At 71.4% G+C, this 112,755-nt stretch carries 104 protein-coding genes, 1 pseudogene and 1 riboswitch (2 of these 106 running past the window's edge); of the genes and pseudogenes, 29 read left to right on the top strand and 76 right to left on the bottom strand.

Annotated elements, in window-relative coordinates:
• The 3 genes from ACFYZQ_RS18635 to ACFYZQ_RS18625 all read right to left on the bottom strand — a co-directional run.
• Positions 1-787 carry the 5' portion of a hypothetical protein gene (locus ACFYZQ_RS18635; RefSeq protein ID WP_389148407.1) on the bottom strand. The gene continues 92 nt to the left of window position 1, outside the view, so only the first 787 of its 879 coding nucleotides appear in the window; it begins with the start codon at positions 785-787; its stop codon lies beyond the left edge, outside the window.
• A 58-nt stretch (positions 788-845) separates the two neighbouring features.
• Positions 846-2,372: a hypothetical protein gene (locus tag ACFYZQ_RS18630; RefSeq protein WP_389148404.1), complete on the bottom strand. Its 1,527-nt coding sequence runs from the start codon at positions 2,370-2,372 to the stop codon at positions 846-848.
• A 124-nt stretch (positions 2,373-2,496) separates the two neighbouring features.
• Positions 2,497-3,192: a GntR family transcriptional regulator gene (locus ACFYZQ_RS18625; protein ID WP_389148401.1), complete on the bottom strand. Its 696-nt coding sequence runs from the start codon at positions 3,190-3,192 to the stop codon at positions 2,497-2,499.
• Positions 3,193-3,320: 128 nt separating this feature from the next.
• Here ACFYZQ_RS18625 and ACFYZQ_RS18620 point away from each other — a divergent pair, with 128 nt between their 5' ends.
• From ACFYZQ_RS18620 to ACFYZQ_RS18600, 5 genes are all read left to right on the top strand, one after another.
• Positions 3,321-4,640 carry an MFS transporter gene (locus ACFYZQ_RS18620; protein WP_389148399.1) on the top strand — a complete coding sequence of 440 codons (1,320 nt, stop codon included), beginning with the start codon at positions 3,321-3,323 and terminating at the stop codon, positions 4,638-4,640.
• Positions 4,637-5,467, top strand: coding sequence for a putative hydro-lyase (locus ACFYZQ_RS18615; protein ID WP_389148396.1), 831 nt, complete (start codon positions 4,637-4,639; stop codon positions 5,465-5,467). Before ACFYZQ_RS18620 ends, ACFYZQ_RS18615 begins: the two co-directional genes overlap by 4 nt.
• 105 nt (positions 5,468-5,572) lie before the next feature.
• Positions 5,573-6,331, top strand: a complete 759-nt coding sequence (locus ACFYZQ_RS18610; protein WP_389148393.1) for a LamB/YcsF family protein — start codon at positions 5,573-5,575, stop codon at positions 6,329-6,331.
• A complete protein-coding gene (locus tag ACFYZQ_RS18605; RefSeq protein WP_389148391.1) occupies positions 6,328-6,945 on the top strand; it encodes an allophanate hydrolase subunit 1 in 618 nt (205 codons plus the stop codon). Before ACFYZQ_RS18610 ends, ACFYZQ_RS18605 begins: the two co-directional genes overlap by 4 nt.
• Positions 6,942-7,811: a biotin-dependent carboxyltransferase family protein gene (locus ACFYZQ_RS18600; RefSeq protein WP_389148389.1), complete on the top strand. Its 870-nt coding sequence runs from the start codon at positions 6,942-6,944 to the stop codon at positions 7,809-7,811. The genes ACFYZQ_RS18605 and ACFYZQ_RS18600 overlap by 4 nt, the downstream gene beginning before the upstream one ends.
• 76 nt (positions 7,812-7,887) lie before the next feature.
• Here ACFYZQ_RS18600 and ACFYZQ_RS18595 read toward each other — a convergent pair whose 3' ends face one another.
• The 5 genes from ACFYZQ_RS18595 to ACFYZQ_RS18575 form a co-directional block, all read right to left on the bottom strand.
• Positions 7,888-8,736, bottom strand: coding sequence for an SGNH/GDSL hydrolase family protein (locus ACFYZQ_RS18595; RefSeq protein WP_389148386.1), 849 nt, complete (start codon positions 8,734-8,736; stop codon positions 7,888-7,890).
• Entirely contained in the window at positions 8,733-9,917 is a 1,185-nt protein-coding gene (locus tag ACFYZQ_RS18590) for a glycosyltransferase (RefSeq protein WP_389148384.1), read from the bottom strand. Before ACFYZQ_RS18590 ends, ACFYZQ_RS18595 begins: the two co-directional genes overlap by 4 nt.
• Positions 9,914-11,044: a glycosyltransferase family 4 protein gene (locus ACFYZQ_RS18585; RefSeq protein WP_389148381.1), complete on the bottom strand. Its 1,131-nt coding sequence runs from the start codon at positions 11,042-11,044 to the stop codon at positions 9,914-9,916. The genes ACFYZQ_RS18590 and ACFYZQ_RS18585 overlap by 4 nt, the downstream gene beginning before the upstream one ends.
• Positions 11,045-11,183: 139 nt before the next feature.
• Positions 11,184-12,602, bottom strand: a complete 1,419-nt coding sequence (locus ACFYZQ_RS18580; protein WP_389148378.1) for a HEAT repeat domain-containing protein — start codon at positions 12,600-12,602, stop codon at positions 11,184-11,186.
• Positions 12,603-12,902: 300 nt separating this feature from the next.
• The gene (locus ACFYZQ_RS18575; RefSeq protein WP_389148376.1) at positions 12,903-13,295 is read right to left on the bottom strand and encodes an ankyrin repeat domain-containing protein; all 393 of its coding nucleotides are present in this window, start codon (positions 13,293-13,295) and stop codon (positions 12,903-12,905) included.
• Between the two features lie 323 nt (positions 13,296-13,618).
• On the opposite strand from ACFYZQ_RS18575, the gene ACFYZQ_RS18570 reads away from it, so the two are divergent.
• Together ACFYZQ_RS18570 and ACFYZQ_RS18565 are read left to right on the top strand one after the other, a co-directional pair.
• Complete coding sequence (locus ACFYZQ_RS18570) at positions 13,619-13,813, top strand: hypothetical protein (protein ID WP_389148373.1); 195 nt, start codon at positions 13,619-13,621, stop codon at positions 13,811-13,813.
• Between the two features lie 48 nt (positions 13,814-13,861).
• Entirely contained in the window at positions 13,862-15,442 is a 1,581-nt protein-coding gene (locus tag ACFYZQ_RS18565) for a hypothetical protein (RefSeq protein ID WP_389148371.1), read from the top strand.
• 19 nt (positions 15,443-15,461) lie between these two features.
• Here ACFYZQ_RS18565 and ACFYZQ_RS18560 read toward each other — a convergent pair whose 3' ends face one another.
• The gene (locus tag ACFYZQ_RS18560) at positions 15,462-16,958 is read right to left on the bottom strand and encodes a PLP-dependent aminotransferase family protein (protein WP_389148369.1); all 1,497 of its coding nucleotides are present in this window, start codon (positions 16,956-16,958) and stop codon (positions 15,462-15,464) included.
• A gap of 34 nt (positions 16,959-16,992) precedes the next feature.
• Between ACFYZQ_RS18560 and ACFYZQ_RS18555 the strand changes: the two genes are divergently transcribed.
• The 4 genes from ACFYZQ_RS18555 to ACFYZQ_RS18540 all read left to right on the top strand — a co-directional run bounded on the left by ACFYZQ_RS18555 (position 16,993) and on the right by ACFYZQ_RS18540 (position 20,586).
• Entirely contained in the window at positions 16,993-17,760 is a 768-nt protein-coding gene (locus tag ACFYZQ_RS18555) for a YitT family protein (RefSeq protein WP_389148367.1), read from the top strand.
• Positions 17,757-18,524 (top strand): glycerophosphodiester phosphodiesterase, encoded by a 768-nt coding sequence (locus ACFYZQ_RS18550; protein ID WP_389148365.1) that lies wholly within the window; start codon positions 17,757-17,759, stop codon positions 18,522-18,524. Before ACFYZQ_RS18555 ends, ACFYZQ_RS18550 begins: the two co-directional genes overlap by 4 nt.
• 70 nt (positions 18,525-18,594) lie before the next feature.
• Positions 18,595-19,944, top strand: a complete 1,350-nt coding sequence (locus ACFYZQ_RS18545) for an MFS transporter (RefSeq protein WP_389148363.1) — start codon at positions 18,595-18,597, stop codon at positions 19,942-19,944.
• Between the two features lie 267 nt (positions 19,945-20,211).
• Positions 20,212-20,586: an RNA polymerase-binding protein RbpA gene (locus ACFYZQ_RS18540; RefSeq protein ID WP_189292218.1), complete on the top strand. Its 375-nt coding sequence runs from the start codon at positions 20,212-20,214 to the stop codon at positions 20,584-20,586.
• A 99-nt stretch (positions 20,587-20,685) separates the two neighbouring features.
• Here ACFYZQ_RS18540 and fxsA read toward each other — a convergent pair whose 3' ends face one another.
• The 4 genes from fxsA to ACFYZQ_RS18520 all read right to left on the bottom strand — a co-directional run bounded on the left by fxsA (position 20,686) and on the right by ACFYZQ_RS18520 (position 24,733).
• On the bottom strand, positions 20,686-21,243 hold the full coding sequence (fxsA, locus tag ACFYZQ_RS18535) for an FxsA family membrane protein (RefSeq protein ID WP_389148360.1): 558 nt from the start codon (positions 21,241-21,243) through the stop codon (positions 20,686-20,688).
• Between the two features lie 46 nt (positions 21,244-21,289).
• Complete coding sequence (locus tag ACFYZQ_RS18530; protein WP_389148357.1) at positions 21,290-22,087, bottom strand: polyprenol monophosphomannose synthase; 798 nt, start codon at positions 22,085-22,087, stop codon at positions 21,290-21,292.
• A gap of 536 nt (positions 22,088-22,623) precedes the next feature.
• Entirely contained in the window at positions 22,624-24,240 is a 1,617-nt protein-coding gene (locus tag ACFYZQ_RS18525; RefSeq protein ID WP_389148354.1) for an amidohydrolase, read from the bottom strand.
• A gap of 52 nt (positions 24,241-24,292) precedes the next feature.
• Positions 24,293-24,733 (bottom strand): Lrp/AsnC family transcriptional regulator, encoded by a 441-nt coding sequence (locus ACFYZQ_RS18520; RefSeq protein WP_383705814.1) that lies wholly within the window; start codon positions 24,731-24,733, stop codon positions 24,293-24,295.
• Between the two features lie 268 nt (positions 24,734-25,001).
• Between ACFYZQ_RS18520 and ACFYZQ_RS18515 the strand changes: the two genes are divergently transcribed.
• Positions 25,002-25,448, top strand: a complete 447-nt coding sequence (locus tag ACFYZQ_RS18515) for a hypothetical protein (protein WP_389148351.1) — start codon at positions 25,002-25,004, stop codon at positions 25,446-25,448.
• 396 nt (positions 25,449-25,844) lie between these two features.
• Here the strand turns inward: ACFYZQ_RS18515 and ACFYZQ_RS18510 are convergent, their stop codons facing one another.
• The 6 genes from ACFYZQ_RS18510 to ACFYZQ_RS18485 all read right to left on the bottom strand — a co-directional run bounded on the left by ACFYZQ_RS18510 (position 25,845) and on the right by ACFYZQ_RS18485 (position 32,369).
• Entirely contained in the window at positions 25,845-27,017 is a 1,173-nt protein-coding gene (locus ACFYZQ_RS18510; protein WP_389148500.1) for an acyl-CoA dehydrogenase family protein, read from the bottom strand.
• 226 nt (positions 27,018-27,243) lie between these two features.
• Positions 27,244-27,903 carry a TetR/AcrR family transcriptional regulator gene (locus ACFYZQ_RS18505; protein ID WP_389148348.1) on the bottom strand — a complete coding sequence of 220 codons (660 nt, stop codon included), beginning with the start codon at positions 27,901-27,903 and terminating at the stop codon, positions 27,244-27,246.
• Positions 27,904-28,001: 98 nt separating this feature from the next.
• Positions 28,002-28,142 carry an SCO1431 family membrane protein gene (locus ACFYZQ_RS18500; protein WP_389148345.1) on the bottom strand — a complete coding sequence of 47 codons (141 nt, stop codon included), beginning with the start codon at positions 28,140-28,142 and terminating at the stop codon, positions 28,002-28,004.
• Between the two features lie 107 nt (positions 28,143-28,249).
• The gene (locus ACFYZQ_RS18495; protein WP_389148343.1) at positions 28,250-29,620 is read right to left on the bottom strand and encodes a peptidase C39 family protein; all 1,371 of its coding nucleotides are present in this window, start codon (positions 29,618-29,620) and stop codon (positions 28,250-28,252) included.
• Between the two features lie 204 nt (positions 29,621-29,824).
• Positions 29,825-31,366, bottom strand: a complete 1,542-nt coding sequence (locus ACFYZQ_RS18490; RefSeq protein WP_389148340.1) for an amino acid permease — start codon at positions 31,364-31,366, stop codon at positions 29,825-29,827.
• A gap of 46 nt (positions 31,367-31,412) precedes the next feature.
• A complete protein-coding gene (locus ACFYZQ_RS18485; protein WP_389148337.1) occupies positions 31,413-32,369 on the bottom strand; it encodes a hypothetical protein in 957 nt (318 codons plus the stop codon).
• 250 nt (positions 32,370-32,619) lie between these two features.
• Here ACFYZQ_RS18485 and ACFYZQ_RS18480 point away from each other — a divergent pair, with 250 nt between their 5' ends.
• On the top strand, positions 32,620-33,219 hold the full coding sequence (locus ACFYZQ_RS18480; RefSeq protein ID WP_389148497.1) for a uridine kinase: 600 nt from the start codon (positions 32,620-32,622) through the stop codon (positions 33,217-33,219).
• Between the two features lie 452 nt (positions 33,220-33,671).
• Complete coding sequence (locus tag ACFYZQ_RS18475) at positions 33,672-35,537, top strand: AAA family ATPase (protein WP_389148334.1); 1,866 nt, start codon at positions 33,672-33,674, stop codon at positions 35,535-35,537.
• 115 nt (positions 35,538-35,652) lie between these two features.
• Here the strand turns inward: ACFYZQ_RS18475 and ACFYZQ_RS18470 are convergent, their stop codons facing one another.
• The 9 genes from ACFYZQ_RS18470 to ACFYZQ_RS18430 all read right to left on the bottom strand — a co-directional run bounded on the left by ACFYZQ_RS18470 (position 35,653) and on the right by ACFYZQ_RS18430 (position 43,075).
• A complete protein-coding gene (locus ACFYZQ_RS18470; protein WP_389148331.1) occupies positions 35,653-36,738 on the bottom strand; it encodes a hemolysin family protein in 1,086 nt (361 codons plus the stop codon).
• Positions 36,735-38,069: a hemolysin family protein gene (locus ACFYZQ_RS18465; RefSeq protein WP_389148328.1), complete on the bottom strand. Its 1,335-nt coding sequence runs from the start codon at positions 38,067-38,069 to the stop codon at positions 36,735-36,737. Before ACFYZQ_RS18465 ends, ACFYZQ_RS18470 begins: the two co-directional genes overlap by 4 nt.
• Before the next feature lie 203 nt (positions 38,070-38,272).
• Positions 38,273-38,728 carry a PH domain-containing protein gene (locus tag ACFYZQ_RS18460; RefSeq protein ID WP_389148325.1) on the bottom strand — a complete coding sequence of 152 codons (456 nt, stop codon included), beginning with the start codon at positions 38,726-38,728 and terminating at the stop codon, positions 38,273-38,275.
• A gap of 34 nt (positions 38,729-38,762) precedes the next feature.
• A complete protein-coding gene (gene hisG, locus ACFYZQ_RS18455; protein WP_389148322.1) occupies positions 38,763-39,611 on the bottom strand; it encodes an ATP phosphoribosyltransferase in 849 nt (282 codons plus the stop codon).
• A gap of 48 nt (positions 39,612-39,659) precedes the next feature.
• Positions 39,660-39,932: a phosphoribosyl-ATP diphosphatase gene (locus ACFYZQ_RS18450; RefSeq protein ID WP_389148319.1), complete on the bottom strand. Its 273-nt coding sequence runs from the start codon at positions 39,930-39,932 to the stop codon at positions 39,660-39,662.
• Positions 39,933-39,966: 34 nt separating this feature from the next.
• Positions 39,967-40,452 carry a 6,7-dimethyl-8-ribityllumazine synthase gene (ribH, locus tag ACFYZQ_RS18445; protein WP_389148316.1) on the bottom strand — a complete coding sequence of 162 codons (486 nt, stop codon included), beginning with the start codon at positions 40,450-40,452 and terminating at the stop codon, positions 39,967-39,969.
• A 21-nt stretch (positions 40,453-40,473) separates the two neighbouring features.
• Entirely contained in the window at positions 40,474-41,835 is a 1,362-nt protein-coding gene (locus ACFYZQ_RS18440; protein WP_389148314.1) for a bifunctional 3,4-dihydroxy-2-butanone-4-phosphate synthase/GTP cyclohydrolase II, read from the bottom strand.
• The gene (pnuC, locus tag ACFYZQ_RS18435) at positions 41,832-42,473 is read right to left on the bottom strand and encodes a nicotinamide riboside transporter PnuC (RefSeq protein WP_389148310.1); all 642 of its coding nucleotides are present in this window, start codon (positions 42,471-42,473) and stop codon (positions 41,832-41,834) included. Before pnuC ends, ACFYZQ_RS18440 begins: the two co-directional genes overlap by 4 nt.
• Positions 42,470-43,075, bottom strand: a complete 606-nt coding sequence (locus ACFYZQ_RS18430) for a riboflavin synthase (RefSeq protein ID WP_389148307.1) — start codon at positions 43,073-43,075, stop codon at positions 42,470-42,472. Before ACFYZQ_RS18430 ends, pnuC begins: the two co-directional genes overlap by 4 nt.
• Before the next feature lie 153 nt (positions 43,076-43,228).
• Positions 43,229-43,359: riboswitch (FMN riboswitch) on the bottom strand.
• A gap of 213 nt (positions 43,360-43,572) precedes the next feature.
• Between ACFYZQ_RS18430 and ACFYZQ_RS18425 the strand changes: the two genes are divergently transcribed.
• The gene (locus ACFYZQ_RS18425; protein ID WP_389148304.1) at positions 43,573-44,511 is read left to right on the top strand and encodes an RNA polymerase sigma-70 factor; all 939 of its coding nucleotides are present in this window, start codon (positions 43,573-43,575) and stop codon (positions 44,509-44,511) included.
• A 51-nt stretch (positions 44,512-44,562) separates the two neighbouring features.
• Positions 44,563-45,300, top strand: a pseudogene (locus ACFYZQ_RS18420) (SDR family oxidoreductase); the annotation flags it as partial.
• Positions 45,301-45,315: 15 nt separating this feature from the next.
• Here ACFYZQ_RS18420 and ACFYZQ_RS18415 read toward each other — a convergent pair.
• Complete coding sequence (locus ACFYZQ_RS18415) at positions 45,316-46,581, bottom strand: ROK family transcriptional regulator (protein ID WP_389148301.1); 1,266 nt, start codon at positions 46,579-46,581, stop codon at positions 45,316-45,318.
• Between the two features lie 131 nt (positions 46,582-46,712).
• On the opposite strand from ACFYZQ_RS18415, the gene ACFYZQ_RS18410 reads away from it, so the two are divergent.
• Positions 46,713-47,912 (top strand): MFS transporter, encoded by a 1,200-nt coding sequence (locus tag ACFYZQ_RS18410; RefSeq protein ID WP_389148494.1) that lies wholly within the window; start codon positions 46,713-46,715, stop codon positions 47,910-47,912.
• On the opposite strand, the gene ACFYZQ_RS18405 is transcribed toward ACFYZQ_RS18410, so the two are convergent.
• Together ACFYZQ_RS18405 and ACFYZQ_RS18400 are read right to left on the bottom strand one after the other, a co-directional pair.
• On the bottom strand, positions 47,872-48,330 hold the full coding sequence (locus ACFYZQ_RS18405; protein WP_389148298.1) for an acyl-CoA thioesterase: 459 nt from the start codon (positions 48,328-48,330) through the stop codon (positions 47,872-47,874). The two genes, ACFYZQ_RS18410 and ACFYZQ_RS18405, sit on opposite strands and share 41 nt — an antisense overlap.
• Positions 48,331-48,452: 122 nt before the next feature.
• Entirely contained in the window at positions 48,453-49,712 is a 1,260-nt protein-coding gene (locus tag ACFYZQ_RS18400; protein ID WP_389148295.1) for an alginate lyase family protein, read from the bottom strand.
• 123 nt (positions 49,713-49,835) lie between these two features.
• On the opposite strand from ACFYZQ_RS18400, the gene ACFYZQ_RS18395 reads away from it, so the two are divergent.
• The 3 genes from ACFYZQ_RS18395 to ACFYZQ_RS18385 all read left to right on the top strand — a co-directional run bounded on the left by ACFYZQ_RS18395 (position 49,836) and on the right by ACFYZQ_RS18385 (position 53,042).
• On the top strand, positions 49,836-51,233 hold the full coding sequence (locus tag ACFYZQ_RS18395) for a uracil-xanthine permease family protein (protein WP_389148292.1): 1,398 nt from the start codon (positions 49,836-49,838) through the stop codon (positions 51,231-51,233).
• Positions 51,234-51,336: 103 nt separating this feature from the next.
• Positions 51,337-52,023 carry a DUF5995 family protein gene (locus ACFYZQ_RS18390; protein WP_389148289.1) on the top strand — a complete coding sequence of 229 codons (687 nt, stop codon included), beginning with the start codon at positions 51,337-51,339 and terminating at the stop codon, positions 52,021-52,023.
• Positions 52,024-52,112: 89 nt separating this feature from the next.
• Positions 52,113-53,042 (top strand): LLM class F420-dependent oxidoreductase, encoded by a 930-nt coding sequence (locus ACFYZQ_RS18385; RefSeq protein WP_389148286.1) that lies wholly within the window; start codon positions 52,113-52,115, stop codon positions 53,040-53,042.
• 21 nt (positions 53,043-53,063) lie between these two features.
• Here ACFYZQ_RS18385 and ACFYZQ_RS18380 read toward each other — a convergent pair whose 3' ends face one another.
• The 8 genes from ACFYZQ_RS18380 to fmt all read right to left on the bottom strand — a co-directional run bounded on the left by ACFYZQ_RS18380 (position 53,064) and on the right by fmt (position 63,037).
• Complete coding sequence (locus ACFYZQ_RS18380; RefSeq protein WP_389148283.1) at positions 53,064-54,776, bottom strand: flavin monoamine oxidase family protein; 1,713 nt, start codon at positions 54,774-54,776, stop codon at positions 53,064-53,066.
• Between the two features lie 60 nt (positions 54,777-54,836).
• Complete coding sequence (locus ACFYZQ_RS18375) at positions 54,837-55,625, bottom strand: carbon-nitrogen hydrolase family protein (protein WP_389148280.1); 789 nt, start codon at positions 55,623-55,625, stop codon at positions 54,837-54,839.
• Positions 55,626-56,161: 536 nt separating this feature from the next.
• Positions 56,162-56,614 carry an Lrp/AsnC family transcriptional regulator gene (locus tag ACFYZQ_RS18370; RefSeq protein WP_389148278.1) on the bottom strand — a complete coding sequence of 151 codons (453 nt, stop codon included), beginning with the start codon at positions 56,612-56,614 and terminating at the stop codon, positions 56,162-56,164.
• Positions 56,615-56,673: 59 nt separating this feature from the next.
• Positions 56,674-58,116, bottom strand: coding sequence for a GuaB1 family IMP dehydrogenase-related protein (locus ACFYZQ_RS18365; RefSeq protein ID WP_389148275.1), 1,443 nt, complete (start codon positions 58,114-58,116; stop codon positions 56,674-56,676).
• A 207-nt stretch (positions 58,117-58,323) separates the two neighbouring features.
• The gene (locus ACFYZQ_RS18360) at positions 58,324-59,367 is read right to left on the bottom strand and encodes a sugar-binding transcriptional regulator (RefSeq protein ID WP_388794299.1); all 1,044 of its coding nucleotides are present in this window, start codon (positions 59,365-59,367) and stop codon (positions 58,324-58,326) included.
• Between the two features lie 89 nt (positions 59,368-59,456).
• Positions 59,457-60,143: a ribulose-phosphate 3-epimerase gene (gene rpe / locus ACFYZQ_RS18355; RefSeq protein WP_389148272.1), complete on the bottom strand. Its 687-nt coding sequence runs from the start codon at positions 60,141-60,143 to the stop codon at positions 59,457-59,459.
• Positions 60,144-60,605: 462 nt separating this feature from the next.
• Complete coding sequence (locus tag ACFYZQ_RS18350; RefSeq protein WP_389148269.1) at positions 60,606-62,024, bottom strand: RsmB/NOP family class I SAM-dependent RNA methyltransferase; 1,419 nt, start codon at positions 62,022-62,024, stop codon at positions 60,606-60,608.
• Positions 62,025-62,104: 80 nt separating this feature from the next.
• Positions 62,105-63,037, bottom strand: coding sequence for a methionyl-tRNA formyltransferase (fmt, locus tag ACFYZQ_RS18345; RefSeq protein WP_389148266.1), 933 nt, complete (start codon positions 63,035-63,037; stop codon positions 62,105-62,107).
• 291 nt (positions 63,038-63,328) lie between these two features.
• Between fmt and ACFYZQ_RS18340 the strand changes: the two genes are divergently transcribed.
• Positions 63,329-63,871, top strand: coding sequence for a hypothetical protein (locus tag ACFYZQ_RS18340; RefSeq protein ID WP_389148263.1), 543 nt, complete (start codon positions 63,329-63,331; stop codon positions 63,869-63,871).
• Positions 63,872-63,919: 48 nt separating this feature from the next.
• On the opposite strand, the gene ACFYZQ_RS18335 is transcribed toward ACFYZQ_RS18340, so the two are convergent.
• Complete coding sequence (locus ACFYZQ_RS18335) at positions 63,920-66,079, bottom strand: primosomal protein N' (protein WP_389148261.1); 2,160 nt, start codon at positions 66,077-66,079, stop codon at positions 63,920-63,922.
• Between the two features lie 67 nt (positions 66,080-66,146).
• On the opposite strand from ACFYZQ_RS18335, the gene ACFYZQ_RS18330 reads away from it, so the two are divergent.
• Positions 66,147-66,947: a S1 RNA-binding domain-containing protein gene (locus tag ACFYZQ_RS18330; RefSeq protein ID WP_389148258.1), complete on the top strand. Its 801-nt coding sequence runs from the start codon at positions 66,147-66,149 to the stop codon at positions 66,945-66,947.
• A gap of 88 nt (positions 66,948-67,035) precedes the next feature.
• Here the strand turns inward: ACFYZQ_RS18330 and metK are convergent, their stop codons facing one another.
• The 13 genes from metK to pyrR form a co-directional block, all read right to left on the bottom strand.
• Complete coding sequence (gene metK / locus ACFYZQ_RS18325) at positions 67,036-68,244, bottom strand: methionine adenosyltransferase (RefSeq protein WP_388794320.1); 1,209 nt, start codon at positions 68,242-68,244, stop codon at positions 67,036-67,038.
• A gap of 251 nt (positions 68,245-68,495) precedes the next feature.
• Complete coding sequence (coaBC, locus tag ACFYZQ_RS18320) at positions 68,496-69,701, bottom strand: bifunctional phosphopantothenoylcysteine decarboxylase/phosphopantothenate--cysteine ligase CoaBC (protein WP_389148491.1); 1,206 nt, start codon at positions 69,699-69,701, stop codon at positions 68,496-68,498.
• A 112-nt stretch (positions 69,702-69,813) separates the two neighbouring features.
• Positions 69,814-70,086 (bottom strand): DNA-directed RNA polymerase subunit omega, encoded by a 273-nt coding sequence (gene rpoZ, locus ACFYZQ_RS18315; protein ID WP_005319902.1) that lies wholly within the window; start codon positions 70,084-70,086, stop codon positions 69,814-69,816.
• Between the two features lie 51 nt (positions 70,087-70,137).
• Positions 70,138-70,731, bottom strand: a complete 594-nt coding sequence (gmk, locus tag ACFYZQ_RS18310; RefSeq protein ID WP_389148255.1) for a guanylate kinase — start codon at positions 70,729-70,731, stop codon at positions 70,138-70,140.
• Between the two features lie 61 nt (positions 70,732-70,792).
• The gene (locus tag ACFYZQ_RS18305) at positions 70,793-71,116 is read right to left on the bottom strand and encodes an integration host factor (RefSeq protein WP_003977346.1); all 324 of its coding nucleotides are present in this window, start codon (positions 71,114-71,116) and stop codon (positions 70,793-70,795) included.
• A 299-nt stretch (positions 71,117-71,415) separates the two neighbouring features.
• Entirely contained in the window at positions 71,416-72,261 is an 846-nt protein-coding gene (pyrF, locus tag ACFYZQ_RS18300) for an orotidine-5'-phosphate decarboxylase (protein WP_389148252.1), read from the bottom strand.
• The gene (locus ACFYZQ_RS18295) at positions 72,258-73,364 is read right to left on the bottom strand and encodes a quinone-dependent dihydroorotate dehydrogenase (RefSeq protein WP_389148249.1); all 1,107 of its coding nucleotides are present in this window, start codon (positions 73,362-73,364) and stop codon (positions 72,258-72,260) included. Before ACFYZQ_RS18295 ends, pyrF begins: the two co-directional genes overlap by 4 nt.
• A gap of 84 nt (positions 73,365-73,448) precedes the next feature.
• Complete coding sequence (gene carB, locus ACFYZQ_RS18290) at positions 73,449-76,757, bottom strand: carbamoyl-phosphate synthase large subunit (protein ID WP_389148246.1); 3,309 nt, start codon at positions 76,755-76,757, stop codon at positions 73,449-73,451.
• A complete protein-coding gene (gene carA, locus ACFYZQ_RS18285; RefSeq protein ID WP_389148243.1) occupies positions 76,750-77,907 on the bottom strand; it encodes a glutamine-hydrolyzing carbamoyl-phosphate synthase small subunit in 1,158 nt (385 codons plus the stop codon). The genes carB and carA overlap by 8 nt, the downstream gene beginning before the upstream one ends.
• Entirely contained in the window at positions 77,904-78,497 is a 594-nt protein-coding gene (locus ACFYZQ_RS18280) for a hypothetical protein (protein WP_389148240.1), read from the bottom strand. The genes carA and ACFYZQ_RS18280 overlap by 4 nt, the downstream gene beginning before the upstream one ends.
• Positions 78,494-79,780 carry a dihydroorotase gene (locus ACFYZQ_RS18275; RefSeq protein WP_389148237.1) on the bottom strand — a complete coding sequence of 429 codons (1,287 nt, stop codon included), beginning with the start codon at positions 79,778-79,780 and terminating at the stop codon, positions 78,494-78,496. The genes ACFYZQ_RS18280 and ACFYZQ_RS18275 overlap by 4 nt, the downstream gene beginning before the upstream one ends.
• 5 nt (positions 79,781-79,785) lie before the next feature.
• Positions 79,786-80,766, bottom strand: coding sequence for an aspartate carbamoyltransferase catalytic subunit (locus ACFYZQ_RS18270; RefSeq protein WP_389148234.1), 981 nt, complete (start codon positions 80,764-80,766; stop codon positions 79,786-79,788).
• 111 nt (positions 80,767-80,877) lie between these two features.
• Complete coding sequence (gene pyrR, locus ACFYZQ_RS18265) at positions 80,878-81,477, bottom strand: bifunctional pyr operon transcriptional regulator/uracil phosphoribosyltransferase PyrR (protein ID WP_389148231.1); 600 nt, start codon at positions 81,475-81,477, stop codon at positions 80,878-80,880.
• A gap of 254 nt (positions 81,478-81,731) precedes the next feature.
• On the opposite strand from pyrR, the gene bldD reads away from it, so the two are divergent.
• The gene (bldD, locus tag ACFYZQ_RS18260) at positions 81,732-82,235 is read left to right on the top strand and encodes a transcriptional regulator BldD (RefSeq protein ID WP_010046440.1); all 504 of its coding nucleotides are present in this window, start codon (positions 81,732-81,734) and stop codon (positions 82,233-82,235) included.
• A gap of 109 nt (positions 82,236-82,344) precedes the next feature.
• Here bldD and nusB read toward each other — a convergent pair whose 3' ends face one another.
• The 17 genes from nusB to ACFYZQ_RS18175 form a co-directional block, all read right to left on the bottom strand.
• Entirely contained in the window at positions 82,345-82,779 is a 435-nt protein-coding gene (gene nusB / locus ACFYZQ_RS18255; protein WP_389148228.1) for a transcription antitermination factor NusB, read from the bottom strand.
• A 2-nt stretch (positions 82,780-82,781) separates the two neighbouring features.
• The gene (gene efp, locus ACFYZQ_RS18250) at positions 82,782-83,348 is read right to left on the bottom strand and encodes an elongation factor P (protein ID WP_006131211.1); all 567 of its coding nucleotides are present in this window, start codon (positions 83,346-83,348) and stop codon (positions 82,782-82,784) included.
• 56 nt (positions 83,349-83,404) lie between these two features.
• Complete coding sequence (locus ACFYZQ_RS18245) at positions 83,405-84,511, bottom strand: aminopeptidase P family protein (protein ID WP_389148225.1); 1,107 nt, start codon at positions 84,509-84,511, stop codon at positions 83,405-83,407.
• Positions 84,512-84,581: 70 nt separating this feature from the next.
• A complete protein-coding gene (locus ACFYZQ_RS18240; protein ID WP_389148222.1) occupies positions 84,582-85,463 on the bottom strand; it encodes a Pro-rich N-terminal domain-containing protein in 882 nt (293 codons plus the stop codon).
• Positions 85,464-85,664: 201 nt separating this feature from the next.
• The gene (aroB, locus tag ACFYZQ_RS18235; protein ID WP_389148219.1) at positions 85,665-86,756 is read right to left on the bottom strand and encodes a 3-dehydroquinate synthase; all 1,092 of its coding nucleotides are present in this window, start codon (positions 86,754-86,756) and stop codon (positions 85,665-85,667) included.
• Positions 86,753-87,268, bottom strand: coding sequence for a shikimate kinase (locus ACFYZQ_RS18230; RefSeq protein ID WP_389148217.1), 516 nt, complete (start codon positions 87,266-87,268; stop codon positions 86,753-86,755). Before ACFYZQ_RS18230 ends, aroB begins: the two co-directional genes overlap by 4 nt.
• Positions 87,265-88,449, bottom strand: a complete 1,185-nt coding sequence (aroC, locus tag ACFYZQ_RS18225; RefSeq protein WP_389148214.1) for a chorismate synthase — start codon at positions 88,447-88,449, stop codon at positions 87,265-87,267. The genes ACFYZQ_RS18230 and aroC overlap by 4 nt, the downstream gene beginning before the upstream one ends.
• A gap of 163 nt (positions 88,450-88,612) precedes the next feature.
• A complete protein-coding gene (locus ACFYZQ_RS18220; protein ID WP_389148212.1) occupies positions 88,613-89,452 on the bottom strand; it encodes a shikimate dehydrogenase in 840 nt (279 codons plus the stop codon).
• Between the two features lie 110 nt (positions 89,453-89,562).
• A complete protein-coding gene (locus ACFYZQ_RS18215; protein ID WP_389148209.1) occupies positions 89,563-89,931 on the bottom strand; it encodes a hypothetical protein in 369 nt (122 codons plus the stop codon).
• A gap of 123 nt (positions 89,932-90,054) precedes the next feature.
• A complete protein-coding gene (gene mltG, locus ACFYZQ_RS18210) occupies positions 90,055-91,776 on the bottom strand; it encodes an endolytic transglycosylase MltG (protein ID WP_389148206.1) in 1,722 nt (573 codons plus the stop codon).
• Between the two features lie 123 nt (positions 91,777-91,899).
• The gene (ruvX, locus tag ACFYZQ_RS18205) at positions 91,900-92,364 is read right to left on the bottom strand and encodes a Holliday junction resolvase RuvX (RefSeq protein ID WP_389148203.1); all 465 of its coding nucleotides are present in this window, start codon (positions 92,362-92,364) and stop codon (positions 91,900-91,902) included.
• A complete protein-coding gene (gene alaS / locus ACFYZQ_RS18200) occupies positions 92,364-95,036 on the bottom strand; it encodes an alanine--tRNA ligase (RefSeq protein WP_389148200.1) in 2,673 nt (890 codons plus the stop codon). Before alaS ends, ruvX begins: the two co-directional genes overlap by 1 nt.
• Positions 95,036-95,383 (bottom strand): hypothetical protein, encoded by a 348-nt coding sequence (locus ACFYZQ_RS18195; protein WP_389148197.1) that lies wholly within the window; start codon positions 95,381-95,383, stop codon positions 95,036-95,038. The genes alaS and ACFYZQ_RS18195 overlap by 1 nt, the downstream gene beginning before the upstream one ends.
• A 16-nt stretch (positions 95,384-95,399) precedes the next feature.
• Positions 95,400-95,834: a DUF948 domain-containing protein gene (locus tag ACFYZQ_RS18190; RefSeq protein ID WP_361441146.1), complete on the bottom strand. Its 435-nt coding sequence runs from the start codon at positions 95,832-95,834 to the stop codon at positions 95,400-95,402.
• 182 nt (positions 95,835-96,016) lie between these two features.
• Positions 96,017-96,631: a 30S ribosomal protein S4 gene (gene rpsD / locus ACFYZQ_RS18185; protein ID WP_132853601.1), complete on the bottom strand. Its 615-nt coding sequence runs from the start codon at positions 96,629-96,631 to the stop codon at positions 96,017-96,019.
• Between the two features lie 304 nt (positions 96,632-96,935).
• Positions 96,936-98,291, bottom strand: a complete 1,356-nt coding sequence (locus ACFYZQ_RS18180) for a replication-associated recombination protein A (protein WP_389148195.1) — start codon at positions 98,289-98,291, stop codon at positions 96,936-96,938.
• A gap of 47 nt (positions 98,292-98,338) precedes the next feature.
• Complete coding sequence (locus ACFYZQ_RS18175) at positions 98,339-98,995, bottom strand: vitamin K epoxide reductase family protein (protein ID WP_389148192.1); 657 nt, start codon at positions 98,993-98,995, stop codon at positions 98,339-98,341.
• A gap of 145 nt (positions 98,996-99,140) precedes the next feature.
• Here ACFYZQ_RS18175 and ACFYZQ_RS18170 point away from each other — a divergent pair, with 145 nt between their 5' ends.
• From ACFYZQ_RS18170 to ACFYZQ_RS18155, 4 genes are read left to right on the top strand one after another with little or no spacing between them, the layout of a single operon-like run.
• Positions 99,141-100,007 (top strand): ABC transporter ATP-binding protein, encoded by an 867-nt coding sequence (locus ACFYZQ_RS18170; RefSeq protein WP_389148189.1) that lies wholly within the window; start codon positions 99,141-99,143, stop codon positions 100,005-100,007.
• Positions 100,004-100,798 carry an ABC transporter permease gene (locus ACFYZQ_RS18165; RefSeq protein ID WP_389148186.1) on the top strand — a complete coding sequence of 265 codons (795 nt, stop codon included), beginning with the start codon at positions 100,004-100,006 and terminating at the stop codon, positions 100,796-100,798. The genes ACFYZQ_RS18170 and ACFYZQ_RS18165 overlap by 4 nt, the downstream gene beginning before the upstream one ends.
• Positions 100,795-102,000, top strand: a complete 1,206-nt coding sequence (locus ACFYZQ_RS18160) for a sensor histidine kinase (protein WP_389148488.1) — start codon at positions 100,795-100,797, stop codon at positions 101,998-102,000. Before ACFYZQ_RS18165 ends, ACFYZQ_RS18160 begins: the two co-directional genes overlap by 4 nt.
• Entirely contained in the window at positions 101,997-102,620 is a 624-nt protein-coding gene (locus ACFYZQ_RS18155; protein ID WP_389148183.1) for a response regulator, read from the top strand. Before ACFYZQ_RS18160 ends, ACFYZQ_RS18155 begins: the two co-directional genes overlap by 4 nt.
• A 404-nt stretch (positions 102,621-103,024) precedes the next feature.
• Here the strand turns inward: ACFYZQ_RS18155 and hisS are convergent, their stop codons facing one another.
• The gene (hisS, locus tag ACFYZQ_RS18150; protein ID WP_389148180.1) at positions 103,025-104,287 is read right to left on the bottom strand and encodes a histidine--tRNA ligase; all 1,263 of its coding nucleotides are present in this window, start codon (positions 104,285-104,287) and stop codon (positions 103,025-103,027) included.
• Positions 104,288-104,298: 11 nt separating this feature from the next.
• Positions 104,299-105,012 (bottom strand): MBL fold metallo-hydrolase, encoded by a 714-nt coding sequence (locus tag ACFYZQ_RS18145; RefSeq protein WP_389148177.1) that lies wholly within the window; start codon positions 105,010-105,012, stop codon positions 104,299-104,301.
• A gap of 166 nt (positions 105,013-105,178) precedes the next feature.
• Between ACFYZQ_RS18145 and ACFYZQ_RS18140 the strand changes: the two genes are divergently transcribed.
• Both ACFYZQ_RS18140 and ACFYZQ_RS18135 read left to right on the top strand, forming a co-directional pair.
• Positions 105,179-106,003, top strand: coding sequence for a peptidylprolyl isomerase (locus ACFYZQ_RS18140; protein WP_389148174.1), 825 nt, complete (start codon positions 105,179-105,181; stop codon positions 106,001-106,003).
• 145 nt (positions 106,004-106,148) lie between these two features.
• Complete coding sequence (locus tag ACFYZQ_RS18135; protein WP_388794400.1) at positions 106,149-107,378, top strand: DUF349 domain-containing protein; 1,230 nt, start codon at positions 106,149-106,151, stop codon at positions 107,376-107,378.
• 96 nt (positions 107,379-107,474) lie between these two features.
• Here ACFYZQ_RS18135 and ACFYZQ_RS18130 read toward each other — a convergent pair whose 3' ends face one another.
• The 4 genes from ACFYZQ_RS18130 to secD form a co-directional block, all read right to left on the bottom strand.
• Positions 107,475-110,006: a RelA/SpoT family protein gene (locus ACFYZQ_RS18130; protein ID WP_389148171.1), complete on the bottom strand. Its 2,532-nt coding sequence runs from the start codon at positions 110,004-110,006 to the stop codon at positions 107,475-107,477.
• A gap of 437 nt (positions 110,007-110,443) precedes the next feature.
• The gene (locus ACFYZQ_RS18125) at positions 110,444-110,983 is read right to left on the bottom strand and encodes an adenine phosphoribosyltransferase (RefSeq protein ID WP_388794406.1); all 540 of its coding nucleotides are present in this window, start codon (positions 110,981-110,983) and stop codon (positions 110,444-110,446) included.
• The gene (gene secF / locus ACFYZQ_RS18120; RefSeq protein ID WP_389148168.1) at positions 110,980-112,089 is read right to left on the bottom strand and encodes a protein translocase subunit SecF; all 1,110 of its coding nucleotides are present in this window, start codon (positions 112,087-112,089) and stop codon (positions 110,980-110,982) included. Before secF ends, ACFYZQ_RS18125 begins: the two co-directional genes overlap by 4 nt.
• A 3-nt stretch (positions 112,090-112,092) precedes the next feature.
• Positions 112,093-112,755 carry the final stretch of a protein translocase subunit SecD gene (secD, locus tag ACFYZQ_RS18115; RefSeq protein WP_389148165.1) on the bottom strand. The gene runs 1,125 nt beyond the window's last position, so 663 of the gene's 1,788 nt are visible here — the last part of the coding sequence; its start codon lies beyond the right edge, outside the window; it ends in the stop codon at positions 112,093-112,095.

Raw genomic sequence — 112,755 nt, 5'->3', positions numbered from 1 at the left:
GGACCACGCCCAGTTCGAGGAGTTCGGCCATGGCGGCGCTGCCCGCGAGGTCGCGCACCTGGAGCTGGTAGCGGGCGGTCGTGCGGTAGGTGCCGCCGCCCTCGTCGCCCGTGCGCTGCAGGAACCCGGAGTCGGTGAGGAACCCCACGGCCTTCGCCACGATGCCCGTGGTCGAGGCGGCCGGCCGGCGCGCGTCCTTGGTGGCGCCGGTCGCGCTGCGCCTGGCCCAGATCCGCCAGGCGGCCTCCAGGCCGGGTGCGTCGGTGGCCGGGTCGGTGTTCTCGCCCTGTGCCTCGGCGCGTTCCTCCAGACGCCGGCACGCCTGCCGGACGAAGGCGTCGACGCCGTTGACGGTGACGCGTCCGATGTAGCCGTCGTCGGCCAGGTCCTCCGGGCGTGGGAACGCGAGCGCGGCGACGGCGAGATGAGCCAGCCCGTGCAGGAACCTGTCCCCCGAGTCCGCGGACGTGCGACGCGCGTAGTCACCCATGCGAACGGCGAACACCGAGTCCTCGGCGGCCGTCACGGCCATGCCCGCACGGGGGGAGACCTCCAGCACCACGAGTCCGAGTCCGGTGGCGACCGCGTCGGCCAGCCGCGCGAACGCCGGGTCCTCGCGGTAGCGGCGCAGCAGATCGGTGTACTCCTGGTCGCGGGCGGGCTGGAGCCTCGGCTGCAGCCCGAAGGAGACGAGCCGCGCCGCGTCGGCGGCGTCGGCGGGTGTGACGGCGGAGCCCGCCGGCGCGGCGGCAGGCTCGGGCTCACTCCAGTCGACGTGCTCGGTCACGGCTGTCGCTCCTTGTCGATGGCATGCTCACATTCGTACGTACTGCGGCCGGCGGTGTTCACACGGCCTCCGTCCGGTCCGCCGCCATGCCCGCCGCGTCCAGCAGGGCCGTGCCGACGATGAGATCGGCCCCGCCGAACTCCGGATCGTCGAGTTCCGTCCCGTCGTCCACGGCGAACAGCAGTTTCTCCTCGCCCTGCCGGTAGGCGGTCCCCACCGGCGGACTGGCCGCGTGCACCGCCAGCAGCGCCACCAGGTAGGGCAGATCCGGGTCCTGCCGCCGCGCCTCGGCCAGCAGTCCGGACAGCCGTCGGGGCGCGTCCGCCGGGAGGTCCAGCAACTGCGTCGCCGCCGCCAGTTGCTCCTCGCTGAACCGGCTGTCGTCCGGTGTGGCGATCAGGTCGGGTTCCGGCATCTCGGCGCCCAGGTGCTCCCGCTCCACCGGCGGCGTCAGCAGTATGTCGACGAGGTCGACGACCCGGACGGACACCGGTGTGCGCAGGCCCGTTCCGCGTGCGAAGAAGGCGTCCGTGACCCGGGTCGCCTGTTCCAGGGGCAGGGGGAGGACGGGCGCGACGAGGTGTCCGTACAGGTCCAGGCCCGAGGTGGTCAGGGGCGTGGCGAAGGCCTGCCGGTCCTGCTCGGCGCGGAACAGCGGCCCGGCCTCCAGCAGGCGGGACTGCAGTTGCGTGTGCCGCCGGATGCAGTCCTTGACGATGTCGACCAGCTCGGCGGCCCGTCGCTTGTGCCCGGGGTCCTCGGTCTCGTCGCGTGCCTTGCGGATGTTGGTGAGAATCGCGTTCTCGTGGCGGTACCGGTCGGCCACGTGGTCAAGGGCCTCGGCGATCATGTCGGGCACGGCGCTCAGCCAGTCCACCGCGCGGACGTTGCGCCGGGTCGCCTCCAGGGCGCGGCGCAGGGTCTCCGAGTACTGCACGGTGCGGTACCGGGCCTGCTCGGCGGCGAGCTGGGCGTCGGCGAGGCGGCCGCGGTTGATGAGCACCTCGAGCTTGACCTCGGCGGCGATCTGGGCGCTGGTGACATCGGTGTCGAGGGCGCCGACGAGGACGTTGACGGCCTCGTCGGTCGTACGGAGGTAGACGGTGCCGCCGGGGCCGGGGACCTCCTCGATCAGCTTGAAGTCGTAGTCACGACGCACGTAGGTGCCGTCCGGCGCGAACGTGCCGTACACCGCGCGGAAGCCGCGGTCGACGCTGCCGACGTTGATCAGGTTCTCCATGACCCAGCGGGCCACCCGCTCGTGCTCGGCGACGGGCCGCTGCGGGGCTTGGGCGGCGATGCGCGGGATGAGCCGGGCCACTATCTGCTCGTGGTCGGCGCCGGTGTCGAAGTCCATGTTCAGCGTGACGAGGTCGATGGCCGCGAGGGCCACTTCCGCCATGCCGTACACCGAGTACTCGCCCGCCAGATTGGCCTTGCGCGCGTCGAGGTCGTGCAGCGGCGCGGTGCAGGCGAGCGCGCGCAGCCGCCGGGCCAGCCCCTCGTCGGCGGCCGGGCCCGGCGCCGGGCGCGGCCCCGCGCTGAGCTGGGGCGGAACGCTGTCCGTCGATGCAGGCGAAGTCACGGTGCACAGACTAGGTCCTCGGTCTGACAACGACCCAAACGACGCAGATGCCCTCCCCCGGTCACCGGACCCTTGGCACCACCGACTCCCCCGGCCACCGGAGCCCTTGGCACCACCGATACGGCTAGCCGTCCTCCCCGACCCGCCGGCGATAGACCTCGACGACCCGTTCGAGCGCGTCGTCGAGGTAGACCGCGAGCAGTTGCTCCGCCTCCCGCTTGTCCCCCGCCCGCAGCGCCTCGAGCATCTGCTGGTTGCGCCCCAGGTACGGCTCGTGCAGGGCACGCGGGTCGTCCACGACGTGGAAGGCCAGGCGCAGTTCGGCGAAGACACTGCGCATCAGCTCGTCGGTGCGGTGGCTCCCGGCGAGGGCCACCAGTTCGCGGTGGAAGTGGATGTTGGCGGTGGCGACGCCCTGCCAGTCGTTTTCACGCGCGCTTCGCTGCCCCTCCGCGACGGCCTCGGCCAGACCACCGAGGCCGTACGGCGGTTCACCTAGGCTGCGTACGATGGCGCACTCGACGAGGGCGCGGGTGCGGTAGATGTCCTCGACGTCCTCGACGGCCAGGACCCGGACGAACACGCCCCGGTTCAGCTCGTGGACGAGGAGCCGTTCGTGGGTGAGCAGCCGGAACGCCTCGCGCAGCGTGTTGCGGGAGACGCCGAGCGCCCCGCCGATGCTGTCCTCCGACAGCCGGGTGCCGGGCGGGAAGTAGCCCTCGGCGATACGGCTCCTGAGGATGTCCGAGACCCGCTCGGCGGTACTGGTGCGCCCCAGGAGCGCGCGGTCGTCGGCCAGTCCTGTCAGCTGCTCTGCCATGCCTGGAATTCAACCCCAGACAGAAGAACGAGACAACATGGGTATTGAAGGATCGTTGAACGATCCTCTACGGTACTCGGCACCGGTTCGCTTCTCAGCACCCTCCGTCCTCCCTCAGCGAGGTGCCCATGAGCACGCCCCCTCCACCACAGTCCGTGACTCCCGGCGTGCAGCCGGCGCAAGGCGGACGCAGCGCCGAAGACGGCCCGTTGGGCTGGCTGCACGCCCTCGGTCCGCGCGGCCGCCGCGCCTTCGCCGGTGCTTTCGGTGGATATGCCCTGGATTCCTACGACTACTTCACGCTGCCCCTGAGCATGGTGGCGCTGGCGGCGTACTTCGGTCTCGACAGCGGTCAGACGGGCCTGTTCACCACCGTCACGCTGGTGGTCTCCGCGATCGGCGGTGCCGTGGCGGGCGTCGTGGCGGACCGGGTCGGCCGGGTCAGGGCCCTGATGATCACGGTGATCACGTACGCCGTGTTCACCGTGGCCTGCGGCTTCGCGCCCACCTACGAGACGCTGCTGGTCTTCCGGGCCCTGCAGGGCCTCGGATTCGGAGGCGAGTGGGCGGTCGGAGCGATCCTGGTCGCCGAGTACGCGAGCGCCAGAAACCGGGGACGTACCCTCGGCGCGATCCAGAGTTCATGGGCCGTCGGCTGGGCGCTGGCCGCGATCGTCTACACACTGGTCTTCTCCTACGCCGGTGACGACCTGGCCTGGCGCGTGATGTTCTGGACCGGCGCGCTGCCCGCCCTGCTGGTGGTGTGGCTGCGCCGCCGGGTGCACGACGCCCCCGAGGCGACCGCGGCCCGTGAACAGAGCCCGCAGCGCGGGTCGTTCGCGGCCATCTTCCGGCCGGGCAGGGACGGGGCGCCCGGGCTGCTGCGCACGACCGTCTTCGCGGGTCTGCTGTCCACGGGCGTGCAGGGCGGCTACTACACGCTGGCGACCTGGGTGCCTACGTACCTGAAGAGCGAGCGCGGCCTGTCGGTCGTCGGCACCGGCGGCTATCTGACGTTCCTGATCTCCGGCGCCTTCCTCGGCTACCTGACCGGCGGTTACCTCACCGACCGGCTGGGCCGGCGGCGCAACATCTGGCTCTTCGCGCTGCTGTCGGCCGTCTGCATCCTGGCCTACGCGAACATCCCCAGCGGCGCCAACACCCTGCTGCTGGTGCTCGGTTTCCCGCTCGGCTTCTGCATGTCGGCCATCTTCAGCGGCTTCGGCTCCTACCTGAGCGAGCTGTACCCGACGGCGGTGCGCGGCACCGGGCAGGGCTTCACGTACAACACCGGCCGCGCGGTGGGCGCGATCTTCCCGACCCTGGTGGGCTTCCTCGCCGACAGCTGGGGTGTGGGCGGCGCGCTGGTCTTCGGGGCGATCGGGTACGGCATCGCGGCGCTGGCCCTGCTCGGGCTGCCGGAGACGCGAGGAACGGAGCTGCAGTGACCGCACCGGACCGCACCGAGGACCGCCCCCTGGTCCTCGCCGAGGAGCACGCGCACGCGTGGAGCCCGAAGGCGGCGCGGGCCCGCTTCCGTGAGGGCCTCGCGGGCCCGACAGCCGGGGTCGCCGCGGGTCACACCCAGGCCAACCTGATCTCGGTGCCCGCCGACTGGGCCTACGACATGCTGCTGTTCTGCCAGCGCAACCCCAAGCCCTGTCCGGTGCTCGACGTGACGGACGCCGGTTCGTTCACCACCGTCCTCGGCGAGGACGCGGACCTGCGCACCGACCTGCCGCGCTACCGGGTGTGGCGGGACGGCCAGCTGGTGGACGAGCCGGCCGACGTGCTCGCCCACTGGCGCAGCGACCTGGTCTCCTTCCTGATCGGGTGCAGCTTCACCTTCGAACGGGCGCTGGCCGAGGCCGGTGTGCCCATCCGCCATCTCGAGCAGGGCCGCAACGTTCCGATGTACGTCACCGGCCGCCAGTGCCGCCCGGCCGGGCGGCTGCGCGGCCCGATGGTGGTGTCCATGCGCCCGGTTCCACCGGAGCATCTGACGGCCGCCATCCGGGAGAGCAGCCGGCTCCCGGCCGTGCACGGCAGCCCCGTGCACTGCGGCGATCCGTCGGCACTCGGCATCGACGACCTCGGCCGGCCGGACTTCGGCGATCCGGTGACCGCCGAGCCGGACGACATCCCGGTGTTCTGGGCCTGCGGAGTCACCCCGCAGGCCGCGGTGATGGCCTCCCGCCCGCCGTTCGCCATCACCCACGCGCCGGGCCAGATGTTCCTCACCGACGCCCGCGACGAGCAGTACCGCCTGTTCTGACCGCACCGCCTGTTCTGACCGCGCCGCCTGGTCCGAGCGCACAGCCTGGTCCGACCGCACCGCCTCCTCCGACCGCAACGACACGAAGGGCACGGTAGAAGAGCCATGACCGTGATCGATCTGAACGCCGACCTCGGCGAGGGCTTCGGCCGCTGGCGGCTGACCGATGACGAACGCCTGCTGTCCGTCGTCACCAGCGCCAACGTGGCCTGCGGCTTCCATGCCGGGGACGCGGCCACCATGCGCCGGGTGTGCGAGCTGGCGGCCGAGCGCGGCGTGACGATCGGCGCGCAGGTCTCCTACCGGGACCTGGCGGGCTTCGGGCGGCGCGCGATGGACGTGCCGCCCGCGGAGCTCGCGGCCGAGGTCGCGTACCAGATCGGCGCTCTGGAGGTCTTCGCGCGCGCGGCGGGTGCGCGCGTGGCGTACGTGAAGCCGCACGGCGCCCTCTACAACCGCGTGGTGCACGACGAGGAGCAGGCCGCTGCCGTCGTCGACGGGGTGCTCCTCGCGGACGCCACCCTCCCCGTGCTGGGCCTGCCCGGATCCCGGCTGCTGGACCTGGTGGCCAAGGCGGGTCTGCCCGCCGTCACGGAGGCGTTCGGGGACCGCGCGTACACCGACGAGGGCACGCTCGTGCCACGCGGCGGGGACGGTGCGGTGGTCAGCGACCCCGAAGCGGTCGTGGAGCGCTCGGTGGAACTGGCGCGCTCCGGCACGGTCACCGCGCATTCCGGCGCGCGCATCGAGGTCCGTGCCCGCTCCCTGTGCCTGCACGGGGACACGCCCGGCGCGGTCGAACTGGCCCGCCGGGTGCGCGAGCGGCTGGTGGCGTCCGGCGTGACCGTGGAGGCCTTCGCATGAGGACTCTGCCGGTCGGCGACCGGGGGCTGCTGGTCGAACTCGCCTCGGGCGAGGAGGCCCAGGCACTGCACGCGGAGCTGCTGCGGCGCCGGGCGGAGGGTCTGCTGTCCGTCCGTGAGATCGTGCCGGCCGCCCGCACAGTGCTCCTCGACGGCCTCGACGACCTGGAACGCCTGGCCGCCGAGCTGACTGCCGCGGAGGTGCCGTCCGCTCCCCCACGCGCGCGTGACGTCGTCGAGCTCCCGGTCCGCTACGACGGACCGGACCTCGCCGATGTCGCCGCCCACTGGAGGGTTCCCGAGCACGAGGTGGCGCGCATCCACGCGGCCACCGAGTTCACCGTCGCCTTCTGCGGATTCGCTCCCGGCTTCGGCTATCTCACCGGGCTGCCGCCGCACCACGAGGTGCCGCGCCGGGCGACCCCCCGCACGTCCGTCCCGGCCGGTGCCGTGGCGCTGGCGGGCCCCTACACGGGCGTGTACCCGCGGTCGTCGCCGGGCGGCTGGCAGCTGATCGGCACGACGGACGCGGTGCTGTGGGACCACGCGCGCGTGCCGGCCGCGCTGCTGTCACCGGGCGCGCGCGTCCGCTTCGTACCGGTGGGGGACGTATGACCGACCGGGCGCTCGTCGTCGTACGGGCCGGAGCCCTGACCACGGTGCAGGACCGGGGGCGGCCCGGGTACGCCCACCTCGGTGTGCCCCGCTCCGGGGCGCTCGACCCGCCCGCGGCGGCGCTCGCCAACCGGCTGGTGGGCAACGCTCCCGACGCCGCCGTGCTGGAGACGACGCTCACCGGCTGTGCCCTGCGCCCGCGTTCGACGGTCACGGTGGCGGTCGCGGGTGCGCCGTGCTCCGTGCGGGTGGGCGGACGTCCGGTCGCCTGGGGTGCTCCGGTCGTGGTGCCCGCCGGGGAGGTGCTGGAGGTGGGGGCGGCCGAACGGGGAGTGCGCGGCTACGTGGGCGTGTGCGGCGGCATCGCCGTCGAGCCGGTGCTCGGCAGCCGTTCCACGGACCTGCTGTCCGGTCTCGGCCCCGCGCCGCTCGCGGACGGGGCGGTGCTGCCGCTGGGAAACCCTTCTCCCGCGCACGCGCGCGTGGACGTCGCCCCGCAGCCGTCCCCGCCCGCCGAACTCGTCCTGCGGGTCACGCTCGGTCCGCGCGACGACTGGTTCACGCCGGGAGCCGTCCGCGACCTCACCGACCGCACGTTCCGGGTGTCGTCGGCGAGCAACCGCATCGGGCTGCGCACGGAGGGACCCGCGCTGGAGCGGGCCCGTCCCGGCGAACTGCCCAGCGAGGGCATGGTCCTGGGCGCGGTCCAGGTCCCGCCCGACGGCCGGCCGGTGGTGTTCCTGGCCGACCACCCGACCACCGGGGGCTACCCGGTGATCGCGGTGGTCCGGACGGCCGACCTGCCGGCGGCCGCGCAGGCCCTGCCGGGCACCCCGGTCCGCTTCGTGGCCGTACGCCGCCGCTGAGCCGTACGCGGCGCCCGCCGCCGAGCCGTCCGCGGCGCCCGCCGCCGAGCCGTCCGCGGCGCCCGCCGCCGAGCCGTCACGCGGCGTCCGGCCGCTCCACCACCGACAGGGCGGCGAGCGCCGCGGACACCGCGTGGGCGGCGCGCAGGTCGAGGCGGGCGCTGGTGCCGCGGGCCCGGTGCTGCAGCTCGTCGGCGGCCAGCCGTAGCAACTGGGGCAGCAGGTCGGTGCAGCGGCGGGCCACCCAGCCCGTTCCGGCGGTGGCCAGCCACCACAGGCTCGCCGACCGGGTGGGCGCGGCGAACTCCGGCTCGGCGGACGGTGCGGGTCCGCTCGCCAGGCCCGACTCCACGAGGAGCGCGTGGAAACGCACGGCGAGCTGCCGGTGCCCGCGCTCGCCCGGGTGCAGCCGGTCCGCGCTCCACAGCGCGCGGTCGGAGAGCCAGGCGCCCTCCGAGGCGTGCAGATGGACGGCCCCGTACCGGTCGGAGAGCGCGTGCACCACCGCGTTGACGGCCCGTTGCCGCCGGGCCAGTGGGCGGGCCAGCGCGCCGGGCAGCCCCAGCATCGCGCCGGGGTCCGGCAGGCAGGCCGTGAGTACGGTCGCGCCCTGGCCGGTGAAGGCCGCGTAGACCTCGTCCAGCCGGGCGGCCATCGCGTGGATGTCGAACGTGCAGCGCAGGGTGTCGTTGACGCCGATGACGACGGACACCAGATCGGGGCGCAGTGCCAGCCCGGCCGGAGTCTGCCGCTCCAGCACGCCCCTCGTCTGCGCTCCGCTGACCGCGAGGTTGGTGAACTTAACCGGTCCCTCGGCGAGTCCGCCGGCCAGCAGCGCGGCCCAGCCGCGCCACTCGTCGCCGGCGGGGTCGCCCACGCCTTCGGTGAGCGAGTCCCCGAGGGCCACGAAGCGGAGGGGTCTCATGCGACGCCCTCCACGACGCCAGGGCGGGAGGCGGCGGGGCGGGACAGCACCGTCGCGTCGTGAGCCGCCAGGAACGCCTCGACGGCCGCGCCCCATCCGAAGCACTCCGCACGCGCGCGTGCCGCCTCGCGCCGCTGCGGCGCCGAGTGCTCCAGGAGCAGTTCCACGGCGTCCGCGAAGGCCTCCCCGCGGTCGGCCGCCGCGGCCCCCGCGGAGCCTATGACCTCCGGCAGCGCGGACGACGCGCTGACCACCACGGGCGTGCCGCACGCCATGGCCTCCAGGGCGGCGAGCCCGAAGGTCTCGGCGGGCCCGGGTGCCAGGCACACGTCCGCGGAGGCCTGCAGCGCCCCCAGCAGAGCCCGGTCCGACACGTGCCCCAGGAAGGCCACCGGCAGCCCGCGCTCCCGCGCCCGCTGCTCCAGACGCCCCCGCAGCGGCCCGTCACCGGCCACCACGAGCACCGCCCGCCGTCCTCGTCGGCGCAGCGCGTCCAGCGCGTCGAGCGCCGTGCCGGGCCGTTTCTCGACCGACAGCCGGGAGCACATCACCAGCAGCGCCTCGCCGGCGCGCGCGTGCCGGGCACGCAGCCCCGGGTCGTGCAGGGAGGGGTGGCGTTCCATCAGGTCCACGCCCAGCGGAGCCCGCACGACGTTGCGGGCCCCGATCCGGACGAATTCCCGCTCGGCGAACTCGGTGGTGCACACGACCCGCGAGTACACGTGCGCCGTACGGATGTTGAGGGCGTCGGCGGCCCGCCGGGAGAGGTCCTCGGGCACGCCCCAGGTGCGCAGCACGCCGTCGGCGGTCTCGTGGGACACCATGACGGCGGGGACCCGGGCCCGCCGGGCCCACTTGCCGGTCCACCGCAGCGTCGTGCGGTCGGACACCTCCAGGCGGTCCGGGGCGAGATGCTCCAGGAGGGCGGCGACGCGCCGCTTGTCGGTGAGCACGCGGTAGCCGCCGGTGCCGGGCAGCAACGGCCCGGGCAGGGTGATCACGCGGCCCTGCTCGGTCTCCCGGTCGGTGTGGCGCTCGCCGGGGACGACGAGGACGGGTTCGTGGCCCGCCGCCCGGTATCCCCTGCCGAGTTCGCGCAGGACGGTGCGCAGTCCGCCCGAGGCGGGGGCGACGAAGTTGGCGAGCCGCACGATCCGCAGGGGCTCGGTGCCGGTGCTCATGCCGCCACCGCCGTCCGCCGCGCGGCGAGGACGTCCTCGTAGTGCGCGATCAGCTGGTCGCCGACCGCCGCCCAGGTACGTCCCTCGACCGTGGCCCGCCCCGCGGTGCCGTACGCGGTCCGCAGGGCGGGGTCGGCGGCCAGGGCGGCCACCGCCTCCCGTACGGCGTCGGCGTCGCGCGGCGGTACCAGCAGCCCGGTGCTGCCGTGGGCGACCAGGTCGAGCGGGCCGCCCGCGGCGGGCGCCACGACCGGCACACCGCTGGCCATGGCCTCCTGGACGGTCTGGCAGAACGTCTCGAAGGGGCCGGTGTGCGCGAAGACGTCCAGTGAGGCGAAGATCCGGGCGAGTTCGTCACCGGTGCGGCGGCCCAGGAAGACGGCGCCCGGCAGGGCCTCGGTCAGCTGCGCCTGGCTGGGCCCGTCGCCCACGACGACGACCCGTACGCCCTCCAGGCCCGAGACGCCGGCCAGGAGTTCGACCTGCTTCTCGGGGGCGAGCCGTCCGACGTAGCCGACGATCAGCTCGCCGTTCGGGGCGAGTTCCCGGCGCAGCGCCTCGTCGCGCAGATCTGGCCGGAAACGGACGGTGTCCACGCCCCGCGGCCAGAGCCGTACCCGGGGCACGCCGTGCGCCTCCAGGTCGCGCAGGGCGGCGCTGGAGGGGGCGAGGGTGCGGTCGGCGGCGGAGTGGACCGAGCGGATCCGCCGCCAGGCGGCCGCCTCGCCCGCGCCCATGTAGGTGCGGGCGTAGCCGGCCAGGTCGGTCTGGTAGACGGCGACGGCCGGGACGCCCAGCCGGGCGGCGGCGGCCATGCCGCGGACGCCGAGGACGAAGGGGCTGGCGAGGTGGACCAGGTCGGCGCGGTGCTCGGTGACGGCCGCGGCGAGGCGTCGGCTGGGGAGGGCGACGCGGACCTGGGGGTAGCCGGGGAGCGGGAGGGAGGGGACGTGGACGACGGGGCACGGCGCCGCGAGGGCGTCGGCCTTGACACCGGGCGCGGGGGCCGGTGCGACGACGAGCGGAAGGTGACCGCGATCTACGAGGTGCCGGGCGGTCTGGAGCGCGCAGTGGGCCACGCCGTTCACATCGGGGGGAAAGGATTCGGTCACGATGACGACACGCATACCGGTGTTGTCGCCGCGCCGGACGTGGCCGCGTCAACGTGGATCTTTCCGGCCGAGGAACGTCCTGTGAGCGTTGCGCTGCACACCCGAGCAGGTCGGACGGTGTCCACGCCCTCCTGACCCGCGGGTCATCCGGTGTTCACACGGCGGGCCCCTCGGGGGCGATCCGGCTGCGCACGGCGGTCTGGACCTCGGCCTCCTCGGCGGGGTCGGCGGCGAGCCGGCGCAGCTGCTCCACCACACGGGCGTCGCCGGTCTCGGCGTGCCGGGCGGCGAGTTCGCGGGTGGTCTCCTCGCAGTCCCACAGGCATTCGACGGCGAATCCGGCGGGGAAGGAGGGATCGGTGGCGGCCAGCGCGCGGGCGGCGCGGCCGCGGAGATGGGAGGAGGCCGTCTCTCGGTAGACATGGCGCAGGACGGGTGCGGCGCAGGCGATGCCGAGCCGTCCGGCGCCGTCGACGAGGGTCCACAGGGTCGGCGCGTCGGGGCCCTCGCCCCGTACCGCCTCACGGAGGGCACCCAGCACCAGGTCACTGTCCCGGGCGCCGCCCCGGCAGGCGAGCATGCGTGCGGCGGCGGCACCGAGGGCGTCGGGGCGGTGGGCCCACCCGCGTGCGCGGTCGACGGCGGCGACGCTGCGCATCCGCTCGAAGGCGTCCACGGCCGCCTCCACGACGGGCACCGTACCGTCGGCGACCGCGGCCTCGACGAGGCCGAGGGCGGCGGGGTCGTTGCTGTCGGCGAGGAAGCGCAGGGCGGTGCACCGGGCTCCCTCGGTTCCCTCCCTGGCCGCCTGGACGATCTCCGGCCGGTCCTCGGGGCCGGCGACGGCGACCAGACAGCGGGCGGCGGGGACGTGGAGGGCGGCACCGCGCTCCACCCCCTGCTGGGCCCACTCGAAGACGGCCCGGACGCTCCAGTCCGGGCGGGGCCCGCTGGGCCGCAACTGCCGCTGCCAGCGGTCGAAGCAGCCGGCCTCCTGGGCGGCACGCACGCGTGTGGCGATCGACTCGCGCGGGTCCTCCGCCCACAGCCGCCATGGCCGGGGCTCGAAGGCGTCGCGCACGGCGGCGGCCAGTTCGGCCTCGCCCTCGGGGTCGGTGGCGAACCGTGCCAGGACGGGTGCGGCGAGGGCGCGCAGGGCCGCGTCGTCGTCGCGGAGCGCGAGTTCGTCGAGGGCCCAGGCCCAGTTGGCGCCGCGTGCGGCGTACCTGCGCAGCATTTCGAGTGCGTCCAGCCTGCCGTACGAGGCGAGGTGACCGAGGACGGCGAGCGCCAGGCCGGTGCGGGACTCGTCGGTGTCGAGGGCGTCCTCGGGGTCGAAGAGGTGGGCCTCGATGGCGTCGAGTTCGCCGTTCAGGTCGAGGTACAGGCGGGCGTAGTAGAGGGAGCGGTTCTCCACCTGCCAGTCGTGGCGGGGATCGCGCAGCACACAGTGGTCCAGGGCCGCGAGCGCCTCGGCGCGCGGGGCGGTGAGCGCGTGCAGCGTGCCGTCGCCGCGGCCCCGCTGGAGCAGGCCGAGCAGCGTACCGCTGGGCGCTATGACCGGATCGAACATGGGAAACAGCCTCACATCAAGCGTCGACGCAACCGGGGAACACGCATTACCTGGCCGCGTGACACAACGTCGGGGCGCCCGCCGTCTCTTGCTTGCTGTAGACCATCTCTCTCTGCCTCTCGTCTGTGGCCCATGCGGACCGCATCACGGCCCGCGTGGTGCGGCAACACCTGCCCAGCCATCGCGTCCGTGAATCACGACGTCATGATGACCCGCGGTTTCCGCTGCCGCGACCGTATTTCCGGCGGCCCTTTACCGCCTCCCCCGTTTTCCGTGTCGTGCCTGGTCAGAATGTTCGGATCAGTGCGCGCCGAACAATTCCAGAAGTTCCCTCTTGCCGAACATACGGGCGGTGTCGACGGCCGACGGAGTCCCCGCTCCGGGGTCGGCGCCGCCTTCCAGAAGAACTTTGATCACTTCCCTCTCGCCCTTGAAGACGGCCCCGGCGAGCGGGGTCTGGCCCCGGTCGTTGACCTGGTCGGCCGCCGCGCCGCGGGCGAGCAGCGCGCGGACCGTGTCGGCGTGGCCGTGGTAGGCGGCGAGCATGGTGAGCGAGTCGCCCCGGTCGTTGGTGAGATTGGCCGGAACTCCCGCGTCGACGTACTCCGCGAGCGCCTCGGTCCGCCCCTGCCGGGCCAGGTCGAAGATCTTGGTCGCCAGCTCCACGACCTCGGGGTCGGGGGCTTCACTCATCGGCCGGACCGCCTCTCCTTGCGACTTCCGCATCGTTCGGGGACTGAGGGAGCGTACGGCAGCGTGCGAACCACCGCCGTACGAGTGAATCGCCAGCGTACTGGCTCCGGGGGTACATGACCCGATCTGCCCGAGGTAAAGATCACCTCGAGGGCACCGGTGGCCCCAGGAGGCACAGAGCCCCGTCCAACCCGGCGCACACCGCTCGACCAGCCGGGCGAAAACAACCGTAATTCACCCAGTTGCACCTTTTATCGTATGGATACATGCTGTGATCCTGGAAGGACTCAGGGTGACTGTCCCCCTCGACACCAGGAGACCAAATGATCCTCTCCATCTCAGGCGTCGTCCTGCTCGGCATCGTCGTCTTCCTCTTCTTCCGCAAGGACGGACTCAAGGGCTCGCACGCCTGCGTCTCGGCACTGTTCGGCTTCTATCTGTCGAGCACGGCCATCGCCCCGAGCATCAAGGCCGGGGGCGAGAGCCTGGCGAGCCTCCTGGGCGGCATCAAATTCTGACCGCCTGACGCCGACCGTCCCGTCCGCACGCATCCCCAGGAGACCGCAGTGGCCCGGCGCCCCCTCCCCCGCATTCTGAGCACCGGCAGCGCGCAGATCGCCAGGAGCCGGGAGCTGGCCCGGACGGCGGCCGACGGCGCCACCGACGTCCTCCACCCGCTGATCACCATCACCCGCGGGCTGCGCCGGCTGGCCTCGGCCGGCCGGCGCAGGTGGGCGGAGACACCCAAGGACCGGCGCGGGCCGCTGCTGTTCCTGGCGGCCTCGGCGGTCATGGTCGTGACCCTGGTGCCCTACGGACCGCTGCTCGCCACCGGCACACTGATGGCGGCGGCGGCCTGGCACGGCCGGGACCGGGCTCAGCAGGAGTCCGAAGGGCCCGACGAGTCCCGGACGCAGCGGCTGCGGTCGCTGTACGAGGCCTTGGTGCCGTACTTCTCGGCCGCCGAGGACCCGGCTCCGCTGTACGCGCACGGCGGGGACTGGGAACAGGCCTTCATCTTTCACGAGTTCGACGATGCGGGGCGCGTCGGGCACCTGGTGATCCGGTACCCGGCGTACTTCCCGGACGGTGAACCCGAGGCCCGTGCACGGATCGAGGCGCTGCTCGCCGCGAAGGCGGGGCGGGGCCGCGAGTACCACTTCACATGGGACGAGGAGGGCAACGAGCTGACCGTCACCGCCCTGGCCCCCCTGCCCGCCGACATCCGCGCCCAGCGGTTCGTCACCGCGCCCGGCGAGACGGTCCTCGGCTTCACCGACCCGGCGGAGGTACAGCGCACGCTGCCCCTCTCCTACGGCGAGGAACAACTCGACGTCCCTCCCGTCGTGTGGCGCACCGGCCTGCGCTCGACCGAGCCGCACCTGCTGGCCATGGGCCGGCCCGGCAGCGGCACCTCGACCCTGCTCCGGTCCATCGCCCTCCAGGCCCTCCAGTACGGTGACGTGCTCATCGTCGACGGGGGCGGCACCGGCGAGTACGCCTGTCTGACCGGACGCGACGGGGTGCTCGCGGTGGAGTGCGGGCCGACCGGGGCGCTGGCCAGCCTGGAGTGGGCCGCGCACGAGACGGAGCGGCGGCTCGTCGCCGTCAACCGCGCGCGGGCGGCGGGACATCCGCCGCCGGACGACACCAGGCGGCCGCTGTGGATCTTGCTGGACCGGCCGAGCGCCTTCGCCCATCCGGCGGCGGACGGGCACAAGGATCCGCAGACACTGCTCCAGGTGCCGCTGCGGCACGGCCGGGCAGCCCATGTGACCGTGGTCGTGGCCGAGCAGTTCGACGGTGCGGACTCCTTGAGCGAGGGCGTACGGCAGCACACACGCGCGCGTGTCGTGCTCGGGCCCGCGACGGCGGAGCAGCTGGTCGACGTCCTGGGTGTGCCGCCGCACACGACTCCGCCCGCGCAGGTGCCCCCAGGGCGGGGGTACGCGCGCCTGGGCCACGGCCCGGTGCACCGACTGCAGGTGCCGGCGACGCCCGATCCCTACGACGACGCCACCAGCGACGCCGACCGGCAGGCAGTGACGGCGTTGCTGCCGCCGCGGACGACACCGGCGGACGGCGAGACGGTGCCGGTGGAGACGGAGCCCGTGCTCACGAAGGCAATGGTCGCCGAGGGGCCGTGAGCGCCCTCGCGCCGCCTTCCTACGCCACGAAGGTGCGCGGCGACTCCGATCCGTTGCTCGCGCCGGTCTCCACCAGGTGCGCTGCGGCGGCCAACCGGGCCGCCGCCTCCTCCGCCACCGCCCCCCCGACCGTGAACGGGAGCCGCACATACCCTTCGAAGGCGCCGTCGACCCCGAAGCGCGGACCCGAGGGGACCCGTACACCGACCCGCTCCCCGGCCACCGCGAGTCGCGAGCCCGACAGACCACCGGCACGCACCCACAGCGTCAGGCCGCCCTTGGGCACCTGGAACTCCCAGGTGGGCAGCTCACGGCGGATCGCGGTGACCAGGGCGTCGCGGTTCTCGCGCGCCTGGGCACGGCGCAGGTCCACCGCCTGTTCCCAACCACCGGTGCTGAACAGCCAGTTGACGGCGAGTTGCTCCAGGACGGGGGTGCCCAGGTCGGCGTAGGCGCGCGCCGCGACCAGGCTGCGGATCACGTCCGGGGCCGCCCGTACCCAGCCGATGCGCATGCCGGCCCAGAAGGCCTTGCTGGCCGAGCCGACGGTGATCACCGTGGAGCCCGCCGGGTCGAAGCCGCACACCGGGCGCGGCATCTCGACGTCGTCCAGCCACAGAGCGCTCATCGTCTCGTCGGCGACGAGCACGGTGCCGGCCGAACGGGCCGCGTCCACCAGTCGGCGCCGCTGGTCCTCGTCGGCGAGCGCGCCGGTGGGGTTGTGGAAGTCGGCGACGACGTACGCGAGCCGGGGCGCTGCGTCCCGCAGCACCTGGCGCCAGCGGTCCATGTCCCACCCGCTGAGCCCCTCGCCCATCGCGACCGGCACGAGCCGGGCACCCGCCTCCCGCATCAACTGCAGGATGTTCGCGTACGACGGCGACTCGACGGCGATGCGCTCACCGCGGCCCGCGAAAAGGTGGCAGATCGCGTCAATGGCGCCCATCGCACCGGTCGTCACCATGATCTGCTCGGGCATGGTCGGGATCCCGCGCGAAGTGTACCGCTCGGCGATCATCGAGCGCAGCGCCGCTAGGCCCGCCGGATAGTCGCCGTGCGTGTGCGCGTACGGCGGCAGCTCCTCCAGGGCTCCCTGCACCGCCCGGGTGAGCCACGGTTCGGGGGCGGGCAGTGCCGCGCAGCCCAGGTCGATGATCGAACCCAGCGACTCGGGCGGCAGCGGCTCCAGCCCCCGGGCCGGAAGGGGGTTGCCCGCCGGGACCGCCGTCCAGCTGCCCGCGCCACGCCGCGACTCGAGGAACCCCTCGGTACGCAGTGCCTCGTAGGCGGCGGCGACGGTGGTGCGGCTGACGGAGAGGGCGAGCGCCAGTTCGCGCTCGGCGGGCAGCCGGGCGGCCACCGGCACCCTGCCCTCCAGGACCAGCAACCGGATGCCGTCGGCCAGCGCGCGGTAGGCCGGCGGGCGGCGCGTGCCGGGGCCGGCCGGGCGGTCCTGCTGGGAGTTGAGCAGCCGGGCGAGCTGCGCGGCACCCACCGCTGAGGTCCACTGGGCCATGTAGATCAGTCCACCTTCCCCGGATTGGCCATGGATGGCTTCTCCTCGCAAGCCACAGAGTGACACGCACCAGTCCACTACCACCAGTCGGGGGGACCCTGTGTCCACGAAGTCGTCCGCGAAGGCGTCCTTGAGCCTGTCAACCCGGTCGCCGGCCCAGCCGCACACAAGCAGGCGCCTGATCCAGCTGTACGCGGGGCTCGCGCTGTACGGCGGGAGTTCCGCGCTGCTCGTGAAGGCCGGTCTCGGACTCGAGCCGTGGAACGTCCTGCACCAGGGCCTCGCGGAACTGACCGGCCTGAGCATGGGCGTCGTACTGACGATCGTGGGCGCGGCGGTGCTGCTGCTGTGGATCCCGCTGCGCCAGCGGCCCGGCCTCGGCACGGTCTCCAACGTCCTGGTGATCGGCGCCGCCATGGACGCGTCCCTCTCCGTACTGCCCGACGCCCACGCCCTGGCCGCGAGGATTCCGCTCCTGGTGGCCGGCATCGTGCTCAACGGCGCGGCGACCGGCCTCTACATCGCCGCGAACTTCGGCCCCGGCCCGCGGGACGGTCTGATGACCGGGCTGCACCGGCGCACGGGCCGCTCGATCCGGCTGATCCGTACGGCCGTGGAGATCACCGTCGTGGCGACCGGGTTCGTGCTGGGCGGCACCGTCGGCGCGGGCACCGTCCTGTACGCGCTGTCGATCGGCCCGCTGGCCCAGCTTTTCCTGCGGGTGTTCGCCGTCCCGTCGGCATCCGGCGGCAGCACGGTGGTTGCCACCGGGTCACCCGAGGGGGTGATACTGCGCACGTGACGACGCTCATCCGCCACCCGTACCTGGACCATCCCGGCCCGATTCCCTTCGCCCACCGCGGAGGGGCCGCCGACGGCCTGGAGAACACCGTGGCGCAGTTCCGCCGCGCGGTCGACCTCGGCTACCGGTACATCGAGACCGACGTGCACGCCACGGCGGACGGGAAGCTGGTCGCCTTCCACGACGCGACCCTGGACCGGGTCACGGACGGCGCCGGCCGGATCGCCGACCTGCCCTGGGAGGACGTCCGGCACGCGCGCGTGGCGGGCAGTGAGCCGGTGCCGCTCTTCGAGGAGCTGCTGGAGACCTTCCCGGACGTCCGCTGGAACGTCGACTGCAAGGCGGAGCCCGCCCTGCGGCCGCTGCTCGCGCTGATCGAGAGCACAGGCGCCTGGGACCGCGTCTGCGTCGGCTCCTTCTCCGAGGCGAGGGTGCTGCGCGCCCAGCGGCTGGCCGGGCCACGGCTGGCCACGTCGTTCGGTACGCGCGGGGTGCTGAACCTGCGGCTGCGCTCGTGGGGGCTGCCCGCGGCGGTGCGCCGGTCCGCGGTCGCCGCCCAGGTGCCCGAGTCCCAGTCGGGTGTCCCGGTGGTCGACCACCGTTTCCTGCGGGTCGCACACGCGCGCGGGCTGCAGGTGCACGTGTGGACGATCAACGAGCCCGAGCGGATGCACCGGCTCCTCGACCTAGGCGTCGATGGCATCATGACCGATCACATCGACACGTTGCGCAAGGTCATGGAGGACCGGGGCATCTGGGTCTGAGCGGCCCGGGACCTCCCGGTCCGGCCCCGAGCCCTACGCACAGCACTTCGGCGGGGAAGCGAGGGCACGGGTGGGCACCGACACCGTGCAGGCCCAGGGGTCCGACGAGGACGCCGGGCGGCGGCGCGAGCAGCGCGGCTGGTACTTCTACGACTGGGCGTGCTCCGTCTACTCGACGAGCGTGCTGACCGTGTTCCTCGGCCCCTACCTGACGTCGGTCGCCGAGTCGGCGGCGGACGCGGACGGTTTCGTCCATCCCCTGGGCGTGCCGGTCCGGGCCGGGTCCTTCTTCGCGTACTCGGTGTCCCTGTCGGTGATCCTGGCGGTCGCGCTGATGCCCCTGGTGGGCGGTGCGGCCGACCGCACGGGACGCAAAAAGCCCCTGCTGGGGGCGGCCGCCTACGTGGGCGCGGCTGCGACGACCGGCATGTTCTTCCTGGACGGCGACCGGTACCTGCTGGGCGGCGTCCTGCTGATCGTCGCGAACGCGGCGCAGTCCGTGGCGATGATGCTCTACAACTCCTACCTGCCGCAGATCGCCCCGCCCGGGGAACGCGACGCGGTCTCCTCGCGCGGCTGGGCCCTCGGTTACGCGGCGGGCTCCCTGGTACTGATCGGCGACCTGGTGCTGTACTCCGGGCACGAGTCCTTCGGGCTCTCCGAGACGGCGGCGGTACGGATCTGCCTGGCGTCGGCCGGTCTGTGGTGGGGCGCCTTCACGCTGGTGCCGCTGCGACGGCTGCGCGACCGCCGGACGGGACCGGCGCGGGAGGCCACCGCGCCCGGACTGCGGCAGCTCGCGGCCACCGTCCGGAACATGCGCCGCCACCCGCTGACGCTCGCCTTCCTGCTGGCCTACCTCGTCTACAACGACGGCATCCAGACGGTGATCTCTCAGGCCTCGCTCTACGGCTCGCAGGAGCTGGGGCTGGGGCAGTCGACTCTCATCGGGGCCGTGCTCCTGGTGCAGGTGCTGGCGGTCGCGGGCGCGCTGGGGATGGGGCGGCTGGCGCGGACGTACGGCGCGAGGCGGACGATCCTCGGTTCGCTGGTCGCCTGGACGGGCACCCTGGGGGCCGGGTACTTCCTGCCCGCCGGAGCGCCGGTCTGGTTCTTCGCGCTCGCCGCCGGGATCGGACTGGTCCTCGGCGGCAGTCAGGCGCTCTCCCGGTCGCTGTTCTCGCACCTGGTGCCGCCCGGCAAGGAGGCGGAGTACTTCTCGGCGTACGAGATGAGCGACCGCGGGATGAGCTGGCTCGGCCCGCTGCTTTTCGGGGTCACCTACCAGCTGACCGGAAGTTACCGATCGGCGATCGTGTCGCTCGTGGCCTTCTTCGTCATCGGGTTCGTGCTGCTCGCGCGGGTCCCGGTGCGGCGTGCGATCGGCGAGGCGGGAAACCCGGTTCCGGAGAAGATTTAGCACTCAACACGAAAGGGCGGTAGTGTACGCGTTTGGCCTGCCAGGCGTACCGTTACTGCGCGTCAAAGAAGCCGAAACGCTAGGTGACATCTGCTAGCAGATGTGACAAACCGGGCGCTGGTGGGTACAACAAGGGGCGGCTACGACGGCGACGCATGACCCGGAACGGGACTCGGAACGGGAATCTTTACCGCCGACCGGACGTTGACCGGATGACGACGACAGCGACACCTGTCCTGTGGGCGACAAGCCCGGGAGGCACGATTCATGAGTGAGCGAGCTCTTCGCGGTACGCGCCTCGTGGTGACCAGCTACGAGACTGACCGCGGCATCGACCTGGCGCCGCGCCAGGCCGTGGAGTACGCATGCGAGAAGGGGCACCGCTTCGAGATGCCCTTCTCGGTGGAGGCGGAGATCCCGCCGGAGTGGGAGTGCAAGGTCTGCGGAGCCCCTGCACTCCTGGTGGACGGCGAGGGTCCTGAGGAGAAGAAGGCCAAGCCCGCGCGTACGCACTGGGACATGCTGATGGAACGACGCACCCGCGAGGAACTCGAAGAGGTCCTCGAGGAGCGTCTTGCGGTACTGCGCTCGGGGGCGATGAACATCGCCGTTCATCCCCGCGACAGCCGCAAGAGCGCATAGTCCCTGCGGGGGCCGGCCGGTTCAGCGCACACGAGTAACCGCGGGCGCCGTACGTCACGTACGGCGCCCGCGGTTTTGTGTCCGCGTGAGAGCAGGTGCTCAGCGGGTCAAGGGCGGCCGCTGCTCCTGCTGAGCGTCCCCCGGCTCGTGCCTGATCACTTCGCCCTGCACGACCTTGCCGTCGGGCCGGTGCATCCGCGCCTGCTGGAACGCGTCGCCGAGACCGCCGGGGGCGGCCTCGCGGAGCTTGCGGTCGAAGGTGCGCTCCGCATAGCGGCTCAGGGCCTTCTGGACCGGCGGTACCAGGAGCAGCAACCCCGCCACGTCCGAGATCAGGCCGGGGATGATCAGCAGCAGGCCGCCGAGCATCGTCAGGCCGTTGCCCGAGCCCTTGGCCGGCGTGCCGCCCCGTCGCAACGCCTCGTTGAGGTTCTGGAAGGCGCGGCGGCCCGCACGCTTGATGACCACGGAGCCGGCGACGCAGCCCGCGACCAGCAGCAGGAACACCGCGAACCCGCCGACCGCGCCCGCCACCACGGTCAGCAGCCAGATCTCCAGCACCAGCCAAGCGGCGATCCCGAGCGGCAGGAACGTCCGCAGGCGGGAGCGGCGGGGCCGTACGGTGGGCTGCTGAGAGCCCGGAGCGCCAGTCGTCATGCTCCCAGTGTGCCCGGACCCGGCTCAGCGCCGGATAAGGGGGCGGTCAACGAGCCTGTCCGCGCTTGCCCGTGATCTTGCCGAGCCGGTCCCCCACGCCCCAGGCCGTGACCCGCCACAGCGCCTCCACGACGATGTCGCGGCTCATCTTGGAGTCGCCGAGCTCCCGCTCCACGAAGGTGATCGGCACCTCGACGACGTGATAGCCGGCCTTGACCGCGCGCCTGGCCAGGTCGACCTGGAAGCAGTACCCCTGCGAGGCCACCTCGTCGAGCCCGAGGCCCTCGAGGGTCTCGCGGCGGAAGGCACGGAAGCCACCGGTCACGTCGCGGATCGGCACGTCGAGCATGAGCCGCGAGTAGGTGGAACCGCCGCGCGAGAGGAACTCGCGGGATTTCGGCCAGTTCACCACCCGGCCGCCGGGCACCCACCGGGAGCCGAGCACGAGGTCGGCGCCCTTGAGGGCGGTGAGCAGGCGGGGCAGCTCCTCCGGCTGGTGGGAGCCGTCGGCGTCCATCTCGATCAGCACGCCGTAGCCGTTGTCCAGGCCCCATCGGAAGCCCGCGAGGTAGGCGGCGCCGAGGCCTTCCTTGCCCTTGCGGTGCATTACCTGGACGTGGTCGTCCTGGGCGGCCAGTTCGTCGGCGAGCTTGCCCGTGCCGTCGGGGCTGTTGTCGTCCGCCACCAAGACGTGCGCCTCGGGGACGGCCTTGCGCACCCGACCGACGATGGACTTGATGTTCTCGGCCTCGTTGTAGGTCGGGATGATCACCAAGGCCGTGCCGAGCGGACCGAACTTCCTCCCCCGGTCCTGTGCCGCGCGGGTCCCGTCGCCGTCGTTCACTGCTGCCCCTTCACATGTCGTACGCAAGGTCCACCATAGTGGCCGCGGCCTGCGTCGACGCGAAGACTCGTGCCTACTGGGGTGTCGATTCCCCAAGAGCGGGGTAAGAATCAGCTTTTCGTTCCGCGTCCCGCTGCGGATGGGGGCCCGGCGCCCTTCGGGCCGACCTGGGACCCGCTGGCTGCGGACCGACCGAAAGCCGTTGTCTACTGAGCGTCCGGGCCCCACCCGGGTCACACCCTCCCGACCGGTCGGAAGCGTTCCCGCGTCGGCGCGGCTGCTGAGCCTGGCTCCCAGCGACGGTGCCCCGGTGCGGCACACCGTCCCTGACCCAGCGGCGCTGCGACGCGTGCGCGAAATGCTCCCCGGTCGGGCGTCCGGTGGTGGACCCGGCCGAACCTACCGGCCTTCCGCCGTCGGCTGTCAACAGCCGCCTGACCTGCGCAGACTCTCTCAATCGCCTGGTCAGCACAGACGATACGCAGGTCGCGCGACGCGATCCGGCGGCCGATCGTCGACCGCGCCACCCCGGTAGATCACTCGCCCGGCCGTACGAACACCGTCCGCCCGCCCACGACGGTCCGCAGGCAGACCGGCAGGTCGTTCCCGGGGGTCAGGTCGGGCAGGCCCGGGGTGCCCGAGCGGGGGTCGGTCGACCAGCGTGCCACCCGGTCGTCGGGGGCCTGGACCACGAGCGCGTCGGTACGCCAGACGGCATAGTCGGCGGGCGCACCGGGCACCAGGACACCCGCGTCGTCCCGGCCGACGGCCCGCCAGCCGCCACGGGTGTGCGCGGTGAACGCGGCCCGGACGGAGATCCGGTGCCCGGGTGTGCGGTGGAAGGCGGCCGCACGGACCGTGCCCCATGGGTCGAGGGGGGTGACCGGACTGTCGGAGCCGAAGGCGAGCGGCACGCCGGCGCGCAGCAGGGCGGCGAAGGGGTTCAGGGTGCCGGCCCGCTCCGCGCCCAGGCGCCGGGCGTACATGCCGTCCTCGCCGCCCCACAGCGCGTCGAAGGCGGGCTGCACGGAGGCGGTCACGCCGAGTTCGGCGAGGGCCGCGATCGCCTCGGGGGTGAGCATCTCCGCGTGCTCGACGCGGTGCCGGGCGGCGCGGACGCGGGCGAGGCCCACCTTCTCGGCGGCGGACCGGGCCCCCTCGATCACGGCGGTGACGGCGGCGTCGCCGATGGCGTGGAAGCCCGCCTGGAGGCCCGACTCCGTGCAGGCGACGACGTGCTCGGCGACGGCTGCCGCGTCCAGGTAGGCGGTGCCGGTGTGGCCCGCGTCGGCGTACGGCTGGTGCAGGCAGGCGGTCTGCGAGCCGAGGGCGCCGTCGACGAAGAGGTCGCCCGCGGCGCCGGCCGCGCCCAGCTCCCGTGCCCTGTCGATGCCCTCGGCGCCTCGCTCGGCCCAGTAGCCGATCACCCGGGGGCCCGCTTGTCCGGCGGCGAGCCGCAGCAGGTCGGTGAAGTCGTCCTCGGAGGAGATCTGCGGGCCGCCGCACTCGTGCACGGACCCGATGCCGAGAGAGGCGGCGTGCGCGAGGGCGGCCCGCTGCGCCTCGGCGCGCTGGGCGGGGGTGACGGCGGCGAACGCGGCGGCCCGTACGGCGTGGTGGTCGTCGCCGGTGAGCGCGGCGTCGTCGCGGGAGACCCCGCCGGGCACCATGTCGAGCAGTGCACTGGTGACGACCGCCGAGTGGACGTCGATACGCGACAGGTACAGCGGGCGGCCGCCGGTGGCCGCGTCGAGTTCCGCGCGGGTCGGAGGGCGTCCGCCGGGCCAGCGGGCGGTGTCCCAGCCGTGGCCGAGCAGGACCCGGTCGTCCGGGCGGGCGGCGGCGAAGTCCCGCACCCGGGCCAGGGCTCCCTCCAGGGAGGGCGCGTCGGACAGGTCCAGCCCGGTCAGCGCCAGACCGGTGGCCGTGGTGTGCACATGGGCGTCGGTGAACGCCGGGGTGACCAGGGCGCCGTCCAGGTCGACCACCTCGTCGACGCCGTCCGCGAAGGCGTCGGCGGCGCCCTCGGAGCCGACCCAGGCGATCTGGCCGCGCTCCACGACCATCGCGGTGGCGAAGGGGTCGGCCGGGCTGTGCACCTCTCCGCGGCGCAGGAGGACGGTCTCGGGGTCGGCGGCGGATCGTTCACTCATGACCGACAGTCTCTCGCGCGCGACCGGATCCGCCGCACGCGGGGCGGCCGGTTCAGATCTTCGGCGGCCGGGCCTCGTACGGCGTCGACAGCACCACCGTCGTACGCGTGGACACCCCGGCCAGGGTCCGCAGCCGGGCCAGCAGTTCCTCCAGCTCGTGCGGGGTGGCCACACGCACCTTGAGGATGTAGTTCTCGTCGCCCGCGACGCTGTGGCAGGCTTCGATCTCGGGGACGCCGGCGAGCCGGTCGGCGATGTCGTCGGGGGCGCTGGGGTCGAACGGTTTCACCGAGATGAAGGCGGTCATGGGCAGCCCCACGGCCTCCGGGTCGACGACCGCGGCGTAGCCACGGATGACGCCACGCTGCTCCAGCCGGCGCACCCGCTGGTGCACGGCCGAGGTGGACAGGCCCGTGGCCTTGCCCAGGTCTGTGTAGCTCATCCGCCCGTCCTTGACGAGCAGCTGCACGATTTGACGGTCCAGCTCCTCCATGGGGCCAAAACCTACAGTGCGCTTGATCTCCTCGGATACCTGAGCAAGCCAGGTCATACCCGGTTCGTGATGTCCCGGCGGGGATGCCGTGAGCCATCTGAGGGACAAACGCGCCGCACCGGACACCTGCGGGCGGCATGTGACGAACGCCACAGTCACCGAGCGGGCTCCGTGATGTTCTCGTGATTACCGCCGAGAGCGGACGGGAAGTGCTTGCTGTGGTCGAGGCCGCAGTGCCTTCACGGCCCAGCCCGAGGGGGAGAACCCAATGCAGAGTCTTAAGCGCCCTGGTCGCAGCATGCCCAAGCGGCGGCAGTCCGTCGTCGAGCCCGAGCCGGAGGGCGTCGAACCCGACGCCTACGACGAGGCGGACGCCGACGAACCCGACGCCTACGACACCTTCGAGATGTACCGGGTGATCTGCCCGGACTGCGCGCAGCCCATCGCCCTGCTGGCGGACGAGGGGGTCCTGCCGGAGCACGCGCTGTGCGCTTCGCCGTGGAACCCGTTCGGTCTCACGGTGTGTGCCGGCACGGGCCGTGCGGCGGCCGACGCCCGCCCCGCGGACGATTCCTTCCGGCCCCAGGAGCAGGACGCCGCGCTCCTGCTGACCCTGCCGCAGGGCCTGAACTGGCGGACACAGCCCTTCTCGCACGTCGGCGGCCCGGGCTCACGCCCGATGCGCATGGCGACATTGCGCCGCCAGGCCGCCTGAAACACCACGCCGCACACCGGCACCCCCTGCACCATGGCACGCAAGCCGCCGTGGTGCGGGACTTCCGCCGGACAGGTCGTCGTACACGAGGACGATGTGCCAGTACGTCGGCGGCCACCCGAGGGGGCGGCCGTGAACTCACGCTCGATTCGTCAGGGCGGTGACCTGTCCGCCGGTGCGGGCGTTGCCCTGGTATGACCCCCACACAATCGGCGACCGGGCGTCAGTACCGCGTGTTCGTTCCCCGGCCCACGGGGCCGGTGCCTCCGCCGCCGCCCGACCCGCCCATCTACCGCGACCTGATGCGCGTCTGGGCCGACCGGGGCCGCACCCTGCCGGGTCGCCACGACCCGGAGTGGGTCAGGCTGGCGGCCCCGTCGGCCACGCTCGGGCAGTTCAGCGCCCTTCCGGCCCCGCTACGTGACGGGCGATGACCATCCGCTGGATCTGGTTGGTGCCCTCGACGATCTGCAGGACCTTGGCCTCGCGCATATAACGCTCCACCGGGAAGTCCGCGGTGTAGCCGTATCCGCCGAGGATCTGCACGGCGTCGGTGGTCACCCGCATGGCCGTGTCCGTGCAGTGCAGCTTGGCCATGGCGGCCTGCTTGGCGAACGGCAGGCCGGCGTCCCGCAGCCGGGCCGCCGCCAGGTACAGGGCGCGGCCCGCCTCGATCTGGGTGGCCATGTCGGCGATCATGAAGCGCAGGCCCTGGAAGTCGGCGATCGCACGCCCGAACTGCCTGCGGTCGGTCGCGTAGGCGACGGCCTCGTCCAGCGCCGCCTGGGCCAGGCCGATCGCGCAGGCCGCGATGCCCAGACGCCCGGAGTCGAGCGAGGACAGGGCGATGGAGAAGCCCTGGCCCTCCTCGGCGATGCGCCGCTCGTCGGAGACCCGTACGTCGTCGAAGTGGACCTGGGCGGTGGGCGAGCCCTTCATGCCCATCTTCCTCTCGGGCACGGCGGCGCTCAGGCCATCCGCGTCGCCGGGCACGAGGAACGCGGTGATCCCGCGCGGGCCGTCCTCGCCGGTGCGGGCCATGACCGTGTAGAAGTCGGCTACGCCGCCGTGCGTGATCCACGCCTTGGTCCCGGTGATCACCCAGTCGTCGCCGTCGCGGACCGCCTTGGTGCGCAGTGAGGCGGCGTCCGAGCCCGACGAGGGCTCGGAGAGGCAGTACGCGCCGAGCAGTCCGCCGCCGAGCATCGCGGGCAGGTGCTCGACCTGCTGCTGTTTGGTGCCGTGGGCGGCGAGCGCGTAGGAGGCCAGGGTGTGCACGCTGACGCCGAGGCCGACGGTGAGGCGGGCCGCCGCGAGTTCCTCGAGGACCTGGAGGTATACCTCGTACGGCTGGTCGCCGCCGCCGTACTCGGAGTCGTACGGCAGACCCAGCAGGCCCGACTGCGACAACAGGGTGAAGGTCTCGCGCGGGAAGCGTCCGGCGTCCTCCTCCTCGGCCGCCTTCGGTGCGATCTCACGCTGTGCGATCCCACGGACGAGCGAGATCAGGTCCCGGGCCTCGTCCGTGGGCAGTTGCCGGTCCACAGGCTGCTGGGCGCGGTCGGGCATGGCGACGCTCTCCTCCCTGTTCGGGCGCATCGGCGGACGTGCGCCTTGGGTGGGGCGGCGCCGCCTGATTCGTCTGGTCGGCCGATGCGCGCGCTCCCGGGTCTCGGAAGCCGCTGACCAGCGGCTGTGCGCTGTGAGTATGCCCGATCAGCGACCTCTCGTCACCAGTTAACGACCGCTCACTTCAAGTCGTCCACCCCAGAAGTCCCCCGCGTCCGGCCCGCGCTCAGGCGTCGCGTCGCGCCGGCGTCGGAGCCGGATGGGCGGGGTCCATTTCCTCGATGGCGCGCAGGGCGCCGCCCAGGGTCCTCACCAGCAGCTCACGCATCGTGTCGCGGGAAAGTTCGGGCCGGTCGATCCAGTCGAGGGTGGCCCCCTCCACGCTGCACACCCAGGCGAGCAGGCCCATGCGGGCCAGCGGAGCGATGTCCCGGCGGCCGTATGCCCCCTCGGCGATGGTCGCCACGATCGCCTCACGCACGCCGTCCCGGATGGCGTGCACCTCGGTGTCGAACCCGACTCCCCCGCTGACGATGGTGCGGTACGCGGCCTGGTGGTGCTCGGCGTAGCGCAGATAGCTGTCGACGGTGCGGTGGACGCGGTCGACGGCCGGCAGGTCGAGACCGCTCGCGGCGTGCTTGACCAGACCCGCGACGGAGTCCTGGATGATCGCCAGGTAGTACCCGCGCTTGGACTGGAAGTAGTAGTAGATCAGGCCCTTGGCGACGTGCGCCTGCCGGGCGATGTCGTCCATGGAGAGCGCGTCGTAGGACGTGTCTGCGAACAACTTCCGGCCGATGGAGATGAGTTCGGCACGACGCGTCGCGGAACGCTCGGTGCCGCGCGTCGGGGGACGGACGGCGGCACCCTGTTGCCTGATATTCAATTCGGACCCTGGTCTCGGGCGGGCGGCGGGACATCGGAAGTATGTCAGAACAACATCGGGCGCTCCGTCGAACAGCCATTCCCGCCCGGGCCGTCAGCTCACAGCAGGCCGATCCGGGTCACGAGCACGGCGATCACCACGACCAGGACCCAGCCCATGACGTGCTCGAGGAGTTCGGGCCCGTCGTCCCACGGGCCGCCGGTGCGGGTGCGGTCGGCGGTGGCCGAGTGTGCGGTCATGGTGTCTCACCGAGGCTCGCTGTGCCGGGTGGAATCCCCCCACCGTTGTGTCCACCCTGCCATCCGTCGTGGCCTGTGCGGCGGAGACGTCGGTCACAGACGGCCGCTCAGCACACGCCCACCGACGCGAGTGCCCGGCGCCGGCGGGGTCCGGGGTGGGCGGGGAAGTACAGGTAGCAGACGCCGCCCGTGCCGGAGACGACCTTGCCGGCGGCGTTGTACCGCTTGGTCCTGAGCCAGATGTTCTCGAACTCCCGCCGTAGGTACACCCGCCGCACCGCGGCGTCGCTCGGCGAGGCCGGGTCGTTGGCGATCACATCGCCCTCGGCGGTGAAGCCGATCACGGTCATGAGGTGGCCGGAGGTCCCGTATCCGGCTCCGGTCAGCTCCGTCTTGAGGAAGGACTGGGACGTTATGACCGGGATGCCGGCCGCGATCAGCGTCTCCACGTCGGTGAGCGAACCGAGCCGGGTGACCACGCCCTGCAGGCCTGGGTAGGTGGCCGCGTAGGCGGCGTTGAACGGCCAGTTCCCGCAGCCCTGGTACTGGTAGTCGTAGGTGTTCCGGGCCGCGTGGCACACCTGCGGGTCGGCGTAGGACGGGTCCACCCAGGACAGTTGCCCGGGGGTGGGCCGGCCGCCCCAGTACTCGATGATCATCTGCGAGGAGGTGGGGCTGCACCAGGCCTCGCCGCCGTTGTCGTACTCGGGGTACTGGCCCGCGTGGATCTCCTGCGAGTAGCGCGGAACGATCAGTTCCCTGGCCAGAGCGGGAGTGGAGGCCGGGACGGTGAAGCGGTCGGGGACGTCGGAGCCCATGGCGCCGAGCCGCCAGACGGTGGGGGTGAGCGTGGTGCCGGGCTTGCGGTACAGGGTCAGCCGCAGCCGGTAGGACGTCAGGCGCAGGCCGGTGGAGGCGTCGTCGATCGCGAAGGTGTCCGTCCAGACGGTGCTCCTGCCGTCGGTCTGATCGTCCACCGAGGTCCGCTTGATGTCCTGGTCACCGGCCGCCCAGCGGCCCATCACGTACCAGGGGGTGTCGGTGCCGTCGGAGTACGTCCCCCGCAACTCCACCTGGAGCCAGGTGCCCGCCGGGGTACTGGCGTTCCAGGAGGCGATCGCCTCGCCGGCGGGGACGGCGAGCCGGTGCACCGGCGAGGTCCAGGTGGCGTACTCCCAGGCGGCCGTCGTGCCGGTGTGCGGATCGGTGTAGTCGGTGGTGCCGGCCGGGTCGGCGATCACCAGGCCGGGGCGGGGACCTGCGACGGCACGGGCGCCCGTCGCGGTGCCGCCGCGCCAGTCCTGGTACGTCGTCCAGGCGCGGTAGTCGACGGAGCGGGCCGCGGTGTGGCCGGGGTCCTCGGCGTCGGCGGCCGTCCTGCCGCTCGCGGCGGCCGCGGGGCCGGCTCCGGAGACCACCGCGGCGGCGACGGCCGCGGCCAGGACGGTTCTGCGGGAAGGCTGTTCGGCTGTGCTCATGGGCGGAAGACCCCCAGGTGTCAGGTGTCGGGCGGTCCGTTGCACGGCTGTGCGCCAACTATGGGGCAGGCGGCATGCCCCTGCCAGCACTTCGGCCCGTGCCACGCCCACGAATATTGGTCTCGCCCACTGGCGGGCACCGCGGGACAGGAACGGCCCCGGCGTGCGAGTCCGGCTACGCACGCCGGGGCCGGTGACGGCGCGTCAGACCAGGTCCATCGCCGCGACCTCGTCCGGTCGGCCGTAGCTGACCGGCCCCTGGAAGCGGCGGCGGGCGGTGGCGAACCACCACACCGTGGCCACCAGCAGGACGACGGCCAGCGCGATCGGGGCGTAGTTGAAGGAGTCGACGGTGATCGGGGAGGCCTGCGGCAGCATGAACAACACGCTGCTGAGCAGGATCCAGACCACGGCGAGCCAGCCGATCGGGCGGCCCCAGCGGCCCAGGTGCCAGGGCCCCGGCTGGAAGTCGTCACCGAGCCTCAGCCTCAGGAAGATCGGCACGGCGTAGGCGAGGAACAGCCCGACGACGTTGACGCTGACGATCGCGGTGAACGCCGTGTGCGACCACCAGCCGGGCAGCACCAGTGCGAGCGAGCAGCCCACCGCCAGCCACACCGCCTTGACCGGGGTGCGGGTGCGCGGCGACACCGAGTGCCACCAGCGGGAGCCGGGCATGGCGCCGTCCCGGGAGAAGGCGAAGATCTGCCGGGTGTTGCTGGTGAGGTTGGCCAGGCCGCAGAAGAGCATCGAGCCGATCACGACCAGCAGCAGCGCCTTGGCCCAACCCGTGCCGAGACCGTCGATGAGGATCTGGACGGGCGGCGCGGACGAGCCCGCCACCCTGCCGTAGTCACCAACGCTGTAGACCAGTGCCAGCATCAGGATCAACCCGGTGATCGCCGAATACCCGATCGAACGGGTGATCCCCTTCGGCGCGTTCACCGTCGCCCGGACGGTTTCCTCGGACATGTGGAAGCTGCCGTCGAAGCCGGTGAAGGTCCAACTGGTCACCAGCAGGCCGAGCATGCCGCCGTAAAGCCCGTTGGTGAAGCCTGTGTTGTTCACGAAATGCGTCACGAAGGAGGCCGACCGGTGGTGGTCCGGCATCACGATCAGTGTGCTCACGATCACCACGAGTCCGATCAGCAGCCACCAGACGGAAATCCGGTTGAGGACGGCGACCAGGTGGACGGTGTACGTGTTGGCCAACCCCTGCAGCACGATGATCAGGGCTGTGATCAGGACCGTCTGGTGGACGGTGGGCTCGTAGGAGTCCCACTGGAGGGCGACGAAGGCCTGGATGAAGGTCGCCGCCGCGTATCCCGTGGCGGCGGTGCCGCCGATCTGGCCCACGAAGTTCAGCCAGCCCGTGAACCAGGACCAGGCGCCTTTGTGGCGTTTGGCGAGTTTACCGGCGGAGAAATACAGCGCCCCGCTCGTCGGATAGGCCGAGGCCACCTCGGCCATGGCCGCGCCGATGAACAGCACCATCACGGAAACGCCGATCCAGCCGAACACGAGAATACGGGGGCCGCCCGCGTTCATACCGTAGCCGAAGGACGAGAAAATACCCGAGATGATGTTGATGATGGTGAAGGAGATCGCGAAATTGTCGAACGCCTGGAACCGACGGGTGAGTTTCCGCGGATACCCCATCGCGTGCAGGGTCGCGTCGTCGTCGAGCGCGGTCGGGTCCTCTCCCCCGCGGGCTCCGGCCCGTGGAGTCGATATCCGTTCTGACACAGATCGACCTTTCTCTGGGTAGGGGGACGAGCAGGGGGTCGGGCGGTCAGGCGGGCCCCGGCACCGGCAGGCCGCAGGCGCGCCGGGCCCTGGAGAGCTGCTCCGCGGGATCACCGAAGGCGCTCCAGGGCATGCGGGAGGCGTAGGGGCCCATCGCCGTGAAGACCGCCCGTGCCTCGAACTCGCGCTGGGCCATGACCAGCGCGTGCGCGAGGTAGGCCAGGTCGAGCACCGGGGTGAAGCGGTATCCGGCCACCGTGGGCAGCCAGTTGTGGTAGATCGCGAGAGCCGTGGAGCGCCATTGGGGCTGCTCCCAGACGCGGTCGGCGAGCAGTTGGGTCGGGTTGTAGCTCTCGACCAGGGCGACCAGCGGCAGCAGCCGCAGCGGGGAGTCGGCGGGTGCCCGCTGACTGAGGAAGGCGGCCACGTCCCACGCCGCGTTGACCGAGCCGCCGTACCGGGTGAAGAAGAAGGAGAGGAAGCGGTGGTGGGCCTCGCGGTGCCACGGGTCGAGGGACAGCACGTGCGCGAACAGCCGCCAGGGGCCGGGCGGGGACGTGAGCAGTCCGTGCGGGGCCGGCTCCCGCAGCCGGTGCAGCCGGGCCATGGCCAGCTTGGCGACCCAGGGCGTGGGGTCGGCGGGGGCCAGGGCGGCGGCCCGGTCGCAGGCGGCCAGCGCGATCCGCTCCAGGGCCTCGGCCCGCTCGTCGCGGGCGTCGGCGGCCCTGAGCGCCCGCTGCACGGCCACCCGGGCCCACATCAGTGCCGATTCGGGTGCCGGCTCCTCCGCCAGCCAGCGTTCGACGAGATCGCTGCCGGCGGCCTCGGAGGCCAGGACCAGGGAGCGGTGGGCGCGCAGGCCGTAGTCGGTGCCCGTCTCCGCCAGCGCTTCGTGGGCGCTTCTGTAACGTCCGGCGCGCACGTCGAGGCAAACGTGTGCGAGCACGCGGTCGTCGGCCGCCGGATGCCACACATACTGCCCTTCGAATAAGTCCGCGGCCATCTACCCCTGTCCGTCCCCGCCCGACGCATCGCAGTTGCGCAGGACGCACTTTACTCAGCCGCGCACGCACCGGGAATGCCGAATTCGACATATCGGTCAGCAGATTTCGGGTCTCAATCCGCCGGATTGACTGGCTGCCAGCCGATGGTTCAAGGCGTGACTTTCTTCGGCCGCCGGTACACCCACTATGGGCCACTACTAGAATGTTTCCGGAAAACCCCCCACACGGCACCACACCTCAGGAATCGTCATTCACGACCTCGCCTCCCGGCTGCGCGCGCTGCCACCTTCCTGCGGCCCGGTCCGCCTCGTCGGTGTCGACGGGCACGCCGGTTCCGGAAAGTCCACGTTCGCCGGACGCCTCGCCGCCGAGTTGGGCGGAGCTCCGGTACTGCATCTGGACGACATCGCCACGCACGAGCAGTTCTTCGACTGGACCGGGCGCCTGCTGGCCCAGGTGCTGGAGCCGCTCGGCCGCGGCGAGACCGCGTACTACACGCCGTACGACTGGCGCGCCCGGCGCTTCGGCCCGCCCCACGCGCTGCCACCCGCTCCCGTGCTCCTCGTCGAGGGGGTCGGCGCCGGCCGCCGCGCCCTGCGGCCCTACCTGGCGGGGCTGCTGTGGATGGATCTGCCCTGCGAGGCCTCGTGGGCGCGGGGGCGGCTGCGGGACGGACCGGAGCAGAGCTCGTTCTGGGCCGGCTGGGTCCGGGCGGAACGCGCGCACTTCACGGGGGATCCCTCGCGCCCGTACGCCGACTTCCTGGTACGGCAGTCACCGCAGGGGTACGAGGTGCTGCCGATGCCGTCGGCGTCTCCTGGACCGGACCAAGTCTGTCGCTCTGAGTGACGATCCGTCCGCGTTGCGCTGAACTCACGACGAGCCGTGTCCGAGAACCGTTCGAGTGCTCCAACTCGGCTTGACCGGGGGCCCGGACAGGTCTTACGTTCTCAATGTGCGGCCCATCGGGTCCGCCCGCCTACGCGAAGCCCCCGGTTGTTCCCCCGTGATCGGGGGCTTCGTTCTGCCCGCAGACCGTTTTCCGGGCGCCGTGCGCCGTTGTTCGCTCACCCTCGGTCACCGCGCCGTGTGCGCCCCATCTGCTCCCACCTCGCCGAACGGCTCGTGCGGCACCCTTCGGCGGGTGGCCGCCACGCGGGTACGATGCCCTCGGTGCGACCATCGAACGGCTGCTTCGCGCATCTGCAACTCCGGTCCGCAGTACAGCGTTTCGACCAAGGCAGTCACCGAGACGACGGTGCGGCGACGAACCTACGGGGGCACGGTTTGTGGGGGACGTGATGGACTTCGGCACGCAAGGCCCCGAGGCCCCGGCCGACCTCGCCTGGCTACGAGGCGTGGACGCCTACACCATGGGCGCCTACCCCCAGGCGGAGGAGGAATTCCGCGCCGCGGTGCGGATGGACCCCGGGATGGCCGACGGCTGGCTCGGGCTGCACGCGCTGCGCGTCGACACGACGACCGCCCTGCTCAGGATGTTCCGGCACCGGGACCGCTTCGGGGAGCAGCGTGCCCGGCACCGCCGCACCCTCAACTCCTGGTACTGGCTGGGCTGGTGGGTACAGCCGGTGCTCGAGAGCCCCCGCGACCTGCTGCTCGCGCACGCCTCGCACTGGCTGGACGGCCGTCACGTCCCGGAGCTGGACCGTGCCCTCGCCGGGCTTCCCCCCGTGGACACCGACGCGCAGGTCCGCTTCCTGCACGCCTGCCGCGCCTACCTGGTCAAGGACTGGGAACAGCTGGTCCGGCACACCGACCCGCTGCTCGACGATGCCCTGCTGGGCATCGAGGCAGGCCTGTTCGGCGGCATGGCCCGGGTCCGGCTGGAGATGTACGGGCAGGCCGAGCCGCTGCTGTCGGCGGCCCTGATGCGCTGCCGCAGCGAGCAGCCGCAGCGCAAGGAACTCAGATACTGGCTGGCCCGGGCGCACGAGGGCACCGGCCGCAGCGCCGCGGCACTCCCCCTGTACCGGGCGGTGCACCGTGTCGACTCGGCCTTCATGGACACCTCCGCCCGACTCGCCGCCATCGCCGAGAGCGACGGGTACGACGACGCGACCGACCTCGCGGCGATCACACTCACCGGAATCGGCCAGGACACCGTCGACGGCCCCGACGTGCTCGACCCGCTCTTCGGGACCGAGGGCCGCGACCTGCGGCTGACCGAGGCCGACCTGCCGCCGGCCGGTGCGATGCCGTCGGTGACCGACCCGGCGGTGCGCGCGAAGACCGTCGCACCGTCCTCGCCGCTGCCCGCCGGGCCGACCGATCCCGCGTTGCTGGAGGCGGCGCTCGCCGAACTCGAGCGCATGGTGGGGCTGGAGCCCGTGAAGCGCCAGGTCAAGGCGCTGTCCGCACAGTTGAACATGGCTCGGCTGCGCGCCGGGCAAGGCCTGCCGGTCCAGCCGCCGAAACGGCACTTCGTCTTCTCCGGCCCCTCGGGCACCGGCAAGACCACCGTCGCCCGTATCCTCGGCCGCGTCTTCTACGCCCTCGGTCTGCTCGGCGGTGACCACCTGGTGGAGGCGCAGCGGGCCGACCTGGTCGGGGAGTACCTGGGCCAGACGGCCGTGAAGGCCAACGAGCTGATCGACTCCGCGATCGGCGGGGTGCTGTTCGTCGACGAGGCGTACTCGCTGTCCAACTCCGGATACGGCAAGGGCGACGCGTACGGCGACGAGGCCCTGCAGGTGCTGCTCAAACGGGCCGAGGACAACCGCGACCACCTGGTGGTGATCCTGGCCGGCTATCCGGAGGGGATGGACCGGTTGCTCGCCGCCAATCCCGGGCTGTCCTCCCGCTTCACCACCCGCGTCGACTTCCCGTCCTACCGGCCCCTCGAACTCACCTCGATCGGTGAGGTGCTCGCCGCGGAGAACGGCGACGTGTGGGACGAGGAGGCGCTGGACGAACTGCGGTCGATCGCGGGGCATGTCGTCGAGCAGGGGTGGATCGACGAGCTGGGGAACGGGCGGTTCCTGCGGACGCTGTACGAGAAGAGCTGTGCGTACCGGGATCTGCGGTTGTCCACGTATCCGGGGATGTTGACTCGGGACGACCTGGCCACGTTGAGGCTGCCGGATCTCATGCAGGCCTATGGGGAGGTCCTGTCGGGACGGGGTCCGCAGGATCCGTCGGCGATGTAGGTGCGGCGTGCCAGGGCCGGCGCCGGGCGGGTTCGCTCCCCCGCGCTTGCGGGGTGCCGCCTGCGCCCACCCGTGCCGCCCCGGCGGCACGGGTGCCCGCAGGCCACGCACGTCTTCAGCTCGCCAGCGCCTCCTCCGGCTCCCCGTGCACCCGGGGGTCGGTGACCCTGGTGTTGGGGTCTTGCCGGTGGGCCGGGTCGCGGACCTCGCCGACCAGGAGTTCCAGAACGTCCTCCAGCGCGACCAGGCCGAGCACCTTGCCGGAGGCGTCGGCCACCTGGGCCAGGTGGGTGGCCGCGCGCCGCATCACCGTGAGGGCGTCGTCGAGCGGCAGCTCGGCCCGCAGGGTCGTCATCGGGTGCCAGACGTGCTGCGGGACGGCCCGCTCCGACTCCTCCAGGTCGAGCACGTCCTTCACGTGCAGGTACCCCATGAAGGCGCCGGTCTCCGCCGCGACCGGGAACCGTGAGTACCCGGTGCGTGCGGTCAGCTCGACGATCTCCCCCGGCGTGACCGACGGAGCCACCGTCACCAGCGACTCGCGCCCGAGGAGCACGTCCGTGACCGGGCGCGAGCCCAGTTCCAGCGCGTCCTCGAGGCGTTCCTGCTCCTCGGGGTCGAGGAGGCCGGCCTGACCCGAGTCCTCCAGCAGGCGGTTGAGCTGCTCGCTGGTGACGACGGCCTCGACCTCGTCCTTGGGCTCGACGCGGAAGAGCCGCAGGATCCCCTGGGCGCAGGCGCCGAGGGCGACGGTGATGGGCCGGCAGAGGCGGGCGAAGGCGACCAGACCGGGGCTGAGCCACAGCGCGGCCTTCTCCGGCGCGGCCATCGCGAGGTTCTTCGGGACCATCTCGCCGATGACGAGGTGGAAGAAGACGACGGCGGCGAGGGCGATGACGTACCCCAGCGGGTGGATCATCCCCTCCGGCAGATGGATCCACTCGAACACCGGCTCGAGGAGGTGCGCCACCGTCGGTTCGGCGACCGCGCCCAGGGTCAGCGAGCAGACGGTGATGCCGAACTGGGCGGCGGCCATCATCTGCGGCAGCCGCTCCAGGCCGTACAGCACCTGCCGGGCCCGGGCCGTGCCGAGCGGCTCGATCTGGCTGCGGCGGACGGAGACGAGTGCGAACTCGGCGCCGACGAAGAAGCCGTTGGCCAGTACGAGCAGCGCGGCGAAGAACAGTTGGAGGAGACTCATCGAACGGCCTCCACGACGTTCACCGCGGGGGTGGTGCGCACCAGGCGGACCCGTTCGGCGCGGTAGTGGCCGACCCGGCGGACGGACAGCCGCCAGCCGGGCAGTTCCGCCTTGTCGCCGGGGGCGGGGATACGGCCGAGCAGGTCGGCGACCAGGCCCGCGACGGTCTCGTACGGGCCCTCGGGCACGTCGAGGCCTATGCGCAGGAGGATGTCCACGCGGCAGCTGCCGTCGACGTCCCAGGCGGGCTTGCCGTCCTCGGGCGGGGCGGCGGCGAGCTCCGGCACGAGCTGGCCGTCGTGCTCGTCGCGGACCTCGCCGACCAGTTCCTCGACGATGTCCTCCAGGGTGACCACACCGGCGGTGCCGCCGTACTCGTCGACGACGACCGCGATGGGCTGCTCGCTGCGCAGCCGGGCCAGCAGGGGCTGGACGGGCAGCGTCTCGGGGACGAGCAGGGCCGGACGGGCGATGCGGCCGACGGGGGTGCGCAGCCGGTCGTGGACCGGGACCGCCAGGGCGTCCTTGAGGTGGGCCATGCCCACGATCTCGTCGATCTTCTCCCGGTAGACGGGGAAGCGGGACAGTCCGGTGGCGCGGGTCAGGTTGACCACGTCCTCGGCGGTGGCCGAGGACTGCAGGGCGCTGACCTTCACGCGCGGGGTCATGACGTGCTGCGCGGTCAGCTCGCCCAGCGACAGGGTGCGGACGAACAGGTCGGCGGTGTCCTGCTCCAGGGCGCCGGCCTGGGCGGAGTGCCGGGCGAGGGAGACGAGTTCGCCGGGGGTGCGGGCGGAGGCCAGTTCCTCCGCCGGTTCGACGCCCAGGGCACGGACGAGCCGGTTGGCGACCGTGTTGAGCGCGGCGATCACCGGGCGGAACAGGCGGGCGAAGCGGTGCTGCGGGCCGGCCACGAACCGGGCGACCTGCAGCGGCTTGGACACCGCCCAGTTCTTGGGCACCAGCTCGCCGATCACCATCTGGATCGCCGAGGCGAGCAGCATGCCGACGACCACGGCGACACCGGACACGGCTCCCGCGGGGAGGCCGACCGCGGCGAACGGCCGGTGCAGCAGCTCGGCCAGGGCCGGTTCGGCGAGCATGCCGACGACGAGGGAGGTGATGGTGATGCCGAGCTGGGTGCCGGACAGCTGGAAGGACAGCTCCTTCAGCGACTCGACGACCGTACGGGCGCGTTTGTCGCCCTCGGCGGCGGCCTTCTCGGCGTCCGGACGTTCGACCGTCACCAGGCCGAACTCGGCCGCCACGAAGAAACCGTTGGCAAGAATCAGCAGGAACGCCGCCGCGAGGAGCAGCAGGGGGGTGGTCATGATGCCACCGCCTCACCGTGATGTCGGGAGGGGGCGGCGCAGGTACTACAGGACGATCCGTCCATCGCCGGAGGGAGTCACTCCTCGGGTAGCAGGAACCCCTGGACGCCGGGCGGCGCACAGGGGCGGAGGCGCAGCGAAAACGCCTCCATCACCAGATTAATCAAGACACGGGCCACTACGGCAGGGTCGACGGCCCCGAGTCAGCCCTGATCTTCCACGGGGTGGGCCGTCGAGCGGGCCTCGGCGAGCGCCCGGAGGGTGCGCGCGTCGGCGATGGCGCGCTGCTTGGCGACGCCCGGCTGGATGCCGAGCGCGGGCAGGCTGGTGCCGTCGCTGAGGTCGATGAACACCCAGGGATCGCCCGGACGGAGGTTCACCTGGACGATTTCCGCCCAGTCCAGGCGCCGCCTGCTGGCGATGTTGACGACGGTGACGCCGGAGTCGTCGGCGACGACCCTCACCCGGGCGAGCTGGGCCAGCACGCCGAAGATGAGGGCGCCGGTGATCACGAAGCTGAGCCGCTCCCCCGGGCCGAGGTGTTCCAGGAGCATCGCGATCCCCGAGATGACCACGAAGATCGCCACGCCCGCGGTGAGCAGAATCACGCGGGTGCGCCCCGGCCGGAACGTGACGGGAAGGTCGGGAAGGTCGGACATCTGGTGCTTACCCCTGCTTGTCCCTCCCTGCGGCTCAGAGGCGGCAGGCGTGGATGGCGGTGGTCAGGATGGCCCGGGCACCGATCGCGTACAGGTCGTCCATGATCCGCTGGGCCTCCTTGGCCGGGACCATGGCACGGACGGCGACCCAGCCCTCGTTGTGCAGCGGGGAGACGGTCGGGGACTCCAGGCCGGGGGTGAGCGCGACGGCCTTCTCGAGCTGCTCCACTCGGCAGTCGTAGTCCATCATCACGTATGTGCGGGCCACCAGGACGCCCTGGAGGCGGCGCAGGAACTGCTGCACCTTGGGCTCTTCGGTGTCGGCGCCGGTGCGGCGGACGACGATGGCCTCGGATTTCATGATCGGCTCGCCGAAGACCTCGAGGCCGGCGTTGCGCAGGCTGGTACCCGTCTCGACGACGTCCGCGATGACCTCGGCGACGCCCAGTTCGATCGCCGTCTCCACGGCGCCGTCGAGGTGGACGACCGAGGCGTCGACGCCGCTGTCCGCGAGGTGCTTGGCGACGATGCCCTCGTAGGAGGTGGCGACCGTCTTGCCCGCCAGGTCCTCGATGCCGTTCGCGGCGCCCGGCTTGGCGGCGAAGCGGAAGGTGGAGCGGGCGAAGCCGAGCGGGAGGATCTCCTCGGCGTTGGCGCCGGAGTCGATCAGCAGGTCGCGGCCGGTGATCCCGATGTCGAGGCGGCCGGAGGAGACGTAGATAGCGATGTCGCGGGGGCGGAGGTAGAAGAACTCGACCTCGTTCCCCGGGTCGACGATGCGCAGTTCCTTCGACTCCCGGCGCTGCTGGTAGCCGGCCTCATGCAGCATCTCCGCCGCAGGGCCGGACAGTGAACCCTTGTTGGGGACGGCGATGCGCAGCATGAGGTCGGCTTCCTTTGCTCGTTCGGTACGGGGGTGTGCGGGTACGGCTCAGAGGTGGGCGTAGACGTCGTCCAGGGAGATCCCGCGGGCGACCATCATCACCTGGACGTGGTAGAGCAGCTGCGAGATCTCCTCGGCGGCCGCCTCCTTGCCCTCGTACTCGGCGGCCATCCAGACCTCTGCGGCCTCTTCGACGACCTTCTTGCCGATGGCGTGGACGCCCTTGCCGACCAGCTCGGCGGTGCGGGAGATGGCGGGGTCGCCGTGGGCGGCCTTGTGCTGGAGCTCGGTGAAGAGCTCCTCGAACGTCTTCTTGGACATGGTGGTCCTTACCCTACGCGCTCCGGGCCGTGCCTCAGTGCCAGGGTTCGGATACTGAGCGAAGTGTGACCGCGGTTGCCACCGCCGCGGTCACGGCCTCGTGTCCCTTGTCCTCGTTCGACCCTTCCAGACCGGCGCGGTCCAGGGCCTGCTCCTCGGTGTCACAGGTCAGCACGCCGAAGCCGACGGGGACGCCGGTGTCCACGGAGACCTGGGTGAGGCCCTGGGTGACGCCCTGGCACACGTAGTCGAAGTGCGGGGTGCCGCCGCGGATGACGACGCCGAGGGCGACGACCGCGTCGTAGCCGCGGCCGGCCAGCACCTTGGCGGCCACCGGGAGCTCGAAACTGCCCGGGACCCGGATCAGCGTGGGCTCGTCGATGCCCAGGTCGTGCAGGGCGCGCAGGGCCCCGTTCACCAGACCGTCCATCACCTTGTCGTGCCACTGCGCCGCGATGACCGCGACCCTGAGGTCGCTCGCGTTGCGTACGGACAGTTCCGGTGCACCCTTGCCGCTCACGTCTCTCCTAAGTGCTTTCTCTTACTGGTTGCCACAGGTGGCCGCGGAGTCGGCCACAGATGCTGTCGCGCACGCGGCCACGGATGCCGCCTCGGACGCGGCCGCGGGGGCCGGTACGGCGGGCGTGTCCAGCCAGGGCAGGTCGTGGCCCATCCGGTCCCGCTTGGTGCGCAGGTAGCGCAGGTTGTGCTCGCCCGCCTGCACGGGCATCGGCTCGCGGCCGGTGACCTCGATGCCGTGACGCAGCAGCGCCTCGGTCTTCTCGGGGTTGTTGGTCATCAGGCGCAGGCTGCGGACGCCGAGGTCGTCGAGGATCTGCGCGCCGGCGCCGTAGTCGCGGGCGTCGGCGGGCAGGCCGAGTTCGAGGTTGGCGTCGAGGGTGTCGTGGCCCTGTTCCTGGAGCTCGTACGCCCGCAGCTTGGACAGCAGGCCGATACCGCGGCCCTCGTGTCCGCGCAGGTAGACGACGACTCCCCGGCCCTCGGCCTGGATGCGCTGCAGGGAGGTGTCGAGCTGAGGGCCGCAGTCGCAGCGCAGGGAGCCGAACACGTCCCCGGTGAGGCATTCGGAGTGGACGCGGACCAGGATGTCCTGTCCGTCGCCGATCTCGCCGTGGACGAGGGCGACGTGCTCGACACCGTCGACGGTGGAGCGGTAGCCGTACGCGGTGAAGGTGCCGTGTGCGGTGGGCAGGCGGGTCTCGGCCTCGCGCCGGACGGTGGGCTCCGAGCCGCGACGGTAGGTGATCAGGTCCTCGATGGAGATGATCGTCAGGCCGTGCTTGCGGGCGAACGGGATCAGTTCGGGCAGGCGCAGCATGCGGCCGTCCTCACCGGCGATCTCGACGATGGCACCGGCCGGGCGCAGGCCCGCGAGCCGGGCGAGGTCGACGGCGGCCTCGGTGTGGCCGTTGCGGACCAGGACCCCGCCGGGCCTTGCGCGCAGCGGGAAGACGTGGCCGGGGCGGACGAAGTCGGCCGGCTCGGCGTCGCCGCTCGCCAGCAGTCGCAGCGTGGTCGCGCGGTCGGAGGCCGAGATGCCGGTGCTGACACCGTGCGCGGCGGAGGCGTCCACGGAGACGGTGAAGGCGGTCTTCATCGACTCGGTGTTGTCCTCGACCATCTGGGGGAGCCTCAGCCGGTCCAGTTCCTCACCCTCCATGGGGGCGCAGATCAGGCCGCGGCACTCGCTCATCATGAAGGCGACGATCTCGGGCGTCGCCTTCTCGGCGGCGATGACGAGGTCGCCCTCGTTCTCCCGGTCCTCGTCGTCCACGACCACGACCGGACGCCCGGCCGCGATGTCGGCAATGGCCTGCTCTACCGGGTCGAGCGCGAAGTCCTCGAAGCCGTCCGTGCTGTAGAGGATGGGTGCCGCAGTCATGCGGGGACTCCTTCCAGAGCGGGCCGCGAGCCCTGGCGGGAGCGCAGCCACCAGTCGCGCATGCCCCACAGGACGAGCGCGCCGTAGATGACGTAGACGAAGCCGGAGAAGGCGTAGCCGTTGGCGAAGTTCAGGGGGACGCCGACGAGGTCGACGAGGAGCCAGGCGATCCAGAACTCGACCATGCCGCGCGCCTGGGCGTACATGGCGACGATGGTGCCGACGAAGATGTACGCGTCCGGCCAGGGGTCCCAGGACAGGCTCGGGTAGGCCGTGAAGAGCAGGGCGACGGCGACCGTGCCGACGGCGGCGGAGGCCAGCATGGCGCCACGCTCGGGCCAGGTGGCGAACCGGGGGACGATGTGGCCGTCCTCCGCCTGGCCCTTGTTCCGGTTCCACTGCCACCAGCCGTACAGGGCGACCGTCATGACGACGACCTGCTTGCCGGCGCTGCCCGTCAGATGGCCGAAGAAGGCTCCGAAGAGGACCAGACCGGACAGGAACTGGACCGGCCAGGTCCACAGCGAGCGGCGCCAGCCGAGCGCCAGGGTGATCAGGCCGAGGATGTTGCCGATCATGTCCGACCAGAGGATGTGCTGGCCGAGGAGGGTGAACGCCTCGGAGTTCAGCCCGTTCACTTCGCGGCCCCCTGACCCGCCGCGAGCAGCCGCTCGACGTACTTGGCGACGACGTCCACCTCGAGGTTGACCGGGTCGCCGGGCTGCTTGAGGCCGAGGGTGGTCAGGGCGAGGGTGGTGGGGATGAGGCTGACGGTGAAGTAGTCGGGGCCGGCGTCGACGACGGTGAGGCTGATGCCGTCGACGGTGATGGAGCCCTTCTCGACGACGTAGCGCGACAGGTCCGCCGGGAGCGAGATCTTGATGATCTCCCAGTTGTCGGAGGGCTTGCGCTCCAGTACTTCGCCGGTGCCGTCGACGTGGCCCTGCACGATGTGGCCGCCGAGCCGGGCGCCGACGGCGGTGGGGCGCTCGAGGTTCACACGGGAGCCGGCGGAGAGGGCGCCCAGGCTGGAGCGGCTGAGGGTCTCGGCCATGACGTCGGCGGTGAACTCGTCGCCCTCGTGGTCGACGACGGTGAGACAGACGCCGTTCACGGCGATGGAGTCACCGTGCTTCGCACCCTCGGTGACGACGGGGCCGCGCAGTCGGAAGCGGGAGGCGTCGCCGAGGTTCTCGACGGCGGTGACCTCGCCCAGCTCTTCGACGATTCCGGTGAACACTTCCCGGGTCCTCCTGCCTCTTCGGGCACGGACTCCGGGGCCTGTCGATGACGACAGAATGAGCGGATCGGCAGAACCGGGGCGACGCCGGACGGGACCCGTCCGCGACCGGACGAGCCCAGACGGCGGCGCGCACAGGTGCATGCTCGCCCGCCGCGCACTGCCTCCCATCCGGACTTTAACCGTCGGTCCAGGAATTTCACCTGGTCAACCGGCCGCTGGAAGCGACCGGGTCGCGGACTGTAACCGCCGGTTCGGACTTTCACCGACCCCGGAGTGCGCTGCTTCTGGTACAGGGCCAGTGTGCCACGCCCGGCCCGCACCCATGCGGGTGATCGATGTGGGGTGGCTCACAGTCCACCCGTCGTCACTGTCCGCCTCGATATTGGTCCGGACTATTGGCCGGCTGGTCTAGTCCTTTTAGGGTGCCGTCGGGTCCGGCGGCGGTGACGACGGCCCTTGCCCGCCGCCGGACCCCGCTCTGGCAGGGTGCTCGCATGACCGCCCCGTTCACCGACGCGTTCGAAGCCCACCGTCCACGGCTGTTCGGCCTTGCCTACCGGATGCTCGGTTCGGCCGCGGATGCCGAGGACACGGTCCAGGACGCCTATCTGCGCTACCGCCGTGCCGACACGGCGGACATCGAGCATCCGGGGGCCTGGCTGGCCAAGGTCGTCACCAACCTCTGCCTCACCCGGCTCACCTCGGCCCGGGCACGGCGCGAGAGTTACGTCGGCACCTGGCTGCCGGAGCCGGTGGTCACCTCGGACGGCGCGCTCGGTCCCCTGGAGTCGGCCGAGCGGCGGGACGATGTGTCGATGGCGCTGATGATCCTGCTGGAGCGGCTGACGCCGACCGAGCGGGCGGTGTACGTGCTGCGGGAGGCGTTCGGCTACGGGCACCGGGAGATCGCCGGCGTACTGGACATCGGCGAGGCCAACTGCCGCCAGCTGTACCGGCGGGCGGTGAGCCGGGTGGCCGTGCCGGAAGGCCGCTTCGAGCCGTCGCCCGAGCGGCGGGAGGAACTGGTCAGTTCGTTCGTCGCGGCGGCCCGCGACGGTGATCTCGCCGGACTGGAGAAGCTGCTCGCGGCCGACGTGACCTGGTGGAGCGACGGGGGTGGCAAGGTCAGGGCCGCCCTGCGCCCGATCGAGGGGCGGGAGAAGGTCGTCCGTTTCCTGGCGGGCATCGCTCAGCGGTTCCCGGCAGCCACGGGTTTCTCGGTGGTCGAGGTCAACGGCGGCAAGGCGCTGGCCGCCTGGGCGGGCGAGCTGCTGTTCGGCGTCGTCACCTTCGCGTTCCGCGACGGACTGATCACTGAGGTGCATGCGGTGACGAACCCGGAGAAGCTGGAGTTCGCACGGCGTCGGCTGGCCCGTCTGCAGGAGATCCACGAGGACTGTCACATCACGCGGGGGCTGCGCGGTCCCGGCTGACGAGGGACGCCCGGTCCGAGGGCGTCCGACATCCGGAGGGACTGAACAGCCATGACCATGATCCTGGTGACCGGCGGTACCGGAACCCTGGGGCGGCTCGTAGCCGAACGGCTGCGGGCGGGCGGGCACGAGGTGCGGGTACTCAGCCGCCGTGCCCAGCCGTACGCGGTCGATCTGCGCGAGGGCGGTACGGAGCTGGACACGGCCGTGGCGGGTGTGGACACCGTCGTGCACTGCGCGAGCACGCCGCGTGGCGGTGACGAGCAGGCGGCGCGGAATCTGATCCGCGCGGCGCGCTCGGCAGGTGTGGGCCACCTGGTCTACATCTCGATCGTGGGGGTCGACCAGGTGCCGCTCGGCTACTACAAGTCGAAGCTCGCCGTGGAGCGACTTCTCGAGGAGTCGGGCCTGGGCTGGACCGTGCTGCGGACGACCCAGTTCCACGACCTGCCCACGCAGTTGTTCGAGACGCTGGCCAAGGTGCCCGTCCTGCTGCTCCCCGCCGGGATCTCCGACCAGCCGATCGAGGTGGCCGAAGTCGCGGACCGCCTCGTCGAGTTGGCGGCCGGGGCGCCTGCGGGGCGAGTCGCCGACATGGGCGGCCCCGAGGTACGCACCATGGGGTCCCTGGCCCACGCCTGGCTGAAGGCGACCGGCCGGCGACGCCCCGTCGTGAACATCCCGCTGCCCGGAAAGACCTTCCGCGCCTTCCGCGACGGCGGCCACCTCACACCGCGTCTGGCGGTCGGCAAGGGCACGTTCGAGGACTACCTGGAGCGGCGGTTCGGGGGCGGGTCCAAGGGGTTAGGGCCTGTCCTGGCGCGGCCCTCGCAGCCCGGAGCCCGCTTCAAGGGGGGCCGGGGGTGCGAACAGTTCGTCCTGCGCCCGTTCGCGGGCCGTCAGCAGGGCTCCGCGGAGCACGGCGGTGCCGCCCAGCTCGCTCGCCCGTACCTCGGTGGGCATGGGTGACATCCGGCCGATCCGCCCCGCGACCCGTGCGGCCAGCGCCTCGCCGCCGGCCTGGCCGGTCTCGCCGCCCAGGACCACGCATCCGGGGTCCAGGACGGCGACGACGGAGGCAACGCCGATGGCGATCCGGTCGGCCAGGGCGTCGAGGAAGCGGGCGGGCGCGTCACCGGCGCCGTCCCTGCCCGCCGCTGCGGCCGCCTCGCGCACCGCGGCGATCGCCTCGCGCACCGCCACGGCCGCACCGGGCTCCTCCCTGTAGGGGCCCAGGAGCCCGTGGGCCGCGGCCAGTTCCGCGATCGCCGCCGCCCCGACCAGGGAGTGGAAACCGCCCGAGCAGTCGGTCGCCGAGGGCAGCGCGGCCGCGCCCGGAACGGGCAGGAAGCCGATCTCGCCGGTGCCGCCGGAGGCACCCCGGCGCAGGGTGCCGTCGAGGACGACTGCGGCGCCGGGACTGTGTCCGAGCCAGAGGAGGACGAAGGTGTCCCGGTCGTGGGCGGCGCCCTCCCGCTGCTCGGCGAGGGCGGCGAGGTTGGTCTCGTTCTCGACGCTGACGCGGGCCTGGAGAAAGCGCTCCTGGAGCGCGGCGACCAGGCCGCGGTGCCAGCCGGGCAGCCCCGCCGAGTCGCGCAGTTCACCCGTGCCGGGGTGGATCAGGCCCGGCGCGCCGATGCCGACGGTGTGCAACCGGTCGGCCCCGGCCTCCTTCACCGCCCGCTCCACCAGCTCCACCGCCTGCTCCTCCGCGGGGCCCGTGCCCCCGTCCCCGCCGATGGGCACGGACGCCTCGGCGAGCACCCGGCCGAGCAGGTCGGAGACCAGCACGGAGACGCTCTCGGTACGCACGTCGAGCGCCGCGAGGTGGGCGCGGTCGGCGACGATGCCGTACAGCCGGGCGTTCGGGCCGCGGCGCTGTTCACCGGACTCCCCCACCACCGTGATCAGCCCGGAGGCGGTGAGCCGCTCGACGAGGTCGGCGACGGTCGGCCGGGACAGTCCCGTCCGCTGCTTCAACTGCCCTGCCGTCAGCGGGCCCTCCTGCTGCAGCAGCCGCAGGGCGAGCCGGTCGTTGATGGCCCGGGCGGTGCTCGGTGATGCGGGCATGACCGGAATCCTCCCAGATCGAGGTACCCGGTGGCACGGAAGACGCGCTATCTATCAGGCAGGCTCCCTGATAGTTTACGGCGGGTGCAGCGGGGTGCGCCCAGCCAGGGAGGGGACGGAGCATGAGTCACATGGTCGACGAACGGCGGCCGGTCAGGCGCGCCCGTTACGCCGTGGCGGCCGTCTTCGCCGTGCACGGTGCGGTCACCGGCTCGTTCGCCACCCGGGTGCCGTGGGTCCAGGACCATGCCTCGCTCAGCACGGGGCAGCTCGGCTTCGCCTTGGCCTTCACCGCGTTCGGTGCCTCGTGCTCGATGCCGCTGGCCGGCCGGATCAGCCACCGCTTCGGCAGCCGTACGGCCCTGCGGGGCCTGATAGCGCTGTGGACTCTCGCCCTGGTGCTGCCGTCCCTCGCACCGAACCTGTACACGCTGTGCCTGGCGATGTTCGTCTACGGCGCCACCGCCGGGATGGCCGACGTCGCCATGAACGCACTGGGCGTCGAGGTGGAGCGCCTGCTGGACAGGTCGATCATGTCGGGGCTGCACGGGATGTGGAGCGCCGGTGCCCTGATCGGCTCGGCGGCCGGCACGCTCGCCGCGCATCTCGGCTCGGACGCCCGGCTGCACTTCGCGCTGACGGCGGCCGTGCTCACGCTGCTCGGCGTACTGGCGTGCGGCTGGGTGCTGGACGTACAGCCCGCCGAGGACGAGGAGCCGCCGCCGAGGTTCGCACTGCCGCCGAGGTCGGCGCTGCTGATCGGCGCGGTGGGCTTCTGCGCGGTCTTCGCGGAGGGCGCGAGCCTCGACTGGTCGGCGGTCTTCCTGCGTGACCGGCTGGACAGCTCGGCGGGTCTCGCGGCGGCGTCGACGACCGGCTTCATGCTGACCATGGCGGTGGCCCGGATCGCCGGGGACGCGGTGGTGAACCGCTTCGGGGCGGTCCGAACGGTCCGCGCCGGGGGCGTCCTGGCGGTTCTCGGCGGCCTGCTGATCGTCGTCGCGCGGTATCCGGCGGTGGCGATGACCGGGTTCGCGCTGATGGGTCTCGGGATCGCGGTCGTCGTCCCGCTGTGCTTCGCGGCGGCCGGCCACAGCGGTCCGAACCCCAGTCAGGCGATCGCGGGCGTGGCGACCATCACGTACACCTCGGGGCTGATCGCACCGAGTCTGATCGGCGGGGTGGCGCAGGCCACCAGCCTGGTGGTGTCGTTCGGCCTGGTGACGGCGCTGGCCTGCGGCCTCGCCGTCTTCGCGGGGGTGCTGGGCGGTGGCCGGGGCTCGCGCGAGATCAGTGCGCCGGCCGCAGCAGTTCCCGACCGGCAGTCCTGAACGCCTCCGTCCACGCGGTGGGGCGCAGCGTGGCCGCGTCGAGCCGGACCAGCACCCGGGTGCCGTGCGCGTAGGTGACCACCCCGTCGGCCGAGCAGAAGCGGAAGCCGTAGGTGAGGCCCGTGGTGCCGAGTCGCTCCAGCCAGAGGTGGACGGCGTACTCACCCGGGCTGGTCACCGGCGCCTCGTAGGTGATCCGCAGCTCCTTGACGGCGTTGCAGGCGTCTCCCGCTGCCTCCCAGTCCCCTTCGAAGCGGACGCCATGGGTGTGCCACAGCTCGGTCCAGGCGCGCTCGACCAGCAGCGGATAGCGGGCGTTGTGCAGCAGCCCGAGCGCGTCCAGGTCGTCGAAGTGGACGGCGACGGGGATCAGCCGACCGTACGCGAGGGCGGGGGCGGGTGGCGCTTCGGCGGTCACGGAAGGGGCTCCTGAGCGTTGCTGGACGGGGCGGTGCGTACGCCTGGAACACGCGTACACCCCCTCCATCCTAAGCGAGCGCTCAGCAGCCCCGGCCGGGAGGAAGGCGAGGGAGTCTCCGGTCAGCCCGCTATGGAGTCCAGTTGCTCGGCGGCCGGCCGCAGCGCCCAGAGGTCACCGCCGGGTGGGGACTCCAGCCTGGACACGGCCTTCTGGGCCGCCTTGTCCCCCGCGTCGGCGGCGGCGTGCACGACGTCGCTCGCCGCGTACCGGTGGAATTCGAGTTCGGGGTACGGCCAGGCGGTGGCGCCCGTGGCCGCGGGCAGCAGGTAGTCGACCGCCTTGGCCAGCCCCTGCCCCTCGGGGCCCCGGTAGGCCCACAGGTTCGCGCCGACGTGCCGTCCGATGGCCGCCAGCCGGGTGTAGGCGACCAGGTCGAAGGTCGAGTAGTGCCAGCTCCGGGTGCGCGCGAGCTCCTGCGGCTGGCTGCCGTCGGCGGCGATCTGCGGGTCGATCCGCCTGGCGCGCGCACCGAGGACGGTCCGGCGTGCCAGCTCCTCGTCGCCGGTGGCGTACGCCAGGGCGGCGAGCTGCATGTCGTAGAAGGTGCCGTGGTTGTTCGCGGCGGCGCCCTCCTGCGCGCCGAAGTCGCTGTTCTTCAGCCAGTCGAGGAAGTCGGAGTTCCATTTCCCCATCGCGGTCCGGTCCTTCGCGCTCCAGCCGGGGGCGCCCGTGGCAAGGATCGCCTGCGCGTCGAGGACGCTGGTGTACGACTGCGAGAAGTCGATGATGCCGATGGCCCGGCCGTCGTACTTGCACGGGATGAACTGCGCGTGGTTCAGGTTGGGGTTCATGCGGGTGGCCGGATCGAGGAACCAGGTGCGCAGGATCTGCCCGGCCTTCTCGGCGTAGCTCCGCCTTCCGGTGTAGTACCAGGCCAGGGAGAGGTCGTAGGTCGAGTCGAAGACCTTCTCGACGTCCTGGCGGTCCGTGCCGCTGTCCACCTCCGGGTTGCGCTGTCCGTCGCGCTGGACGTAGGGGCAGCCCCAGGGGTTGTCGGCGGTGGGTGGCGTGCTGGGCCACCAGTAGGGGGCCTGGCTCAGATAGTCGTGGACGTCACCGCCGGGCGCCGGCTTCGGTTTGTCGACGACCGTCCACGGGCCCTGCCCGAGCCAGGCGTCCGCGCGGGCGGTCAGGCCCCTGAGCGCGCGTTCGAGTCGCGGTTCGCCGTGCTGGAGACGGGCCCGGGTCTGCTGGAGGCGGGCGCCGTCGAGGACGGCCGTTCGGGGAGCCTTCGGCGCCGCGTGCGCGGCGGGCACGAGCGCGGCTCCCAAGGTCACCACCGCGGCCAGGAGAACGGCCGCACGGGATCTTCCACCCATCAAGCAACTCCGATCATACATGTGAACGCAGTTCATGAGTAGGACCGTGAGAGCCTAGAACCGCCGGCCAACCGTGACAATGGCCCGGACCGACTTCACGCACCACGAAAGCGAAACAGCACCATGGATCTCGGCGTCAGGTGGACCGTGCACGGTGACGGGCGCACGCCCGCGCCCGGCGCGGTGGTACGCCCCGACGAACGGCTGTCCTGGCCGCGGACGGTGGGCCTCGGCGCCCAGCACGTGGTCGCGATGTTCGGGGCGTCGTTCGTCGCCCCCGTCCTGATGGGCCTCGACCCCAATCTGGCGATCATGATGTCGGGCATCGCGACCGTGGTCTTCCTGCTGGCCACACGCGGCCGCGTGCCGAGCTACCTGGGCTGCTCGCTGTCCTTCGTGGGGGTGGCCGCGGTCATCCGGGCGCAGGGCGGCACGAGCGCCACCGTGACCGGCGCGGTCTTCGTCGTCGGCGCGGTGCTGTTCCTGGCGGGTCTCGCGGTGCAGCGTTTCGGGGCGCGGATCATCCACGCCACGATGCCGCCGATCGTCACCGGCGCGGTCGTGATGCTGATCGGCTTCAACCTCGCCCCGGTGACCGCCTCCACCTACTGGCCGCAGGACCAGTGGACGGCGCTGCTCGTGATGTTGTTCACGGGGCTGGCCGTGGTCTGCCTGCGTGGCTTCTGGTCCCGGGTCGCGATCTTCCTGGGGCTGGTCTTCGGCTACGGCCTCTCCTGGGCCAGTGACCGGATCTTCGGCAGGATCCACTCGGTGGACGCGAGCGGCAAGGTCACCGACCACTGGCGGCTCGACCTCTCCGGTGTCGGCAAGGCCGACTGGATCGGGCTGCCGTCCCTGCACGGCCCGTCCTTCCAGTGGTCGGCGATCCTCGTGGCCCTGCCGGTGGTCATCGCGCTCGTCGCGGAGAACGCCGGGCACGTCAAGGCCGTGGGCGAGATGACGGGCGACCCGCTGGACGACAAGCTGGGCACGGCGATCTCGGCCGACGGCGTCGCGTCGATGCTGTCCACCGCCGTGGGCGGGCCGCCCAACACCACGTACTCCGAGAACATCGGCGTGATGGCCGCGACCCGGGTGTACTCGACGGCCGCGTACTGGGCGGCGGCGGGTTTCGCCCTGCTCTTCGGCGTCTGCCCGAAGTTCGGCGCGGTCGTCGCCGCCGTCCCGGGCGGTGTGCTCGGCGGCATCACCGTCATCCTGTACGGCATGATCGGCCTGCTCGGCGCCCAGATCTGGCTGGGCGCCGGGGTCGACCTGCGCAACCCGCTCAACCTCGTCCCCGCGGCCGCGGGCATCGTCATCGGCGTCGGCAACGTGACGATGAGGTTCAGCGACACCTTCTCGCTCAGCGGCATCGCCCTCGGCACGCTGGTCACCATCACCGGCTACCACGCCCTGCGCGCCCTCGCCCCCGCCCACCTCAAAGGGCAGGAGCCGCTGCTGGACGAGGGCACGTCGTCCTACGACGGGAAGGCGGCCTGCACCGAACCGGAGGCCTGACCCGGCCCGAACGAGGTGGGCGCACGGCTTCCGCGTTCCCCCGTTCCGGGGAAGTCCGGGCACGTCGGCCCACCGGTCGGCCCCGGGCTGGGACGCTTCCCGCATGGCGCAGCCGAAACCCCTCACCCCCTCCGTCGAGGCCGTCGTCTCCCGCATGCGCGGCCTCGACGCCGCACTGCCCGCGCGCGACGGGGTCGCGGTGTTCAACCGCGTCTATCTGGCCGTCACCGAGGAGGTGGAACGGCGCCTGCGCGCCGGGGCCTTCCCCGACCCGGGGGCCGCCACCGCGCTGGACGTGCGGTTCGCCGAGCGGTATCTCGCCGCGGTCGACGCGGTGGCCGACGACCGCCGTCCGCCGGCCTGCTGGCGGCCGCTGTTCCAGTTCCGCCGCCACCCCGGCGTGCGGCCCCTGCAGTTCGCCCTCGCCGGCATCAACGCCCACATCGGCCACGACCTGGCGCTGGCCGTCGTGGACACCTGCCGTGCCCTCGGCTGCGAACCGGCCGAGCTCGAGGACGAGTTCGACCGCGTGGGCGAGCTCCTCGTGGCGCTGGAGGAGCGCATCCGCGAGGATCTGATGCCGGGTCCCGACCTGCTCCAGATCGCCGACCCGCTCACCCATCTCCTGGGTTCCTGGAGCCTGGAGCGCGCCCGGGACGCCACCTGGTCGGCCGCGCGCGCACTGTGGGCGCTGCGCCGGTTCGAGGACCTGGCCGAGGAGTTCACCGAGCGCCTGGACGCGGCCGTCGGCCTCGCGGGCCGCATGCTGCTCACACCGCTACCGGACTGATCCGGCCACGCCGGTGCTTCGACCCCTCAACTCCGGTGTGAACGTTGTACGTTCGACACAAAGCGACCTTCTGCAAAGGAGTACAGGGCATGGCGACGCGGCTCGGACTCGCTCTTCCCCAGAACAAGCAGTACGACCTCGGACGGGACGTGCCCGACGTGGCGCGCGCCGCCGAGCGGATCGGTTACGAGAGCCTCTGGGTGTACGAGCGGCTCCTGGTCCCCGACCCCGCCACGCAGGGCCTCTACGGCATCGAGGGCCTCCCCTGGCCCGACGGCTACCGGGGGGTCGCCGAGCCGCTGGTCACCCTCACCCTCGCCGCCGCGGCGACCGAGCGGGCCCGTCTGGGCACCAGCGTGCTGGTCGCCCCGCTGCACGTGCCGTTCCAGCTCGCCAAGGCCCTCGCCACCCTGGACGCGGCGAGCGGCGGCCGTGTGGTGGCGGGCCTCGGCACCGGCTGGTCCTTCGACGAGTACGCGGCCGCGTCGGTACGGCCCTTCGAGGAGCGCGGGCAGGTCCTGGACGAGCTGATCGAGGTGTGCCGGGCGGTGTGGGGCCCCGATCCGGTGGTCTACGACGGACGCGTCACGAAGATCGCGTCCGCCGTGGTCGGCCCCAAGCCCGCCCGCCCGATCCCGATCCTGCTCGCCGCGATGTCGAAGAAGGCGCAGCGCCGCCTCGTCGACCACGCCGAGGGCTGGATGCCGGTGGGCATGGGTGCCGAAACCCTCGAGGCGCAGTGGCGCGAGCTCCAGGAGCTGGCCGCGGAACGGGGGCGCACCGAACCGATCCAGACGGTTCTGCGCACCAACGCGGCCTACCAGGCCCAGGGTTACTCCGGCGCCGACCGGCGGCCCTTCCAGGGCAGCGTCGACCAGATCGTGGAGGACCTGGCCGCGCACGCCGAGGTCGGTCTCGACGAGATCTTCGTCGACCTCCAGGACGGCACCCGCGACGCCGAGGAGCTCAAGGACGTCGCCGCCGAGGTCTACGAGAAGGCGCGCGCGGCCGGGGTGTGAGCCCCCGGGCTCCCGTAGGGCTCAGTCCTCCGGGAGCTCGACCGGCGCGATCTCGTCGTAGACGTCGCCCGGCCCGGGGTTGCCCGGGTCGGTGGCGCCGCCGAGGTGGTGCATGACGCCCCAGACCGCGTTCAGCGCGGTCTGGACCGCCCCCTCGGCCCAGCCGGCCGTCCAGGAGATGTCGTCGCCGGCCAGGAAGATGCCCCGCTTGTCCTCGGGCAGCCGGTCCTGCATGAAGTGCGTGAACAGGCGCCGCTGGTAGCGGTAGTGGCCGGGCAGGTTGGCCTTGAACGCGCCCATGAAGTAGGGCTCGTTCTCCCAGGAGACCGTCACGGGGCTGCCGATGATGTGCTTCCTGATGTCGACGTTCGGGTAGATCTCGCCGAGCGACTTCAGCATGACCTCCATCCGCTCGTTCGCGGACAGCGGCAGCCACTTCAGGCTGTCGTCGCACCACGTGTACGACAGGCAGATGACGGCGGGCTTGTCCGGGCCGTCGTCGAGGAGGTAGGTGCCGCGGGTCATGCGGTCGGTGAGCGTCATCGACATGACGTCCCGGCCGGTCGGGTTCCCCCTGTCGTCGACGGCCTTGTCGAGCCAGAACGGCCGGTCGACGGGGACGAACAGCTTCGAGCTCTCCATGTAGTGGGTGCGCTCGATCGCCGTCCAGTGGTCGATCGGGAAGAGCGAGTCGTCGCAGGCGATCTTGGACAGCAGCATCCAGGACTGGGCGGTGAAGATCGCGGCCTTGTAGGTGCGGATGTCGCCGTTCGCGTCCGTCACGGTGATCCGGTTGCCCGCGGTGCGGTGCAGCCGGATCACGGCCGGGCGGGGCTCGCCGTCGACGTGCAGGGACTTCAGTGAGGTGCCGTACGGCCAGTGGACGATCTTCTCCGGCTCGCGCTCCCACAGGCGCAGCGGCAGCTGCTGGGAGCCGCCGACGATGCCGCGGTGGTGGTCGTCGGCCTCGGTGTAGACGACGCGGAGGATCTCCAGGATGGAGTTGGGGAAGTCGGTGTCCCAGCCGCCGGTGCCGAAGCCGACCTGGCCGAAGATCTCGCGGTGCCGGAAGGACTTGAAGGCCTCGGAGTGGCAGAGGAAGCCGTAGAAGGTCTCGTTGTCGAGCTTCTCGACGAGCCTCGCCCAGATCTCGCGGATGCGCGGCACGTCCCGTTCGCGTATGGCGCGGTTCATGTCGGAGAAGTCGGCGCCCTCTTCGAGGCACCTGTTCCAGGCCTCGGCGACATCTCGGTAGACCTGCGGCAGGTCGTCGATGGTCTCGGCGTAGTGCGACTCGCCCTTGAGGTCGACGACGGTCGACGGCGTCGCCTCGGCCAGCGGGTTGGGGAAGGGCCGGGTCTCGAGCCCCGCCAGGTCGATGTAGTGCTGCAGGGCGGTGGAGGAGGGCGGGAAGCGCATCGCGCCCATCTCGGCGGTGAGCGACGGGTCGCAGCCCTCGAAGCCCACCGTCCGCAGCCGGCCGCCGATCCGGTCGGCCTCGTACACGACGGGCTTGAGGCCCATCTTCATCAGCTCGTAGGCGGCCACGACGCCGGAGAGGCCACCGCCGATGACCGCGACCTCGGTGCCGTGCTCGGTCGCGGGGACCTGGCCGAGGCCCGCCGGGTGAGCGAGGAAGTCGTCGTAGGCGTAGGGGAAGTCCGGGCCGAACATGGTGATCGGCGGCTGCTGCTCGTCTGCGTGCTCGACGGCGTTGGGCACCGTGGACGTCATGGGGTAGGGACTCCTTGCGCGGGGTGACTCGAGAGAAGACTGACTCGGGGGATCGGTGGGTCAGACCAGGGACCCGTACAGACCGGGGCGGCGGTCCTTCAGGTACGGGTTCGCCTCGCGGGAGGCGGCGAGGAGGACGGGGTCGACGTCGGCGACGACCAGTTCCTCACCGCGGCCGGCACGGGTGCGGGCGATGCCGTCGGGTCCGGCGAGGGCGGAGAGTCCGAAGAACTCGAACTCGCCCTCGTGCCCGACCCGGTTGACGTACGCGACGTACATCTGGTTCTCCCAGGCACGCACCGGCACCATGGCCTCGGCGACGAACTGGAACGGGTGCATGTTCGCCGTCGGCACGACCAGCAGGTCGGTGCCGGCCAGGGCGTGGGCGCGGGCGTTCTCCGGGAACTCGACGTCGTAGCAGATCATGATGCCGACGGTCAGGTCGCCCAGCCGGGCCTGGACGAGCGACTTCTCGCCCGGGGTGAAGTGGTCGCGCTCGGCGCAGCCGAAGAGGTGGGTCTTGCGGTAGTTCGCGAGACGGGTGCCGTCGGCGGAGACCAGCTGCGCGGAGTTGTAGACGGTCCCTCCGTCCCGCTCCGGGTAGCCGTAGGCGATGGCCAGGCCGTGCCGGGCGGCCATCTCGCCGATCGCGTGGGCGGAGGCGCCGTCGGCCGGCTCGGCGAGGCGGCCGATGTCGTCGCCGATCGCGTACCCGGTGAGGAACATCTCCGGCGCGGCCAGCAGCACGGCACCCGCGGCGGCGGCACGGCCCGCGGCCTCGTCGAGGACCTTGAGGTTCTCGACGGTGGAGCCGGGGCGGCCGGAGCTCTGGAGCAGGGCGGTGCGCATGCGTGGTCCTCACCGGGGCGGAAGGGTCTCGGGGGTCACTTAGACGGTACGGTCGCCGGGCGCGGCCCGACAAGAAGCACCCGTTGCGCGCCGATGAGCGGTTCGTTGCGTGACCTGGCCGTCCAGCGGCGATCTGTTGCGTCACAGGGCGGCCAATGGGTTCGTGCGGCCACTAATACGAGGTACTGAGGCTCCCGTAGCCGTTCGGTGGCTTCCTGCGGCGGCCTGGTCGGCGTCCTCCGCCGACTCGACGCCCGGCTGTCCGGCATCCGTCCGCCGGTCACCGCTGACCAGGCGCCCGGCCGCGCGGCGGCGTCCGGACGGCGGCCGGGGCGTCGGGAGGAAGGGGTGGGAAGCGGAGGGCGTTCGCGGGGTCGGCGCGCGACGGACAAGGGCGGCGTGACCCGCCGTGCCCGCGTCGGGGCCTGATCCCCGCCTCGACGCGGCGGCACCGGGTGGTCGCGGCTGTGTGGCGGTGACCGGGCGCGTCGCCTCGGCGAGTCCACGGGCGGCGAGCGAAGCCCGGCCCGCTCGACTCAGGTCGGCGATCCCGACGAGAAGCGTCTGAGCAGCGGTGAGAGCACCAGGACCGACTTGGTGCGCTCCACGAACGGCTCCCCCGCGATCCGCTCCAGCACCCGCTCGAAGTGGCGCATGTCGGAGGCGAAGACCTGGACGATCGCGTCGGCGTCCCCGGTGACGGTGGAGGCGGCGACGACCTCCTGGTAGCGCTCGAGGCCCCGCCGGATGGTCTCGGGCGAGGTGTTGCGCCGGCAGTAGATCTCGATGAATCCCTCGGTCTCCCAGCCGAGGGCCGCCGGGTCCACCCGTACGGTGAACCCGGTGATGGCCCCGGTGGCGCGCAGCCGGTCCACGCGCCGCTTCACGGCGGGCGCGGACAGGCCGACCATCTGCCCGATGTCCGCGTAGGAGCGGCGGGCGTCCTCGGCGAGGGCGTGCACGATGCGTTCGTCGAGTTCGTTCAGCACAGTGGGTCGATCACTTCTCGGATGGTGCGGGCGTTGCGAGTGGGGAGCGGGCTGTCGCGTCAGCTCCAGCTGGCGTGCAGCGGCTTGCCCTCGGCGTAGCCGGCGGCGCTCTGGATGCCGACGACGGCCTTCTCTGCGAACTCCTCCAGGGAGGCGGCACCGGCGTAGGTGCAGGAGGAGCGGACGCCGGCGATGATGGAGTCGATCAGGTCCTCGACGCCCGGCCGGGCCGGGTCGAGGAACATGCGGGAGGTGGAGATCCCCTCCTCGAACAGAGCCTTGCGCGCGCGGTCGTACGCCGACTCCTCGGAGGTGCGGTTGCGCACCGCCCGGGCGGAGGCCATGCCGAACGACTCCTTGTACGGGCGGCCGTTCGCGTCGTGCTGGAGGTCGCCGGGCGACTCGTACGTGCCGGCGAACCACGAGCCGATCATCACGTTGGACGCCCCGGCCGCGAGGGCCATCGCCACGTCGCGCGGATGCCGGACGCCACCGTCGGCCCAGACGTGCTTGCCGTACTTCCTCGCCTCGGCCGCGCACTCGAGGACGGCGGAGAACTGCGGCCTGCCCACGCCGGTCATCATGCGGGTGGTGCACATGGCCCCGGGGCCGACGCCGACCTTGACGATGTCGGCGCCCGCCTCGACGAGGTCGCGCACGCCCTCGGCGGCGACGATGTTGCCGGCCGCGATCGGCACCCGCGGGCCGAGGTCGCGGACCAGCTTGATCGCGTTGATCATCGACTCCTGGTGGCCGTGCGCGGTGTCGATGACGAGCGTGTCCACGCCGGCGTCCAGCAGCTGCTTGGCCTTGCCCGCCACGTCGCCGTTGATGCCGACGGCGGCGGCGACGCGCAGCCTGCCCCTAGCGTCGGTCGCGGGGGTGTACAGGGTCGCGCGCAGGGCGCCCTTGCGGGTGAGGATGCCGGCCAGCCTGCCGTCCTTGTCGACGGCCGGGGCGTAGCGGCGGTTGGCCCCGTCGAGCCGGTTGAAGGCCTCGGTCGGGTCGATGTCGGCGTCGAGCAGCAACAGGTCCTTGGACATGACCACTTCGAGCTGGGTGAAGCGGTCGACGCCGGTCAGGTCCCGGTCGGTGACGACACCGATCGGCCGCTGCTGGTCGTCGACGACGACACCGGCGTTGTGCGCGCGCTTGGGCAGCAGGGACAGCGCGTCGGCGACGGTCTGGTGCGGAGCCAGCACGATGGGGGTGTCGAGGACGAGGTGGCGGCTCTTCACCCAGGTGATGACATCGGTGACGACGTCGATCGGGATGTCCTGCGGGATGACCACCAGGCCGCCGCGCCGGGCGACCGTCTCGGCCATGCGGCGGCCGGCGATGGCGGTCATGTTGGCGACGACGAGCGGGATGGTGGTGCCCGTGCCGTCCGGGGCGCTGAGGTCCACGCCCTGACGTGAACCCACCGCGGAGCGGCTCGGCACCATGAACACGTCGTCGTACGTCAGGTCGTACGCGGGCCGGATGTCATTGAGGAAACGCACGTGCTGCACATCCCAGTCGTTCGGAGGCGGCCCCCGGACAGGTCAGCCAGGGGGAAAGAGCACGTACTTCATTCTCCCATGAGAGCCCCTGTGCCATGCCCCGACGAAACATCCAGGCTGGTCAGAGGGGCTTGGGAGGAACCTCCAACGGCCGGCGCCCCCGGCCGGGACGGCACCGGGCCGGCCACGGCCGGGTCACCGGTCCTGTCAGGGGCCGTCCGGGTCCGCACGGTTGAGCGCGGGCTTCGGCGTCGGTCCGGCGGTCATCAGGTAGTCCGCGGCGGAGGTGTCCGTCACCAGGCTGGTGACGAGCCCCGAGCGCAGTACCGCGTCGATCGCCGCCGCCTTGCGCTGCCCGCCGGCGATCGCCACGACCTCGGGGACGCGGCGGAGCTGGTCGGCCTTGACCGTGATGCACCGCTCCCCCAGGTCCCGTCCGACCCTGCGGCCCTCGGCGTCGAAGAGGTGCGCGGACATCTCCGCGGCGACGCCGAGCGAGGCGTAGTGCGCCCGCTCGTCGTCCCTGAGCATGTCGTGGACCGTCGAGATGCCCGGCTCCCAGGAACCGATGGAGACGCAGGCGACCGTGACCTTGTCGAAGTACTCGAAGGCGCGGGCGATGCCCGTCTGGTGGCGCAGCGCCGCCGCGGTGGCCGTGTCCGGCAGCAGCATCGGCGCGTAGATGGGGTGGGCGTCGCCGCCGGAGACCTGGGCGGCACGGCGGACGGCCTCGACCGAGCCGCGCTCGGCGGTCCCGGCGTCGTACACGCCCGTCAGCTGCACCACCGTGCAGGGCGGCAGCCGGTCCAGGGCCGCCGCCATGTGGATGGTGGACCGGCCCCAGGCCAGGCCCAGGACGTCCCCCTCGTTCACGAGCTCACCGAGCAGGTCGGCGGCGACTTCCCCCAGGTTCTCGGGGTCGGGGGTCTCCTCGGCCTCGGCCGGGGACTCGACCACGACGGCGTGCCTGAGGCCGTAGCGGGCGCGGAGCGCGTCGGAGCGCTCGGCGTCCAGTTCGGCCGGGACTCGGATCTCGATGCGTACGAGGTCCCTTTCGAGGGCAGTCTCAAGTACCCGGGCCACCTTGAAGCGGCTGACGCCGAACTCCTCGGCGATCTGGATCTTGGACTTTCCCTCGAGGTAGAAGCGGCGGGCCATGGCCGCCGCCTGCACCAGCTCAGCGGGTCCCATCCGCATGGCTGACCGGCCCGCCGACATACCCGACACGGCGATCTCCTCACTGCTGTTCACACTCTGGATTCGCCGTTCATCCTTGCAGATTCGGCGCGCTTGATCTGCCCTGATGGGCGCCGTTCACATAGCTGTGGCCCAAGGGCCGTCTAGTGGTCGCACGCCCACGAGGCCCTGGCGGTCGCCCCCTCGGCCTGGGTGCGTAGTGCACGTACCGCTTCTGCCGGGTCCTTCGCCCCGTAGACGGCGGAACCGGCGACGAAGACGTCCGCTCCGGCGTCCGCGCACCGCTCGATCGTCGAGGCCGAGACGCCGCCGTCGACCTGCAACCACAGTTCCAGGCCGTGCTTGGCGATCAGCTCGCGGGTGCGGCGGATCTTGGGGAGCATGATGTCGAGGAACGCCTGACCGCCGAAGCCCGGCTCGACCGTCATGATCAGCAGCATGTCGAGCTCGGGGAGCAGGTCCTCGTACGGCTCGATGGGCGTCGCGGGCTTGAGCGCCATGGCGGCGCGGGCGCCCTTGGCCCGGATCTCGCGGGCCAGCCGCACGGGTGCGGCGGCCGCCTCGACGTGGAAAGTGACGGACGAGGCGCCCGCCTCCACGTACTGCGGCGCCCAGCGATCCGCGTCCTCGATCATCAGGTGGCAGTCCAGCGGCGTGTCCGTCGCACGGGCCAGGGACTCCACGACCGGCACGCCGAGCGTGAGGTTGGGGACGAAGTGGTTGTCCATGACGTCGACGTGGAGCCAGTCGGCTCCCTGGACCGCCTTGGCCTCGTCCGCGAGGCGGGCGAAGTCGGCGGACAGGATGCTGGGGTTGATCTGCACGGCCATGACCCAAGCCTGCCATGTTCTTGCACGGTTGTTCGCGTCGGTACGGACCTGGAACGCTCCCCAGCCGCCCATTCCACCCCCCGCGCGCCCCGCCGGCCTCCCGGCACACACCGGCCCAGCCCAGAAACGGCAGGTCACGGCGTCGCCGCCGGCCGGGACGGACGGCCGCACCGGGGTCGGCCCCCGCCCGGGATCAAGGCGACGGTCGCCCCACGCGGCCCGGCCGATCCGCCGGACGACCCGCGCACGGCGCCCTTGGCGAAGCAGGGACCCACGGCTGGGCACGGGGCATCCGCCACGCGAGTCGCCCTCCCTCCCCGCCGCCCCGTGACGGCCCACCGCCTTCCGGCCGGCCCGGCGGACCAACGCGTCGACGCCCCAGCGCGCCCCGACCCGTCACATCACGCACACCCGACCCACCGGCCGCAGCCGCGCGAGGCGGCCGGTTCGGCGGACGGGCGGTCAGCCGGTGCGGCGGATCAGCGCCAGGTACATCGCGTCGGTGCCGTGCACATGGGGCCACAGCTGTACGTCCGGGCCCTCGCCGAGCGCCGGGACACCCGGCAGGAGGGGGCGGGCGTCGAGGAGTTCGGTGTCCGGGCGTTGCCCCAGCACGTCCTCGACCACGGCCCGGGTCTCGGCGAGGTGCGGGGAGCAGGTGGCGTAGCCGACGACGCCGCCGACCCGCACCGAGTCCAGTGCGCCGTGCAGCAGGGCGCGCTGCAACGGCGCGAAGTTCTGCAGGTCCTCCGGGCGGCGCCGCCACCGGGCCTCGGGTCGCCGGCGCAGGGCGCCCAGACCGGTGCACGGCACGTCCACCAGCACACGGTCGAAGGTGCCGGGCCGCCACGGCGGCCTGGTTCCGTCGGCGGCGACGACCTGGTACGGCCCGGGATTGCCGGCCAGGGCCTTGGCCACCAGCCCGGCGCGGTGCGGCTGCTTCTCGGAGGCCAGCAGCACCGCCCCGCGCTCGGCGGCGAGAGCGGCCAGCAGCGCGGCCTTGCCGCCGGGCCCGGCACACCCGTCGAGCCACTTCCCGTCCGGTCCCTCCAGCGGCGCGTTCGCCAGCGCGAGGGCGACCAGCTGGCTGCCCTCGTCCTGCACGCCGGCCCGGCCCTCACGCACCGCCTCGACGGCTCCCGGCTCCCCGCCCTCGGTGAGCCGCACGGCGTACGGCGACCAGCGGCCGGGTACGGCGGCCTCCTCACGGAGCAGTTCCTCTGTCGTGGCGCGCCCGGGCCGGGCGACGAGGGTGACCTCGGGCCGCTCGTTGTCGGCCGCCAGCAGGTCCTCGATCCCGGCGCGGCCACCGCCGAGCGAGTCCCACAGCGCGGAGACGACCCAGCGGGGGTGGGAGTGCACCACGGCGAGGTGATCCTCGGGATCCTCGTCGTAGGGCGGCGCGACCTTCGCCAGCCATCCGTCGAGGTCGTCCCCCGCGACCTTGCGCAGCACCGCGTTGACGAACTTCGCCCGCCCGTCACCGAGCACGACCCGGGCCAGCTCCACGGAGGCGGACACGGCGGCGTGCGTGGGGATCCGCGTTCCGAGCAGCTGGTGCGCGCCGAGGCTGAGCACGTCGAGGACGGGCGGGTCGACCTCCCTGAGCGGCCGGTCGACACAGGTGGCGATGACGGCGTCGTACGTCCCCTGCCGGCGCAGCGTCCCGTACACCAGCTCCGTGGCCAGTGCCGCGTCCCGGGCGTCGAAGTCGCCCCTCTCCCGCGCCTTCCTCAGCAGCGGCGGCAGCACGAGGTTGGCGTACGCGTCGCGCTCGTCCACGGCACGCAACGCCTCGAAGGCGAGGATGCGGACGGGGTCCTTCTGGGGCCGGCGGTAGGGCTTGGCGGGCTTGCGGGGCCGACGGGGCTGGTCGCTCACGAAAAAGGTGCTCCGGGTGTGGGATGGAGTGCGGTGTCCAGCCTACGTCCGGCCGGCACCTGCGAAGGCGGGCGGGCGTCTCAGCCGCCCAGCGTCTCCCCGTCCGCGATCCGCACGCCCCGGGCCCAGTCCGCCGCGCGCATCGGCTTCTTGCCCTGGGCCTGTACCCACAGCAGCTCGGCGGCGTACGAACCGGTGCCGACGTGCACGCTGTTCTTGCCCACGGCCAGCCGGCCGGGGGCGAGGTCGGTCCGCTCGGGCACCGGCGTGACGTGGATGAGCTTGAGCCGCTCGCCGCGGAACGTGGTCCAGGCGCCGGGCGCGGGGGTGCAGCCGCGCACGACCCGGTCCACCCGGAGCGCGGGGGCCGACCAGTCGACCTGCGCGTCCTCGACGGTGATCTTGGGGGCGACGGTGATGCCCTCGGCGGGCTGCGGTACGGCCTTCAGCGTGCCGTCCTCGATGCCGTCCATGGTGGCGGCGAGCAGCCCGGCGCCCGCGAACGCCAGCCGGGTGAGCAGGTCGCCGCTGGTGTCGGTGGGCCTGATCTCCTCGGTGACCGTCCCGTACACCGGCCCCGAGTCCAGCCCTTCCTCGATGAGGAAGGTGGAGGCTCCGGTGATCTCGTCCCCCGCCATGAGGGCGTGCTGCACGGGAGCCGCTCCGCGCCAGGCGGGCAGCAGCGAGAAGTGCAGGTTGACCCAGCCGTGGACGGGGATGTCGAGGGCCACCCTGGGCAGCAGGGCGCCGTAGGCGACGACGGGACAGCAGTCGGGCGCGATCTCCCTCAGCCGCTCCAGGAACTCCGGGTCCCGTGGTTTGGCGGGCTTGAGCACCTCGATCCCGGCCTCCATCGCGCGTTCGGCCACAGGAGACGCGACCAGCCTGCGTCCCCGGCCGGCCGGCGCGTCGGGCCGCGTGACGACGGCGGCCACCTCGTGCCGCCCGGAGGCGAGAAGGGCGTCGAGAGCGGGAACGGCGACCTCGGGGGTACCGGCGAAGACGAGCTTCATGGGTGGCAACGGGCCTCTCGCGCGTTGATTGACGGGCAACGCACAAGTCTATGCCGTGATCACCACCCACGGACGGACGGCCGACGACGACGAACAACCCCACGGGAGACCCGAGCCTCCCGGCCGACCGGAAACAGGTGGTGCGCCGGCGGGAGAACGGCGTACGCCCCAGCCCATACGCCCCCACCCCGTTACCAGCGGAGCGCAAACGCGTTGGTCAAGACAGAGTTGACCACATCGGGCCGCTTTCGCGGCCCAATTCCTTTCAACGCCGGTTCGAGAGGCTTGTTCATGGCCGACCACGCAACCCACGACGCCCAGGCCCGGGCCAGCCTGCACTTGCTGGTGCGGGACATCGAGCGGGTCCGCCGGCAGGTGGACGCACTGCGCACGCTCACCGCCCAGCTGGGCAACGTCTACCGCCCGCGGCGCTCCGGTCCCTCCACGGGCTTCGTCGTCTACGGACGCGCCCCAGCCCCGACGGTCCGTCTCGCCCAGGAACTGCGGGACAGTGTCGAGACGCTGGTCACGGCCGCCGTGGACTTCGACCGCTCACTCGGTTTCTCGTGGGACGCGGTGGGCTCCGCCCTCGGGGTCACCAAGCAGGCGGTCCACCGCCGTTACGGCGCCCGCCGTGCCGCGGCGCAGGCGGCTGCGGAGGCCGAGCGCTCGACGGAGGCCTCGGGCACCCGGACGATCAGTGTGAACACCAGTCTGCCCCCGGTGCCGACGGTCCCGGCGGCCCGCTCGATGCCGACCCAGCCGACCGCGGGCGGTCCCACGTTCCGCGAAGACGCCCGGACCACGGCCTTCCCCGGCCCGCGCAACGGCTGACGCCGGGGGCGCCCAGTTCCTTCCCGGTGCGCCGGCCGGCCCGTCGGCTCACCCGATGTCCGGCGGGTCGATCCGCACCCGGACCGGCGTCTGGCCGTTACCCCGCGCCATCCGCGCGGCCTGTGCCGCCTTCAGGGCGGACGCGAGCGCGGCCCCGCTGCCGGGTGGCACCCGGACCAGCGCCCGCTCCCAGTGCTCCCCGGGAGGCGGCGCCCCGGGACGTCGGGGCCGCCCGGCGGGAGTGGCCGGCACCGGAACGGGCCCCAGTACCTCGGCGTCCGGCGGCAGTTCCACCGTGCCGAGGAACTCCGCCACGGCCTGTGCCGTCCCCGACACGGCAGCCATCCGCGACACGGGCGGGAATCCGAGCTCGGCGCGCTCGGCCAGCTCCCGGACCGCGTGCCCGATGGGGTCCCAGCGCACCAGGGCCTGCACGGGCCGCAGCGTGGGCTCGGCGACGACGACCACGGTCCCGCCGTCGCCCTGCGGCCGCACCAGCGCCGCGGCCCCGATCCAGCGGCGCAGCGCGTCCTCTCCGGCGCGCAGGTCGGGCCGGCCGAGCATGGTCCAGCCGTCCAGCAGCAGGGCCGCCGCGTAGCCGCCCTCGGCGACCGGCTCCGCCCCCGGGGTGCTCACCACCAGGGCGGGTGCGTCCGGGACCGTGTCCAGCACGTGCTCGCGGCCCGAGGTCCGCACGGGTACGGCGGGAAACGCCCGGCCCAGTTCCTCGGCCGTCCGCCGGGCCCCCACCACCTGGGCACGCAGCCGGAATCCCCCGCACTCCGGGCAGTGCCAGGCGCCCTCCTCACGCCCGCACCAGTCGCAGCCGAGCGCCCCGGACTGCTGGGCCTGGAGCGGCCCGGAGCAGTGCCGGCAGCGTGCGGGCGCCCGGCACTGCGCACAGGCCATGCGCGGCACATAGCCCCGCCGGGGCACCTGCACCAGGACCGGCCCGTGCCGCAGTCCCTCGCGGGCCACCTGCCAGGCGAGCGTCGGCAGCCGGGCCGCCCGGGCGGCCTCGTCCCGGGCCAGGTCGCCGTCCCCGACCGTACGCACCAGGGGAGCGGTCCGCCGTACCGCCTCCCGGCCCGCGACCAAGGGCCGGGCCCAGCCGCTCTCCACGAGCTGCGCCGCCTCCACGGTGGAGGACCAACTGCCCAGCAGGAAACCGCACTTGTCCAGAGCGGCGCGCAGCAGCAGCACATCACGGGCGTGCGGCTGCGGAGCGTGCTGCTCGCTGTGGCTGTCGTCCCCGTCGTCCCATACGGCGACGAGCCCGAGGTCCCGTACCGGCGCGAACATGGCGGCCCGCGTCCCGACCACGGCCCGCACCGACCCGCGCCGCACGGCGAGCCACTGCGCATACCGCTTCTCGGGCCCGGCGTCGGCGGTGAGGACTGCATGCCGCCCCTCGCCGAGCAGTGCGGTCAGCGCGGCGTCGACCCGAGAGGCCGCCCGCCCGTCCGGTACGACGACGAGGGCGCCGCGTCCCGAGGCGAGGGTCGCGGCGACGGCCCGGGCCAGCTCCTCGCTCCACCCGGGTCCCGGCAAGGCGTTCCACACGGCTCGCGGTGAGCCGCCCGAGGCCAACGATTCCAGGAACGCGGCCCCGTGCTCGTACCGGCTCCACGACCCGGTGCCGGGCGCCGTGGGCGGCGGCAGGGGTTCCGGTGACGGCCGCTGCTCGGCCCGCGCGCTGCGCGGCGGCACGGCGAGCTGCAGCACGTCGGCGAGACTGCCCGCGTACCGGTCGGCGACGGCCCGGGCCAGCCCAAGCAGCTCCTCGCTCAGCACGGGCTCGGGCGAGACCACCTGGGCCAGCGCCGCCAGCGGCCCCGCGTAGTCGGACTCGGCCCGTCGCTCGACGAGGAACCCGTCGATGAGCCCGCCGCCCTCCCGGCGCCCTTCCCGGACCCGGCCCCGCCCGGCGCCGAACCGCACCCGCACCCGCACTCCGGGCTGGGCCTGCTCGTCCAGTTCCTCCGGCACGGCGTAGTCGAAGTACCGGTCGAGATGCAGCACGCCCTTGTCGACCAGCACCCGCGCGACCGGCAGCCGCTCGGCCAGCGCGGCCCCCCGCCAGGTACGCGGCTTGGCCCGCGGCGCCTTCGCCTTCCCCTGCCGCACACCCTCCCGGATGAGCGCGAGCTGCTCCGCCGCCGCGGCCCCTTCGACCCCGCCGTCCCCCGGCCCGTTCTCGCTGCTCACACTTGCATTCTTACCAAACGGCACTGACAACCGACGTGCGCCGGACCGGCCGCCTAGGCTCACTCACATGACCGAACCGACGCCCACCTCGCTGGAGGGACTACGCGAACGGCTCGACACACGCGCGCACGCGGAGCTGCGGACAGGTACGGTGGTCGGCTTCGGCGAGCAGCATGTCATCGTTCGGCTGGACGGCGACGACCCGCAGGTGCCGACAGGTCGCATTCCCAGGCACCTGCTGACCTGGACCGTCTTCGAGGACCCTTCCGACGTGGTGACCGTCGGGCAGCGGATCACCGCGGAAGTCCTGTCCGGCGACGACAGGAGTGACAGCGTCGCCCTCGACGCCAGGGCCTGTGAGGACAGGGCCCTGTACCGCCACCTGCTCCGCACGCGGCTCGGGGACGTCGTCAGGGGGACGGTGGCAGCCGTGCACAACTTCGGGGTCTTCGTGCGCCTCGACGGGGCGCCCCCGCACCCCGCCTATCCGGGCACGGGTTTCATCCGCGTTCCGGACCTTACATGGGCTCACATCGATCATCCGGAGGACGTGGTCCGCTCGGGAATGCGGGTCGTCGGCGAGGTGATCACCATCGATACCAACCAGGGCGAAGTGGTCATCTCGCTGAAGGCCCTCCAGGAGGATCCCTGGGACCGGCCGGGGTGGTGTGAAGGAGACGTCGTAGCAGGCCGGGTGACCAAGCTTCTCCCCTTCGGGGTGTTCGTCAGCATCGCCCAGGACGCCGAGGGGCTGGTGCACGTCTCGGACCTGGGTGGACAGGTCGTCGGGGAGGGACAGGAACTACGGGTCAGGATCCTTGAGATCGACCGCGAGCGCCGCCGGATCCGGCTGACCCTTGTCACCTGACCACCGCACCTGGCGGGTCCCCCGCACGCCGAGGCCCGGCTCCCCCAGGGAAAAGGGAAGCCGGGCCTCCGACGGAAAGCCGGGGGACCTACAGGCCCGCGGCCGCGCGCAGTGCGTCCACGCGGTCCGTGCGCTCCCAGGTGAAGTCGGGGAGCTCGCGGCCGAAGTGGCCGTAGGCCGCGGTCTGGGCGTAGATCGGACGGAGCAGGTCGAGGTCGCGGATGATGGCGGCCGGGCGGAGGTCGAAGACCTCGTCGATGGCCTTCTCGATCTTCTCGGTCTCGACCTTGTGGGTGCCGAAGGTCTCGACGAACAGACCGACCGGCTCGGCCTTGCCGATGGCGTAGGCGACCTGGACCTCGCAGCGGGAGGCCAGGCCCGCGGCGACCACGTTCTTGGCGACCCAGCGCATCGCGTACGCCGCCGAGCGGTCCACCTTGGACGGGTCCTTGCCGGAGAAGGCGCCGCCACCGTGGCGGGCCATGCCGCCGTAGGTGTCGATGATGATCTTGCGGCCGGTCAGGCCGGCGTCGCCCATCGGGCCGCCGATCTCGAAGCGGCCGGTGGGGTTGACCAGCAGGCGGTAGCCCTCGGTCTCAAGCTTGATGCCCTCGTCGAGGAGCGCCTTCAGCTCGGCCTCGACGACGAACTCACGGATGTCGGGCGCGAGCAGCGACTCCAAGTCGATGTCGCTCGCGTGCTGCGAGGAGACGACGACCGTGTCGAGGCGGACGGCCTTGTCGCCGTCGTACTCGATGGTGACCTGCGTCTTGCCGTCCGGACGCAGGTAGGGGATCGTGCCGTTCTTGCGGACGTCGGACAGGCGCTTCGACAGCCGGTGCGCCAGGAAGATCGGCAGCGGCATCAGGGTGGGCGTCTCGTCGGCCGCGTAACCGAACATCAGGCCCTGGTCGCCGGCGCCCTGCCGGTCGAGCTCGTCGTCGTCGCCCTCGACCCGGGACTCGTAGGCCGTGTCCACGCCCTGCGCGATGTCCGGGGACTGCGCGCCGATCGAGACGGACACGCCGCAGGAGGCGCCGTCGAAGCCCTTCTTCGAGGAGTCGTAGCCGATCTCGAGGATCTTGTTGCGGACCAGGGTCGCGATGTCCGCGTAGGTCTTGGTGGTGACCTCGCCGGCCACGTGGACCAGACCCGTGGTGATCAGCGTCTCGACGGCGACCCGGGAGGTCGGGTCCTCGCGCAGGAGCGCGTCGAGAATGGTGTCGCTGATCTGGTCAGCGATCTTGTCGGGGTGACCTTCGGTCACGGACTCCGAGGTGAACAGGCGACGGGACACAACGCTCCCTGGGTTTGCAGCGGCTGCTGGCTGATCATTGACGGACGACGCGGGGAGCTGCGCCCGGCATCGTCCGAGAAACAGTTTATCGGTGGCAGTCTGCCCACGGGCCACATGTCTCACCTCTCGGGAGCCCTGTGACCTGCGGCACGGGCATTCTGCCCAATACGCGGCGGCCTTGGCCAGGGCCGCCACGCGACAATCCCGTCCTCGAAGAGACCGCCGAACGGCCGAATCGAAGGGCGGAGCGGTCAGTTCAGCCGCTCGGCGACAAGGTCCCACACGATCTCCGCGAGGGCCTCTTTCGGTCCGTGCGGTACGGGCGTCTCACTGCCGTCGGCGCCGAGTACGACGGCCTCGTTCTCCTCGGAGCCGAACGTCTTGCGTTCCCCCACCTCGTTCACCACGAGGAGGTCGCAGCCCTTGCGTGCCAGTTTCTTCCGGCCGTTGGCGAGGACGTCGTCCGTCTCGGCGGCGAAGCCGACGATCACCTGTCCGGTCCGGGGCCGTTCGGCCGATATCTCCGCCAGGACGTCCGGATTACGTACGAGGGCGACCGGCTCCGGGTCCTGGTCGTCCTTCTTCTTGATCTTCCCTGCCGCGTAGGTCGCCGGCCGGAAATCGGCCACGGCCGCGGCCATGACCACGGCGTCGGCGTCACCGGCCGCCTTCAGCACGGCCTCGCGCAGCTGGAGCGCCGTGCCGACGGGTACGACGTCCACTCCGGCAGGGTCCGGCAGACCGCCGGTGTTGGCGGCGATCAGTGTCACCCGTGCGCCCCGGGCGGCGGCGGTGCGGGCGAGGGCGTAGCCCTGCTTGCCGGAGGAGCGGTTGCCGAGGAAGCGGACCGGATCGAGGGGCTCACGGGTGCCGCCGGCGCTGACGACGACGTGCCGGCCGGCGAGGTCCGGCTCCGTCACTCCCCTGGCCAGGACCCGGCGGCAGACCTCGAAGATCTCTCCGGGATCGGGCAGCCGCCCCTTGCCCGTGTCGACGCCGGTCAGGCGGCCGACCGCCGGTTCGATCACGAGGGCGCCCCGGCGGCGCAGTGTCGCCACGTTCTCCTGGGTGGCCGGGTGCTCCCACATCTCGGTGTGCATGGCCGGGGCGAAGACGACCGGGCAGCGTGCCGTGAGGAGTGTGTTGGTCAGCAGGTCGTCGGCGAGGCCGTGGGCCGCCTTGGCGAGCATGTCGGCGGTGGCGGGGGCGACGACCACGAGGTCGGCCTGCTGGCCGATGCGGACGTGCGGCACCTCCTGGACGTCGTCCCAGACCTCGGTGGAGACCGGGTTGCCGGACAGGGCGGACCAGGTGGCGGCGCCGACGAAGTGCAGCGCGGAGGCGGTGGGGACCACCCGTACGTCATGGCCCGACTCCGTGAACCTTCTCAGCAGCTCACAGGCCTTGTACGCGGCGATACCGCCACTGACCCCCAGAACGACCTTGGGCTTGTCCACCGACTTGTCCACCGTCTCTCCCCGGCTCGGCAACGTACGGGTCCATCACACACCACAGGCCCGGCAGGAGCACTGCCGGGCCTGTGGATAAACCAACTGCGATCTGAAGGTACTACTGCGCCGGGCCCTCGATGGCCTCGGAGGTCAGCAGACCGGCGTTGATCTCGCGCAGGGCGATGGAGAGCGGCTTCTCGTGGACGTGGGTGTCCACGAGCGGACCGACGTACTCGAGGAGGCCCTCGCCGAGCTGCGAGTAGTACGCGTTGATCTGGCGGGCCCGCTTGGCCGCGTAGATCACGAGGCTGTACTTCGAGTCGGTGGCCTCGAGGAGCTCGTCGATCGGCGGGTTGATGATGCCCTCGGGCGCGGTGATGGAAGAGGACACGCTCTACCTTCCGATGGATGGGAAAGAATCAGTTGAGGGTGATCTTCACGATCACACAACGTCCATCAAGGCTAGCAGCTCGCGCGCCACGTCCTCGACGGAGGTGTTGACCAGAGTCTCGTCGAACTCCGGCTCGGCCGCCAGCTCGACCTTGGCCGCGTCCAGGCGACGCTCGATCACCTCGGGCGGCTCCGTGCCCCGGCCGGTGAGCCTGCGCACGAGCTCCTCCCAGGAGGGAGGGGCCAGGAACACCAGCTGCGCCTCGGGCATGGTCTCCCGGACCTGCCGGGCACCCTGGAGGTCGATCTCCAGGAGGACCGGCACACCGGCCTCCAGGTGCTCCAGCACGGCCTGGCGGGGCGTGCCGTAGCGGTTGCCGGCGAATTCGGCCCACTCCAGCAGCTCGCCGTTGGCGATCAGCTTGTCCATCTCCTCGTCGGTGACGAAGAAGTAGTGGACGCCGTGCTGCTCGCCGGGGCGTGGCTTGCGGGTGGTCGCCGACACCGAGAGCCAGACCTCGGGATGTTCCTTGCGCATATGGACGACGACCGTGCTCTTGCCGACCCCGGAGGGGCCGGAGAGCACGGTCAGCCGCGGACGTACGCCCGGGGGCTCGGGGGTCGTCCCCCGGAATGTTGCAGCCATGCAGCGATTATTCCAGCAATGCCGGGGTGCCCGGGACGCCGGTCCCGGACCACCCGGTCACTCAGGAGCCGGTGCTACCGAACTCACGCTCCAGGGAGGCGATCTGGTTGGAACCGAGGCCACGCACGCGGCGGCTCTCGGAGATACCGAGTCGCTCCATGATCTGCTTGGCGCGGACCTTGCCCACGCCCGGCAGGGACTCGAGCAGGGCGGAGACCTTCATCTTGCCGATGACGTCGTTCTCCTGGCCCTGCTTGATGACCTCGTGAAGAGAGGCGCCGGAGTGCTTGAGTCGATTCTTGACCTCGGCCCGCTCCCGGCGAGCCGCGGCGGCCTTTTCGAGCGCGGCTGCGCGCTGTTCAGGGGTAAGGGGCGGAAGAGCCACGCCTACGTCACCTCGGATGTCGAACTGTCGGATACGGACCGGTGAGGAACCTAGTCGCCCCACACCTGGGGAGCCACGAGCAACACGCTGCCCGTTCTCCCCCACTGCCTGAAGGGCGTGGGAGGTGTCCCCACTGCTCGGAGACTAGCGGGCAAGTCCGCCAGAGTCAGCGAGAACAGCGGAAAAGTCCTGGTCAGCCTCCGTCAGGCCGGACATTTCAGACATACTGCCCCCGATTTGAGAATGTATTCACCCTCAAGCCGCTCCGGAGCCGCTCACCCGAGCACTCATCGGAGGACTCAGGCGTCCGCCACGGCGGCCCGGATCTCGTCCGCGAACCGCTCAGCGGCCGCTCGCAGCGCCCCGACCTCGGGACCGTGACGCAGAACACCCCGGCTGACGTTCGGTACGACGTTGCGCACCGCCGTTCCGAACACCCGGGGAAGATCGGCTGCCGTCGCCCCCTGGGCCCCGACGCCTGGCGCGAGGAGGGGGCCGTTGATGCCGAGGTCGTACGAGGACAGATCGCCGAGCGTGGCGCCCACCACCGCGCCGAACGAGCCCAGGGGCTCCTCCCCCGCGTTCTCGGCCGCCAGGTGGGCCAGCATCGTCGCGCCCACGTCGCGCCCGTCGGCACGGACCGCGTGCTGCACCTCGCCGCCCTCGGGGTTGGAGGTGAGGGCCAGGACGAACAGGCCCGTGCCGCTCTCCCGGGCCAGCGCGACGGCCGGGCTCAGGGAGCCGTAGCCGAGGTACGGCGAGACGGTCAGGGCGTCCGAGAACAGCGGGGCGTCCTTGTGCAGGAACGCCTCGGCGTACCCGGCCATGGTCGAGCCGATGTCGCCGCGCTTGGCGTCCATCACCACCAGGGCGCCGGCCTCGCGCGCCTCCCGTACCGCCGCCTCCAGGACGGCGACGCCGCGGGAGCCGAAGCGCTCGAAGAAGGCGCTCTGCGGCTTGAGGACGGCGACCCGGTCGGCCGTCGCCTCGACGACCGTGCGGCTGAACCGCTCCAGCCCGGCGACGTCGTCGTTCAGGCCCCATTCGGCGAGCAGGGACGCGTGCGGGTCGATGCCGACGCACAGCGGGCCGCGCTCGTCCATGGCGCGGCGCAGGCGTGCGCCGAAGGCTTCCTGAACCGTCATGCCGTCTTCCTCACGTCGGCGCCGACGGCGTCGGCGAGGGTGGCGTACGGGCTGTTGCGCAGACGGGCCGCCAGCCCCTTGTGGATCGCCCGGCTCCAGAAGGGCCCCTCGTAGACGAAGGCGCTGTAGCCCTGGACGAGCGTGGCGCCCGCCAGGATGCGCTGCCAGGCGTCTTCGGCGTTCTCGACGCCGCCGACGCCGACCAGGGTGATGCGGTCGCCCACGCGCGCGTAGAGGCGGCGCAGCACCTCCAGGGAGCGCGCCTTCAGCGGGGCTCCCGACAGTCCGCCGGCCTCCTTGGACAGCGAAGGCACGGACTTCAGGCCGAGCCCCTCGCGCGCGATGGTGGTGTTGGTGGCGATGATCCCGTCCAGGCCGAGCTCGACGGCCAGGTCGGCGACCGCGTCGACGTCCTCGTCCGCGAGGTCCGGCGCGATCTTCACCAGCAGCGGCACGCGGCGGTCCGGCACGACCCGGTCGGCGGCGTCGCGCACGGCGCTCAGCAGCGGGCGCAGCGCCTCGGTGGCCTGCAGGTTGCGCAGACCGGGGGTGTTCGGCGAGGAGACGTTCACGACCAGGTAGTCCGCGTACGGCGCCAGCCGCTCGGCGGACTTCACGTAGTCGGCGACCGCCTCGGCCTCCGGGACGACCTTGGTCTTGCCGATGTTCACGCCCACGACCGTCCTGAACACGGGTTCACGGGTGGCGAGGCGGGCTGCGACGGCCAGGGAGCCGTCGTTGTTGAAGCCCATGCGGTTGATCAGTGCGCGATCGGCGACGAGCCGGAACAGCCGCTTCCTGGGGTTGCCGGGCTGCGGCTCGCCCGTGACGGTGCCGATCTCGACGTGGTCGAAGCCCAGCATCGACATGCCGTCGATCGCGACCGCGTTCTTGTCGAAGCCGGCGGCGAGCCCGAAGGGGCCGTGCATGCGCAGCCCGAGCGCCTCGGTGCGCAGTTCCTTGTAGCGGGGCGCGAGGGCCGCGGCGACGAAGGTGCGCAGCACGGGGATGCGGACGGCCAGCCGGATCCAGCGAAAGGCCAGATGGTGCGCCTTCTCGGCGTCCATCCGTTTGAAAACCAGACGGAAGAAATACTTGTACATGTCCAGATGTCCTCGTGAAGCCTCGTGAAGAGGGGGGCCTCATGAAGAGGGGGACACCGTTTCCGGTGTCCCCCTCCTGGGCTGCTAGTCGCGGGCCGCGGTCAGGTGCTGTGCGTGTTCCTGGAGCGAACGCACGCCCACGTCGCCGTGGTTGAGGGCGTCGATGCCCTGGACGGCCGCGGCGAGCGCCTGGACGGTCGTCAGGCATGGCACGGAGCGCGCCACGGCCGCCGTACGGATCTCGTAGCCGTCGAGGCGGCCACCGGTGCCGTACGGGGTGTTGACGATGAGGTCGACCTCGCCGTCGTGGATGAGCTGGACGATGGTCTTCTCGCCGTTCGGGCCGGTGCCCTCGAACTGCTTGCGCACCACCGTGGCCTTGATGCCGTTGCGCTTGAGGACCTCGGCGGTGCCGGAGGTGGCGAGCAGTTCGAAGCCGTGGGCGACCAGCTCGCGCGCCGGGAAGATCATCGAGCGCTTGTCGCGGTTGGCCACCGAGATGAAGGCGCGGCCCTTGGTGGGCAGCGGGCCGTACGCCCCGGCCTGCGACTTGGCGTAGGCGGTGCCGAAGACGGAGTCGATGCCCATGACCTCGCCGGTGGAGCGCATCTCCGGGCCGAGGACCGTGTCGACGCCCCGGCCCTGGATGTCGCGGAAGCGGGACCACGGCATGACCGCTTCCTTGACGGAGATCGGCGCGTCCAGCGGGAGCTCGCCACCGTCGCCGTGCTTCGGCAGCAGGCCTTCCTCGCGCAGCTCGGCGACGGTCGCGCCCAGCGAGATCCGGGCGGCGGCCTTGGCCAGCGGCACCGCGGTCGCCTTCGAGGTGAAGGGGACCGTACGGGAGGCACGCGGGTTGGCCTCCAGGACGTACAGGATGTCGCCCGCCATCGCGAACTGGATGTTGATCAGGCCGCGGACGCCCACCCCGCGCGCGATGGCCTCGGTCGAGGCGCGCAGCCGCTTGATGTCGAAGCCGCCCAGCGTGATCGGGGGCAGGGCGCACGCCGAGTCGCCGGAGTGGATGCCGGCTTCCTCGATGTGCTCCATGACGCCGCCGAGGTACAGCTCCTCGCCGTCGTACAGTGCGTCGACGTCGATCTCGATGGCATCGTCGAGGAACCGGTCGACCAGCACCGGCCGGGAGGGGCTGATCTCGGTCGACTCGGCGATGTAGGTGGCCAGCCGGGTCTCGTCGTACACGATCTCCATGCCGCGCCCGCCGAGCACGTAGGAGGGCCGGACCAGGACCGGGTAGCCGATCTCGTCGGCGATGGCCTTGGCCTCGTCGAAGGTGGTGGCCGTGCCGTGCTTGGGGGCGGGCAGGCCGGCCTCGGCGAGGACCCGGCCGAAGGCGCCCCGGTCCTCGGCGGCGTGGATCGCCTCCGGGGAGGTGCCCACGATCGGTACGCCGTTGTCCTTCAGTGCCTGCGACAGCCCGAGCGGGGTCTGGCCGCCGAGCTGCACGACGACACCGGCGACCGGGCCGGCCTGCTGCTCGGCGTGCACGATCTCCAGCACGTCCTCGAGCGTCAGCGGCTCGAAGTACAGACGGTCGGAGGTGTCGTAGTCCGTGGAGACGGTCTCCGGATTGCAGTTGACCATCACGGTCTCGTAGCCGGCGTCGCTCAGCGCGAAGGAGGCGTGGACGCAGGAGTAGTCGAACTCGATGCCCTGGCCGATGCGGTTGGGGCCGGAGCCCAGGATGATGACCGCTGCCTTCTCGCGCGGCGCGACCTCGGTCTCCTCGTCGTAGGAGGAGTAGAAGTACGGGGTCTTCGCGGCGAACTCGGCGGCGCAGGTGTCGACGGTCTTGTAGACCGGGCGGATGCCGAGGGCGTGCCGGACCTCGCGGACGACGTCCTCGCGCAGCCCGCGGATCTCGCCGATCTGCTGGTCGGAGAAACCGTGCCGCTTGGCTTCGGCGAGCAGCTCGCCGGTGAGCTCGGGCGCCCCGGCCAGCTCGTCCGCGATCTCCTTGAGCAGGAAGAGCTGGTCGACGAACCACGGGTCGATCTTCGTGAACTCGAAGACCTCCTCGGGCGTGGCGCCCGCGCGGATGGCCTGCATGACCGTGTTGATGCGGCCGTCGGTGGGCCGAACGGCCTCCGTGAGCAGGGCCGTCTTGTCGCCCGGGTCCCCGACGAAGGTGAACTGGCTGCCCTTCTTCTCCAGCGAGCGCAGCGCCTTCTGGAAGGCCTCGGTGAAGTTGCGGCCGATGGCCATGGCCTCGCCGACCGACTTCATGGTGGTGGTCAGCGTGGAGTCGGCCTGCGGGAACTTCTCGAAGGCGAACCGCGGTGCCTTGACGACCACGTAGTCGAGGGTCGGCTCGAAGGAGGCCGGGGTCTCCTGGGTGATGTCGTTCGGGATCTCGTCGAGGGTGTAGCCGACGGCGAGCTTGGCGGCGATCTTGGCGATCGGGAAGCCGGTCGCCTTGGAGGCCAGCGCCGAGGAGCGGGACACGCGCGGGTTCATCTCGATGACGATCACCCGGCCGTCCTCGGGGTTCACCGCGAACTGGATGTTGCAGCCGCCGGTGTCGACACCGACCTCGCGGATGACGGCGATGCCGATGTCGCGCAGGATCTGGTACTCGCGGTCGGTCAGCGTCATCGCCGGGGCGACGGTGATCGAGTCGCCGGTGTGCACGCCCATGGGGTCGAAGTTCTCGATGGAGCAGACGACCACGACGTTGTCGTGCTTGTCGCGCATCAGCTCCAGCTCGTACTCCTTCCAGCCGAGGATGGACTCCTCCAGGAGCACCTCGGTGGTCGGGGAGAGCGTGAGGCCCTGCCCGGCGATGCGGCGCAGCTCGTCCTCGTCGTGCGCGAAACCGGAGCCGGCGCCGCCCATGGTGAAGGAGGGGCGGACGACGACCGGGTAGCCGCCGAGCTGCTCGACACCGGCGAGCACCTCGTCCATGGAGTGGCAGATCACGGACCGGGCGGACTCACCGTGCCCGATCTTCCTGCGGACCTCCTCCACGACCTCCTTGAACCGGTCGCGGTCCTCGCCCTTGTGGATCGCCTCGACGTTGGCGCCGATCAGCTCCACGCCGTACTTGGCCAGGACGCCGCTCTCGTCCAGCGAGATGGCGGTGTTCAGGGCCGTCTGGCCGCCCAGGGTGGGCAGCAGCGCGTCGGGCCGCTCCTTGGCGATGATCTTCTCGACGAACTCGGGGGTGATCGGCTCGACGTAGGTGGCGTCGGCGATCTCCGGGTCGGTCATGATCGTCGCCGGGTTGGAGTTGACGAGGATGACCCGAAGGCCTTCGGCCTTGAGGACCCGGCACGCCTGGGTGCCGGAGTAGTCGAACTCGGCGGCCTGGCCGATGACGATCGGGCCGGAGCCGATGACCAGGACGGACTGGATATCGGTGCGCTTAGGCACGCTGGCCCTCCATCGCAACTGTGCTCATCAAAGACGTGAAGCGGTCGAACAGGTAGGCGGCGTCGTGCGGGCCGGCCGCCGCTTCGGGGTGGTACTGGACGCTGAAGGCCGGGCGGTCGAGGAGCTGCAGGCCCTCCACCACGTTGTCGTTCAGGCAGACGTGGGAGACCTCGACGCGGCCGTAGGGGGTGTCGGACACCTTGTCGAGCGGGGCGTCGACGGCGAAGCCGTGGTTGTGCGCGGTGACCTCGACCTTGCCGGTCGTACGGTCCTGTACGGGCTGGTTGATGCCGCGGTGGCCGTACTTCAGCTTGTAGGTGCCGAAGCCGAGGGCGCGGCCCAGGATCTGGTTGCCGAAGCAGATGCCGAACAGCGGGGTGCCGCGCTCCAGGACGCCCTGCATGACGGAGACGGGGTGGTCGGCGGTGGCGGGGTCGCCGGGGCCGTTGGAGAAGAACACACCGTCCGGGTTCACGGCGTAGACGTCCTCGACGGTCGCCGTGGCGGGCAGCACGTGCACCTCGATGCCTCGCTCGGCCATGCGGTGCGGGGTCATGCCCTTGATGCCGAGGTCGATGGCGGCGACGGTGAACTTCTTCTCACCGACCGCGGGGACGACGTAGGCCTCCTGGGTGGCGACCTCGGCGGAGAGGTCGGCGCCCTTCATCTCGGGGGCCTGGCGGACCTCGGCGAGCATGGTGCCCTCGTCGGGCAGCGCGTCGCCGGAGAAGATGCCGACGCGCATGGCGCCGCGCTCGCGCAGGTGGCGGGTGAGGGCGCGGGTGTCGATGCCGGAGATGCCGACGACGCCCTGCGCGGCGAGCTCCTCGTCCAGGGAGCGCCGCGAGCGCCAGTTGGACGGCACGCGCGCGGGGTCGCGCACGACGTAACCGGCGACCCAGATGCGCTTCGACTCGGGGTCCTCGTCGTTGACGCCGGTGTTGCCGACGTGCGGGGCGGTCATCACCACGACCTGGCGGTGGTAGGAGGGGTCGGTGAGGGTCTCCTGGTAGCCGGTCATGCCGGTGGAGAACACGGCCTCGCCGAAGGTCACCCCCACGGCCCCGTAGGCGCGGCCGCGGAAGATCCGGCCGTCCTCCAGGACGAGTACGGCGGGAGTCTTGCCAGCTCCCCTGGTGGAGGTCGTCATCGTTCGGCGCCTTCCGTGCTGGTTGTCTTGATCATGGAGTTGATGGCGTCGACCCACTCGTGGTGTTCCGCGGCGCGGTCCGAGCGGAATCCGGAGTCGATCAGGCGGTCGCCGTGCTGCCAGGTGACGATCAGCAGCCCGCCCTCGGTGAGCACCTTGCCGGCGATGCCCTTGTCGAGCCGGGCCTCGCGCAGCGCGGCGGCTGGGACGAAGAAGTCGGCCGCCCCGGGGCGTACGACGTCCAGTCCCGCGTCCGTCAGGGTGAGCTCGGCCCGGCTGCGGGTGCCCAGGCCGTGCGCCACGATGCGGTCCAGCCACTGACCGGCGGTGGTGGAGCCGTGGTAGCGGCCGGTCATGCTCAGTTTCACCGGGCCGGGTTCGTCCGGCGCGGTCGGCAGCTCGGGCAGGTCGCTCTGGAGGGTGCCGCGCCATTTCCAGCCCTCGCGCATCAGCCAGTAGACGAGCGCGACGAACAGGGCGAGTCCGACGAGCCAGCCGATCCGCGCGGCCCAGTCGGTGACCTCCGCCGATTTTCTGTCGGCGGCGAGGCCGGTCGCTAGTCCGGCCGCGAGCAGAGTTGCAGGTGTCACGTGAGCTTCCCGTCGACGAGCGTGGCCTTGCCCCGCAGCCACGTGTGGGTGACACGGCCCGGCAGCTCGCGTCCCTCATACGGGGTGTTGCGGCTGCGCGAGGCGAAGCCCGCGGGGTCCACGAGGCCACGGTAGGCCGTGTCGACGAGGGTGAGGTTGGCGGGCTCACCTGCCGAGACGGGACGGCCGTGGCCCTTGGCCTGTCCGATCCGCGCCGGCTTGACGGACATCCGGTCGGCGACGCCGGCCCAGTCCAGCAGACCCGTGTCCACCATGGTCTCCTGGACCACCGACAGCGCGGTCTCCAGGCCGACCATGCCCATGGCTGCCGCGGCCCACTCGCAGTCCTTGTCCTCGTGCGGGTGCGGGGCGTGGTCGGTGGCGACGATGTCGATCGTGCCGTCGGCGAGCGCCTCGCGCAGGGCGTGCACGTCGCGTTCGGTGCGCAGCGGCGGGTTGACCTTGTAGACGGGGTTGTAGCTGCGCACCAGCTCGTCGGTGAGCAGCAGGTGGTGCGGGGTGACCTCGGCGGTGACCTGGATGCCGCGGGACTTGGCCCAGCGGACGATCTCGACGCTGCCGGCGGTCGACAGGTGGCAGATGTGCACGCGGGAGCCGACGTGTTCGGCGAGCAGCACGTCCCGGGCGATGACCGACTCCTCGGCGACGGCCGGCCAGCCGCCCAGGCCCAGCTCGGCGGAGACGACGCCCTCGTTCATCTGGGCGCCCTCGGTCAGCCGGGGCTCCTGCGCGTGCTGGGCGACGACCCCGCCGAAGGCCTTCACGTACTCCAGTGCCCGGCGCATGATCACCGCGTCGTCGACGCACTTGCCGTCGTCGGAGAAGACGGTGACGCCGGCGGCCGACTCGTGCATCGCGCCCAGCTCGGCGAGCTTCTTGCCCTCCAGGCCGACGGTGACGGCGCCGATGGGCTGCACGTCGCAGTAGCCGTGCTCCCGGCCCAGTCGCCAGACCTGCTCGACCACGCCGGCGGTGTCGGCGACCGGGAAGGTGTTGGCCATGGCGAAGACGGCGGTGTAGCCACCGGAGGCGGCCGCGCGCGTGCCGGTGAGAACGGTCTCGGAGTCCTCGCGGCCGGGCTCGCGCAGGTGGGTGTGCAGGTCGACCAGGCCCGGCAGCAGCACCTTGCCGCCGGCCTCGACGACCTCGGCTCCCTCGGCACTCAGACCGGCGCCCACCTCGGCGATGACCTCGCCGTCGATCAGCACGTCCTGCGGCTCGCCGCCGAGCACCTTCGCACCACGGATCAGGATCTTGCTCATGGGTCTTACTTCTCCTCGGTGGTGCGGGCGTGAGTGACGGCGGGTTCGTTGCCGCCGAGCAGCAGGTACAGGACGGCCATCCGGATGGAGACCCCGTTCGCGACCTGCTCCACGACGGTGCAGCGCTCGGAGTCGGCGACCTCGGCGGTGATCTCCATGCCGCGGACCATCGGGCCGGGGTGCATCACGACGGCGTGCTCGGGCATCCGCGCCATGCGGTCGCCGTCGAGGCCGTAGCGCCTGGAGTACTCGCGCTCGGTGGGGAAGAAGGCGGCGTTCATGCGCTCGCGCTGGACGCGGAGCATCATCACGGCGTCGGACTTCGGCAGCGTGCTGTCGAGGTCGTACGACACCTCGCACGGCCAGGTCCCGACGCCGACCGGCACCAGGGTGGGCGGCGCGACCAGGGTCACCTCGGCGCCGAGTGTGTGCAGCAGGTCGACGTTGGAGCGGGCGACCCGGCTGTGCAGGACGTCGCCGACGATCGTGATGCGCTTGCCCGACAGGTCCTGGCCGATCCCGGCGTCCCGGCCGACCAGTCGGCGGCGCATGGTGAAGGCGTCCAGGAGGGCCTGTGTGGGGTGCTGGTGGGTGCCGTCGCCGGCGTTGATGACGGCGGCGTCGATCCAGCCGGAGTTGGCCAGCCGGTAAGGGGCGCCGGAGGCACCGTGCCGGATGACGACGGCATCGACGCCCATGGCCTCCAGGGTCTGGGCGGTGTCCTTCAGGGACTCGCCCTTGGACACGCTCGAGCCCTTGGCGGAGAAGTTGATGACGTCCGCGGACAGCCGCTTCTCGGCGGCCTCGAAGGAGATCCGGGTCCGGGTGGAGTCCTCGAAGAACAGGTTGACGACGGTGCGGCCGCGCAGGGTCGGCAGCTTCTTGATCGGCCGGTCGGCGACCCGGGCCATCTCCTCGGCGGTGTCGAGGATCAGGACGGCGTCGTCGCGGGTGAGATCGGCGGCCGAGATGAGATGACGCTGCATCTGTCAGGCTCCGTAAGGCAATTCAAGAATCGGGGATCTGGGGGTGCCCCCAGGAGACGCGACCGGGCGTGCGAACGCGCGGGAAACGCGCACTCGGGGCGGGCCGGAGTGCTAGTGCTGCTCGCCCGGGGCGGCCGGCTTCACACCGAGCAGCACGGTGTCGCGACCGTCCTCCTCGGCGAGCTGGACCTTGACGGTCTCCCGCAGCGACGTGGGGAGGTTCTTGCCGACATAGTCGGCGCGGATGGGCAGTTCGCGGTGGCCGCGGTCGACCAGGACCGCGAGCTGCACCGCACGCGGGCGCCCGATGTCGTTCAGGGCGTCGAGGGCGGCTCGGATGGTGCGGCCGGAGAAGAGCACGTCGTCGACGAGGACGACCAGCTTGCCGTCGATGCCGTCACCGGGGATCTCGGTGCGGGCCAGCGCACGCGGCGGGTGCATGCGCAAGTCGTCGCGGTACATGGTGATGTCGAGCGACCCGACCGGCACCTTGCGGTCGGTGATCTTCTCGAGCTTGGCGGCCAGCCGCTGGGCGAGGAAGACGCCCCGGGTCGGAATGCCGAGGAGCACCACGTCGTCGGCGCCCTTGGCGCGCTCGACGATCTCGTGGGCGATGCGGGTCAGCACCCGCGCGATGTCGGGCCCTTCCAGAACGGGCCGCGCGTCGGACGTCTGCGCGTCCGGCTTGTCTCGCCTGTCTTGCTTGTCCATACGAAACGGACCTCCTTCTCCGCCTCACGGGACGGACGTTAAAGGACGTCGGAATTGCGCCATCCACCGTAGCAGGTCGCCCGAACGCCCCCGATCACCCCCTTGGCGCAACGGGCCGCCGCCACCTCGGAAGAGTCGCTGCGGACCATTCCGCTTGACGCAGGAGAGTAACGCTGCGTAACCTCACAGTGAGTTACCAGCCGCGCGGCGTGGAAACACTGCCAGCCGCGTCGACACAGTGTCCGGGGAGCTATATGTCCAGCGAATACGCCAAACAGCTCGGGGCCAAGCTCCGGGCCATCCGCACCCAGCAGGGCCTTTCCCTCCACGGTGTCGAGGAGAAGTCCCAGGGGCGCTGGAAGGCCGTGGTGGTCGGTTCCTACGAGCGCGGCGACCGCGCCGTGACCGTGCAGCGCCTTGCCGAGCTGGCCGATTTCTATGGCGTTCCTGTGCAGGAGCTGCTGCCGGGCACCACGCCGGGCGGTGCCGCCGAGCCGCCGCCGAAGCTGGTCCTGGACCTGGAGCGGCTGGCCACGGTGCCGGCCGAGAAGGCGGGCCCGCTGCAGCGGTACGCGGCGACCATCCAGTCGCAGCGCGGTGACTACAACGGCAAGGTGCTGTCGATCCGGCAGGACGACCTGCGCACACTCGCCGTCATCTACGACCAGTCGCCCTCGGTCCTCACCGAGCAGCTGATCAGCTGGGGCGTGCTGGACGCGGACGCGCGCCGCGCGGTGGCGACCCACGAGGAGGGCTGAGCGCTCCGCAGGGCCAGCAGAAACGTGCCGCCCGCACGTGCACAAGACAGAACGCCGGAGGGCCCGCAGCAGTCGTGCTGCGGGCCCTCCGGCGCTTTTCGTACCGCCTCTACGCCTCGTCGCGGCGCAGGGAAGGCTTCAGCTCCTTCAGTCGGCCGAGCAGGCCGTTGACGAACGAGGGCGACTCGTCCGTGGAGAACTCCTTGGCGAGCTGCACCATCTCGTCCAGGACGACGGCGTCCGGGGTCTCGTCCACCCAGATCAGCTCATAGGCTCCCAGGCGCAGGATGTTCCGGTCCACGACCGGCATCCGGTCGAGCGTCCAGCCGACCGAGTACTGGGCGATCAGCTCGTCGATGCGCTTCGCGTGCTCGGCGTAGCCCTCGATCAGCTGCATCGTGTACTCGCTCACCGGAGGCTGCCGGGTGTCGGTCCGGGAGAGCCGGATCCAGTCCGCGAGGACGGTCAGGACATCGGCGCCGCGCTGGTCCCCCTCGAAGAGGATCTGGAAGGCGCGCTTGCGGGCCGTGTTGCGGGCGGCCACGGTTAGCTGTTCACCCGGCCGAGGTAGTCGCTCGTGCGGGTGTCGACCTTGATCTTCTCACCGGTGGTGATGAAGAGCGGGACCTGGATCTGGTGACCGGTCTCCAGGGTGGCGGGCTTGGTGCCGCCGGTGGAGCGGTCGCCCTGCACGCCCGGCTCGGTCTCCTGGATGGTCAGCTCGACGGCGGCCGGGAGCTCGACGAAGAGCACCTCGCCCTCGTGCTGGGCGACGGTGGCCGTGAAGCCCTCGACGAGGAAGTTGGCTGCGTCGCCGACGGCCTTGCGGTCGACCATCAGCTGGTCGTAGGTCTCCATGTCCATGAAGACGAAGTAGTCGCCGTCCATGTACGAGAACTGCATGTCGCGCTTGTCGACAGTGGCCGTCTCGACCTTGACGCCGGCGTTGAAGGTCTTGTCGACGACCTTGCCGGAGAGCACGTTCTTGAGCTTGGTGCGCACGAAGGCCGGGCCCTTGCCGGGCTTGACGTGCTGGAACTCGACGACGGACCAGAGCTGGCCGCCTTCGAGCTTGAGCACCATGCCGTTCTTGAGGTCGTTCGTGGAAGCCACGGTTGCGGAATCTCCTGGACTGACGTACGACCCCGGGGCAGGCGCGCAGCGCGAGGCTAGAGCGCGAGCAGCTCCTTGGTCGTGATGGTGAGTAGCTCGGGTCCGCCGTCCGCCTCGGGGCGTACGACGAGCGTGTCATCGATCCGGACGCCGCCCCGGCCCGGGAGGTGAACCCCCGGTTCGACGGTGACCGGCACGCAAGCGTCCAGTTTACCCATGGCCGCGGGAGCCAACTGCGGGTCCTCGTCGATTTCGAGTCCGACCCCGTGTCCGGTGAGCGGCGGCAGGCCCTGCGCGTACCCGGCGGAGTCCAGCACCTGACGCGCGGCCCGGTCCACGTCCCGGTAGGCCGTGCCGGGTGCCAGGGTCTCCCGTCCGGCGCGCTGAGCGGCGAAGACCAGGTCGTAGAGCTCGATCTGCCAGTCGGCCGGCGAGGTGCCGATGACGAACGTCCGGCCGATCTCACAGCGGTAACCGCGGTAGGTGGCCCCCAGGCAGACGGACAGGAAGTCGCCCTCCTCGACCCGCCGGTCGGTGGGCGGATGCCCGGGCCGGCCGGAGTTGGGCCCGGTGGCGACCGAGGTCGGGAAGGCGGGCCCGTCGGCGCCGTGGTCGACCAGGCGCCGCTCCAGCTCCAGGGCGAGGTGCCGTTCGGTGCGGCCCACCAGGATGGACTCCAGCAGCTCACCGAGGGCCTGATCGGCGATCTCGGCGCCGATCCTCAGGCAGGAGATCTCCTCCTCGTCCTTCACCACCCTGAGCTGCTCGACGGCTCCGCCGAGGTCGGCGAGCCGGAGGCCGGCCGCCACGGAGGACACGGCTCTGTACCGCGTGACGGTGAGGTCGTGCTCCTCCACGGCTAGGGCTTCGGCTCCCTGGGCCGCGGCGAGATCGGCCGCCGCGACCGCCGTGTCACCGCCGGGTGACGGCAGGACGTGCAGCCGCAGGTTCTCGTCCGGCCGCCCGTCGGCGGGGCGGTCGTCGGGCGGTCCGGCGCAGACGAGGAGGTCCTCGCGCTTGCCGAGGAGCAGTGCTGCGCCCTGGGGGGCGGCCCCCGCGAGGTAGCGCACGTTGGCGGGGCGGGAGATGAGTGCTGCCGCGGTACCGGCCGCGTTGCAGCGTTCTCTCAGCCGGGATCGGCGGGTCGCGTACACCTCTGACATGAGACGAGCGTAGGAGTTTTGCCCGATTCGCGCCGTTTGGTGAGGCCGAGTGGGGTCCACTCCCCCTGGATCACCAGCTCGGCGGGCTCGCGATCGCTCTCGCCAGGACCTCGTCGAGCACTCTCGCCGTCCCCGGAACGTCCAGCTGCGAGTTGTCGATGATCGGCAGACCCGATCCGTACCAGCCGGCCATGCGGCCGTGGATGCGGGCCACCTCCTCGTCGGTGAGGCGGCGGTTGCCGGTGCGCTCGGCGTTGCGCTCCAGGACGATGTCGAGGCCGGGGAGGAGCACGACGGGCAACAGTCCGGGGCCGACGTGCCGCTTCCAGCCGCCGAGGCCGACGACCGGCCGGTCCGGGAAGACGGCGTCGTCCAGGATGCAGGAGATGCCGTTGGCCAGGAAGTTCCGGGCGGCGAAGCCGCAGGTGCGGCGGGCCAGGCGATACTGGGCCTCGGAATTGTCGTTCCACCCCGACTGCGGGTTCGCGTAGCCCGAGCGGACCCATTCGCGCACGTCGTCGAGGCTGATGTGGGCGGTGGATACCCGGCGGTGGTCCGCCCAGTACTTGGCGACGCTGGTCTTCCCGGCACCGGCGGGGCCGATCAGCAGCACGGCCAGGGTCGCCCCGGACGGATCAGGGGCCGCGGTCGCGGGCGGCGCGCTGGGCATGGCGACCGGGCCGCCGGGCGGCAGCGGCACGTGGCCGGTGGTGTCGGGGGCCTGCGGAACGGGCGGGTGCTGCGGGGCCGGGTGCGGCGGGGCCGGGGGCTGCGCGGGCGGTACCGGCCCCGGGGAGCCGCCGGTGAAACCCGGCGCCGGGGGCACGGGCGCGGGGCCCTGGGGGGCTCCCGGGTGGTGTGCGGTCGGCTGTACGGCCGGCACCCAGCCGGCGGCCGGTCCCTGCCCCGGCTGGTGGGGCGGCGGCAGCTCAGACCCCACTGCGTGCTGCATCCGGTCCCACTCCGTCTCCTCCTACAGACAATTGGCGCTGGCAGCGGGCTTGTTCTCCCGCTTCCCACCGAACGGTACCGTCCCCGGCCGTCGTTTGGTGAAACGGCCGGGGACGGTGCGAAGTGCCCGGCCGCCGAGGCGAATCGCACGGAAGGAGCCGCCCAGGACGTACCGCGCGGCTGCCTACTGCCCCACTTCTGCCTACTGCCCCACTTCGCCGTACGCGGCCAGCAGCACCGCCGGATCCGGTCCCTCCAGGACGGTGGGCTTGGCGAGGCCGTCGAGCACGATGAAGCGCAGCAGGTCGCCGCGGGACTTCTTGTCCACCTTCATCGTCTCCAGCAACTTGGGCCACTGGTCGTGGCGGTAGTGCAGCGGCAGCCCGACCGACTCCAGGATGCTGCGGTGGCGGTCGGCCGTCACGTCGTCCAACCGGCCCGCGAGGCGGCCGAGTTCGGCGGCGAAGTGCATGCCGACGGAGACCGCGGCACCGTGCCGCCACTTGTAGCGCTCGTTCTTCTCGATGGCGTGGCCGAGCGTGTGCCCGTAGTTGAGGATCTCCCGGAGGCCGGACTCCTTCAGGTCGGAGGAGACGACCTCCGCCTTCACGCGGATGGAGCGCTCGATGAGCTCGGCGGTGTGCGGTCCGGCCGGGGTGCGTGCCGATTCGGGGTCGGACTCGATGAGCTCCAGGATCACGGGGTCGGCGATGAAACCGGCCTTGATGATCTCGGCGAGTCCGGAGACGTAGTCGTTGACGGGCAACGACTCCAGCGCGGCCAGGTCGCACAGCACACCGGCCGGCGGGTGGAAGGCACCCACGAGGTTCTTGCCCTCGGCCGTGTTGATGCCGGTCTTGCCACCGACCGCCGCGTCCACCATGGCCAGCACGGTGGTCGGGACGGCGATCCAGCGCACGCCGCGCAGCCAGGTCGCGGCCACGAATCCGGCCAGGTCGGTGGTGGCACCGCCGCCGACTCCCACGATGACGTCGGAGCGGGTGAAGCCGGACTGGCCGAGCGCCTTCCAGCAGTAGGCGGCGACCTCGGCGGTCTTCGCCTCCTCGGCGTTCGGCACCTGGATGGCTACGGCCTCGTAGCCCTGCTCGGCGAGGTCGGCGCGCAGGGCGTCACCGGTCTCGGCGAGGGCCTCGGGGTGAATCACCGCGACCCGCTTGACCCTGGGTCCGATCAACCCGCCCAGCTCGCCGAGGAGCTGCCGGCCGACCAGCACCTCGTACGGGTCGGTTCCCGCGGTGCCGGCTACCTGGATCCTCGTCACCGTCTCGCTCATGCTTCCTTCAACTCCAGTGCGTCCAGGGCCGCTTGGGTGACCTCTTCCGGCATGCGGCCGTCGGTCGGCACGACCGCGGTGGCGACCTCCTCGTACAGGTGCCGCCGGGCCTCCATCAGCTCGCGCCACTGTTTGCGCGGATTGACGGCGAGCAGCGGGCGGGCCGCGTTGAGGCCGGTGCGCTTGACCGCTTCCTCGACGTCCATGGAGAGGTAGACCACACGGTGCCCGACGAGCAGGCCGCGGGTGTCCTCGTCGAGGATGGCGCCGCCACCGAGCGCGAGGACACCCTCGTGCTCGGCGAGTGCCTTGTGCACGGCGGCCTTCTCGATCGCCCGGAAGGCCGCCTCGCCCTCGTCGACGAAGATCTCGGCGATCGTGCGGCCCTCGGTGGCCACGATGTCGTCGTCGGTGTCCCGGTAGACGACGCCCAGCCGCTCGGCGAGCAGCTGCCCGACGGTGGACTTGCCGACGCCCATCGGGCCGACCAGGACGACCAGCGGTCCGCTCATCGGATCTGCAGGTTGTCGAGGTACGACTGCACGTTGCGGCGGGTCTCGGTCACCGAGTCGCCGCCGAACTTCTCCGCCACCGCGTCCGCCAGGACGAGCGCCACCATCGCCTCGGCGACGATGCCGGCGGCCGGGACCGCGGACACGTCGGAACGCTGGTGGTGCGCCTGGGTCGCCTCGCCGGTGCTGACGTCCACGGTCCTCAGGGCGCGCGGCACGGTCGCGATCGGCTTCATCGCGGCCCGTACCCGCAGCAGCTCACCCGTGGTCAGGCCGCCCTCGGTGCCACCGGAGCGGCCGGACACCCGCCGGATGCCCTCCGGTGTGCCGACGATCTCGTCGTGCGCCTTGGAGCCGGGCACCCGGGCCAGCTCGAAGCCGTCGCCGATCTCGACGCCCTTGATCGCCTGGATGCCCATGAGGGCGCCGGCCAGCCGGGCGTCGAGCTTGCGGTCCCAGTGCACGTGTGAGCCGAGGCCCACCGGCACGCCGTAGGCGAGCACCTCGACCACTCCGCCGAGGGTGTCGCCGTCCTTGTGGGCCTGGTCGATCTCCGCGACCATCGCCTTCGAGGCGTCGGCGTCCAGGCAGCGCACCGGGTCGGCGTCCAGCTTCTCCACGTCGGCCGGCGTGGGGTACACGCCCGCGGGGGCCTTCGCCGAGGCCAGCTCCACGACGTGGCTGACGATCTCGATGCCGGCCGTCTCCTTCAGGTACGACCGGGCCACAGCGCCCAGCGCCACCCGGGCCGCGGTCTCCCGGGCGGACGCGCGCTCCAGGATCGGCCGGGCCTCGTCGAAGCCGTACTTCTGCATGCCGGCGAGGTCGGCGTGGCCGGGCCGGGGGCGGGTCAGCGGCGCGTTGCGGGCCAGACCGGCCAGCACCTCGGGGTCGACGGGGTCAGCCGCCATGACCTGCTCCCACTTGGGCCACTCGGTGTTGCCCACCATGATCGCGACCGGGGAGCCGAGGGTGAGGCCGTGCCGGACACCGCCCAGGAAGGTGACCTCGTCCCGCTCGAACTTCATGCGCGCACCGCGCCCATAGCCGAGGCGCCGCCGCGCGAGGTGGTCCGCCACCAGTTCCGTGGTGACCGGCACGCCGGCGGGAAGGCCCTCCAGCGTGGCGACGAGTGCGGGACCGTGGGACTCCCCCGCGGTCAGCCAGCGCAACCTGCTCAACGGTGCTCCTCAGTGCTCGCGCCCGGTACTGCCCTGCGTACGCGTGTCCTCGCGTACGGCAACGGCTCGACCGGGTGCGCGGCCCCGGCCCGCCACCTCCGATCCTCCCACGTCCGGGGCCACGCCCGGCTCCCGGTCCAGAAGACGGACGCGGTGGCGGACGTCAGTGCGCGGCGAGCGCCTTCTCCCCTGCCCGGCGCACGGCCTCCAGGGGGGCTGGGGCGCGGCCCGTCATCTGCTCCACCTGCAGCACGGCCTGGTGCACCAGCAGGTCGAGGCCGCTGACGACGGCGCCGCCGAACATGGACCAGCGCGCCGCGAGCTCGGTGGGCCAGGGGTCGTAGAGCACGTCGAAGAGCGTCGTGGGCCGCTCCGGCACGGCGGCGGCGAGCGCGTCGGTGGTGCCGGAGGGTGTGGTGGCGATCACCAGCGGGGCGCGCAGCGCCTCGGCCGCGTCCGCCCAGTCGGCCGTGCGGACGTCGACGTCGAGCCGCTCGCCCCACTGCCGCATCTCCGCGGCGCGGGCCCCGCTGCGGACGTAGGCGACGACCTCGCCGGTGCATATCCGGGACAGGGCGGCCAGGGCGGAGGAGGCGGTGGCGCCGGCGCCGAGGACGGCAGCTGAGTCGACCTGTTCGATGCCGTGCTCACGCAGGGCGGCGACCATCCCGGGAATGTCGGTGTTGTCCCCGCGGCGCCGGCCGTCCGCGGTGAACACGACCGTGTTGACCGCGTCCACGGAGGCCGCGGTCTCGCTGATCTCGTCGACCAGCGGGATGACCGCCCGCTTCAGCGGCATGGTCAGCGACAGCCCCGCCCACTCGGGCCCGAGCCCGTCGAGAAAGCCGGGCAGCGCGGCCTCGTCGACCTCGAAGCGCTCGTAGGACCAGTCGGCCAGCCCGAGTTCGCCGTACGCGGCCCGGTGCAGCACCGGGGAGAGCGAGTGAGCGATGGGCTTGCCGAGCACGGCGGCCCGGCGGCAGTCAACTGCCTTCGACGTCATGGAAAACTGCCCTCGGCTTCCGCGGATGTGGGTTACGTTCTCCGACCATACGGCGCAACGGCCGGAAGAGCCCGTCAAGGGGCTCGACCGACCGTCATGGAATACCGCGACTAGGCCTTGTCAGGCCTGCTCACGCAGCTGCTCTCTTTCACTTTGCCGGCGTTACCGACGCAAGCTTCCAGACGAATGGAAGCCCCGTCGGGCATCCAGGCTTCGTCCCGGCTCGTCACACAACTGTGCGCCCCGTCCTTGTTCCAGACAGTCGCGTAGAGGTGGCCCTGGTAGTACATCCGACCCACCGCAGCGTGACCGTCTGCCTTTTCGTCGCAAACGGTCCAGTACTCGGTGGAGGAGTCATAGCCGACACTCGCCCCACCGTCCGCGGAATAGACGAGGCCACTGGCGCTGGCCGAGCCTGCTGCGAACCCGACGGCGGCGACACCCATGGCGACAACGGATCCCAGACGTGCCAACTTCATACTGCTTCCCCCAACATGGCTGGTGAAGCGGTCAGACTTCACCTACGAACATGATCAACTTGTTGATCATGCCTGCAGCCCTGACCATGATCATTCGGCCAGGACGGTCGGGGGGCGCTGCCGTCAGCTCTTGTTCCTCGACGCATTCCACTCGTTGACCAGTTTCTCGTGTTCCGCGAGCGTCTTCGTGAATTCGCTGGTCTTGCCGTCCATGGAGATGAAGTAGTACCAGCCGTCGTGCGTCGGGTCGAGTGCGCCCTGGAGGGCCTCTTCCCCGGGGTTGTCGATGGGGCCGGGCGGCAGGCCCCTGACGAAGTACGTGTTGTAAGGATTGTTGTACTGCCGCAGCTCGGCGATGGACAGGTCGATCTTGCTCTGGTTCTTCACGTAGTTGTACGTGGAGTCGAACTCGAGCTTGCCGTTGGTCTGCGGGTTACCGGGTACGAGGCGGTTGTAGACGACCTCGGCCATCTTGCGGAAGTCGTCGTGGCTGGTGCCCTCGGCCTGGACGAGGCTCGCCACGGTCAGCAACTGCCACGGGTTGTCGAGACCCAGAGACTTCGCCTTCTTCACAAGGCCGAGCTTTGTGTACGTCTCGTTGGCCCGGGAGACCATGTTCTTGAGCACGGCCTCGGGCTTCTGCCCCTTCGCGGCCGGGTAGCTGGACGGATAGAGGAATCCTTCCAGCGGGTCCTTGAGATTCGGGTGGTTCAGCGCCCAGGCGGGCAGCCCCAGTTTGCGGTAGTCGTTCTTCGCCACCTTCGCTGTGGTGCCCTTCGCCACCCCGAGGCGCGCGTCGATCTTCTCGTAGACGGCCACGTTGCGCGTGCCCTCGGCGATAATCAGGTTGCTGCGGCTCTTCGGACTCAACATCAGCTCGACCGCGCTCGCGGCCGACATGTGCTTCTGCAGTGTGTAGACGCCGTCCTGGATGCCCTTGCTTTCGGAATTCGCGTTCAGCGCCGAGACAAACGCGTCCACGCTTTCGACGACACCCGCTTCCTCAAGCTTGTGCCCGATCACATAGCCGCCGGCGCCCTTGGGGATGACGACCGTGACCTGCTCGCCGTTTCCGGAACCGGCGTAGTCGGGCGCCGTCCCGAAACGGTCCTGGTAGAAGTGGTAGCCGACATAGCCGACACCAGCCAGCCCACCACCGAACACGAGGCACACCACCAGACAGGCGATGCCGTTGCGCCCCTTCTTGCTCTTGGGGCCCTTTCCGCCCGCGCCGCGCGAGCGCTTCTTCTCCGGGGTGCCGTCGTCCTCGTCGTCCTGGCCCTCCTCCGCGAAGAAGGCGTGTTCGCCCTGGTCGGGGCCGGGGTCCCAACCGGTCTCGGGATCCGCCTCCGGCTCCGGTTCGGGGCGTCTTTGGCCGGGGGGCTCCGGCGGGGGGTACGCGTCGGGGGTGCCGTAGAGGTCGGGCTGCTCGCCGCCGTACGCCACCGGCTGCTGGCCGTAGGGGTCGCCCGGATCGGCGGCGTACGGCACGTGGCCGTGGGTGCCCGTCGCGTCCCAGCCACCCTCGTGGTACTGCTGCTGGGACCCACCCTGGTACTGCTGTTGCGGGTACGAGGCCGCGTACTGCTCCTGGTCGTAACCCTGGTGACTCTGTTGGCCCTGGCCCTCGTAGTACTGGTACTGCTGCTGGTCGTATCCGCCCTGCTGCCCGCCCTGGCCCCAGTCACCGTACTGCGACTCCTGCGAATGCTGCTGCGGCTGGCCGCCGTAGGCAGACTGCGGGCCCGCATGGGCCTGCTGCTGCCCTTCCCATCCGCCGTCCCCGAACAACGGGTCCTCCGGATGCCACGGTTCGGAGCCTTGGCCCCGGCCATACTCAGTCATCGATCCCCTAGAGCCGCGAGGCGACCGGTGACGCGGCCTGCCGGGCCGGTTTCCGCTCCGCCTCTTGCTGTGCGGCGGCTGTTCGAACACCACCGCATCTCGCGGAACGTTACCGTATCGCGATCAGATGACCACTTCGACGCCCTCGCCGGGTGTATTGCCTGACACCCGTTCGGATTCCAGGGCCTGCTGCAGGATGATCACGGCGGCCGCCTGATCGATGACGGAACGACCCTTCTTGGACGTCACGCCGGAGGCGCGCAGCCCCTGACTGGCCGTCACGGTTGTCATCCGCTCGTCCACAAGTCTCACCCCGACGGGCTGGATCATGCGGGCCAGTTCCTGGGCGAACAGACGGACCTTGGCGGCGGCCGGGCCCTCGCCCCCCTTGAGGGAGCGAGGGAGACCGACGACGACCTCGATCGGCTCGTACTCCTCCACCAGCTGCTTCAGCCGGCGGTGGGCTGCCGGGATGTCCCGGCCGGGGACGGTCTCCACCGGAGTGGCGAGGATCCCGTCGGGGTCGCAGGAGGCGACCCCGATACGGGCGTCCCCGACGTCGATCGCGAGTCGGCGTCCTCGGCGCATCACTTGGCCGTTTCCGCCACGAGCCGCTCGACGGCGTCGACGGCCTCGCCGACCGCGGCCGGGTTCTGGCCGCCGCCCTGGGCGACGTCCGGCTTGCCGCCACCGCCGCCACCGAGGGTCTTGGCGGCCGTGCGGACCAGGTCACCGGCCTTGAGACCGCGCTCGCGGGCGGCCTCGTTGGTGGCGATGACCGTGAGCGGCTTGCCGTTGTTCACCGTGAACAGGGCGACCACGGCGGCCCGTCCGCCCTGGATGCGGCCGCGCACGTCGAGGACCAGCTTGCGCAGGTCGTCGGGGGTCGTGCCGTCCGGGACCTGGCCGCTGACGAGGGCGACGCCCTGCACGTCCTTGGCGGACCCGGCGAGACCGGCGGCGGCCTGGAGCACCTTCTCGGCGCGGAACTTCTCGATCTCCTTCTCGGCGTCCTTCAGCTTGCCGAGCATGGCCGAGACCTTCTCCGGCAGTTCCTCGGGACGGCCCTTGATCAGCTCCTGGAGCTGGGCGACGACCGTGTGCTCACGGGCGAGGAAGTTGTAGGCGTCCACGCCCACCAGGGCCTCGATACGGCGGACACCCGAGCCGATCGAGGACTCGCCGAGCAGCTTCACCAGGCCAAGCTGGGCGGTGTTGTGCACGTGCGTGCCGCCGCACAGCTCCTTGGAGAAGTCACCGATGGTCACCACGCGGACCCGCTCGCCGTACTTCTCGCCGAACTCGGCGATGGCGCCCTGCTTCTTGGCCTCGTCGATGCCCATGACCTCGGCGTGCACGTCGAGGTCCCGGGCCAGCACCTCGTTGATCTTCTGCTCGACGTCGGTCATCACGGCCGTCGGGACGGCGGAGGGCGAGCCGAAGTCGAAGCGGAAGCGGCCGGGCTGGTTCTCGGAACCGGCCTGGGCGGCCGTCGGGCCGAGGGCGTCGCGCAGGGCCTGGTGGGTGAGGTGCGTGGCCGAGTGGGCGCGGGCGATGGCCGTGCGGCGGCGACGGTCGATCGAGGCGTGGGCCTTGGCGCCGACGGTCACCTCGCCGACCTGGACGACGCCCTTGTGGACGTACACACCCGGGACCGGCTTCTGGCAGTCGCGGACCTCGATGACGGCACCGGTGTCCACCTTGATCCGGCCGGTGTCGCCGATCTGGCCGCCGCCCTCGGCGTAGAACGGGGTGCGGTCGAGAACGATCTCGACCTCGTCGCCCTCGGTGGCGGCCGGGGAGGACGCACCGTCGACGAGGATGCCCACGATGGTGGTCTCGCCCTCGGTGTCGGTGTAGCCGATGAAGTCCGTCTCGCCGGTCCTGTCGGCGATCTCGCGGTAGGCGCCCGCGCCGGCGTGGCCGGTCTTCTTGGCCTGGGCGTCGGCCTTGGCGCGCTCCCGCTGCTCCTTCATCAGGCGGCGGAAGCCCTCCTCGTCCACGGACAGCCCCTGCTCGGCGGCCATCTCCAGGGTGAGGTCGATCGGGAAGCCCCAGGTGTCGTGGAGCAGGAACGCCTTGTCGCCGGGCAGGACGGTGCCACCGGACTGCTTGGTCTCGGTGACGGCGGTGTCCAGGATGTTGGTGCCGGCCTTCAGCGTCTTGAGGAAGGCGTTCTCCTCGGCGAGGGCGACCTTCTCGATGCGCTCGCGGTCGGTGATCAGCTCGGGGTACTGCTGGCCCATCATGCCGATCACGACGTCGACCAGGTCCTTGACGACGGGACCGGTGGCGCCGAGCAGGCGCATGTTGCGGATGGCACGGCGCATGATGCGGCGCAGCACGTAGCCGCGGCCCTCGTTGCCGGGGGTCACGCCGTCGCCGATGAGCATCACGGAGGTGCGCATGTGGTCGGTGACCACGCGCAGGGAGACGTCCGAGTCGTGGGCGTCGCCGTAGGCCACGCCGGTCAGCTCGGTGGCCTTCTTGATGACGGCCATGGAGGTGTCGATCTCGTACATGTTCTGCACGCCCTGCAGAATCATGGCGAGGCGCTCCAGGCCGAGGCCGGTGTCGATGTTCTTGCTCGGCAGCTCGCCGAGGATCTCGAAGTCGTCCTTGCCGATGCCCTCGCCTCGCTCGTACTGCATGAAGACGAGGTTCCAGATCTCCACGTACCGCTCGTCGTTGACGGCGGGGCCGCCCTCGACGCCGAACTCGGGGCCGCGGTCGTAGTTGATCTCGGAGCAGGGGCCGCAGGGGCCGGGGACGCCCATGGACCAGTAGTTGTCCTTCATGCCCAGGCGCTGGATTCGCTCCTTGGGCACGCCGACGACCTCGTGCCAGATGCGCTCGGCCTCGTCGTCGTCCTTGTAGACGGTGATCCACAGGCGGTCGGGCTCGAGGCCGTAACCGCCCTTGTCCTGGGGCGTGGTGAGCAGCTCCCAGGCGTACTTGATGGCGCCTTCCTTGAAGTAGTCGCCGAAGGAGAAGTTGCCGCACATCTGGAAGAACGTGCCGTGCCGCGTGGTCTTGCCGACCTCTTCGATGTCGGGCGTGCGCACGCACTTCTGCACGCTGGTGGCGCGGGCGAAGGGCGGCTTGACCTCGCCGAGGAAGTAGGGCTTGAAGGGCACCATGCCGGCCGGGACGAGGAGCAGAGTCGGGTCGTCCGCGATGAGCGACGCCGAAGGGACGACGGTGTGACCGCGCTCCTCGAAGAAGCTCAGCCAGCGGCGGCGAATCTCGGCCGACTCCATCAGTGGTCCTCATTCCGGTTGTACGAGTACGTCGTGTTCTCGATGTACTTCGGGTTGCTGCGGTTGTTCTCGATGGCGGTGTACCGCCGGGGCGCTGGGAGTTCGGGATCCGCGCCGATGCCCAGTGCGTCTCCCAGTTCGGCCTCCCGCTGCGCCATGTTGTCGCGGACGTCGAGCGCGAAGCCGACCGCGCTGTCCTTCAGGCGCCGGCCGGTCTCGAGGGCCTTGTCGGCCGCGGTGGCGGCCAGGCTCTCGGGGGTCAGCTGCTTCAGCTTGCGGTTGACCTTGGTGGTGGCCCACACACCGGTGGCGACACCCGTGGTGAACCAGAACGTACGGCGGAACATCGCTCGGTCTCAGTCCTTACTTCCGCTTGCGTCGTGCGGCGGGAACCGTGCGGCCCACGATCACGGTACGCCGGGGCGACTTCGCGGGCGCGTCCTCCTTGCGGCCGCCCAGGGCCCGGCGTACGCCGTAGCCGAAGGCCGCGACCTTCACCAGGGGGCCGCCGAAGGTGGAGGCGACGGTGGTCGAGAGCGCGGAGGCGTTCGACGTGACCTCCTGGACGTCCGAGGCGATCGAGTCGACCCGGTCGATCTGGGTCTGTGCGGAGCGCACCGCCGCCGAGGCGTCGGCCAGCAGCGGGACGGCCTGGTCGGTCACGTCCGCCACGAGCTTGGTGGTCGCCTTGAGCGTCTGGGCCAGCCTCGCCAGCGCGACGGCGAGGAAGGAGACCAGGATCGCCCAGAAGACGGCCACCAGGATTCCGGCCACTTCTCCACCGGACACTGTGCGCACCCGCTCCCTGAAACATGCTCTGGACATCGAAAAAGTCGTGCACCGAGCCTATCGCGCCGGGCATGGGCCTCCGTACCGGATTACCTCCCGGGGGCGGGGCAATCGCGAAAGCCCGCCGCCTCGCCCGCCCGGAGGGCGGGGAGACGGCGGGCTGAAGCTGAGGTGCTACGGCCGGCTGGTGATCAGCGGGCGTAGTACTCGACGACGAGCTGCTCGTCGCAGATGACCGGAACTTCCTTGCGGTTCGGCTCGCGGTCCAGGCGGAAGGCCAGGGCGCGGAGGTTCACCTGCAGGTAGCGGGGGGTCTCGCCGTCGGGGGCGAAGCCACCCTCACGGGCGATCTGGAAGAGCGTCTTGTCCTTGGAGCGGTCACGGACCTGGACGACGTCGTCCGGACGCACACGGAAGGACGGCTTGTCGACCTTCTGGCCGTTGACCTGGATGTGGCCGTGGACGACCATCTGACGGGCCTGGTAGATGGTGCGGGCGATGCCCGAACGCAGGACCAGGGCGTCGAGACGGCGCTCGAGCTCGACGATCAGGGCCTCACCGGTCTTGCCCTGAACCTTGGAGGCACGCTCGTAGGCGCGGACGAGCTGGCGCTCGGAGATGTCGTACTGGGCGCGCAGACGCTGCTTCTCGAGCAGACGGACCTTGTAGTCCGAGTTCTGCTTGCGGCCACGGCCGTGCTCACCCGGCGGGTAGGGGCGGGCCTCGAAGTACTTGACGGCCTTCGGGGTCAGCGCGATGCCGAGCGCACGCGACTTCTTGACCTTGGGGCGGGACTGGTTCGCCACTGTCTTTGTCTCTTTTCTCAGTTTCCGGCTTGTCAGTGTCGAGGGAGGTCGCATCCGCAGCCGGGGAATCCCTCCTCGTCCTGACGGACGGGGTGGGCAGCCGCTCCCCTGGTCTGGGCACATACGTGCAGCACGCGAGTGACCCACCGACCGTTCCCGGAAGCTCGGGTGGTGGTGGGCTGCCCGCGACACCGTTCGACGGTGCGCGACGCTCCTGGAGCCGGTCGCGGAGGACCGGGACTCCGGCTGGCTGTCCCGCTCTGACTGCACGGGACTCAGCACTTCGGAGCAGTCTACAGGGTGCTCAGGAGCGCTTGCGACCGAGGTGTTTGCGCGTCCACTCGACCGCGTCCGCGTACCTCGCCTCGGCGCCGTGCCTGCGCGGCGCGTAGTACTCGCGGTCCTTGATGGCGTCCGGCGCGTACTGCTGCTGGGCGATGCCCTCGGGCAGGTCGTGCGGGTACACGTACCCCTGCGCGTGGCCGAGCTTGGCCGCGCCCTTGTAGTGCCCGTCCCGCAGGTGCGGCGGCACCGGGCCGGCCAAGCCCTTGCGTACGTCGTCCAGGGCGGCGCCTATCGCGGTGGTCGCGGAGTTGGACTTGGGGGCGAGGGCGAGGGCGATGGTGGCGTGGCTCAGGGTGAGGGCGGCCTCGGGAAAGCCGATCATGGCGACGGCCTGGGCGGCGGCGACCGCGATCTGCAGGGCGTTCGGGTCGGCGAGGCCGATATCCTCGCTGGCGGAGATCATCAGGCGGCGGGCGATGAAGCGGGGGTCCTCGCCGGCCTCGATCATGCGGGCCAGGTAGTGCAGTGCGGCGTCGACGTCCGATCCCCTGATCGACTTGATGAGGGCGCTGGCGACGTCGTAGTGCTGGTCGCCGTCGCGGTCGTACTTCACGGCGGCCCGGTCGACGGTCTCCTCCAGCGTCGCGAGGGCGATCTCCGTCTCGCCCTTGTCGAGCGCGGCTCCGGCGGCGGCCTCCAGGGCGGTCAGGGCGCGGCGGGCGTCGCCGCCGGCGATGCGCAGGAGGTGGTCCTCGGTGTCGGCCGGGAGGGTGACGGCGCCGCCCAGGCCGCGCTCGTCGGTCAGGGCCCGCTCGACGAGGCCCCGCACGTCGTCGTCGGTGAGGGGCTCCAGGGTGAGCAGGAGGGAGCGGGACAGCAGCGGGGAGATCACCGAGAAGTACGGGTTCTCGGTGGTGGCCGCGATCAGGGTCACCCAGCGGTTCTCGACCGCCGGGAGCAGGGAGTCCTGCTGGGCCTTGCTGAAGCGGTGGATCTCGTCCAGGAAGAGGACGGTCTCCTTGCCGAACCCGCCGGTGGCGCGGCGGGCGCCGTCGATGACCGCGCGGACCTCCTTGACGCCCGCGGTGATCGCCGACAGCTCCACGAAGCGCTTGTTGGTGGCCTTGGAGACGACGTACGCCAGGGTCGTCTTGCCCGTGCCCGGCGGGCCCCAGAGGATCACCGAGGACGGTCCGGCGGGACCGCCCGCGCCCTCGCCGACCAGTCTGCGCAGCGGCGAGCCGGGCTTGAGGAGATGCTGCTGGCCCACCACCTCGTCGAGGGTGCGCGGGCGCATCCGCACCGCCAGGGGGCTCGCGGCGGGGTCCTTCTCCTGGCGTTCTTCTGCTGCTGCGGTGAACAGGTCGGGTTCCACGTTCAAAACCCTAAGTCACCGCACTGACAACTCCACCTGGCGAGGGCTCAGGCCCAGAGCTGGCTGCCCCAGCGGGTCAGGATCAGCATGGCGATGACGCCGACGTGGGTGACCGGCACAACCCAGGTGAACTCGGCGAGGAAGTTCTTCAGCGGGCGCGGCGCGGGCAGGAAGTCGTTGCGTACGTTGAACGAGGTCACGTACCAGAACATCGTGATCGTGGCGACCCAGGCCAGCGAGCACCACAGGCACAGCGCGTTGATCCGGTACAGGGACTGGAACTGCAGCCAGGTGACGAAGGCGACGCCGAAGAGGGTGCCGAAGTTGAAGGTGAGCCAGTACCAGCGCGGGAACCGGGCCCGGGCGAGCAGGCTCATGCCGACGCAGATGACGATGCCGTAGCAGACCAGGCCGAGCATCGGGTTGGGGAACCCGAAGACGGCGGCCTGCTTGCTCTCCATGACGCTGCCGCAGGAGACGACCGGGTTGACGCTGCAGCTGGGCGTCCAGGTCTTTCCCACGGCCTTGGCCTCGAGAATCTTGAACTTGTCGATCGTGATGACCCACGCGGCGAGCACTCCGGCCGCACCGGTGATCACCAGGAGCAGGGCGAAGGCACGGCTGCCGCCCACCGCCCGCGGCGTGGCGACGGCCTGCTCGGGCCCGGGCTCCGTCGAGACGTCTTTCACTGTCGTCTTGCTCATCACGCCGATTCCGTCACTCGAGAATAGGACCATCTTCGGGCAGGGGTCATTGTGCCGCACGCACGCGTGCGTCCACCGTTCGATGGACATAAGGAGGTACGCACGGTGGTCCCGGAGCGTTCGGTTCCGGCCGAGGCTCTACGGCATGACAGCACACGCGAACGAACTCGCGGTGCGCGTTCGGGGGCTGCGCAAGCAGTACGGGGACGTGACCGCGGTCGACGGCATCGATCTGGGCATCCGGCGCGGCGAGGTGTTCGGCCTGCTCGGGCCGAACGGCGCGGGCAAGAGCACGACGGTGGAGATCCTCCAGGGCAACCGCACCCGGGACGGGGGCGAGGTCTCGGTCCTGGGGTCGGATCCGGCGACGGCCACGCGCGCGTGGCGCTCGCGAGTGGGAATCGTCTGGCAGGACGAATCGGCGCCCGCCGAGTTGACGGTCCGCGAGACGGTACGGCACTTCGCCCGCTACTACCCGCGTCCGCGCGACCCGGAGAAGGTCATCGGCATGGTCGGGCTCGGGGCCAAGGCGGACAGCCGGATCAAGGCCCTCTCGGGCGGGCAGCGTCGCCGCCTCGACGTGGCGCTCGGCGTGATCGGCGGCCCCGAACTGCTGCTCCTGGACGAGCCGACGACCGGCTTCGACCCGGCGGCCCGCCGTCAGTTCTGGGAGCTGATCCGGCTGCTGGCGGACGAGGGCACGACGATCGTGCTCACCACGCACTACCTGGAGGAGGCGGAGGCACTCGCGGACCGGCTCGCGGTGGTCGCCCGGGGCCGGGTCGTCGCCGAGGGCGAGCCGGGTGAGCCGCGCGAGCGGCACGGCACCGGCGCCACGGTGACCTGGACGGACGCCGACGGCTCGGCGCACGCGGAGCACACGGACACGCCGACGAAGACGGTCGCGGCGCTCATGGAGCGCTTCGACGGCGAGATCCCGGGCCTCGCGGTGAGCCGTCCCACGCTGGAGGACGTCTACCTCCGGCTGACCGGGCAGGAGGCGACCCGATGACGGCCTGGTCCCTCGGCCTCAGCCGCGGCGCGCTGGAGATCAAGCAGTTCTTCCGGCAGCGCGACCAGGTGGTGTTCACCTTCGCCTTCCCGGTCGTCTTCCTGTTCCTGTTCGCGTCGATCTTCCACGACGACGTCAAGGGCAGCGGAGTCACCGCCTCCCAGTTGTACGTGCCCGCGATGATGGCCTCCGGGATCATGTCGACGAGCTTCCAGTCGCTGGGCATCTCGATCGCCGTCGAGCGGGACCAGAAGACGCTGCGCCGGCTGCGTGGCACGCCGATGCCGCCGGCCGCCTACTTCCTGGGGAAGATATGGCTGGTTCTGTTCACCGGCGTGGCGGAGACGGTGATCCTGCTGCTCGTCGGCACCGCCTTGTACGGCGTCGACCTCCCGTCGGACCCGGGCCGCTGGTTCGACTTCGGGTGGATCTTCGTACTCGGGCTGACCGCGTGCGCGCTGCTCGGCATCGCGATCAGCTCGGTGCCCCGGTCCGCGCAGAGCGCCAGTTCGGTCGTCGTGCTGCCGTTCCTGGTGCTGCAGTTCGTCTCCGGGGTGTACATCTCCGTCGACACGATCCCCGGCTGGATGCTGGACGTCGGCGCCCTCTTCCCGCTGAAGTGGCTGTGCCAGGGGCTGCGGGGCGTGTTCCTGCCGGACTCCGCGCGGGTCCTGGAGCAGGCCGGGAGTTGGGAGTTCGGGCGGATCGCCCTGGTGCTCGCCGCCTGGTGCGCCGCAGGATTGGCGCTGTGTCTGCTGACCTTCCGCTGGCGGGACCGGCGCACGGGATGACCGAACCGGGTTCGGCCCGGGACCCGCACGCCTGGGACCGTACGATCGGCCTCTGGGACCTGTACTTCGCGGTCGCCTGGGTGGCCACCCTCGCCTTCGTGCTCGCCGCGCGGTACCCCGGGTGGCCCGTACGCGTGGTCGCCGCCGGGCTGCTCGTCCCGCTGGTGCCCTGGTACGCCGTGGTGGGCCGCACGCTGCTCCAGGAGGATCCGCCGGAGGAATGGCAGACGCTGCGCTACCTCGGCGTGGCCATCGCCCTGTTCCTGCCGTCGGCCGTCCTGGTGGGCGAGACCCGGCTGATGGCGTTCGCGCTCGTCCCCCAGTGCTTCATGACGCTCAGGATGCGGCGGGCGCTGGTGGCGGTGACGGTCGTCAATCTGGTGCCGGTGGCCGGCTGGGCGCTGCTGTGGCGGCCGGACGGCCGGGACCTGTTCGCGGGCGTGCTGTTCTCCGGGGTCACCCTCGCGTTCTCCGTAGCGGTCGGCAGCTGGATCATCCGGATCATCGAGCAGAGCGGGGAGCGGGCCGAGTTGATCGCGGAACTGGACGCCAGCCGCCACGAGGTCGCCCGGCTGTCGGCGGAGCACGGCGCGCTGGCCGAGCGCGAGCGGATGGCCCGCGAGATCCACGACACCCTCGCGCAGGGCTTCACCAGCCTGCTGATGCTCGTCCAAGCGGTCGAGGCCGAGCTGGACGACGACCTCCCGCAGGCTCGCCGCCATCTGGCGCTGATGGACGCCACGGCCCGCCAGAACCTCGCCGAGGCCCGGGCCCTGGTGGCCGGGGGCGCACCGGCGGACCTCGACGGCGCCTCACTGCCCGATGCGCTGCGCCGGCTGGCGACGCGGCAGGGGGCGAGCCTGGAGCTGACCGGGGAGGTGCGACCGTTACCGCCCGGCCCGGAGGTGGTCGCCCTGCGCACGTGCCAGGAGGCGCTGACGAACGCCCGTCGTCACGCGGGGGCGTCCGCGGCGGTCGCGATCCGGCTCGCGTACGCGGACGCGGCGCTCACCGTCCGCGTCGAGGACGACGGCCGCGGCTTCGACCCGGCGGTCGTCCGCGGCGGGTACGGTCTGGCGGGGCTGCGGGCCCGGGCCGCCGAGGTGGGCGGGACCGTTTCGGTCCACAGCGCGCCCGGTGACGGTACGACGGTGACCGTACGCCTGCCCGTCCCCGCCGCCCTGAGGAGTGACACCACGTGATCCGGATCGTCCTGGCCGACGACCATCCCGTCGTCCGGGAGGGCCTGCGCGCGATGCTCAGCGCCGAACCCGACCTGGAGGTCGTCGCCGACGCGAGCAGCGGGCCGCAGGCGGAGGCGCTGGCGGCCGAGTTGCGGCCCGACATCGTGCTGATGGACCTGCGGATGCCGGGCGGCGACGGGGTGGACTCGATCGAGCGGATGAGCGCGGCGGGGCTGCCTTGCCGGGTGATCGTCCTGACGACGTACGAGACGGACCGCGACATCCTGCGGGCGGTCGAGGCCGGGGCCGCGGGCTATCTCCTGAAGGACCTGCCCCGTGGCCAACTGGCCGACGCCGTACGGGCCGCCGCGCGCGGCGAAACGGTCCTGGCCCCGTCGGTGGCGGCCCGCCTGGTCGACCAACTGCGCGCCAGACCGGAACGCCCACGCTTGTCCTCCCGGGAGACGGCGGTACTGCGCCTGGTGGCCGAGGGCTGCACCAACGCGGAGATAGCCCGTCGGCTGTTCATCGGGGAGTCGACGGTGAAGACCCATCTGCTGCGCGTCTTCGGCAAGCTGGGCGTGGACGACCGAACAGCGGCAGTCACCTCGGCGATGCGCCACGGACTCCTCGACTGAACCCCCGGGCCGAGACACCCCCAAGCCCCTCCCCCGGGCGCGATCAGAGGGCGCGGCGCAGCCCCCGGGCGGCCCTGAGGGGCGTGATCTCCAAGGGAGGTCAAGGTCAGGAGACGCAGCCCCGAGGCGAGCTGAGGGGGCCGCAGCCCCAAGGCCAGGGAGCGCTGCCCCCTCGCAGGGTCACAAGCCGCGCCCCGCGCGGACACAGCGAACGCAACCCCGAGCGAAACCAAGACGCACACCCAAGGCCAGGCCAAAGGCCGCACCCCCCGCGCAGAGCCGTAAGCCGCGGCCCCGCGGGGTCAACGGTCGCGGCCGTGCGCGGGGTTGAAGGGGCGGAGCCCCTGGGACGGGAAGGGTAGGGGCGGCGGGGGCGAGGAAACCGGGCCTCGCCCCCACGCGCATCAGCCCAGCCGCGATTCCAGTTCGGCAACGATCTCGCCCACGCGGACAGCCGTCTGCTCGCCGGTCTCCATGTCCTTGAGCTGGACGACACCGTCGGCGAGGTCGCGTTCACCGGCGACGATCGTGTACCGGGCCCCGCTGCGGTTGGCGTTCTTCATGGCGCCCTTCAGCCCCTTGGCGCCGTACGAGAAGTCCGCCGCGATGCCCACCTTGCGCAGCTCGGTGACCTTCGCGAACAGGACGCGCCGGGCCTCCTCCCCGAGCGGCACCGCGAAGACGCTGGTCGACGCGGGAAGGTCGAGCTCGACGCCCTCCGCCTCGAGGGCCAGCACCGTGCGGTCGACGCCGAGGGCCCAGCCCACCGAGGGCAGCGCGGGTCCGCCGATCATCTCGGACAGCCCGTCGTACCGGCCGCCACCGCCCACCGCGGACTGGGAGCCCAGACCGTCGTGCACGAACTCGAAGGTCGTGCGCGTGTAGTAGTCCAGGCCGCGCACCAGCTTCGGGTCGTCCTCGAAGGCCACCCCCGCCGCGCTGATCAGGTCACGGACCTCCTCGTGGTACGCCTTGCAGGCGTCGCACAGGTAGTCCCGCAGCAGCGGCGCGTCGCCGAGCTGCTTCTGGACCGACTCCCGCTTGTCGTCCAGCACCCGCAGCGGGTTGATCTCCGCCCGCCGCAGCGTGTCCTCGTCCAGGTCCAGCCCCCGCAGGAAGTCCTGCAGCGCGGCCCGGTACACCGGTCGGCACTCCTTGTCGCCCAGCGAGTTCAGCAGGATACGGAAGTTCCGCAGTCCCAGCGAGCGGTAAGCCTGGTCGGCCAGGATGATCAGCTCGGCGTCCAGCGCCGGGTCCTCGGCCCCGATGGCCTCCGCGCCCACCTGCGAGAAGTGCCTGTAACGGCCCTTCTGCGGACGCTCGTAGCGGTAGTACGAGCCGGAGTACCACAGCTTGACCGGCAGGTTGCCCGACTTGTGCAGGTTGGCCTCCAGGGCGGCCCGCAGCACGGATGCCGTGCCCTCCGGGCGCAGGGCCAGCCGGTCGCCGCCCTTGGTCTCGAAGGCGTACATCTCCTTGGTCACGATGTCGGTCGACTCACCGACACCGCGCGCGAAGAGCTCGACGTTCTCGAAGCCGGGCGTCTCGATGTAGCCGTAGCCGGAGTTGCGCAGCGGCGCGGCGATGGCCTCGCGTACCGCCAGGAACTTCGCGGAGTCCGGCGGGATCAGGTCGTACGTGCCCTTGGGGGCCTTGAAGGTGCTCACGGGAAGTCTCGTCACATTCCTCGTCGGGGAGCGGAGGGTCCGTCCGCTCCCGGGCCGGCGGCCACCTGCCGCAGATAGGGGTTGGTGGCGCGCTCCTGGCCGATGGTCGTCTGGGGGCCGTGGCCGGACAGCACCACGGTCGAGTCGTCGAGCGGCAGGCACACGCGGGCCAGCGAGTCGAGCATCTCGGCCATGTCACCGCCGGGCAGGTCGGTGCGTCCGATGGAGCCGGCGAACAGCAGATCCCCGGAGAAGAAGACCGACGGGATGTCGGTCGTCTCGGGCATCCGGAACGTCACCGACCCCTTGGTATGGCCGGGCGCGTGCGCCACGGAGAACTCGATACCCGCCAGTTCCAGCCGCGCGCCGTCGGTGAGCTCCTTGACGTCGTCCGGCTCCCCCACCGTGAGCTCACCCATCAGCGGCATTCCGATGGAACGGCCGAGCGCCTTCTCGGGATCGCTCATCATGTAACGGTCCTCGGGGTGGATCCAGGCCGGCACGTCGTGCGCGCCGCACACCGGGACGACCGAGGCCACATGATCGATGTGGCCGTGGGTGAGGACGACGGCGACGGGCTTGAGCCGATGCTTCTTCAGTGCTTCCTCGACTCCGTCGGCGGCCTGGTGGCCCGGGTCGATGATCACGCACTCCTCACCGGCGGCGGGGGCGACGAGATAACAGTTCGTCCCCCAGGCCCCGGCGGGGAACCCGGCAATGAGCACGATCGTCCTTCGTTGTGTCGATTACGGGCGGCCAAAGCTGCTGTCAGAGCCTACCGGCGCTGCCGTTTCCTCAGCGAACCCATATACGGTACGGGGCTACACGCGGCTGTCGACTCAGGACGCACGCGTACCAGTCGGCACACGACACGCATGAGGAGAGAACCCGGTGGTCAGCCAGGAGCAGCGGCGGCGTCAGCTCGCCCGGGAGAAGTTCTTGCGGCAGCAGCAGCGGCGCACCAGCGCGCGGCGCAAGGCACGTATGCGCAACTCCGTGATCGCGTCGGTGCTCGGCGTGGTCGTCATCGGAAGTGTCGCGCTGTACACGACCGGGGTGCTGAAGAACGACGACGACGACAAGGCGAGCGCCAATACCGCGGCCACGCCCAGCGCCTCGGCCCCCAGCAAGGCTCCGGACCCTTGCGCGAAGCCCGCCAAGGGTTCCGTGGAGAAGCTGAGCTGGAAGAAGGAGCCGGCGATGACCATCGACACGTCGGCGAAGTACACGATGAACCTGGCGACGACGTGCGGTGACATCGGCATCGCGCTGAAGACGTCGGCGGCACCGCACACCGTGAACTCGTTCGCCTTCCTCGCGGGCAAGGGCTTCTTCGACCACACCAAGTGCCACCGGCTCACCACCAACGGCATCTACGTGCTGCAGTGCGGCGACCCGACGGGCACCGGAAGCGGCGGTCCTGGGTACACGATCCCTGACGAGAACCTCAAGGACAAAAGCCTGAAGGGCAACGTCTACCCGGCGGGCACGGTGGCGATGGCGAACACGGGCCAGAAGCACACCGGCGGCAGCCAGTTCTTCCTGGTCTACCAGGACAGTCAGCTTCCGCCCAGCTACACACCGTTCGGAACCATCGACGCGGCGGGCATGAAGGTGCTGAAGAAGATCGCCGCCGCGGGCGAGAGCACGGGCCAGGGCGACGGCGCTCCGAACGCGACGGTCGTGATCAACAAGGCGACGGTCACGAAATCCTGACGGTCGAGGCGGCCGGTAGCGGAATTTCGGTCGCGCTGGATGCGGACAGGCAACCCGCTGGTCGCCTATGTTGGCCGTGACGAAACTGTGGACGATGCCCGGGGGAGCTACAGGCCCCCCGCAGGCATCATGTGGAGGAGGCGCTGTGAGCAGCGACCCGTGGGGCCGCGTCGACGAGACGGGGACCGTGTACGTGCGTACGGCCGACGGCGAGCAGGTCGTCGGTTCCTGGGCGGCCGGCTCCCCTGAGGAGGCGCTTGCCTACTTCGAGCGCAAGTACGAGGGCCTGGTTGTCGAGATCGGCCTCCTCGAGAAGCGAGTGCAGACCACCGACCTGTCGGCGAAGGACGCGCAGACCGCCATCGACCACCTCAGGGAGCAGGTCGACGCACACCACGCGGTCGGCGACCTCGACGCGCTGCGGGCTCGGCTCGACAAGCTCGTGCAGACCGTCGAGGCCCGCCGTGAGGAGCGCAAGCAGCAGCGGGCCAAGCAGTCCGACGAGGCCCGCAAGGCCAAGGAGGACCTGGTCGCCGAGGCCGAGCAGCTGGCGCAGTCCGACCAGTGGCGGGCGGCCGGTGAGCGGCTGCGTGCCCTGGTGGACACCTGGAAGGGTCTGCCCCGCCTGGACCGCAAGTCGGACGACGAGCTGTGGCACCGCTTCTCGCACGCCCGCTCGGCGTTCTCCAAGCGGCGCAAGGCGCACTTCGCGCAGCTGGACGCGCAGCGCGAGGAGGCGCGCAAGACCAAGGAGAAGCTGGTCGCCGAGGCCGAGGCGCTGTCCGGTTCGACGGACTGGGGGCCCACTGCGGCCCGCTACCGCGAGCTGATGGCGGACTGGAAGGCCGCGGGCCGCGCGCAACGTGAGCACGAGGACGACCTGTGGAACCGCTTCCGCGGCGCCCAGGACGTGTTCTTCGCCGCCCGCAGCTCGGTGTTCGCCGAGCGGGACGCGGAGCAGGCGGAGAACCTGAAGCTGAAGGAGGAGCTGGCCGAGGAGGCCGAGAAGCTCCTGCCGATCACGGACCTGAAGGGCGCCCGTGCCGCCTTCCGCTCGATCAACGAGCGCTGGGAGGCCATCGGTCATGTGCCGCGCGACGCCCGTCCGAAGGTCGAGGGCCGGATGCACACCGTCGACCGGGCGATCCAGGAGGCCGAGGAGGCCGAGTGGCGCCGGACGAACCCGGAGGCACGCGCGCGTGCCGAGGGCCTGACCGGTCAGCTGCAGGCCGCCGTGGACAAGCTGAAGGGCCAGATCGAGCAGGCTCGCGCCCAGGGCAACACCGCCAGGGCGGACAAGCTCGAGAGGGAGCTGGAGGGCCGTCAGGCGCTGCTGGACCAGGCCCTGAAGGGCCTGCAGGAGTTCGGCGGCTGAACACCCGAAGCCTCAGTGTGTGAGGGCCCCGTACGGCGACGTACGGGGCCCTCTCGCCTTTGCCCGGTGCGTGCCCGGTGCGACCGCTACGGTCTTCTACGACCGGCTGCGCGCCGAGGTCACGCGGTACACGTCGTACACGCCCTCCACACCTCGCACCGCCTTCAGGACGTGCCCGAGGTGCTTGGGGTCGCCCATCTCGAAGGTGAAGCGGGAGGTGGCCACCCGGTCGCGGGAGGTCTGGACGGCCGCGGAGAGGATGTTGACGTGCTGGTCGGACAGGACGCGGGTGACGTCCGACAGCAGACGGGAGCGGTCCAGGGCCTCGACCTGGATGGCGACCAGGAAGACCGAGGACTGGGTGGGCGCCCACTCGACGTCAAGGATGCGCTCCGGCTCGCGGGACAGTGACTCCACGTTGACGCAGTCGCTGCGATGAACCGATACGCCGCTACCCCGTGTGACGAAACCGATGATCGGATCGCCGGGCACGGGCGTGCAGCAGCGGGCGAGCTTGACCCACACGTCCTCGACGCCCTTGACCACGACGCCCGGGTCGGCGCTGGAGCGCCGCTTGCGGCCGCGCCCACGGGACGGCGGTACCGCCTCGTCGATCTCCTCGGTGGCCGCCTCCTCGCCGCCGAGCGCCTGAACGAGCTTCTGCACGACGTTCTGCGCGGAGACGTGGCCCTCGCCGATCGCCGCGTACAGCGCGGAGATGTCCGGGTAGCGCATCTCGTGCGCGAGGGTGACCAGTGAGTCGCCGGTGAGGATGCGCTGGATCGGCAGGTTCTGCTTGCGCATGGCGCGGACGATGGCGTCCTTGCCCTGCTCGATCGCCTCGTCGCGCCGCTCCTTGGAGAACCACGCCCGGATCTTGTTGCGGGCGCGCGGCGACTTGACGAAGCCCAGCCAGTCACGGGACGGGCCCGCGCCGGGCGCCTTGGAGGTGAAGACCTCGACCAGGTCGCCGTTGTCCAGGGTGGATTCCAGCGGCACGAGGCGGCCGTTGACCCGCGCCCCTATGGTGCGGTGACCGACCTCGGTGTGGACCGCGTACGCGAAGTCCACCGGGGTGGCACCGGCCGGGAGCGCGATGACGTCACCCTTGGGGGTGAAGACGAAGACCTCGTTGCGGGACAGGTCGAAGCGCAGCGACTCCAGGAACTCGCCGGGGTCCTCGGTCTCCTTCTGCCAGTCCAGGAGCTGCCGCAGCCACGCCATGTCGTTGATGGCGTCCTTGTCCTTGGCGGACGTCTTCGGCGCGTCGGTCCGGATCTTGGAGGCGCCGGCGACGGCCTCCTGCTTGTACTTCCAGTGCGCGGCGATGCCGTACTCGGCGCGGCGGTGCATGTCGAAGGTGCGGATCTGCAGTTCGACCGGCTTGCCGTTGGGCCCGATGACCGTCGTGTGCAGCGACTGGTACATGTTGAACTTGGGCATCGCGATGTAGTCCTTGAACCGGCCGGGGACCGGGTTCCATCGCGCGTGCACGGTGCCGAGGGCGGCGTAGCAGTCGCGGACCGTGTCGACGAGGACGCGGATACCCACCAGGTCGTAGATCTCCGCGAAGTCACGGCCGCGGACGATCATCTTCTGGTAGACGCTGTAGTAGTGCTTCGGGCGGCCGGTGACCGTGGCCTTGATACGGGCGGCGCGCAGGTCGGCCTGCACCTCGTCGGTCACTATGGCCAGGTACTCGTCGCGCTTGGGCGCACGCTCGGCGACCAGCCGCACGATCTCGTCGTACATCTTGGGGTAGAGGATCGCGAACGCGAGGTCCTCCAGTTCCCACTTGATGGTGTTCATGCCGAGCCGGTGGGCGAGCGGCGCGTATATCTCGAGCGTCTCGCGCGCCTTCTTCTCCTGCTTCTCGCGCTTGAGGTAGCGCATGGTGCGCATGTTGTGCAGGCGGTCGGCGAGCTTGATGACCAGGACCCGGGGGTCCTTGGCCATGGCGACGACCATCTTGCGCACCGTCTCGGCCTGCGCGGCCTCGCCGAACTTGACCTTGTCCAGCTTGGTGACGCCGTCCACCAGCAGGGCGACGGTGTCGCCGAAGTCGCGGCGCAGCTGGTCGAGGCCGTACTCGGTGTCCTCGACGGTGTCGTGCAGCAGTCCGGCCATGAGGGTGGCCGGATCCATGCCCAGCTCGGCGAGGATGGTGGTGACCGCGAGCGGGTGCGTGATGTACGGGTCGCCGCTCTTGCGCTTCTGGCCGCGGTGCCAGCGCTCGGCCACCTGGTAGGCGCGTTCGATCTGGCGCAGCGTGGCGTTCTCGATCTTGGGGTCGTTGCTGCGGACTATGCGCAGCAGCGGCTCCAGGACCGGGTTGTACGGATTGGCGCGCTGGACACCCAGACGGGCGAGGCGGGCCCGGACGCGGTTGGAGGAGCCGGAACGCGCGGGCTGCCCTGCGGACGGGCGGGCCGCCGGGGGCTGCTCGGGCGCCGGGGACGGTTTGGGGCGCACGGCCTCCGGCGACTTCTCGACGGGCGCGGACTGGGCGTGCTCGACCGGCCCGCGGCTGTCGTTCTTCGCGTGGGGCGCGTTCGGCGCGGGCTTCGCCGCGGGCCCCGAGGCGGACTCGGGCTTGGCGGCGGTCAGTGGCTGGGCCTCGTCTGGCAAGAGGGCTCCTCGTGCGCGATCCGGGTCCCCCGGTCAGGCTCCGGAGACCCCATGGTAGCGATCCTGGGCCCCGGCATCGCCTCCAGCCGGACGCGAGGATCGCGTACTGGGGGAACACGGGCCGCTGCCGCGGGATTCCGCGAGGGAGGCAGCCGGGCTTCACAGGGGTGTCCCACGGGTTGCCGCCCGCTGGGACACGGCCGTCACAGCCCTTCAGCCGCGAGCCGCCGACTCCCCCGCGGGCAACGCGGATGCGGGCAACGCGGATGCGCACAGCACCTGGCCGCAAGGCGCCGACGGTGCGAACGTCCCACGAGAACGCCCGCACCCGCCCACGAGCCCGCACGGGCGGTGCGGGTGGGAAACCCAACCGGCCGAAGGCGCAGCCGAGGCCGCCCCGTACACACCGGGACGGCCTCGGCGAACCAGCGACAACTTCAGACCCGCAGCAGCGCCTCCAGCGGAGCGCCCCGCAGAGCGGCCTCCAGACGCGGACGGCCCTCGAGGAAGCACAGCTCCATCAGCACGGCGACGCCGGCGACCTCGGCCCCTGCCCGGTGGATGAGCTGGATGGCCGCCTCGGCGGTACCTCCCGTGGCGAGGACATCGTCCACGATGAGGATGCGGTCACCGGAGACTAGGTCCTCCGCGTGCACCTCGATCTCCGCCGATCCGTACTCCAGCTCGTACGCCTGGCGCAGCGTCGCCCCGGGCAGCTTGCCCGCCTTCCGTACGGGGATGAAGCCGAGCCCCGCCCGGACGGCCACCGGGGCGCCCAGGATGAAGCCGCGGGCCTCCAGTCCGACGATCTTCGTGGCACCGGTGCGCTCGGCGATCTCCGCCAGCGCGTCGGTGAGGGCGGTGAACGCCGCCGGATCCGCCAGCAGCGGGGTGATGTCCTTGAACATCACGCCCTGCTCCGGATAGTCCTCGACGTCCCGGATACGGCTGAGCAGCAGTTCCTTGATGTCGGTCATCGGCGCTTCCCCGAGGGTCGGCCACGGCCCCGGTTACGGGACGCGGGCTGGTTGCGCGGTCCCACGACGGCCGCGGCGGAGTCGTCCGGTTCGTCGGAGGCGACGGGCCGGTTCTCGGCGAGTTCCTCGCCGGCGGCGGCCTGGGCCCGCTTGGCCAGGACGCGCTTCCTGAGGGCCTTCATCTGCGGCTCGCGCTCCTTGAGGTCGGCGACGAGCGGCGTGGCGATGAAGATCGACGAGTACGCACCGGCCGCGAGGCCGACGAACAGCGACAGCGAGATGTCGTTGAGCGTGCCGGCGCCGAGGAAGCCGCCGCCGATGAACAGCAGGCCGGCCACCGGCAGCAGCGCGACCACCGTGGTGTTGATGGAACGGACCAGGGTGCCGTTGATCGACTGGTTGGCGATGTCGCTGTAGGTGAAGCGGGTCTGCTTGGTGATGTCCTTCGTCTGCTCCTTGAGGCTGTCGAAGACGACGACCGTGTCGTAGAGCGAGTAACCGAGGATCGTCAGCAGACCGATGACCGTACCGGGCGTGACCTCGAAGCCGACGAGGGCGTAGATGCCGGTCGTGATGGTGATGTCGTGGATCAGTGCGACCAGGGCCGCGATCGCCATGCGCCACTCGAAGGCGATCGCCAGGTAGATCACGACCAGGACCATGAAGATCCCCAGGCCTTCCCAGGCCTTGTTGGCGATCTGCTCACCCCAGCTCGGACCGACCAGGTCGGCGGCGAGTTTGTTCGGGTCGAGGCCCAGGTCCTTGGCCAGCGTCTGCTTGATCTGGTCGGACTTGTCGGTGTCGATACCGGCGATCTGGATGCGCAGGCTGCCGTTGCCGAGCTTCTGCACGACCGCCTCGTGGCCGGCCGCGTCCTGCGCGTACTCCTCCGCCTTGGCCACCGAGGTGCTCATGTGGGTCGGCGTGGTGAAGACCGCTCCGCCCTTGAACTCGATGCCCATGTTCAGGCCGCGCACCGCCAGGCCGAGGATGGCCGTGATGGTGATCAGGATCGAGACGCCGTACCAGATCTTGCGCTTGCCGACGAAGTCGTAGCTGATCTCGCCGCGGTGCAGTCGCGCGCCGAGGTTGCCGAGTTTCGACATCGCTCACGCCTCCTTCGGGTCGACGGAGCCGGCGGCAGGACCGGCGGGACGGCGGGTGCGGCGCAGCGGCGGCTTGGCACCCAGGCTCTTCGGGTCGAGGCCGGACCACTTGTGGCCGTTCGCGAAGAACTTGCGGCGGGCGAGCAGTGTCATCAGCGGCTTGGTGAAGAAGAAGACGACGACCACGTCGAGCACGGTGGTCAGGCCGAGCGTGAACGCGAAGCCCTGGACCTTGCCGACGGTCACGATGAACAGCACCGCGGCGGCGAGGAACGACACGAAGTCGGAGACCAGGACCGTGCGCCGGGCGCGCGGCCAGGCCCGCTCGACGGCGGGACGCAGGGTGCGGCCCTCGCGGATCTCGTCCCGGATGCGTTCGAAGTACACGATGAACGAGTCCGCGGTGATGCCGATGGCGACGATGGCACCGCAGACGGCCGGCAGGTTCAGCGCGAAGTTGATGGCCGGGCCGAGCAACGACATGATCACGTAGGTCAGGGCCGCGGAGACCAGCAGGGAGGCCATGGCCACGAGCGACAGGCCGCGGTAGTAGATCACCAGGTAGATCACGACCAGCGCGAGGCCGATGGCGCCCGCGAGCAGACCGGCGTGCAGCTGCTCACCGCCGAGCGCGGCGGTCACCGTGGTGACGGTGTCCTCCTTGAA

Source organism: Streptomyces sp. NPDC001843 (genome assembly GCF_042891955.1).
GTDB lineage: Bacteria > Actinomycetota > Actinomycetes > Streptomycetales > Streptomycetaceae > Streptomyces.
Note: the sequence above shows the minus strand (reverse complement) of the source record. Positions and strands in the feature narration are given on the sequence as shown.

Excerpts from the sequence above, each read along its gene's own strand:
- ACFYZQ_RS18295 (WP_389148249.1), bottom strand. The coding sequence starts at position 73,364 with ATGTACAAGTATTTCTTCCGTCTGGTTTTCAAACGGATGGACGCCGAG.
- pyrF (WP_389148252.1), bottom strand. The coding sequence starts at position 72,261 with ATGACGGTTCAGGAAGCCTTCGGCGCACGCCTGCGCCGCGCCATGGAC.
- ACFYZQ_RS18165 (WP_389148186.1), top strand. The coding sequence starts at position 100,004 with ATGACGGCCTGGTCCCTCGGCCTCAGCCGCGGCGCGCTGGAGATCAAG.
- aroB (WP_389148219.1), bottom strand. The coding sequence starts at position 86,756 with ATGAGCGAGACGGTGACGAGGATCCAGGTAGCCGGCACCGCGGGAACC.
- pyrR (WP_389148231.1), bottom strand. The coding sequence starts at position 81,477 with ATGGACAAGCAAGACAGGCGAGACAAGCCGGACGCGCAGACGTCCGAC.
- ACFYZQ_RS18485 (WP_389148337.1), bottom strand. The coding sequence starts at position 32,369 with ATGGCCGCGGACTTATTCGAAGGGCAGTATGTGTGGCATCCGGCGGCC.
- ACFYZQ_RS18600 (WP_389148389.1), top strand. The coding sequence starts at position 6,942 with ATGACCGACCGGGCGCTCGTCGTCGTACGGGCCGGAGCCCTGACCACG.
- ACFYZQ_RS18450 (WP_389148319.1), bottom strand. The coding sequence starts at position 39,932 with ATGTCCAAGAAGACGTTCGAGGAGCTCTTCACCGAGCTCCAGCACAAG.
- fxsA (WP_389148360.1), bottom strand. The coding sequence starts at position 21,243 with ATGACGACTGGCGCTCCGGGCTCTCAGCAGCCCACCGTACGGCCCCGC.
- mltG (WP_389148206.1), bottom strand. The coding sequence starts at position 91,776 with ATGACTGAGTATGGCCGGGGCCAAGGCTCCGAACCGTGGCATCCGGAG.
- ACFYZQ_RS18195 (WP_389148197.1), bottom strand. The coding sequence starts at position 95,383 with ATGTTCCGCCGTACGTTCTGGTTCACCACGGGTGTCGCCACCGGTGTG.
- ACFYZQ_RS18425 (WP_389148304.1), top strand. The coding sequence starts at position 43,573 with ATGACCGCCCCGTTCACCGACGCGTTCGAAGCCCACCGTCCACGGCTG.
- ACFYZQ_RS18215 (WP_389148209.1), bottom strand. The coding sequence starts at position 89,931 with ATGAAGTTGGCACGTCTGGGATCCGTTGTCGCCATGGGTGTCGCCGCC.
- ACFYZQ_RS18240 (WP_389148222.1), bottom strand. The coding sequence starts at position 85,463 with ATGCAGCACGCAGTGGGGTCTGAGCTGCCGCCGCCCCACCAGCCGGGG.
- ACFYZQ_RS18575 (WP_389148376.1), bottom strand. The coding sequence starts at position 13,295 with ATGAGTGAAGCCCCCGACCCCGAGGTCGTGGAGCTGGCGACCAAGATC.
- fmt (WP_389148266.1), bottom strand. The coding sequence starts at position 63,037 with ATGAAGCTCGTCTTCGCCGGTACCCCCGAGGTCGCCGTTCCCGCTCTC.
- ACFYZQ_RS18540 (WP_189292218.1), top strand. The coding sequence starts at position 20,212 with ATGAGTGAGCGAGCTCTTCGCGGTACGCGCCTCGTGGTGACCAGCTAC.
- ACFYZQ_RS18415 (WP_389148301.1), bottom strand. The coding sequence starts at position 46,581 with ATGCCCGCATCACCGAGCACCGCCCGGGCCATCAACGACCGGCTCGCC.
- ACFYZQ_RS18245 (WP_389148225.1), bottom strand. The coding sequence starts at position 84,511 with ATGTCAGAGGTGTACGCGACCCGCCGATCCCGGCTGAGAGAACGCTGC.
- ACFYZQ_RS18275 (WP_389148237.1), bottom strand. The coding sequence starts at position 79,780 with ATGAGCAAGATCCTGATCCGTGGTGCGAAGGTGCTCGGCGGCGAGCCG.
- ACFYZQ_RS18595 (WP_389148386.1), bottom strand. The coding sequence starts at position 8,736 with ATGAGACCCCTCCGCTTCGTGGCCCTCGGGGACTCGCTCACCGAAGGC.
- gmk (WP_389148255.1), bottom strand. The coding sequence starts at position 70,731 with ATGGCTGCAACATTCCGGGGGACGACCCCCGAGCCCCCGGGCGTACGT.
- ACFYZQ_RS18160 (WP_389148488.1), top strand. The coding sequence starts at position 100,795 with ATGACCGAACCGGGTTCGGCCCGGGACCCGCACGCCTGGGACCGTACG.
- ACFYZQ_RS18585 (WP_389148381.1), bottom strand. The coding sequence starts at position 11,044 with ATGCGTGTCGTCATCGTGACCGAATCCTTTCCCCCCGATGTGAACGGC.
- ACFYZQ_RS18125 (WP_388794406.1), bottom strand. The coding sequence starts at position 110,983 with ATGACCGACATCAAGGAACTGCTGCTCAGCCGTATCCGGGACGTCGAG.
- ACFYZQ_RS18475 (WP_389148334.1), top strand. The coding sequence starts at position 33,672 with ATGGACTTCGGCACGCAAGGCCCCGAGGCCCCGGCCGACCTCGCCTGG.
- ACFYZQ_RS18495 (WP_389148343.1), bottom strand. The coding sequence starts at position 29,620 with ATGAGCACAGCCGAACAGCCTTCCCGCAGAACCGTCCTGGCCGCGGCC.
- bldD (WP_010046440.1), top strand. The coding sequence starts at position 81,732 with ATGTCCAGCGAATACGCCAAACAGCTCGGGGCCAAGCTCCGGGCCATC.
- ACFYZQ_RS18605 (WP_389148391.1), top strand. The coding sequence starts at position 6,328 with ATGAGGACTCTGCCGGTCGGCGACCGGGGGCTGCTGGTCGAACTCGCC.
- ACFYZQ_RS18610 (WP_389148393.1), top strand. The coding sequence starts at position 5,573 with ATGACCGTGATCGATCTGAACGCCGACCTCGGCGAGGGCTTCGGCCGC.
- ACFYZQ_RS18570 (WP_389148373.1), top strand. The coding sequence starts at position 13,619 with ATGATCCTCTCCATCTCAGGCGTCGTCCTGCTCGGCATCGTCGTCTTC.
- ACFYZQ_RS18620 (WP_389148399.1), top strand. The coding sequence starts at position 3,321 with ATGAGCACGCCCCCTCCACCACAGTCCGTGACTCCCGGCGTGCAGCCG.
- alaS (WP_389148200.1), bottom strand. The coding sequence starts at position 95,036 with ATGGAGTCGGCCGAGATTCGCCGCCGCTGGCTGAGCTTCTTCGAGGAG.
- ACFYZQ_RS18515 (WP_389148351.1), top strand. The coding sequence starts at position 25,002 with ATGCAGAGTCTTAAGCGCCCTGGTCGCAGCATGCCCAAGCGGCGGCAG.
- ACFYZQ_RS18380 (WP_389148283.1), bottom strand. The coding sequence starts at position 54,776 with ATGACGTCCACGGTGCCCAACGCCGTCGAGCACGCAGACGAGCAGCAG.
- ACFYZQ_RS18220 (WP_389148212.1), bottom strand. The coding sequence starts at position 89,452 with ATGACGTCGAAGGCAGTTGACTGCCGCCGGGCCGCCGTGCTCGGCAAG.
- carA (WP_389148243.1), bottom strand. The coding sequence starts at position 77,907 with ATGACGACCTCCACCAGGGGAGCTGGCAAGACTCCCGCCGTACTCGTC.
- ACFYZQ_RS18500 (WP_389148345.1), bottom strand. The coding sequence starts at position 28,142 with ATGACCGCACACTCGGCCACCGCCGACCGCACCCGCACCGGCGGCCCG.
- ACFYZQ_RS18340 (WP_389148263.1), top strand. The coding sequence starts at position 63,329 with ATGGCCGACCACGCAACCCACGACGCCCAGGCCCGGGCCAGCCTGCAC.
- hisG (WP_389148322.1), bottom strand. The coding sequence starts at position 39,611 with ATGCTGCGCATCGCCGTCCCCAACAAGGGTTCACTGTCCGGCCCTGCG.
- ACFYZQ_RS18395 (WP_389148292.1), top strand. The coding sequence starts at position 49,836 with ATGGATCTCGGCGTCAGGTGGACCGTGCACGGTGACGGGCGCACGCCC.
- ACFYZQ_RS18270 (WP_389148234.1), bottom strand. The coding sequence starts at position 80,766 with ATGCAGCGTCATCTCATCTCGGCCGCCGATCTCACCCGCGACGACGCC.
- ACFYZQ_RS18385 (WP_389148286.1), top strand. The coding sequence starts at position 52,113 with ATGGCGACGCGGCTCGGACTCGCTCTTCCCCAGAACAAGCAGTACGAC.
- ACFYZQ_RS18400 (WP_389148295.1), bottom strand. The coding sequence starts at position 49,712 with ATGGGTGGAAGATCCCGTGCGGCCGTTCTCCTGGCCGCGGTGGTGACC.
- ACFYZQ_RS18525 (WP_389148354.1), bottom strand. The coding sequence starts at position 24,240 with ATGAGTGAACGATCCGCCGCCGACCCCGAGACCGTCCTCCTGCGCCGC.
- ACFYZQ_RS18510 (WP_389148500.1), bottom strand. The coding sequence starts at position 27,017 with ATGCCCGACCGCGCCCAGCAGCCTGTGGACCGGCAACTGCCCACGGAC.
- ACFYZQ_RS18470 (WP_389148331.1), bottom strand. The coding sequence starts at position 36,738 with ATGAGTCTCCTCCAACTGTTCTTCGCCGCGCTGCTCGTACTGGCCAAC.
- ACFYZQ_RS18230 (WP_389148217.1), bottom strand. The coding sequence starts at position 87,268 with ATGAGCGGACCGCTGGTCGTCCTGGTCGGCCCGATGGGCGTCGGCAAG.
- ACFYZQ_RS18520 (WP_383705814.1), bottom strand. The coding sequence starts at position 24,733 with ATGGAGGAGCTGGACCGTCAAATCGTGCAGCTGCTCGTCAAGGACGGG.
- secF (WP_389148168.1), bottom strand. The coding sequence starts at position 112,089 with ATGTCGAAACTCGGCAACCTCGGCGCGCGACTGCACCGCGGCGAGATC.
- ACFYZQ_RS18175 (WP_389148192.1), bottom strand. The coding sequence starts at position 98,995 with ATGAGCAAGACGACAGTGAAAGACGTCTCGACGGAGCCCGGGCCCGAG.
- ACFYZQ_RS18440 (WP_389148314.1), bottom strand. The coding sequence starts at position 41,835 with ATGACTGCGGCACCCATCCTCTACAGCACGGACGGCTTCGAGGACTTC.
- ACFYZQ_RS18555 (WP_389148367.1), top strand. The coding sequence starts at position 16,993 with ATGGCTTCTCCTCGCAAGCCACAGAGTGACACGCACCAGTCCACTACC.
- ACFYZQ_RS18590 (WP_389148384.1), bottom strand. The coding sequence starts at position 9,917 with ATGAGCACCGGCACCGAGCCCCTGCGGATCGTGCGGCTCGCCAACTTC.
- ACFYZQ_RS18170 (WP_389148189.1), top strand. The coding sequence starts at position 99,141 with ATGACAGCACACGCGAACGAACTCGCGGTGCGCGTTCGGGGGCTGCGC.
- rpe (WP_389148272.1), bottom strand. The coding sequence starts at position 60,143 with ATGGCCGTGCAGATCAACCCCAGCATCCTGTCCGCCGACTTCGCCCGC.
- ACFYZQ_RS18390 (WP_389148289.1), top strand. The coding sequence starts at position 51,337 with ATGGCGCAGCCGAAACCCCTCACCCCCTCCGTCGAGGCCGTCGTCTCC.
- ACFYZQ_RS18410 (WP_389148494.1), top strand. The coding sequence starts at position 46,713 with ATGGTCGACGAACGGCGGCCGGTCAGGCGCGCCCGTTACGCCGTGGCG.
- ACFYZQ_RS18460 (WP_389148325.1), bottom strand. The coding sequence starts at position 38,728 with ATGTCCGACCTTCCCGACCTTCCCGTCACGTTCCGGCCGGGGCGCACC.
- ACFYZQ_RS18580 (WP_389148378.1), bottom strand. The coding sequence starts at position 12,602 with ATGTTCGATCCGGTCATAGCGCCCAGCGGTACGCTGCTCGGCCTGCTC.
- ruvX (WP_389148203.1), bottom strand. The coding sequence starts at position 92,364 with ATGCGCCGAGGACGCCGACTCGCGATCGACGTCGGGGACGCCCGTATC.
- ACFYZQ_RS18560 (WP_389148369.1), bottom strand. The coding sequence starts at position 16,958 with ATGGCCCAGTGGACCTCAGCGGTGGGTGCCGCGCAGCTCGCCCGGCTG.
- ACFYZQ_RS18625 (WP_389148401.1), bottom strand. The coding sequence starts at position 3,192 with ATGGCAGAGCAGCTGACAGGACTGGCCGACGACCGCGCGCTCCTGGGG.
- ACFYZQ_RS18330 (WP_389148258.1), top strand. The coding sequence starts at position 66,147 with ATGACCGAACCGACGCCCACCTCGCTGGAGGGACTACGCGAACGGCTC.
- ACFYZQ_RS18375 (WP_389148280.1), bottom strand. The coding sequence starts at position 55,625 with ATGCGCACCGCCCTGCTCCAGAGCTCCGGCCGCCCCGGCTCCACCGTC.
- ACFYZQ_RS18465 (WP_389148328.1), bottom strand. The coding sequence starts at position 38,069 with ATGACCACCCCCCTGCTGCTCCTCGCGGCGGCGTTCCTGCTGATTCTT.